Consider the following 114,941-nt stretch of genomic DNA (forward strand, 5'->3'; position numbering starts at 1 on the left):
CTCGGTCAGGACCTCGTTCTGGGAGAGCACGGACCGCAAGCCATCGAGTTGCTCAACGAGCGGGAGTCGACCAAGCATCCGTACTCCGTATCACGAACAGCCGCTCGCACAACGCGACGGCCCCAAGCAGGCGCCCCAGCCCGAGGGGCGGGCAAAGTCAGGACCGCGCGGTCCGAGTGAATATTGCGTTGCGACGCTCTGTGACCGTTGGCGAGACCTGTGCGCATCCTTCGTTTCAGGTCGCCTGCGTGGCCAGCCTGCGCAGGGCCCGCAGAGCGGGTGATCCGGGGTCGGCTGTCATCAGGACAACCTCCTGGTCATCCTCGGGCACGAGCAGGACGTCGCAGTTCAACCGCAGCTCACCGACCTCCGGAGGGCCCAGGGTCTTCGTACGATGCCCGGGAGCGTGGACCGGACGTGCCTCCCAGATCTGCCGGAACTCCGCACTGCCGGCGTGCAGTTCGGCCAGCAGCGTGGCCAGCTGCGGGTCATGCGGGTAGCGGTCCGCGGCCCGGCGCAGCCGCGCCACCACGATGTGCCCGAATTCCTCGGCGCTGGAGCTCTCATACATCCACCCCTGGCCCAGGAAGCGGCGTCGGGCCAGGTTCGTCGTCCCGCCTCCAGGGTCGGCGCCGAGCAGTGCCCGGGCCAGGGGGTTCCAGCTGACAACGTCGTACGCCGCGTCAGTGACGATGGCACCGGTCTCCGGCAGCCGCTCCAGCATCCGGGCCACGTGCGGGCGCACCCGCCGCACCGCGCTGATGCCAGGCGGCGCGCTCGAACCCGCCAGGCGGAACAGATGGCTGCGCTCGGCCGGCGTGAGCCGCAGCGCGCGGGCCAGCGCGTCCAGGATCCGGGCCGATGGTTGCGGCCCCCGGGCCTGCTCCAGCCGCGTGTAGTAGTCGACTGACATGTGGGCGAGTTCCGCCACCTCTTCGCGGCGCAGACCCGGTGTGCGGCGGTCGGTGCCCGTCGCCGCCAGGCCGATCTCGTGCGGACGCAGGGCCGCCCGGCGGTCCCGCAGGTAGTGGGCCAGCTCCTGCCGCGCCATGCCGCCTCCTCTCACTGCCTGGTACAGGCTGTCCCTGGCAGGGCACCCACGACCAGGGAAGTGTGGCTGCCATGAACGAACGCACAGCTCTGGTCACCGGTGCCAACAAGGGCATAGGCAAGCATATCGCCCGGCTGCTCGCCGCCGAGGGCCTCATCGTGTACGTGGGCTCCCGTGATGCCGGGCGCGGGCAGCGGGCCGTCGAGGAGATGGGAGCCGGGGCCCGTCTGCTGGTCCTCGACGTGACAGATCCCGACGGCGTCGCACAGGCCGCGGGTCAGGTGGACCGCTTGGACGTGCTGGTCAACAACGCCGGCATCTCGCCGTCACTCGCCCCGCCGACCGACACCGGCGTCGAGGAGTACCGGCGCACATACGAGACCAATGTATTCGGGGTAGCGGCGGTGACCAATGCCTTCCTGCCCGCCCTGCGCCGGTCCCCGCACCCGCGCATAGTCAACATCTCCAGTGGCACCGCGTCGCTGGCCTGGAGCACCACACCCAACCCTCAGTTCACCCCGGGAAGCGGCGGCGGCGCCGCTTACCGGTCGTCCAAGGCCGCCCTCAATGCCCTCACTGTCCTCTACGCCCAGACGCTGGCCGAGGACGGCTTCAAGGTCAACGCGCTCGCCCCCGGCCTGCGGGCCACCGATCTCAACCCCCAGGCCGCCGCTGCCGGCGGCGACCCGGCCGAGGCAGCGCAGGGTGCCCTCCGCCTGGCCCTGCTGCCGGACGACGGCCCCACCGGTGGCTTCTTCTCCTGGGACGGAACGCCCGTGCCCTGGTGATCAGTCATGGGCGGCGTCGAGGACGGGTGTCCCAGCGGTGTGTGGTCCATGCCTGCCGAGCACAACCGCTCGCACAAGCAGGTCCGCGCCCGCGTCGAGCACGCCTTCGCGCGGATGAAGACCTGGAAGATCCTCCGCGACTGCCGGTTGAAAGGCGAAGGTGTCCACCACGCGGTGCTCGGCATCGCCCATCTGTACGACCTTGCGCGTAGCACGTGACCGCACCCAACCAAAGGAGCTGACCGTTCAAGATTCGATGGGCAGCATCTGGACCAGGCCGACCCAGCTGTCTTCGTCCGCCTTGGTATGGGTGGCTCGGATCCTCCAGCGGCCGGCGGGCAGTGCAACCGACGCCTGGGAGGGCATCCCGCCGCCGGGATACTCGGTGTCCAGCGCGGAACCTGATTCGGCAGAGTCCATGAGTGTGGCTGGACCGTCCGATGACCACGTGCCGCACTCCTCCCACTCGGTGGCGGGATCTGCAAGAACTGCCCTGGCCGCCGCTTTCAGCTCGTCCTCGGAGTCAGCGGCAAGCCACCGCAGGAAGGCCTGATGCTCGGGTAGAAAACAGCTGGTGGCTGGCTCGTCCGCCAACACCAGTGCCTGCGCACCGTCCTCGCCAACGGTGATCACACCGGCCAGATCGTCCACCGCGCAGGCCCGGTCGTAGTCGTCCGGCGCGGTGGCGTCTCCCACCATGACCCCGCTCTCCGTACCGCCCGGGCCTACCGATCATCAAGGTGTTGCTTTCGGGCCGGGGGCTCGTTGATGTCGTATGCGCATTCCGGACGAGACGCGTGATCAACTTGCTGTGAAGTTCGCGGTGTTGTTCCCGCATCTGAACGAGCGGCAGCGGCGATTGCTGTTGGCCGCGGAGGCCCGGGGGTTGGGGCATGCGGAGATGGGCCGCGACGTCCTCGACCTGGCGGCCCGGACCCCGTGGGGGTGGCCGCAGTGGAACGCCGGAGACGTCGAAGGAGAGGACGTCCGGGCCGCCTCGATCGGGCAACTGTCCGTCGTCTACTTCATCAACCGGCCGCTGCGGCACCTGTCCGTCCTGGACGTCGTCTGGCTCGGCTGACCGCCACGACCCTCCCGGTCAAGGGTGCGGGAGGCGTCTGGCCGGGCCCGTCATCTCCAGGCGAAGGGCCGGTCGTTACGGTCGAGATCGCCGCTGTCCTGGACGAGGGCGCCGCAGTGAGCCCTGGTGTAGGTGCCGCGGTGGCCGGTCACGCTCCACTCGGGCCAGTGGTTGGTGCGTCGGCACTGCTCCGTGCGTGGTGCAGAAGGTGTCGCCTCAGCCAACTGCGGGCACGCCCTCCGATTATTCACAGTCAGATCAGTTCAACCAAGCGAGTCAGAAACTGTAGGCGTCTGAAAAGTCGCGCGCACGGCGCGCACCTCCCAAAGGAAGGGAGGTCCGCGCCGTGCGCCACGGATGCTATTCGGTAGCCTCGGCATTCACATGAGTCACCCTTGCCCCGGGAATCTCCAGGGCCTCGATAATCCAGTCAGCGGCTTCCGTGGAGAAGAGTCTCTCGGTCACACTGAGGACGAATCCGGGCACGGCGGCATAATGCATGTGCCGCAGCAGGATAAACGCCTCCCCATCCGCCAAGGAGAAGGCGAAGCAGAAGTACTCCGCGAAGTCGTCCTCGGTCATCTCTGCCGCGCCCCAGCGCTCCTCGATCGCCGCGTGCTCGATATCGACTTGAACGAGCCACCTGATGTCACCGCGGCTGACATCCTTCTCAGGGATCCGCCGCAGACCTGTCGGGTTCAGCTCCGTCAGATTAATGCCGACCTCACCCCCGTGACGATGACCGGAATAGACACTCATTCGTCACCGTCCCTTATCATAGAGCTCGAATATTTCTCAGGTGGCTGAGGTGGCGGTCCACCACTGCCACCTCTTCCCGAGACAGCGGCACAGGGACCCACTGGCAGGAATTGCCGTGAGCAATAAACTCTTCCGGTAGTTCGATCCCATAATGCTGAACATGGTCGGCCGCGTCGAGCCGCTAGAAGAATCTGCCGTCGCTCACGATACCTGTGCCGCCAGATCTGGAGAATTTGCTACCCAGGACATCCTCCGAGACTCCCATCAGGGCAATGATAGGAGTCCCGGATCGAAGGTACTCGGCAATTTTTCCCCGTTCCCCTTTCTGGATTACGCCTACTCTTCGATGGATTTCCTTGGCGTTTTCCAAAAAGGAGGATTGACTCGCGATCCTGCCGAATATTCCCAATGGGGAAATTCTCGTCATGTGAATTTTCCAGACAGTAGGCGAAGGCAGCTTCTGCTTCCGGATCTCGTTCCATCATGCGCTCCCGGAAATTTCCTGAGATCCATTCCTTCGGTCCGGCGCTCAGCCCGCCTCGCCGATAGATCTCCAAACTCCATTGTGGGAGGGATGGAGTCAGACACCTGATCAAAAGTCGTTTGCCCTGTGCGTCCCCGGGAAGGGAGGTCGCACCGGGCATGTCGGCACTTACGAGGCCCTGTCGGCTATTTCGCGCAGGAGGTCTTTATACTCCGAGTGGCCTCGCACGTAGCGACAGTCACCAGCCTTGGAGTCGACGACAACTCCTGGACTGCCACCGAACCGTGGTCTTCCATTCGGAACTGATGGGCTGACGGTGATCTGAAACAGGTAGAGACCAGACCCCGAAATCCCCCGAAAGAGGAATCCCCATTGAAATCCGTCCTTTTCAGGAAGATTAAGGGACCCGAATTCTTGTGCAGACAGCGTGGCGGCCTCCAGGGTGATCACTGTGCACCAACCGCCGTGCGCATGAACTCCCAGTGATCGTAATCTATGTCGGCGTATCCGCCTGCCTGTCCACGAGCTCTTACAACTGCCGCGCGCACGGCGCGCGCCTCTCGAAAGCAGAGGGAGACCCGTGCCGTGCGCCTTGGTTATTGCTCGACGACCTCTGCATTCACACGAGTCGCACTCACGCCAGGAATCGCCAACACCTCGATGATCTTATCGACTGCTTCCCTGGAGAAAAGTCCCTTAGTAACGCCGACTATGAAGCCGGGCGCGGGAGCATGATATCTGTCCCGTAGCAGAATGAACGCCTCCCCCCTCACCGGGGAGAAGGCGAAGCACAAATACTCAGCGAAGTCGTCCCCGGTGATCTCCGGCGCGCCCCAACGCTCCTCGAGTGCTGCGCTCTCGACGTCGATTTCGATGAGCCACCTGCTTTTACCACGTTGGATGTTCCTCTCAGGAATCCGACGCAGACCCGTTGGACTCAACTCCCGCAGATCCATTGCTACCTCGCCTCCGTGACGATGACCGGAATGGACCTTAATTCGTCGCCGTCCTTTATGAACTCATGGAGCTCGTCTCTTTCTCGGGCGGGTGAGATGGCCGTCCACCACTGCCACCTATTCCCGAGATAGGCGCGCAGAGACCCACTGGAAGGCATTGGATTTCCCAGCGATCACTAAGTACCACCTCCCGTGCGCATGTGTCGATCTGTAAGACCATCGGGCAGGGGGGCGGGTATCCGCCCCCCTGCCGAAGAGCGGGAGGTCGATCGCTCAACGCTCTTCAGAGTCCTCGGACATCGTCCGTCGGAGCCCGTTCGATTACGTGCGGATTCAGCTCTGGCGTGCTGCCTCGCGCAGTCGATCATGTGCGGCCGCGAGCAAGTCCTGCGACCACTGTGCGTGGGTGACCCCCTCCGGCAGACGCATCGACTCGGCGAGGCTGGCGCCCAGCGCACGGGCGATCGCCTCCACTGCGACACGCTGCATGAGGTGGTCGTTGTACTTCCCGCGGCCCTCCTCGGCCAGTTTCAGCAGGGTGTGGAGGAGTTCGGCGTCGAACCCGTCGTGCAGGATCTCGCCCGCCCCCGTCACTGCGGCCATGAACGCATCATCGTCCAGGTCCCACTCCGGGGAGCCTAGCAACTCCAGAATCTGTTCTCGGTACTTCGCTCCCACTCCCCATTGTCCCGTGAGCACATGGACGGCGAGAGCCGAGACCTCGGGGTCCTCGGGGTGGATCACATAGTCGGCGACCAGCGACTCGTACGCCGGGCCGCCCGCGCGGGCTACCGCGTACAGCGGCCGGTAGAGGTTTCGGCCGGCTCGGCCCTCGGACATGGCCAGAGCGATCTCCTTCACCTCTCGCTGCGAGATGGTGCCGTCCTTTGCCCGCGCCATCAGTTGCTGGACGTATTCGTCATGCATCACTGTCGTGTTCAACTTCCCTGCCTGGGTACGTATTGTGCCGAAAAGTCCAGCATTCTGCTGGCCCGCCCCAGGTCTGCGACGAGGAGTTCCCGCTGGGCGGCACCTGTCTTCGGATGCCCCAGTGCCTTGTGGAGGCGCCGCGACAAGCCGGCTCTTGGGCGCTGTCCTCGTGGGCAGCCGGACCGAAAACGGTGGCCAGCCCCGACGACGCAAGCCTGCCGTCTGGCTGGCCCTGACGGACCGACAACGTGAGCGACTGGAACAGCTCCACATCGTGCCGTTCACCCCGGTCCCGGAACCGAAAACGTCCGCGAAGACGTCCCTACCGGCCGTAAGCGCCTTCGACAGGGGTGTCGCAGCCCTCGCGCAGTACAAAGCACACACTGGGTCGGTGAATGTCTCCAGAGGCCACGTCGAGCGGCTGAAAGACAGGACGGAAGTGAAGCTCGGAGTGTGGATCATGAACCAGAAGACCCGCCGGACCAAACTCACCCCCGACAAACGCGGCACACTCGCCTCACTCGGACTCAACTGGGCGACGGCATGGCAGTCGGGCAGGACATACCGGCCAGCAGCGAACAGCATCCGACACCACAGCGGTACGAGGACGCCGCAGGCCGCGTGCCGCGGACGACAACTCAAGAGCGTGCCTCCACCATCCGCCTGTGCGTCAGCGCCTCGATCGGCACCGTCCTCACCGTGATATTCCTGGCCTGGTTGTGTGGCACCATCGCCCCACAACCCCCTGGCCCCCTCGAAAACGTCGCCCGTGAACCCGCCACAACAGCCCAGCACGCAATCGAAGAACAAGCACAAAGACTCTCCGGCACGTGAGGCACCATCACCCCATGCACGAGCACTCCGGGTCCTGGCCCCGGGCCGAACCTGGCACGGGCGGCTCTCTCGCCCCACTGGTCGGCGAATGAGGACAGGTACAGCAGGTCAGATGCTGAGCTGGGTCACCAGCTGTCGGGAGGGTACGGATGGTTGAGACTGGGAATATGGACGGTCTGCGGGAGCGCGGGTTCGTCCGCTACGGCGCCGAACGCCTCGGAATCCCGGCCGGCTCCGCCGAGGATGACCTGGCCCGGATCCGGAAGGTCTTCGCGGCTCTGCCGCCCGACCCGTACGCCCCGCGAACGCATCGGTTTCGCCGCTACTCCCATGCCGTGTACCTGCCGTGGAAGGACGAACTGTCCTGGATTCCCGGAACCCCCGACCCCGTTCACGGCACGGTCACCGACTTCTTCCAGGGCGAGGAGGACCCTGCGCACCCGCGGACCCGGCGGGTGCTCCCCGACATCCCCGAGGAGCTGCGTGGCAACGCACTGTTGCTGCGGCTCCTGCGCTGGGACATCGAGCAGGTCCTGTCGCTGAGGAATCTGGGAAGCCGCCCGCTGTGGGCCGGTGTCCACCTGATCAGGCTCGGCGTCGACGGTCCCGGCCAGAACGCCGTGTCCACCCCCGACTGCTTGCACCAGGACGGGGGTTCGGCCGGCACGTTCACCTTCGCCCACCTGATCAGCCGCACCAACGTCACCGGTGGGCAGAACGTCATCGCCACCCCCGGCAGCGCAGGCCTGCAGCCCGACGACCCGTGGGCGGACATCCACGCCGAGTTCACCCTCACCGACCCGCTGGACGGCTACGCCGTCCACGACCACAGGGTCAGCCATTACGTCGGCCCGGTCCGGGCGGGCTCCGGGCCCGGACCGGGCGAACGGTCCATCCTCATCGTCGGCCTCGCCCCGTACGTCCCCCAACTCTGACGCCGGCACCGCCCGAGCCCGGTGGGGGTGGTCAGCGGGCGCTGCCGAGGTTGCGGTCGGCGTCGGTTCCCTCGAGCATCAAGGTGGTCTCCTCGATGCGCTGGAAGCGGCCGTCGGGGGCTATGGCGGCGAACACGTAGACCTCCATGCTCACGGTCGTGCCGTCTTTCTTGGTGAGGTGGCAGGTGTGCCGGTCGGCGTACTTGTCTCCGTCGTAGAGCTCTTCATGGACCTCGATCTCTCCTGCGGCGAGGTGCGTGCGCAGGTGGGCGATGTGGTCGAGGAACTGGGAGCGGTCGGCCCATTCGCCGTCGGTGCGCTGGCGGTAGTCGGGGGTGAAGTGCCGTTCGGCAGCCTCGGTCAGGGTGATGTCCTCGTTGAGGAGCAGGTCGGTGATGGCGGCCTTGATGCCGGTGCGGGTCATGTGGGGTCCTTCGGGCTGGTTCGGACAGCGGGATCGTTGGCGGTGCCTGGCAGTGCTTGGCGGTGTGAGCGTCAGGGGCGGGTGGCGGCGAGGGTGTCGTCGAGCCAGTTGTAGATGCGGGCGATGGACAGGCTCATCGCGCCGGGGTGGCAGTGGGCGCCGGCGCCTTCCTCCGTGGTGAACTCCATGAGGGTCTTGGGGCAGGTCAGGTGGTCGTAGAGCTGCTCGGGCTGGCCCTTGAAGAAGATGTCCTCCTCGGCGTCGCAGACGAGGGTGGGGCACTGGATCTTTTCGGCGATGCCGCCGGTGAGGGTGTAGTCGAGGTAGGAGGCGTTGAAGGCGCGGGGAGTGTCGACTCCCATGACGTACATGCCGTGGTTGACAGCCCAGCGCGCGATCGGGTCGTGGGCCATGGCCTGTTCGAAGGCGGCGTCGAGTTCCGAGGCGGACGCGGCGCGCAGGAGCCGTTCGGCCTCCTCGCGGGTGCCGGGGATGTTGCGTACGGAGAGCTCGCCGAGGTCGTAGAGGCCGTCGACGGCTATCAGCGCGGCCAGCCGGTGCTCGAACGCGGCCGCCCGGGGGGCGAGTACGCCGCCCATGCTGAGACCGAGCAGTGCGATGCGGCTGTTGTCGACCTCCGGGATCGTCTCGGCGAAGTCGATCACTGGGGTGATGACGTTCTCCCAGTCGGGGCGGAAGACCAGGCCCTGGTGGTGGCGCGGCCCGGGCATGCCGGGGCCGTCGAAGACGAGCACGGTGTAGCCCCGCTCGATGGCGGCCGGCGCGCCGAAGAAGTGCATCTCCTCCGCGGTGCCGTCGAAGCCGTTGTGCATGATCACCGTCGGACGGGGTGTGCCCGAGTCGTCTGCCCGGTAGAGGTAGCCGGGCAGCGTGGTGTCTTCGTAGGGGATCTGGACCGGCTCGATGCGCGGGGTGGTGTAGAGGGCGGCGGCGGCCCTGAAGCACTCGACGGAGCGGTCGTAGGCGTGGTCGTGCCGCGGGTCGCACTCCTTGCTGTGCAGGAAGAACTCGGCCGACCGGTAGTAGTTCGAGGCACGCAGGAACCCGTCGCGGGCGCTGATCGGGTGGCCGGCCGCCAGAGCCGTCTCGGCTTCCGAGGACACCCGGTCGGCGGTGGCGAACCATTCGGTGTACCAGCTGTCGTAGTCGCCCTCGGTGATCCGCGCGGCGGTGGAGACGACCTCGCCGAAGTCGGCGCCGCCGTAGGCGATGTGGCTCATCGAGCGCAGGGTCTCGTACCAGAACTGGGCGTTGTTCGGGAACAGCAGCTGCTTCATGACGGTCTCCTCCGACCCGGATCACAAGCACAGATTTGTGCTTGCCCGGTCGACTGTAGGCCCTGACCCGACCAGAAGCAAATATCTGTGCTTATGATGGAGGCGTGACTCAGAAACAACCGGCCGCGCGCATCAGAAGAAGCCCCGAACAGGTCCGCGCAGCCGTCCACCAAGCGGTCATCGACCTCCTCTCGGAACCGGAGGGCGAGGGCCTCACCATCCCCGCGATCGCACAGCGCTCCGGCGTCAACCACACCAGCCTCTACCGGCGCTGGGGCAGCCTCGACGCACTGCTGGCGGACACGGTCACCACCCGCCTCGAGCGCGACTCGCCACTGAACGACACCGGCAGCCTGCGCGGTGACCTCACCGCCTGGGCCGAAGCCAGCGCCCGGAGCATGCACACACCCGAAGGACGCGCCCTCGTACGCGCCGTCATCCTGTCCATGCCGAGCAGCACCCAGGACCAGACCGAGCGCTCCCAGCACTTCCTGCGCCGCATGCACTCCATCGAGCAGATCCGCGAACGGGCCACCGCCCGGGGCGAGGACCCGCCACCGCTGGAGCAGATCCTCGACCAGCTGATCGCGCCCTTCTACATCCGGGCGATCTTCGGCATCGGCCTACCGGCCACCGGCTACCCGCAACTCCTGGTCGACAGACTCCTTGGCACCGCCGACCGACGGGCCCGGGCCTGACGCACAGGGCGCCGCAATTCCGGCCCCCCGTCCGCCACAGCGCCGGGCCCGGGCCCGGTGTGCTTCGGCGCGGGCAGCGGCGCGCCCATGCCTCATTGCGAGGCTTGCCCGTCTCGTGCGAGATCGACAACGGTGAGCACCGATGTCGTGACGGCCTCAGGCTGGCTGTCGTGTATGTAATGGGCTGCGTCGGGCACCACGACGTGCTCGCCTCGAACGGTCGTGGCGGCGATCTGGGCTTGCAACGAGGTCCACCGAGTCCGCAGGCCCTTCGGTAAACCCCGGGTCGCACTCAGGACGACCACCGGCACGTCGGGCAGCTGCGAGCAGGCACGTAGCCGCCGGACAGCCGGGACATGGGTGCGGAGCAGCCGGCTCTCCGCAGTGCTGGTGCGGGTTTGATACTCGTGCGCGTTGCAGGCCATCTCTGCCTCGACGAGCAGGCCCTGGACGCGCGGATCGCCGCTCCTTTTGCCCGCTTCCTGCGCGGCCTGCTCGCGAAGAGAACGATCAGCTGACCCCACGGCCCTCCTCACGACGGACGGCCAGGTAAGCACTGCTTCAGCTGCGCGGATGGTCCAGGGCTGGAAGTCCTCGTGCGCAGGGTCCACGAGGACCAGGACGGGACCGCCGGTCCGCGGCCGGGTCGGCCGTCCCCGCCGCAAGCCGGATTCGCTGTTCGCCGACCGCGGCTACGACCACGACATTTACCGCGACCAGGTCCCTCCACCCATCTTCCCTGGGTCTGCCGACCTGCCAGTTCGCTGTCATGGTCCTTCCCGGATTCACTTCTCCAGCTCCTTGGTGTTCACCCGTCAGTCCACAATAGCGCGAAGGAAAGGGCACACAGGAGAATAGTCATCACCGCACACAGACGCTCTGCAATCCCCGTCACGTATCGCTTACTGAATCTGACACTAGGGTTTCGATTGCTAGAATTCGCCTTTCGAGACATTATCTCTTGAGCCAGCCTGTCACGCTGCTTCCTCCCCGTAATACTCACATCGTACGCGAGCACCGGCAGATTTCCATAATTGGACACCTCAAGAGTGAGGGCGCGCCGTCCACCACATGAGACCACGCTATTGTAGGGAACTTCGATCACGCTGAATAGGTTGCGTACAACCAGCACGTCCTGCGCGATTGTCACGGATGGACGCAGATAGAAAGAAAGAGAGAAATAAAAAACCAGAGGAAGGGGGGCGAGCGCGGCTAGCCGTAGTGTCGCCGCTTGATCCCACAGCCCTTGCTGAGCGATAACTTCCAGACCGGAAAAAGTTACGACCACGACAATCCCGCTGGCTATTCTTTGAGGTCTACGATAACGATTCCGCATTTATCAAACCTTGCATTAAGTTTTCTGCCTGTGGAACTTGAGGTGTATGGAAAGCAAGTCTGACTGATCTCCCCCTTGACGAGTAACTGGTCTGTGGTCTGCCCTCGGAAGAGGGCAGACCACAGACCAGTTACTCTAGAACATCCACTTGGTGAGTCGATGTATCAGGCTGCTGCTATCGCCAGACATGTACGCCTCCTGGGCCCTTTCTACAAAACTGGGGACGAACTTAGGAAGGTAGGGGATCGCAATCTCCACGGTGCTAAAAAGCGCACCGTTCACATCGTGTGCACAGTTCGCTCCGCCGCCATATTCGCATGAGTCAATGGCCTGACTCACACTGGATGCCGCGCTTACGACAGCTCCCACCTTTCCGATTGTCGCAAGAATCTCGGCGGGACCTGCGGCACATGCGCCGATTGTTACAGCTACACACACCCCTGCAAGCGTTGTAGAACCATAGTTGAGATTTTCTCCCGCGTCCCCGATCAGCTGGATTGCTTCGCGATGATCGTGGTTGAATTTCAGGGCTTTGTCCCACCAATTTTTCTGGTCGCCGTTTCCAGTCGTCATCGCTGGCGCCGGTTCTGGGCCCTTCCTGAACATCACCTGCGTCGACTTGTAGCCCTCAACCGTGCGCACCGTGACAGTCATTACGCCGCTCCCAGTGCCACCGCCGGCCTTCTGGTATTGATAGGACTTGGTGTACACCTCGGTGGAGACGAATGCCCAACCGCCCTTGCCGTTCGGCTTCAAATGGCCGTAATAGGTTCCACCCTTGTTGTTATTGCACCCGTACTCGCAGGCTGCCATAGGCCGCAGGCCGGTGGGGTCAGACTTGGTGACCGGGGTGTTGTTGGCGTAGGCGTGGCCATTGAGAGACTCGTGGTCGTCGGAGGCGAGGACGGGGTCGACGGAGAGGAACGTCCGGTGGCCGGGTCGTACTCGCGGGCCCCGATGTGAATGAGGCCTGTGTCGGCGTCGGCGGGTTTCCCGAGGAAGCCCTTGTCGTCGGGCCAAGCCGACGGTGCCGCGCCGCGAGTCTCGCCGAACGGATCAACGTCAAGCCGTCCATCGCAGCCGGCGGCGGGTTTGACTTCGTGCCCGTGCCCACCTGCTTCTACCCCACGAGCGGCAGCTCCTACTGCAATGCCTACCGCGACATCACGGTCGGAACCTGGAGTCTGGCAGCCACCGACGTCAAGGACGGCACCAGATTCATAGTGCAATTCCAGTTCAGCACCAAGGGATCGATCGCCTACTGACCTGACTCGTGCTGCTGTCCACGAGAGGCTCCGGCGCATCACATGCGCTGGAGCCCTTCGCCCAAGCTGCCGGTCTGAACGGCGTTGACACCGGCCTTCGCCACTCGCGTCACAAGTAGCCGGCGGAGGAGGCCAACAACACCGGGCCACTGCTGCGCCGCCACGACGTGGTGGACGGAAAGGTTCGTCAAATGGCGGCTTCACAGCGAAGGCTCGCTGCCTCCCCCGACCTCCCGGTAGGCCCGCGCCGCTCGCGACGTCAGCCGACCATCAGCGCGGGCAACGGGCAGCGGCCCAAGGCCGGCGAGCATCCTAAGTTGCTTCGGGACGAAGCAGTCGCTCCTTACAGAAGGCAAAGCCAGATCGGCAATCAAGTGGCCAGGAAGTCTCGTTGCTCTCACGATGAGCGCATGGACCGGTTGCAGCACAGCGCTTGGCGGTATGTGGCGGAGGTACTCCCACCCGAGGAGCTCCCGATGCTTGCTGCTCATGCACTCGTCGAGGGGCGTGATTCCCCCGCCCTGCGCGAACTGGCCGGCCTGCCACGCAGGAGCGACGAGACTGAGATCCGTGAACTGTACGCCCAGGCCCTGCACGAACTCGGCGTACCCCTTCCCGACGAGGAGACAGCCGGCCGCTGGCTCCTCGTGAGCCTCGCGGTCGGTCTCGCGAAAGCCGAGCTGAGCCCCAAGGACGTGGTCGACATGCTGTCGATGACGGTCGCAGCCCGCACCCCGGAGGAGACACAGTTCCTCTCCATCGCAGCGAACCACAGCGAATGGATGGGCGCGGACGAACTCCCTGAATGGGAGAACGGTCTCAGGACCGCGGCCCACTCATTGACCGCCTCCACCGATCTCGGATCCGGTATCGGCGTGCCAGGGTCGGGGCGCGACTGACCAACCCGCCTGAACTCGCCCTGTGCCAGACCCGTGCCAGATACTGCGGGGGGCCACGGGAATCAGCGGTCGCCCACCCAGGTCATGACACGGATCGACAGCAGGTCAGCGGGACTATCGAGCCTGCCCCGGGATGGGCGTGCTCCTGGTGGTCGTCGGGCCCGTGCCGAGCCGACGTCGCGTGGTGCTCATGGCGGGAGTCTGCCGCCCGTCCGCGAGCGGCGGACACCGACCCCCCGCTGCACGCAGGCCACCGGCTGATGCGCAGCCCCTACCCCTTCAGGGCCCCGATCTCCCGAGGTGTGCTCCTTTCCCGTCCCGACCATCCGGGAGGGACGGGAAAGGAGAGTGCCGAGGGGGATGTCAGACATCGCACCGATCCCGGACTGGGCCCTGAACAGCCACTTTCTGACGCCTGAGCGGGGGTGCCTGCAGCAGCAGTGTCAGCAACAGGAGCAGCAGCAAGGTCAGCAGCAAGCGCAGCAACGGGGTCTCGCCGGTCGGACCGGGAGTCTTGCCGCGCGCCGTGGCCGGCCGTGAGTGCGGCGCAGGTCGGCGAGCAGCTGGCGGCCAGCCTCCGCGGCCGCGGGCTTGCCCGGGTACGGGTGGCGCCCTGCACGTCCTGACAGGCAGACGCTACGTCTCTTCGGCCGCGGGCTCCTTCTCCACCGTCTGCGCTCCCGCGCGTTCCGTGCGTCCTTCGCCTTGCGCGCTGCCTCGTCGATTTCCGTGAGCGACCGCCGGACCTGGTTGCGGTCCGTCGTATACCAGAAGTCGGGCAGCAAGGCATTGAGATAACTGCCGTAGCAAGCCGTGACCAGCAGGATGTAGGCGGTCGCCAGCCATGTGCCGGTGTCTGCGGTGCCGTCGCAAACTGCGCGGCCGCTGGCTGTCCGCTCGAACCAACTGCTGCCCCAGCCTTTCCGGAGCCGGCCACACTTTGGAGTGCCGTTGTCGGTCAGTGCAGGTCGTCCCAGGTCCATGGGGGACTTGCACACCCGTCAGGCTCGCGTCCGAATTGGAACAGCTCAGAGCTATCGCTCGCCTCGGTGAAAAGGTCGAAGTGTCCTGCGGCAGGGAGTCGTGCGGTCAGTACGGCGGCCTGCTCGTGTGCACTAGCCTCACCCAGTTCCGTGAGCAGCCCGTTTACAGCAGGTGAGTCGTCGATCCGCACCTGGGCGGCCGGGTTGCGGGCGAGGAGAGCAGCGGCTTGCTCGTGCGCCCCGGCCTCCCGCAACTCCTTGTGCAACTCGGTCACCAGCCACGGGTTGCCGAACTGCACCTGGGCAGCCGGGTCGCGGGCGAGGAGAGCAGCGGCTTGCTCGTGCGCCCCGGCCTCCCGCAACTCCTTGAGCAGCACGCTGACCGAGAGAAAGGGGTTGTCGATGGACACGCGCGTGGCTGTCCGTGCCAGCAACGCAAAGAGGTCCTCGTTCGCCCCGGCCTGCCGGAACTCCTCGATCAACGCAGCCAACCACAAGGGGTTGCCGAAGTGTGTGTGGGCGCCGGGGCCGCGCGCAAGCAGGGCATCGGCCTGCTCGCGCGCGCCGGCCTCCCGCAGTTCCTTGACCAGCATGCTTGCCGAAATCGGGTTGTCGACGGACGTGTGAGCGCCGGGGTCGCGAGCAAGCAGGGCAGCGGTCTGCTCGTGCGCCCCGGCCTCCCGCAGCGCTTTGAGCAGCAGGCTTACCGAAAGCGGGTTGTCGAGGGAGACGTGGGCGGCGGGGTCGCGAGCAAGCAGGGCAGCGGCCTGCTCTCGCGCCCCGGCTTCCAGCAGTTCCGTGAGCAGCGTGCCTACCGAAAACGGGTCGTCGAGGGAGACGTGGGCGGCGGGGTCGCGAGCAAGCAGGGCAGCGGCCTGCTCTCGCGCCCCGGCCTTCCGCAGCGTGTACAGCAGCTGGGACGCTGCGTGCCGGTTGTCGAGGGACACGTGGGTTGCGGCCCATTGGGCGGGGCGGAGATCGGCCGGATGAATCTGCCGTAGGTGCTTCACGAGGTGAGCGGGAGCGCTGCTGGCGCGATGACGGACGGCGTTCTTGTGGAGTTGGGTGGCGTCCCTGTATAGGCCACGGCCCCACGCCGCGTCGCCGAGGGTTTCGAAGTCGGTGGGGTGAGCGTGGTGGGCGGCTGCGGTCCAGAAGTCGACGGGCGGGATTGTCTCGGCGCGTTGTTGGCGGCCGTGCTGGTCTAGGTAGTCGGCCAGCAGGTACAGCCGTCCCTGACTCCCCTGGTCGTCACCCATGGGACGGGCAGGGGCGCGGTAGTTGCGGGGGCGCCGGATTTTGACGGGGGTGAGGATGCCGGGGATGCCTTTGCAGGGGGTGCAGACGTAGTCGAGGGCTTGTTCGAGCCAGTTGTCGCCGGTGGCGTCCCACTGGGTATCGGTGAGGTAGCCGGGGGCTGCTTCGGCCAGCCAGTTCAGAGGGATGCGGGGCCCGGCGCCCAGCCGGCGGGCGTCCATGGCGGCATCGATCAGTGCCCGTGTGGCCGGCGGGGCGCTCGCGTAACGGTCCAGCAGGACGGGCACCCCGGCCAGATACTGCGTGACCTGGGCACCCTGGGCATGCTCGGCATGCCTCCACGAGGCGGGGATCCACGCCACCGGTGCCGTAAAGTGCGCGCAGGTCGCCGACAGTGAACACGTCCGGCACTTTGATCCTGTGTCCCTCCAGAAGGGCACGGGCCTGCGCGTTCTCGTCGTCTGGCGTGCGGGTGGTGAGGGTGTCCCAGGGTTCGGGCCAGAGGGTTGCCACGACCAGGACCGGGCCGCGTGAGGAGTCGTGCAGGAGGCTGCGCAGGCGCGCCGCGATCTGCTCCCCGTACGGGGCGGGGGACAGGTAGAACTGGGCTTCGTTGAGCCAGACCACGGTCTTCGGGGCGACGTCCGCAAGCTGGTCCAGGACTGCGTCCTGGCGAGTGGGGCTGAAGGGATGCCACAGTGTCCAGCCGTCCGGCAGTGTCCGCACGGCCTCCCACAGCGCGCGCGTCTTACCCGTGGACGACCCCCCGACCAGGACCGCGATACTGCTCCTGCCGGCCACTGCGGCGTCAACCACCGTAGCGAGCTGCGTGTCGTGGGCGCGCGGGACATAGCTGGGCAACACCCCGAACCGGTGCGGGTCACCGCTGTCGACAGCCGGGTGGATCTCCAGGTCCTGCAGGACGAGCCGGTCGTCTCGGATGAAGTCCCCGATCGGCCGCCCCGCGCCAGTCGCCATCCGGGCCTGCACCCACAACGCGCGTATACGGGCGGACAGGTCGTCCTCGTCCCAGCGTGCCTGGCGGGCCAGCACCCGCGCGACAGCGACCGCATCGGCCTGGTCGGGCGGCACGCCCGGATCGCTGATCGCCCGGCGGATGACGTCCCTGCCGGGCGCTCCCGGGAGCTGGTCATCTTCGGCGATGGCGGCGGTGATGGTGTCCAGGCTCGGAGCGCCCCCTTCCAGATAGACCTGGTAAAGCAGTTCCTTCAGCTCCCGCAGCGCAGGCGGCCATCCCACCGCAGCCCGCGCCAGTACCCGCGGCCGCCGCACACCCGCCCGCGCGACGGCCTGTCCATCTGCCGTGTCGCTACTCATCGCACCATCGTCGCCACTCCCCCGCCCCGGCATCTCGTGAACAGCACAAATACCTGTACGAGTTGGCGGCCGTCGCGACTCGGAGTCGATCTCCACGGGGGGTCCAGCGTGGACAGCAAGCCGGCCGGCTGACCACCCGCCCACCACGCTCCCGTGGAGAACTCCATGTCCCGCACCCGCCTGAACCGCCGCGAGCGCCTCACCCTGGCCAGCGCCGCCCTGCGCGGTGCCGCCGCTGGCACCCTCCGCGCCCTCACCACCTGGCTCCTGGACCACGTCATTCCGTAAACCCACAGCACCTGCAGGTCAGGCAGATGCACACCACGTCCATCTGCCCGACCTGGAAGCCGCTACCGCCAGCTGCAGGGCAACTGCGGGTCCGGGCTGCTGAGGCGTTGCTACGCGTCGAAAGGCTCTTGGTAGGGCTCGGCGAGTCGCTGTGCGAGATCCTCCAGCCACTCCTGGGCCCAGTGACGGAGTTCGGCGATCCCGGCGGAGTCCAATCCATACGCCTCGAACTCGGCATCACTGATCCATTCCAGGCTTTCCAGCCGGTCGTGGAGCTCCTGGAGGTCGAATTCCTCTGGGCGTCTGGCTGCGAGGTTTTCCAGCTGGGGGATGGTGTAGTGGTGGCGGGCGGCGTGGACGTCGATGGCGTCGCGGGCGAGACCGCGGTCGCCCAGAGCGCGGACTTTCGTCCCGATGAGGTCGTCCAGGTCGAGCACGGGGCCGACGTCCAGTACGACGGGAGGACGCCAGAGGACTTCTTTGAGGAGATCCACTTCGCAGGTGGCTTCCGTGTCTGGGTCGGTGGCGAGGAATCGTGCCTTGAGCGGGGCCACGTCGATGACGGTGATGCGCCAGCCCCGGCTGCTGAGGGACTGGGTGATCTGGTCGATGATCTCGTGCATGGATGCCGGGTGTTCGGTGGCGAAGTCGAGATCCTGGCTGGGCCGGTGAACGATGCCGTGCGCCTGGACCGCGTAGCCGCCCATCAGGGCGAGCCCGTAGGGGTGTCCGGCGGCAAGCGCGTCGGAGAGCAGGCGGCGGTGATGGTCGGGCAGGCCGGACAGGGTCACGCGGCGGCCGCCGGCCGCAGCTGGGTGAAGCGGTCCTCCCACGCGGTGCGTACGCCACGGCCCAGCATCTTGCGCAGGATGGGCCAGTGGGCTACCAGCAGCGCGGCATCCAAGTAGCGGGTGTAGTCCTCGTACCTGCCGTTGAGCAGAACGATCCGGTACATGCCCAGGAGCAGCTTCTCGTCGCCGAGATCGAACGCGCGCAGCCCGGACCACGCCAGATGCAGCGGAAGTTCCACGATGCCGTGGGTAGGGCCGGTGAGCACAGCAAGATCACCAGGCAGCTGACCTTCGGCAGGCGCCCAGCGAGAAGGGACCGATGCCCCCGATAGCCCTTCACGCATGGCCCCAGCCTTCCCGCTCCCTGTAACCGGCCTGTACAGGAGTCAGCCTAGTCTTTCAAAGCGATGGAAGTCGCGAGGCTGATCGGGGCAGCCATCCCTTCGGGCTGCGCGGCGGGAGACCAGGTGCAGGGGTCGATCGGCACGACCGCACGCCTGGACCGCGCCCTATCGGGGCCTCGTGGTGACGTGCTCGACGGTGCGGCAGGCTTCGCGGACTCCTCCGCGCCGAACCTGCTCCTGCGCATCCACCACGCGGCTGGCGACGGCTCCGCGCGGGGGTGCGGCCGGTGGTCGTGGTCACCCAGGTGACAGGGGTGGCGGGAATGGGTCTTGGGGCAACAGACGCCGCCTGGTTCGGGGGAGACGTCGAAGTCCTATCAGGCGCCGTAGAGCTCGGGCTTGGGGCTTCGTGACATCAGGGCTGCGGCTGCGTCCTTCACTCCGGCGTCGCCTACCAGTTCCGCCACCGGGAACTCCAGAACCGGCTCACCGCACACCCCACTCCCTGACAACCGCCCCCACCGGCTGCCCGTGCACGTACCCCCGCAACGGCCATCCCGGCGCCTCGGACGTCACACCGTGAACGATGCCGAACTGGCGGCAGAGGCCGGCGCCGACGTCGCCCGCGATCCCGTCGCAGGAATTTCGAGGACCAGTCGGCGACCTGTGCGCAACGCACGGGGTGCGAGCAGGACCTTCCCGTCCTCAACCGGCCGGGGACACCATGCTGTTCCGGGCTGCTTCCAGTACAGAGAGCCAGGAGGCGACGTCCGGCTTGCGTCGCAGGAGAGCTCTGCGATCCCGCTCGGTCATACCTCCCCACACCCCGAACTCGATACGCTCATCCAGCGCTTCGGCAAGACACTCGACGCGCACCGGACACCCCGCACAGACCGCCTTGGCCTGCCGCTGACGTGCACTGTCCGCGAACAAGCCGTCCGCATCGGAACTGCCGCACGCGGCCCTCTCCAGCCACTCGGACCTCGCACTCGTCACAACTTCCCCCTCAACAGGCCATCCCACCCCACGGCTCCGAAGAAATGCCGACCCAGCGCATCTCCCGGCTGCATGGACCTCGACACCCCACGCTTTCCCCGAAACAGCCAGGTCACCGCATGTCCAGTGAACGAGACGCGCCTGTGCGCCCTGGAGCTTCGGCCTCTGTGTCGCCGTCTGTGCGGAGAGGCACAGGAGTCAGCAGCGGGCCCGCCTCAGCGTCACGAGTCGCCCTGGTGTGCCGATCAGACCGAGCGCAACCCGGACTGCATGGGAAGCCCCCTGCAACGGCAGGGTGCGACTAGACCTCGATGAAGGCGATGACCACCACGGTCTTCAGGGCGGTCAGCCATTACAGGAGCCGGACGCGCTCGACGTCGTCGACGTATGGCGCAGCTGCGGGCCGGTGCTGTTGTCAGGGAGCGGTTCTCCGGCGTCGGGGTCGACGGAGATGACGACCAGGGCGCGGTCCAGGGCGTGTGCGAGCGTAGCTACGGAGAATCTCCGCGGGAGGGCCAAGCGTCACTTGATGCCAGATCGGCAACCGTGGCAGGAGCAGCAACAAGCGCAGCAGCAAGGAGAGCAACGGGTGCTCACCCGGCCGGGCCGGTGTGTCCGCGCGGCTGCGCCGGGTCGCTGGGGTGCTTTCGCCGGATCAGGTCTGCGTCCGGCGGGCGGGGTGCGCGGCCTGCGGTCGGGCGGGGAGGCCGCACACGGCGTCGGGTGCCTGGTGCGGTGCGTACCGGGACACCCATCGGCTTCGTGATACCGGCCCGCAGTGCATGCGGCGCTGGGTGGGGCGACCGGATGACGGGCGGTCTCGGCCCGGGGGCCGTGCGCAGGCCTCCAGAGCGGCCCGCGATGGGCTGCGCACGACCCGGAGCGTCCTGACTTGGGCAGGACGCTCCGGGCCGAATGCTGGCACGCGGCAGGGACCGTCGACGGACGGGGAATCCCGCGGCCGTTGCGCAAGACCCGCGTGCTGCTGTCCCGTCGGCTGTCACGGCCGTACTGAAGGCCTGTCCCGGCTCCCCTTCCTCCTGGCTTCTGGCAGGCCCGTCGCGGGCAGCGAGCGCGGAGGCCGCCGGCCGACGCGCCACCGCAGACAGCCGGGCCCGATCCCTCTCTGCACTCCTGCGCCTCCCCCTTCCCCCCTTTTCCCTTTTTCTTCATGTCGGAGTGGATACGGGAGTCCAGAGAGGGATGTCGGGCCCCCGGAGTAGCCCCGACCATGGCGGTGACCTGCGCCGATCCGGCACAAGGTGCGAGAAGGCGCGGGCAGTTACGGGCGGGGTTGTCGGACCGGTGCGGGGTGAAGTTGTCGGAACGTGACCGTGGTCGGGCCTCGGTGGTCGGCAAACCGGTCGGGGGTGACTGCTGCCCTGACTCGTAAGCGCGGCGCCGCGAAAGGGCGGCGGCGCACCGTGGGGAAGCGGGCAGGCGATGACGCGGGTGAACCCGGATGCGGGTGCAGGGGACCGGCTGGCGCTCGCGGTGCTGGCGCAGTACCGGATGGCGACGACGGAGCAGGTGCATCTGGTCGTCAGTCCGGGGGTGCGGATCGAGCAGACCCGGCGGCGGCTGGCCAAGCTCCGGGCGGAAGGCCTCGTCGACCGGATCACGCTGGCGCAGGCGGGGCGGACCCGGGTGTGGTTCTCCACCGTGCACGGGGCGCGGATCGTGTTCGAGTGGCCGGAGTTACGGGGCCGGCGGCCGTCGCGGTTGGTGGGCGACCGGTCCGCGGTGCGACTGCGGACCGGACACGCTCTGACCGTCACCGAGACCGCGCTGGCCTTCCTCCAGGACGCCCGCCACCGCGGTGACCTCTTCCGGCCGCTGGACTGGATACCCGAAGTCCAACACCCCCTCGGCAGCGGTGAGGCCGTCATCCCCGACGCCCTCATGTACTACCGGAGCCAAGGCGACGCTGGCGGGCACGGGTCGATGATGCGGGCCTTCCTCGAGATCGACCGGGCCACCATGGGCCCCGAACGCCTCGCCGCGAAAATCCCCGCCTACGCCCGCCTCCACACCTACAGCCCCGCGCAGCCCGGCCGGCGCCGGATCGGCCAGGAACCCCCGCAGGAGGAATGGCGCAAGCGCTACCCCGTCTTCCCCCGGCTGCTGTTCGTCCTCGCCAACACCGGCCCCGCCGGCATCGAAACCCGCATCGACGCCCTCCAGGCCGCCGCTGCCCTAGATGGCGGGAACTTTCTGCACAAGGTCCCCGTGCTGGCCGCGCCGCTGGCCGACCTGCTCCGCGACGGCCCCACCGCACCCATCTGGCGACCCCTCACCGACCCCAGCCAACGGGTGTCCTGGATATGTACCCGACCGGGCCCTGACAGTCCGCCTGCGGCAGGTGGCCGCACTGCGCAGAGGATCGCGCACCCTTACCTAGCCCCAGCTCCCCAGACCGTCACGGGCGCGGAGGCAGCCACCGACGCGCAGACCAAGCACCCAGGGACGGTTCCCCGGCAGCGCTCCCCGTACCCGCCCCGCCCCTCCCCTCCCCTCCCCTTTCCCCTTCTGGTGGAGGGGCGGGTACCGGAGTGCACAGGGGGATACCAGACCCCCCACCGTCCCCCGATGAGTGCGGTGACCTGCGCAAACTTCGTGGCCGCATGAACGAGGGCGCGCCAGCTGATGTCCACGACAGAGCCCATTTCCCGGCCTCACGCGCCGGTTGCCGCGCCACTTGTGCGCGTAACAGGGAGGCACCCCGTCGCCCACCGCCCGCATGTCCTCTGTCACCCAATCGAGTCGTTTGATATCGAACCCAGTCATTTCTTGCTTCCTTGACAGCGAAACCTAGTTGTACGAGGTGACGTAGCGGGGTGTCTTGTGGGTGAAGGGCATCGCGCGCCGTACTCGCGTTCGGGGGTAGCTCGCTGCCCTCAGTCTGGAGGCGGTCCACTGGGCACTCCACGTTGCCGCTGGCGTTCCGGCGGTGGTCTTCGATGCCAGTGAGCACGACTCGGTGCGCGACATCTACTAGCGCCTGAAGGGAGCTGACTCGGGCGATCCCCTAGCCGGAGAAGAACGCCGTCAGGGAGGCGAGGATCGCCAGGGCGGGCTGGGCGATGTCCGCGCCGGAAGACAGCAGGGCACGCAGGCGTTCGATACGGGTCCTGGCGGCTGGCAGGTCCGGCTCCGGGTCCGCACCGATGCGGGCGAGGTCGTGGATCTCGCTAGCCGCGGCGTTCCGGTTGGTAGCGGCCATGTCCCGGCTTACCAGCACGAGTTGCAACAGCCGGATGAGATCGTCGGCGTGCTGGATCGTGCCGTAGGTGTTCTGGAAGTCCCGGATCACCGTGTCCTGCGGGCGGTTGATGAACGTGGTCTTTTCGCCCTGGAAGTAGAAATTCTCCGTCACTTCGGCTCCTGAGGTCCCTGAGACTACGACGACTTGACTGTTGTGCACGGCGAGCCCCGCCACGGACGGAACCACGGACCGCAACGCTGACTTGATCGCTTGCTCGGCCTCGCGGACGGCGGCGAACGCAGCCGCGTCGGCGGCACGGCCCGGGGCGAGGAGGTTCTGGAGAGCATCGGGCGCTGGGTCGTGTTTCTCGGTCTTGAAGGGTGCCGCGCGGTAGGTGGAATAGTCGGAAGTGAGGCTGTACCGCGCCAGCAAGCCACGACGCTCGGTTTCCGGCGTCCGCATGGAATCCGTGACCGGACGCAGGATCCTGTCGATCCCGCCGAAGAGGGACCGGAAGTAGGCCGTCGAGGTGTGCTCGATCCGAAAGACGATCTTCTCGCCTTCGTGGAGCGGACCCTGCGGGGAATGGAAGAAAACCAGGCACGGGAGGAGTGTGGGGCCAAGACCGAGCAGCGAGGCGATCTCATAGGCGCCCTGCGGGTCGTACGGTGTCCAGCGTAGCCAGCGCAGAGTGGACATGACGCGGTACAGCTCGGGCTCCAGATGCCGCCGCCAGTACTTCTTGGCCGCGGGCCAGTCGGTCCGCCGTTCCACGACGAAGACCCGGGTGGCGGGTCCGGACAGCACGTTCAGGTCGTCGAAGTGGGTGCGCACATACGTCGCCAGCTCAACGTCGGCGTCGGTGTAGAGCAGCACGCCCCACAGGCGAGCGCCTCCCGCGGGGGCATTGGCGTTCTCGGCCAGTTGGAGCCACTGCAGCAGTGCGGCCGGATTGGGGGGGCCGGCCATCATGTAGCTGGCCTCGGCCGGGTGCATGATGCACAGGACCAGCAGGTCGCCGTCGGTCAACCCGGCCTCCCCCACAGTGAGGTGCCCGGGCAGACGCTCGTCCGTCGCAGAGTCGGCGAGCCACACGTCCAGGACGCCACGGGACTGGAAGAACGGTCGGAAGGTCCGAACGGCCTCAGATGGCTTCGGCCGCGCGACTCCGAGACGACGGGCCTCGTTCAAGCACAGGGACTGGAGCTGGTGCACAGTCGTGCCCCACGCGTCGTCGTCAGGAACGACGATCTCGAAACTTCCCTTACGCGCACGCCGATCCAGCTTCAGCCATCGTCCGGCACCGGCACCAGCGCCGAATTCCCCCGAGCTGATCAACGCGTCCAGGATCCTTGAATAGCGTGCGCCGTACGGACTGTAGGTGACCCTGGTCCAGTCTCCCTCACGAACTTCGATATACAACCGCATGCGGCGTGTCCCCCATGAAGTCCCGTTTCCTGTCCGGATTATGGGGGACGGCATGGGGGATGCGGTATCGGTTCATGAAGGGACCGCCGATAGGACTCAACGACATCGAACCTGTCCGGGCTACGGACGACGGGCGACGGGGCATGCCAGGCAGAGATCAACAGACAGCGCCGGCCTTCCCTGCCCGAGGAGCCCCGCCGACGCCGCCTGGCGCGTGACCTCCGGGATCGGTTCAAGCACCACGGGCGGATCACCGGCAGGCAGGCGCTCCACGGGGCCGCATACAGCCTCGGCAGCGGCGCCGTGAGCATCATCGTGGTCTGGTTCGAAGCCCGCCACTGACCTACGACCAGATCGCTGCTGGCCCTCCGCTCCCGCAGAGGGCCAGCAGCCCGTCCGGACCTGCAGCGGCCGGGCTTACCCGCGGGTGCTCTTGAAACGAACGCCGGTCCCCCACCGTGCCTGCTGGTCGGTCATGCACCAGGTGCACAGCGGGAGGCCTCCGGGGCCGTAGCGCCAGGTCTGCCGCTGGCACCCCGCGCACAGACCGATCTGGGAGCCGGCGCAGTGCATCGTGCTGGGATCCGGATCCGATACCGGGGGCGCTGCAGTCGTCATGGCGGTGTCCTCGTCCTGGGCAGCGAACACTCGCTGCTTTCGAACGAAGAATAGAACACTCCCTGATTGTCGGACCCTCGCCATCCCGTGCGGGTATGTCACGAGTCCAGGCGCGCACTCCATCGCTGGTCTTCGGCAGCTCCGTGCTGCTGCGGATCCCGGTAGCTCGGATATAATCGAACCCATGTCCGATCAGCCTACGCTTGCGAAGTCAGAGCGTAAGAGTTCCAGGAAGGCGCCGACGCCGTCTTGTCGTCTGATGGACCCGTCACCATTGGTGTCCAGCTCCGCAGACATCTCGTCGACCCACGCCTGGTATCCGTGGGCCCGGTACATCCAGGAGGTCAGAGCCTGTCCCGGACGCTCCAGCCCTGCTCGGGACGGGCCGGGCAGACAGACCTGTGCATACCCTGCGCATACCGGAAACGGAACGCCTCGCAGATGGAGCGCTTCCCCCCTGGCCGCCTTCTCCCTCATGGGCGGGCCTGCGACAGGCCCGCCCGCCGTACGGACTTCTGCCCAAATCTATGCGGCACCGAGCCAGCCAACTCGCCTGATACCACGACGAAGATCCTGACGGGGTGGGTCCAGGGCTCACGCTGCCGTGTCTGCCGCGTTCGGACCGCACCGGCACACCAGCGACGCCGGCGGCTGAGCCTCGATGCACCTTCCTGGCTCAGCCTGACGACTTCTCGCTCGCGCCTGGCGAGCACCGTGGCCCGGCATCGGGATCGATCGGTGCCCGGTCGGGTCATGCTGGGATGAGCACGATCTTCTTACCGCCGGCCCGTCCGGCAACCACCTGAGTGAATGCAGCCGGTCCCTCGCTCAGCGGCAGGGGCTCTGGTGCGAGTTCCAAGGTGCCCGCCGCGGCCTGCTCCGCGAGCTGGACGAGTTGCGCGCCGTTGGGCTCGATGTAGAGGTCCCAGCTCGTGATGCCGCGTTCCTCCGGAGGCGCGTCCGAGGTCAGGGAGCACAGTTGGCCGCCGTCTCGCACCAAGGTCAGGGCCGCGTCCGCCGTGCCGGCAGCGATGGTGAGGGCAGCGTCGAACCCGCCGCGCACCTTGGTCGACCAGTTCGGGTCGTGGTAGTCGACGACCTCCGTCGCTCCCAGACCAGTCAGTCGCTCTGTGGCGGTGGCAGACGCGGTCGTGGTCACCTCGATGCCGTTGGCCGCGGCGAGTTGGATGGCCAAGGCTCCGGTGCCCCCGCCTCCGTTGGTGATCAGTAGCCGCTGTCCTCGGCTGAGGTCCAGCTTCTCCAATGCCTGCAACGCGGTGAGCCCGTTGACCGGCAGTGCCGCCGCGCGCACGGCGTCCAGTCCGGGTGGGCAGGCTGCAGCGTGATCCGCGTTGATCAGAACGCGTTCGGCCCAGAAGCCGCTTCCCCCGGGCAGCGGGGCCTCGTGTGCGAGCACCCGATCGCCTACCGCGAACCCGGTGACACCCGCACCGACGGCCAGCACCTTGCCTGCGCCCTCGACTCCCAGCGCAGCCGGGGGGCGCAGCCCCACGTCCCAGCTGGCGTCGATTTCCAGTTCGTCCCACGGGCCGACCCCGGCCGCCTCAACCGCCACCAGGATCTGACCGGGCTTGGGCGATGACGGTTCGGACAGTTCCAGCAGGACGACTTCCTTCTCGGCCGTAGATACTCCGCATGCCTTCACAGTGGATCTTTGTCCTCTCATTTAGTCCGGCCGACCAGGAGGTACGGGCCGGCAACCCTAAATCCGACAGCGGTGTCGAACTGGACATTCCGCATGCCTTCACAGTAGATCTTTGCCCTCGCACTCAGTCCGACCGACCGACCGGTTCCACCTCCCCGGCGCCTCAGACAGCAGCGTTGCCACCGACAGCAGGTCGCCCTCGTTCCGCGCCCCGTCGCTCGCGGCGCTGCCTGTTCGGACCTGTTGAGGTCAAGGCCGTGTCGTGGAGGCCGCGGCGCTCGACCAGCGGTACACCGTGGATGTCGAGGCGCTGCGAGAGGTGCCCCCGGCCCGATCGGCGTCGGCGGGATCGCGGCCTCCTTTGGAGCCGCGTGGGTTTCGCCGACGCCTGCCACCCGCAGTTCCTTGCCGAGCCGTTCGGCGACCCTGCGGTGCACTCGGAGAACCTGATGCCGGGCGAGTGGGAGGTCTGTCGACGCCGTCGGGTCATCCGGGCCAGCAACGACTGGGGCGCCGGCCCGGCGGCCCGCGGCCCGCGGCCAACATCGTGCGGGCCGTGATGACCCCGCGGCGTCAGCCGCCGGTCTGGTTGTCCGGGGTGGGCCGACCTGGAGGAGCAGGGTGTCCGCGGCCTGCGGACTTCGGCCACAGTCGTTCCCCGGTGCCGGGGCTGTTTAGACGAAGGTGAACAGCTGGTCGGTTTCGAAGCGCGAAGTCGGCCTGTTGTACACCTTCGTGGGGTCGGGGTAGCCGAGGGCCATCAGCACTGTCGTGGTGTGTCCGGTTTCGCGGATCTTGAACGCCTTGTCGACGCTCGCCGGGTCGAACCCTTCGAGCGGCATGGCTTCGACGCCGAGCTCAGCGGCCGCCATCATGGTCAGGCCCATTGCGAGGTAGGTCTGCTTTTCCATCCAGTGGTTCACGTCCTTGTAGCTGTACTTGCGCAGGTTGAGGAAGTCCCGGGTCATGAACTCCCACAGCTCGTGCGTTGCCGGGTCGGCGAACCGCCCATCTACCCTCTCCTTGCTGAACACCGCATCGAGGTGGCTGTCGGGAAGATCCGCCCTGGTGGTGAGGATGACGGTGTGTGAGGCGTTCAGGATCTTCTCGCTGTTGTCCTGGAATCGTTCGCCGAGGTTGGCCGCCAGCCGCTCCTTGCCTTCGGGCGTGGCGAGGACGTAGAAGTGGTTGGGCTGTACGTTCGTCGAGGACGGTGTCGAGCGCAGGAATCCCAGCACTTGCTGGAGTGTCTCCTCGGGGATGGTCTTGCTGGGGTCGAAGTACCTGGTGAGGTGCTTGTTCATGAGCTTGTCGAGATCCATGGATACCTGCCTTTGTCTTGCAATCACCGGGTGAAGAGTTAGTGATTTGTACTGTTTGGGTTAGTTCTTGCCGTGGGAAAGCAGTTCGTTGACGCGCGCGAAGCTCATACCTGTCGTTGCCGAAGCGAGGTCGCCCGCGCGCAGCTCCTTCGTGGCCTGTTCGAGTGCGCCCATTGCGTGGGTGTAGAGCAGCGGACCGAGGCTGATGCGCTTGACCCCGACCTGCTGCAGTTCAGCGACGGTCAGCACCTTGTCCGACGGAGACACCAGGACGTTGACCGGTGTCGGGGCGACCGCGGTGACGATCGCGACGAGTGCTTCGCGGTCGGGTGGGAACGGCGCGTAGACCACATCCGCGCCCGCCTCAGCGAAGGCCGTCAGGCGCCGAATGGTGTCGTCAAGATCGGGCCGTCCCTGGATGAAGTTGTCGGTGCGGCCGGTAACGACGATGCGCCCCTTGGCGGCGTCGACGGCGCTACGTACGCGACTGACTGCTTCGTCGAAGTCGCGGATCGGTTGATCGGGATCGCCGGAGGTGTCCTCGACCCCGATGCCGGCGAGGCCGGATTTCACGGCGGCCTCAACGGTCGCGGCGACGTCTTCAGGCATGTCGCCATAACCGTCTTCGAAGTCTCCGTTCACGGGCAGCCCGGTGAGGCCGCCGAGCAGCCGCGCATGCTCAAGGTGTTCTTCGCGGGTGACTTCGTGACGTCCGTCGAGGCGGCCGAGGGTGGCGGCGATCGCCGCGGACGACGTGGCGATCGCCTCGAAGCCGGCATCGGCCAGCATCAGCGCCGAGAGGCCGTCCCATGCGTTCGGCATGACGAGGCCACCGTCTCGGGTGTGCAGCGCCATGAACTTCTCATAGAGTTCGGAGCCCGGCATGTCGAGCCTTCCTGAATGATCGTTGACTCAGTGCGGGGTTTGCCTGCTGGGTGCCTGGACCGCGCCGAAGGGTCCAAAGAGCAACCGGTGGGCGGGTGTTGTTGGCGGCAGCGCGGAGCTTCCTAGAGCCACCCAGCCCCGCCAGACGAGATGACGCGCGCTGAATCCGTGGACGCCACCATGCTCGATCACGCTCTTACGTACCGTGCCGGGCACGCCGGATCGGGGCGCGGGTTCACTGCGGCACGGTCGTATCGACCGAGTCGACAGCGGGGATGTCGAGGTCGGTCTGGTTGACGTTGTTGATGAAGTTGGTGAGCAGGAACTGCACCGCCACCGTAATGATCGCCAGGATCTGCGGGTCGGTGTACCCGGCGCCCCGGACACTCTCGAGCTCAGCGTCGCTGACCTGTCCGCGGCCCTCGACCACCCGCTGCGCGAAGCGGGCGGCCGCAGCGCGTTTGGGATCGACGGAGCTCCCCGCGCGGCCGAGTTCGATGTCGTCGCCCGACATGCCGCCGAATTTGGTCGCGACGTGGGTGTGCATCGCCAGGCAGTAACTGCAGCCGTTGGCTTGCGACACGGCCAGCGCGATGCTGTGCCGCGTCCTGGCGTCGAGAACGCGGCTCAGGGTGCCTTGCAGAGTCGCGACGACCTCAAGAACGGTCGGGTTCGACGCGAGCGTCTTGAACATGCTCGGGACGAAGCCCAGCTGCGCACCAATGTTGTCGAGGGTCTGCTGTGCGCCGGTAGGCACATCCTCTGGAGGGGGAACGTTCAGTCGTGACATGGCGAGGCGACCTCCGGTCGGGGTGCGTGTCGTCGTTGTTGCGCCCAGGTCGGGCTCGAAGTGGTTCGGAGTTCCGTCGCAGGCCCTACCTGCGTGGCTGCAACCTGGCCGGTGGCGTCGGTTGCGCCTGGTGCCGTGCTTTGCGGGGGTGACTCCGCCTGCGCCGAGTCCGGAGATCTCTTCGCCACCCCAGACACCACATACGAAGGACTATACAGACCAGAAATGGCTACGCAACCCCCTCCCTGGATCGATCGCTTCCGCCATGTTGCATGCAAGTGAGTCCAGGTCGCGTCGGATCAGTAAATGCGCAGTTCAGAGGTGATCGATGGCTGCGTTGCGAGCTGCTCTGGCGAGTTGGACGGGCGAGTTCAAGCCGCCTCGAGTTGGTCCGATCTGGACTAGGTCGATTGATTTTTATGGACGTTTTAGTCCACTCTTGAGTAAGACTGGACTGAGAGGAAGGGCAGATCTCCCGGATCCACCTGGGCCCCTTTCCCGCATCCGTCTACGAGGAGGCTCTACTTGGCATGACCGCCGCAACGCAGTCGATCGACGTCACGGTGTCATGCCACATCGGCATCTACTTGATGCGCTCGCGATCCCGGCCGGCGCCCCGCAGGTCGTCCCGTCCGGCACCCCGGGATCGTGGCCGGCCAGAACCATGCCGGAAGACTTCGCCAAGGAGGCCGGGCAAGCCTCGGACAACGTGTGCGAAGCGCTGCGGCCGGCCGGCGCCAAGATGAGCGACATCATCCAGGTCGGTCCTGGCTCACCGACCACGACGACGTCGACGCGTACGTGAGGTTCGCAAGGACGTCATCTCTCACCGACCGGCGTATATGCTCGTATTGGTGCCACAACTGATCCGGGCCGGTCTCCTTTGGAGATCGAGGCCACCGCGGTTGTGATGCAGGCCGCGGCCGAGCAGCACGAGTGAGTGACATGCCCGAGGGAGGCACCGTGCCCGGAACCAGCGGTACTCGCCGCACGCCACGCGGCCTGGAAACCCGTTCACGGATCGTTGATTCGGCAGCCAAGCTGTTTTATGTCAGGGGCGTCAACGCCACCACCCTCGATGACGTCCGGGTGGCGAGCGGCACGAGTAAGTCGCAGTTGTACAACCACTTCGAGGACAAGCTCACGCTGGTCCACGCCGTGATCGACCTGCAGTCCAAGTTCGTCCTCGCGCGCGAGGAACAGCACCTACGCGGCGTGAAGACCCTCACCGGTCTGCGCCGCTGGCGTGACGCTCTCGTCCAGGCCAACTCACTGCAGGACGGCTCATACGGATGCGCACTGGGCGCGATGTCGATTGAGCTGTCCGACAACGATGAGCAGTCCCGCCAAGCGCTCAACGCATCAATCGAGGCCTGGCGGCGGATGCTCATCGAAACACTGACCCGGCTCCGCGTCCTCGGTGTACTTGCCGAGCACGCGGACCCACGGCGCTTGGGTACTGGTCTGCTGGCTGCTCTGCAGGGTGGTTACGTACTTGCACAGAACGCTCACAGCTCCGAGCCGATGGCCGTTGCGCTGGACATGGCTCTGGACCACATCGCATCCTTCGCTCGCCGCTGAGCACACGTTTGCAACACGACCCACTTCTCAGGCGGTCGCTGCCTCCTGAGGCCAGCTGGGCATATCTCCTGCGCGACGCAAGCACACGCCTAACGCAAAGGGTGCCTTCCGCGAGCCGGTTGGAGTCCAGGTTGTCGGCGAGCCCGAGCCTTGTGCACTCGAGGATCGCCGGCCAGGGGGCGGGGCGGCCCGGGAGATCGGTTGCCCAGGTGACGAGCCCGCCCGCCTCCGGCGCCAAGTTCAACAACTTGGTGCCCGCGGACCAGTCCGGGGCAGCAGGTCCGCCGATCGCGAGGGTGATCGGCCTATCGGGAAGCGTGACGACCAGGTCGCTCCACCCGTGGGTGACTACTCCGCCAAGTACCGGGTAACGAAGGCTTGGTTGGCGGCCCACGGTGCTCGAGGGGTGATTGCCCTGCAGCACCGCCCGTAACTCCGGTCCTGCCTCGAGGGCGACGATGCGTTCGACTGGGCGGTCCGCGACGAACAGGAGACCTTGCCCGCCACCATGCAGACGTTCAACTGCTCGGCGAACCGGTGCCTGGAGCTGACTCCGGGCAGCGCCAGTACTGTGCCGCACGGTCTGTCCTTAAGGTTCTCGCTGCTGATGGGCATGACGAAGGTCAGACGCCGCGGCCGTAGGTGTGCGGATCCACGGGTTGCTTGGACTTCGGAAGCCCGCCGACCACGAGACGGTAGGAGTCCGTCACAAGTTCCTTCACCAGCTTCTCGTCGATGGTGCCCCCGCCTTCCACCGTGATCCAGTGCCTCTTGTTCATGTGATAGCCGGGAGTGATGTCTGCGTGCCGCTCACGCAGGGCCGCGGCGTCGTCCGGATCAGCTTTCAGGATCACGACGGGGCGACCTGGCATGTCGGTCATGAGCATGAAGACCTTGCCGCACACCTTGTAGAGGTCCCAGTCCGGGCCGAAACGATGCTCCAGGTCGGCGCCGGGCAACTCAACCGTGCGGTCACCCGCGATCTTCTGCAGCTCCTGTCCGTCCAAGGTGATCAACTCCTCTATCAATCTGAGTACCCCGACCGATCGACCGACCGGTCAGGCCCGAGGTGGCGTCCATCGCATGTCCGCCGCGAACGGCGGCGCCAGTACGCCGGCAACAGTGACGGAAGCCGACGGGGGAACGGACACATTTTCGCGAGCGGCGCGACGTGGGCCCGGTGTGTGACCCCGGAGCACCAGGTAAGCAGCCGTCTGCTCGACGAACGCCCGAGTCCTTTGTCCGGGCCGGCTCGTGTGAGCCCCTTCGGAGGTGAGCGCCCTGGGGTGCCGACTTCTTACTTCCGGCCCGTCGGGAAGGTGAGGTTCTGACGGCGCACGGCGCCTGGCGGTCGTCCTCCCGGCGCGGACGGGAGAGAAAAGCCTATTCGGGGCCGGTGCGAGCCCCAGCGCTGCGCGGGCCGACGTCGTCGCCGCTGCCTCAGCCCGCAGCGCTGAGATGTCCGCTGGCTATCAGCTGAGCTCGCAGTTTCTTACGGGCGTCGAACATCGTCTTGTAGAGCGCGTTACGGTTCGTTTCCAGCTCACTGGCGAGCGTTTCCAGGGGGATCCCGTTGACGACGGCAGTGAAGACCTGCCGCTGGCGGGCGCTCAGTGCGGTCTCGACTGCGTTGCGCGCGGCTGCGACCAGTTCTCGCGCCTGCCAGTGGCTGACGGGGTCGATACCGGAGCGGTCGGGCAGTTGCGCCCATTCGTCCAGGTCGAACCAGGTATTTGAGACACGCCAGAAATGGCGGCCCAGCTTGCTGGACACTTCAAGTACGACGAATCGGAAGGCCCACGTGGTGAACCTGGCGTCGCCACGAAATTCCTGGATTTTGTGGGTGATCCTCATCAGTGCGTCGGCAGCTGCCTGGTGGGCGAGATCGTTCAGCTCGGGCCCGGTAATTCGGTAACGAGGACCTCGGCGGAACACTTCGTCCATGGCGATCCGCACCAGCAGTGCGTGCAGCCGCGTGCAGGCCTGCTCATACTGCGACCCACGGCCGCCCTCGAGCGCGTCTACCCAGGCGGCGGACTCCGGGTCGAGCTGCCGTCGGTCTGGGGCGGGTCCCGGTGGCGGGGGGCTGCCGTTGGTTCCGGTCTGTCTATCAGGAGCCGAGCGACACGTTTTTTTACCATCCGCAGAGTGCATGGTTCTCAATCCCCAGGTCATTTCGTGCGGACAAGCCCGCACGAGACCATCTACAGAGCGTCTACGCGAAGTCACTGTTTTTCATTCGCCGCGCACGTGTCCCGCGGTTCACGGCCCGGGTTTCCGGCGTAGTTCGACGAGGGGCTCACGCACGGCGTGGGGCACGCTTTCGAACTGTTGCGGCTGGTTGGTGAGCAGGCGGGCCGTGGAGGTCTGCGACCCACCACGCCGGTGGCAGGCGGTCACGCCGTGCCAGGCGTGTACTACGGCAGGAGCTGTTGCTGCTCTCTGTGGATGCGCGACATCACGGTGCCCAGGGGTTCCCCTCGTTTCTGTGATTTCGCGGCAGCAGAGGCCCTCGACGTCTGCGAGGTAGACAGCCAGCCGGCGCTGCGCTGTCGGCGTGCGAACGGCCCCGGGACCCCGGCGAGGCTCCTTTCCGTATCTCGCGGCCCTCGGTCAACGGGCTCGCCGCGGATGCCAGGTCGTTGGCGGTGCGGGGCTCGCTCGCCCTTGCCGTGGTTTCCATGAACTTGTTCAGGTCCAGAGCGTCCGGTTGGACGCCCAGCAGACAGGCCCCGTCGACCGGGCGCATGGAGGGGTCTCTCTGCTTCCCCGGCGCCTGCCTGAGCCTGCAGGCGTACGTGCACATGGAGCCTGCGGCAGATGATGGGGTGTCGTCGTCCCGCACGTCCTCCACCCGTTTCGAGGGACTTGCATGCTTGCCTGCCCTGAACAACAGCGAAGCGAGCACGGCGCACTGCCTCGGCTGACCGGCTCGGGCCACGACCCTCGGTCTGTGCGGCCGGACCGGGCTGAGCACTGAGAACTGGACGCCCGCATACATGGTGCCTACCGCCTTGGGGATCCTTGTGAGGCTTGGCTGCTTAGCCGTCCGCGAGGGACCGCTGTCGCCAAACGTACCGCAGGTCGGTCCGATTTTCCGGACCAATTAGTCCTCTTTTTTGTGGGCCAAACCTGCTGGATCCTCGCACTACAGGGTGGTTACGGCGCCGCGCTGGCAGCGGACGACGTCGTCCTGGCCGAGGGCGAGTAACTCTTCATGACGAGCGCGGCAGGCTCGGAGCCGTCACGGTCCTCGCCGACGGCGGTGTGTGCTCCGCAACCGTGGTTGGTAGTGGTTGGCGAACCACTCGCACCGGAGAGCCGGCGACCGGCCCAGCGTTCCGCCCAGTCCGAAGAGCTGGGCGGAACGCGACCTGTCTTTGCGTAGGGGCCGCCACTTTTCGTTGGCAACTGGGGTCGCATGCCGCCAGTGAGGCGTGCGGACGAACACGTCCCGTCGCGCCTCCGGCCTGCCGCGAGGCAGACCGCCCCCGCCTGCGGTGGCGCACAGGGCCTTCTCGGCGCCGCCTCGTCCCGGGCGGTTTTAGCGCTGTCCAGGGCCCTCTGCAGGCGGATTGCCGTCCTCGGCAGGCACGGCATAAGTCTTGATGTGGCCAATCGCCATGTCGAGGGCGATCCTCATGGGTTGAACGTTCCGTGCCGTCTGCGCAAGGAGATAGCCGCCTTGAAGGGCGGCCATGAGGCCGGTGGCGAGCTCTTCAGTGTCCGCGTCGGCACGGAGGACTCCCGAGTCCTTCATCCGCGCGAGCCCGGCCTCGAGCAGTCCTTCCCAAGTGCCGAAGTGCCGCGCGATCGCTGTACGCGCCTCTTCGTCCTGATCGGCCAGCTCGCTTGCAAGGGAGCCGAGCGGGCAGCCGTACGCTCCGTTTCGAAGCGCGTTGTGTTCGACCACTGCGTCCCGCCAGCGCTCCAGCCCGCGGAGGGAGCTGAGCCGCCGCAGTAGCTGGTGCTGGCGTCCGAGCAATTCCGCAGCCTGCAACGCGACAACGTCCCGCACCAACGCATCCTTGTCGGGGTAGTGGCGGTAGAGCTGAGATTTACTCGTTCCGCTGGCCGCCCTGACATCGTCAAGGGTCGTGAGGCCCACACCCTTGACGTACATCATGTCCGCGGCGGCCCTCAAAATGCGCTCTCGAGTCGCCCGCCCACGTTCAGTCAAGCGGGAGCCGTTTTTGTCGCTCGCCTGTTCCGCCACATTGACCAGATTACCGGTGCGAACGCTAGCAGCATTCAGAGTGGACCTCAAGGTCCCTTTTTTGGCTGCCTCCAGCTCTCTGCCTGTCCGACCCGGAGCCGTCGCCCCACGCCCCGATGAGCCCACGACCGGCGGCTTGGAACCCGGCGCCCAGTCGACGCAACAACCATGCCGCGACCATGCCGGCCGCTCGCTCGGACACAGAAACGGCCCGCTGGATGCAGCGACGGCACGAGACGCAATCCGGTGAACAAGGAGAAGCCGGGGAACCTGCACGGCATCGCAGGCCAGCGACTCTGCATGCCTAAGCGCTATCCGCGTTCGCGATCTTCCGAACTAGGGCTCTCGGTGACCGGGCTCCGTACAGGGGATGTGTGAGGACGCGGCGCCGTCATGTGCGCCGGATGATCAGCACGGCCACGTCGTCGAGGTGGTCTACCGCGACCGCGGCGTCAAGGATGCGGTCGGCGGTTTCCTCGGCGTTCAGCCCATCGTGGATGGCTTGGGCGGCCAGCGTTCCGGCTCGCTCCAGTCCGGCGTCCAGTGTCAGGGCCGGCCCTTCGACCACGCCGTCGGTGACCATGACCAGCGCGGCATCCTTGTCCAGTGTGAAGGTTTCTTCGGCGTAGTCGGCGTGGGGCAGTACCCCCAGCACCGGGCCGCCCGACATCTCACGGATGCTGTGGCTGCCGTCGTCGCGTGCGTACAGCAAGGGCACATGGCCGGCGCTGGCACCGGTGACCCGTCCATCGTCTGCGTTGATTCGCAGCATGGTGCAGCTGGCGAATCGTGGCACGTCCATCGTGACGAGCAGTTCGTTGGTGCGCGTCAGCACGGTTGCGGGATCCGGTTCGTGGGCGGCGATGGCGCGCATGGAGGCGCGCACCTGTCCCATGGCTGCGGCGGCGTCCACGTCGTGCCCTTGGACGTCGCCGATCTCCAGGGCGATGGCACCGTCGGGCAGGACGAAGGCGTCGTACCAGTCTCCGCCGATGTCGAGCCCGTCGCGGCTTGGTTGGTAGCAGGCGGCGGCCTCCAGGCCCGGGAGGTGCTCGGGGAGCATGGGGAGCATGGCCTGTTGGAGTGCTGTGGCCAGCTCGACTCGTGCCTCTTGCAACCTGACGCGCTTCAGTGCCTGGCCTGCAAGGTCGGCCAGAGTACTCATGAGGACCCGCTCGTCCGGGGAGGAGCGGTGTTCGCTGTCGTAGGTCACCAGCCAGGCCCCGAGCGGCTGATCGCCGCCCGGGCTGAGGGAGGTGATCGAGATGGCGTAGCCGGAGTCGAGCTGGTCGAAGTACGGCACCATGGCCCCGCGCGGCCAGCGGCGGATGTAGTCCGCCTGGTTGGAAATGAACTGTGGCTCACCAGTGCGGATCACATGGGGCAGCGCGCTGGGGGCGTCCAGCGGCAGGCCGTGCAGTGCGGCCACCGGGATCGGGATCCCGGCATCGGAGGAGACGCGTAGGCGGCCATTGGTGTTGAACGCCAGCGCGGCGCCCGTACCACCGAAGGTCGCAGCGAGCCGGGTCAGGATGACCTGCTGTACTTCTTGCTCCGTGACTGCTGTCATCACGGCGGAGGAGAAGGCCGCGATCTCGTCGGCGCGCTGACGTTCAGCACTCAGCGCGATCAGCGCTCGCCGTCGGCGCACTTGCCTCTTGGTCTCGTCGTGGATCACTCCGAAGACCCGCTCAGGGCCGCCGGATCCCAGGATGATCCGACGGGCCCGGCAGACCAGGAAATGCCAGCCATCGTGCTCGGTAAGAAATCGCAACCTGATCCAGGGGGACCGGGGGGCCGCCGAACGCACGAGCCGCCGCAGTGCACCGCGGTCATCGGGATGGACCCGCCGAACGACCTCGGACAGCGACATGGAAGCCTCCGGGAACAGCGCCGCCAAGGCGGGTGCGCCGCCCAACCACTCCAGCATGCGCTCCTGGGGTGAATACATGCACAGACCGAGATTGGCGGCCTTGGCTGCCAGACGGAACGGGATCAACAGGCCGCCCCGGTCATTTCTCGCGTCCAGCGAGTGCACCCACACCAGCGCCTCGCCACCTACGGGGTCGGTCACTCGTCGCGCCTCGACAAGGCAGACGACAGATGCTGCACCTGGCCCGGGGAACTCCAGCACCCGCATGGCGACCGTTTTTGTCGTGGCAGCGTGGGAAACGAGACTTTCGACCGCGCTCAGCTGACTTGTGGGCAACAGCTCACCGAAGCCACGACCCGCGCACTGCTCCACTGACCTGCCCAGTGTCCTGGCCATCGCCTCGTTGAGGCTGCGGATGACTCCGTCCAGGGCCAATAGAGCCGACGGTGTAGCCATCTGAAGAATTTCATCCGAGGCGTCCATTTAGCCGCTCACTACCCATCTTCGAGCGATATGACCTCGTTGTTCTTCAATAACAGTATCTGCGTGCGGAGCAGGTCGCCTCCACCAGCGGGGGCATGCGACAGGGCGCATAGCGGGGCACCTGCGGCGGCCTGCTACCTGTAGGTCGACCGCCCGGCCGCCGGCCGCCAGCTGACCGGCTCCCGGATGAGCTGGTCCAGCTGGGCCGCGACCTACTGATCACCCTGATCGCGATCGCGGAAATGGGGTATATCGCCACCGCTGATCCGGTTGTCGCGATCGGCGTGCGTCGGCGAGCAGTGGTGACCCGCTCAGGGTCGAGTGAGGCCTGGATGACGGTGAGGGTCGTCATGATTACTCACCGTACTGATCGTGTCGGTGTGCGGGTTGCGTGCGGCGAGGACGGTGAACAGGGTGGCGACGATGGCAAGTCCGCCGTATCCGAGGGCGATCTGCGGTAGCGAGAAGGCGTTCGAGAGCTGGCCTGAGATGAGGCTGGGGAAGGCGGCGCCGCTGTAGCAGAGGAGGTAGATCGTGCTGAAGGTCGGCGCCCGGTCGGCGAGTGTGCTGTCGTAGAGCAGGCCGCGGGTGGCGGCACTGATGGCGATGCCTTGACCGGCGCCGGCGACGACGGTTGCGGCGATGAACAGCGCCAGTGTGCCGATGGCGATCGCTGCAACGATGCCGATCCATCCGGCCAGGAAGATGGTCATGCCGATGCGTTGGGCTGCCGCGGATGTGAAGCGGCCGCCGACGGGGGCGCCGAGAACACTGGGGGCCATGTAGGCAGCGAACACCAGTCCGAGGAGGAGTGGGCTGTGGGTGTGGAGTTGATCTGCGACCAGCGCGGGCATGAATGCCTGGTAAAAGGCCCCGGTCGCCCAGGTGGCCAAGAACACCGCGGCCGCAACAGGGAGCAGGTGCCTGACCCGGGCCGGTACGCGGACCCGGGGTATCAGTGATCGCCAAGCGCCTGGCGTCGACTTCGCGGTTTCCGGGCTGATGACGATCAGTGCGGCAGCCAGTACGAGGAGACCGGCGCAAACCAGGTAGATGAGCTCGCGTGGCCAGGGTGCGAACTGGACCAGGGCGCCGGAGGCGATGGCGCCGAGGGTGAGACCGAGCATGGGTCCCTGGCTGGACGCGACGGAGGCCAACCATTCCGGCCTGTTAGGTGCGGTGTCGACGATGTAGGAGGTGAGGCTGCTGCTGGCCAATCCCGCACCGACGCCCATCAGTAGCCGACCGGCCAGCAGAGTGCCGAGGTCGTACACGTTCAGCAGCAGCAGACAGCCCAGCAGGAGCAGGCCGAGGCTGGCGATCGCTGTGAGCCGCCGGCCCAGATGATTGGAAAGTCGTCCCAGCACCAACAGTGTGGCGATAGTGCCGACGGAGTACGTGACGACGGCCAGCGAGATGCTGGCGTTGGTGAACCCATCCTCGGCCCGGTAGGTGTTGAACAGGGGGATCGGTGCGGCCGTCGCGGCAAACGAGGCCACCAGGGAGGCCACCGCAGATATGAATGCCAGACGGGGCGACTTACCCCCGCGAGCCAGGTTGATCACTGGTGTCACATCCTGCATCTAGCCGTGCCTTTCTATTGTTCTGAACCAACCCCGGGGCTTCCGGAAATCCGGGCTGTGTCCTGTCCAAGGCGCCGACGCCCGGCAGGGCTGGGCTGACACACTCCGGCCGAATGACGCACCACGAGAAACCACGCGTAAGCAAGAAGTCACAATGAATGGATGTCAGCGTCCGTCTCGTCAGCGTCGAACCGCGGCGCCGTCTTACCAACCACGTCGCGGCCAGCCCGCACCGCCGTTCGCCTCGCCCGTTCCTCGTCGCCCTCCCGCCGCCGCCTGCACCGGTGAGCGTGGTGCGACACCGAGGGGCGGCGTACCTAGGGATGGTGAGCCGACAAGGTGCCAATCGGTCTAGGGCGAACGACCCGTCGGCACTACCTTCCTGGCCGTGCTGCGGTAAAGGTGTCGTGCGCTTCGGAGGCCGTCACAGGCAACCATGTCGAAACGCCGGACGGCTTTTCCGGGTCGTGCTCGATCGGCGTCTGGGCAGAGGTATTCAGCCTCGCGAAATCGGGTACCTGACCTGCTCTCTCCTCTCAATAAGTCATTCCGAAACGATCAGTAAGCCCGGCCGTTTAAGCGAACGGTTTGACCGGGGTGGTAAGGGTTACTGACCTGCTGCCGAGACGAGGCCGTCAAAGGTGATATTGGAATTTCGGTAAGACGGCGCGGAGGATCGACGCTCATCAGACAGGTGCAGGGGCAATCCGGTAGCCCCTCTCGCTCGTCGGAGTCGCGTCATGCGCCACGAGGCGTGGGAGAGGCCATCCCACGCTCCGCGTTGAAAGGAACTCTTATGCGTGACGGCTGGACTTGTTGGCGAGACCGCACTGATCACCGGCTCTGGCCGCGGCATTGACGCAGCGATTGCGACCGGACTTGCCCATGCCGGAGTCGATGTCATCCCTCTCTCCCGCACCGCCAACCAACTCAACGAAACCGTCATCGCCATCAGAGCAAGCACCGTCGAGCGTTGAGGTTCGCATCGTGACTACCGATCTGACCAACGCCAACCAGCGCACCGCGGCCACCGACTGCCTGCTGCCCGGCGGCCTGGTTGATGTTCCGATCAACAATGCGGCCACTGTCGGGCACCTCGGCGCCCGCACCAGGATCAGTCCAGCGCAGCTACGGCAGGCCCTTGAGAATGATCTGATGCAAGCTGGACGGGGTGTGCGACGTGCGCTGGCCGAAGCCGTGCGCGAAGCGGTCCGCACCGGCCGCCTGCCCCCGGGGTCACGGTTGCCCTCCTCCCGCCAGCTCGCCACCGATCTCGGCCTTGCTCGCAACACCGTGGCTGACGCCTATACCGACCTCGTCGCCGAAGGGTGGCTCACCGCTCGCGGAGGCTCGGGCACGCTCGTGGCAGACAGGATGAACACTCGGCCGATCTTGGCGCGCTCGGCCGCTGAGTCGTCCGGAGACCGTTGGCACGACCTGATCCCAGGGAACCCCGACCTCACCGCTTTTCCTCGTGCAGCGTGGCTGAAGGCCACACGCCGCGCCCTGGCGGCGGCCCCCGCCAACGCGCTCGGATACGGCGACCCCCGCGGTCGGCCGGAACTACGGGCCGCACTCGCGGACCATCTCGCTCGAGCCCGGAGCGTGTACGTGAGTCCGGATCACATACTGATCTGCGCCGGCGTCTCCCACGGCCTGCAAATCCTGAGCGGAGTCCTGGCCAGGCGGGGGTCGGGGAACGTCGCCGTCGAGTCCTACGGCGTAGACAAGTACCGTGAGCTGCTGGCGGCTGCTGGACTGAAGACCGTTGTGCTTCCCTTCGATACCCACGGGACCGACCCGGTGCCGCCAGCCGGCACCGATGCGGTCCTACTCACACCGGCTCACCAGTTCCCTGTGGGCACGGCGCTGCAGCGCGATCGCCGGACGGCCGTCGTGGAGTGGGCCAGACGGACCGGCGGCTTGGTCCTGGAGGATGACTACGACGGTGAGTTCCGGTTCGGCCACCAGTCTGTCGGGGCACTCCAAGGGCTCGACCCCGACCATGTGGTCTACCTGGGTAGCGCCAGCAGGTCCCTTGCTCCTGGCCTGCGGCTGGCCTGGATGGCGCTGCCTCCCGCACTCGCTGAGGAAGTCGTGGCGGCCAAGGGGCAGATCGACTCGTGCGAGGTACTCAGCCAGCTGACGATGGCGGAGTTCATCACGTCCGGCGCTTACGACCGTCACGTGCGTGCTGCGCGTCGCCGCTACCGCGATCGGCGAGACGCTCTCGTCACCGCCCTTGCCCAGCACGCCCCAGAGGTGCGCGTCATCGGGACATCGGCTGGCCTGCACACCGTGCTCGCTTTGCCGCCCGGGACCGAACAGCAGGTCCTTCAGGCAGCAACCCGGCAGGGCCTCAAAGTGGCTGGCCTGTCTCGATACCGCCATGAACGGTCCCTGGACGCCCTGTCCGATGCCCTCGTCGTTGGATACGGGGTGCCCTCCGACGCAGCCTGGCCTCAGGCGCTTTCCGCACTCGTGCGGATCCTTTCCTGACGCGCCCCCGATGCCCTGGACAGGGTGTCCGCGGACGGCAGTGTCCTGCGGGACCTGCACCGGTTGGAAGCGCCGGGGCGCCGAGTCCGGGGTCGGAACGAAGCCCGGCTGACTGGGAGCCGGGCGCTGGTCTCGGGCCTCCTGCCCCCCTTCCTGAACGTGTTCGCCCCTCCCTCTTACGGCAACGGGACCTGCCGGGCTTCCGGACTTGGTAGACCAGGCCGTCACTGCTTGGCGGCCTGGAGCCGGAGATCGGACCTGCCGTCTTTGTCGAACAAAGAGGGCGCCAGGTTGCTGTCGGAACTGCTGAACACCTCCTGGTGATCACGGAGTTGCCGCACCCGGCGATCGCTGGAGGTCTTCGGTGACCCGGATGATCGTCCTACCGGTGACACGCTGCTCCGGGGCGAAGACGGCGGCTGCCTCGGTCAGCGGGTGCACCGCGCCGACCCGCACGTCGAGCCGCCCGTTCTGGAACCGCTGCGCCAGGTCCTCAAGGCGCGCGTGGTCGGGTTCCACGACGAAGAAGATCGCCCGTCCGTCCTTGGGTAGGACTGTGGGCGGCTGAGCGATCGTGACGAACGTCCCGCCGGCGCGTACGAGCGCGGCTGAGCGGTCGAGGATGTCACCGCCGATCACGTCGAACACCACGTCGACTTCGCCGACGTCCTCCAGCCGGCTGGCCTTGAGATCCAGGAACGTATGCGCGCCGAGAGCGAGGACTGTGCTCTGGTCGGCGGAACGACTGGTGCCGATCACCCGGGCTCCCGCCTCCAGCGCGAGCTGCACCGCGATCGAACCGACGGCACCCGCGGCGCCGTGCTCAGCGCCTGTGCCCTTTCAGTTCTCGATCCTGACCTGGCGTGTATCGAAGGCGACGTAGCCGCTGAAGTCGCGACCCACACGGCTCGCCGCCGACTCCTTGATGTTCGGGTAAGACCAAGCCCCGTCCCTGAGCGTGACCTCGCCGACCACAACGTCGTGATACTGCGCCCTCCCCTTCCAGGGGCAGGTGTACGGAGTCGGGCTATCGCAGAGCGCGCCGGCCGCAACTGAGTCCGGCGGGAAGTAGATATTTCCCTCAATACTGATTACCGCTTCGCTCGCGGCCTCGGCCACGGCGGTCTCCCCAATCACTGCCTTCATTGGTCTTTCCCCTCATCGATCGCCACATCTGCCATCGTGAGCGCAGACGAACCAATCCTTCGCACTTTGGCTCTCCAGGTCACGATCACCGGTTGAGACGCCAGGCTTCAGTCGGGCGTCCAGTCGGTGCAGTCACAGCCAGGTCGTGTATTCGTCGGAGGATGGCGTCGGGTGGACTCCGCTTCTTACCCGCGTCTTGACGCTACGGGAGATCGGGGAGACGTGAGCTCATCAACGCTCGCCAGGGTGCCGAATCACCCTGACCTGCGGCTGGTCGCCGGATTCCGCCCAGGTGCCCGAGGCGGCACGTCGTGAGGCCGTGACGGGGCTCCTTCGAGGGGACTGCTGATTGCGGCCCAGTAGTCTCAGCCGCCAGCCGCCACCTGCGCCGACTCGGCAGCAGCACGATCGGAGTATCCCGGGTGCCGGGCGTCGACCAGATCGGCGTAGGCGGTTGTTCGCGAGAGGTAGTCGACCACGAAGGGGCAGATTGCGGTGATCGTGCCCTCGCGGGTGCGGATCTCGTCGAACACGCGCCGCACCAGCGCGCCCGCCACACCCTGGCGCTGATGGTTCGCCTCGACTTCGGTGTGCCGAAGCGCGTACCGGTTGGGCTTCAGGTGGGTGTAGTGGAGCCAGCCGACCAGGTCGTCGTCACGGCAGAGCTCAAAGCGGCCTCGATCCGTGTTGTCGGTCAGCTGCTCAGTTACCGGAACCTGCACTTCGCCGCTCATCGCCTTACCCCTTCAGGGCGTCTCACGTAGACCATTCGAACAGTCCATCCTCGGACCTTCTAGTCCAGTATGACGATTCTCTTCTGGCAAGTGCATTATAAATTGGACTCGATGGTCCATTCGCAGACCTGGTGAGGGCTGCTCGGGATCACTGACCGAAGACGAACGAGGCGAGAAGAGAACATGCAGCCTTCACCGGCCGCCGTTGAGGTACGCAACGACGAAGCCACCCGCCTCTGCGAGGCACTGATCGATGACCAGGTCGTCGGTACGTTGGCATACGAGACGACCAGCGGATGTGCCACGCTCACCCACTCTTATGTGGATCCAGATCAACGGCATCGGGGCATCGCGTCTGCCCTAGCGCGCCACGCCCTGGAAGACCTGGCTCAGGGGCCGGCCAAGGTTGGCATCTACTCCGGTTTTGTCGCCGACTATGTCCAGGACCACCCCGAGTGGAACGACGCCGTCAACATCAGCCGCTCGGCCTTCATCGCCACTCGCACCGCGCGAGACACGACCAGCGAGCGCTGACACTGTGAAGTAGCCGCACGCTGCCATCGAGCCTGAGGTCATCGTCACTTCGACGCGTCGACAGACGCGAACACGACTGAGCCGCATGCCCCGCATCCGCACGTCTCGCCGCGCCCGGCAGGGAACAGCCCGCCGGGCCCGGACGCGTCCGGCGCCGTCGCCACTCTTCCTTGACCTCGGTGAGGTCACGTAACTCGCCCCGGAGGTGGGTGCGCTGCTGCTGTCCGCGGCAGCCGGGGCCCGTGTCCTGATCACCCGCGCCTCGCCGCCTCAGCCTGCGCCAGCTGGAAGAGCTGGGCATGCACCACCTCCAGCGGCGCTCCGCCGCCCGGGGACCCGAGCTGATCAGGCTCCACGTTTCTGCACGACCCGTGCGCTTCTCTCGGAGAAGGGCAGTCCGCGCTTGCCCAGGTTCAGGCCGGCGCTGCCTACGCCCTTGTTGCCCTTGTGGCCCGGACAGTTCAAACTGCGGGTCTGATCGGCGCCCGCGACTTTCAGCACACCGGGCCCCCGCGGGGACGTGACCGCGCACTGGGCTGGTCGTCTCGTACGTCGTGATGGGGTTTGCGGCCGCAGATGCGGAGGGCGAGGTAAGTCGGGGAGTTGGGCCAGTGCGAGGCTGGCCATGTGTCCGCCGACGCAGCCGCCTACCGGCATAGGCGGCAGTTTCCGGGACGGTAGTTGCGGTCCCGGAGCTGCCCGGTCTGTCGCTAGCGGGCGTGTCCTGTGGTCGGTGGTCACACGGGCGGGTGACCAGTGGTGCGGCGGGCGACGAGGGTCGGCGAGAACTTGATCTGGGCCGTGGGCCGTGTGCGGTCGGCGATCCGGTCCAGGAGAAGCTGGGCGGCAGTGGAGCCGATATGGCGACCCGCCTGGTCGACGCTGGTCAGCGAGATCGGGCCGAGAGCAGCGAAGGAAGTGTTGTCATAGCCCGAGATCGAGATGTTCTCGGGTACGAGGAGACCGGCTTCGGAGACCGCTTGGATGACCCCCATGGCAACGATGTCCGCGCCGGCGAAGATGGCGGTGGGCGGCTGTGGGCGGGAGAGCAGTTGCTGGGCGCCCAGGTAACCTCCTTCCTGGGTATAGGTCGTGGAGACGATGTCGATCTCGCTGTCCAGTCCGCGGACGCGCATGGCCTGGCGGTATCCGTTTGCGCGGATGGCGTTGGGCATTTCCGCGATCCGCCGGGGATCGGTCTCATCGTGCTCGATGTGGGCGATGCGTCGGTGTCCGAGATCCGCGAGGTGGTCGACGACGAGCGCGGCTCCGGCCAGGTCGTCGTCGGAGACGGTGTCGTAGACGGCGGACTGGCCATGCCGCCCCACGACCACGGTCGGGACGATGCCGGCGAGGCGTTCGAGATGGGTTCGCGGTGAGATGGGTGCGACCAGAATCATGCCGTCCATGCCGCGGTCGACCATGGCCTCGGTGACCTTTGCCTCGGGCTCCTCGCCGTTGCGCCCCGGGGCGACGAGGACCTGGTAGTCGGTGTCCCACAGGGCATCGGTGATGCCGTCGAGGATCTCGGGAAAGAAGGGATTGCGGATGTCGGGCAGCATCACGCCGACCGTGTAGGTCTGCCCGCGCATGCCCCGGGCCGCTGCATACGGCCGGTAGCCGAGATCGGCAATCGCCTGTCGGACCTTCGCGCGCATCTGGGGGCTGGTCCCGTATGCGTTGCGCAGCACCTTGGACACCGCCGTAGTGGACACCTGCGCGTGCTTCGCCACGTCGACGATGGTGACGCGCTTGGGCTGCGCGGGGGGCTTCATGTGGAGTCCTCCAGATCGTCTATTGCGGGAAACGTTGCCCACTGTGTGGGCAGCCGCTCACGTGCTCCCTGATGCGGAAAGGTACCGCCCGCTGGGGCTTCTTCGCAGCTCATGGAGCGAAGTCGGCTGGCTGCCCTCGGTTAATGCGGTGCATCGTGTCCGACATCTTGACGTTACGTCGCGCCCCTCCCTAGGGTCTGTCCCACGTTTTGGGGAACGTTACCCACTCGAATTGAAACGTTTTAGAAGAGGGGGTGTGACTCGTGACCTCTGCCTCGAACGACCAGCTCACCCAGCCGGCTGCCGTCGTCCCAGGTCCATCCAGAAGAGGCTCCACGGGAGGCCGCCGCGCTCCCTCTCCGTGGTGGTTCGCTGCTCCTGCGATGGCGTTCTTCGCCTTTGTCGTGCTGGTGCCGAGCGTTCGGGGGGTGTACTACGCCTTCACCGACTGGGACGGTCTCGACCCGAACTTCTCCTTCGTCGGTCTCGACAACTTCTCCAGCCTCCTGGACGACCCGGTCGCGTTGCGGGCCGTCTGGCACACGCTGCTGATCGCGGTGGCGGTCACCGTCATCCAGAACACCTTCGGTCTCCTGCTGGCACTGGGGGTCAACAGCATCATCAAGACCCGCAACGTGCTGCGGGTTCTGCTCTTCGCCCCCGCGGTGATCACCCCGATCGTCACCGCCTATCTCTGGCGCAACCTCCTCGGACCAGACGGTGCGGTCAACAGCCTCCTTGGTGCGGTCGGTCTGAACTCACTCAGACAGGACTGGCTCGGCGACCCGCAACTGGCTCTGTGGTCGATCGTCGGAGTCATCGTGTGGCAGTTCGGCGGCTACTCCATGGTCATCTTCTTGGCGGGACTGCAGTCGGTACCCAAAGAGATCACTGAGGCGGCTGACATCGACGGCGCCGGCCCGGTCCGCCGGTTCTGGACGATCACCCGCCCGTTGCTGGCACCCGCGTTCACCATCAACCTGATGCTGTCGATCATCGGCGGGATCAAACTCTTCGACCAGGTCTACGCCCTGACGGGCGGTGGCCCCGGCCACGCCACCGACACACTGTCCACCCTCATCTACAAAGAGGCCTTCACCCTCGGCGAGTTCGGGTACAGCATCGCTCTGGCCGTCGTCCTCACGGTCATCGTGGCCGTCGCGTCGACCAGCCAGTACCTCCTTCTGGCCCGCGAAGAGAGGGCGGCCTCGTGAACCGCTACCGCAAACGTACCCTCGCGCTCGAACTCGTCATGATCGCCGTAGCCCTGGCGGTCGCCTTTCCGGTCTACGTCCTGGTCAACCTGTCCGTACGGCCGACCTCGGACACGTCGTCCCCCATCCGGCCGACCAGCGCCCCCACCTTCGACAACTTCAGCAAGGCCTGGCAGCAAGGGGGCCTGGGGGGTGCACTGTTCAACAGCGTGCTGGTCACGGCCGGCAGCGTGGTCATCATCCTGGCCCTCTCCTCATTCGCCGCATACCCCCTGGCTCGGTCAACCGCACGCTGGTCACGGGGGCTGTTCCTGCTGGTCATGCTCGGGCTGATCCTGCCCTTCCAGCTCGCCGCGCTCCCGCTCTACCAGACCATGCGCGACCTCGGTCTGCTGGGCACTCCCTGGGCGCTGATCCTTTACTACTCCGGCCTCCAGGTCCCCTTCACCACCTTCCTCTACACCGGATTCCTGCGTGCCCTGCCCCGCGACTTCGAGGACGCCGCACTCATCGACGGCTGCACACCCGCACAGAGCTTCCGCCACGTCGTCCTGCCCATGCTGAAACCGATCACCGTGACCGCGCTCGTCCTCAACGCCGTCTCCGTGTGGAACGACTTCTTTACCCCGCTGCTCTACCTCAGCGGCAGCAATCAGCAGACCCTGCCTGTGGCGATCGCCGGCTTCTTCGGCCAGTACGTCACCGACTGGAACCTCGTATTCGCCGCCCTGACGATCAGCATCCTGCCGATCCTGGCCGTCTACTTCGCGCTCCAGCGCAGGATCATCAGCGGCTTCGCCGGAGGACTGAAGGGATGATCCACGCAGTGAACCCACCGCTTCTTGCGCCCTATGCCCTGCAGGCCGAACAGCGCACGGAGCCGCTCGGCCTCGGCGAGAAGCGCCCGAGGCTCTCCTGGAAGCTTGGCTGCCGCCGCCGTGCGGCCGCCCAGAGCGGCTACCGCATCACCGTCGCGAAGCGCCCGGCGGACCTGGACACTCCGCGCCTTCTGCTGTGGGACAGCGGCCGCCGCGGCTCCTCTGAGACCCTCCTCATCCCCTGGCAGGGCCCCGCCCTGACCTCATCCACGCGCTACCACTGGCGCGTCGAGGTCTGGGACGAGACCGGCACCGCGGGAAGCAGTTCCCAGTCATGGTTCGAAACGGGGCTCCTGGATCCTGCCAACTGGACGGCCGTGTGGATCGGCCGCGACCTGGCCAGCCTTCCCCACCTCGATCCTCCCCAGGACGACGACCTCGAAGCCTCAGCGCTGCAGTCACCTCCCCTGCAACTACGGCGCGCCTTCCAGGTGCCGATCCAGCCGGCCCGGGCGCGGCTGTATGCCACCGCCCGCGGCGTGTACGAACCCCGTCTCAACGGTTCACGCGTCGGAGATGTCGAACTGCCCCCGGGCTGGACCGAATACCACCGTCGGCTGCAATACCAGACCTACGACGTCACAGAACTGATCACCGAAGGGCCGAACGTTCTGGCCGCCATCGTCGCCGACGGCTGGTGGAGCGGATACGTCGGCTTCGACCCCCGGCGAGCCGCACAGCACTACGGCCAGCGGCCGTCCTTCCTGGGGCAGTTGGTCCTGGACTTCGCCGACGGATCCCGCCAGGTGATCGCCAGCGGCCCCGACTGGACCGAGCAGGCCGGATCGATCCGCTCCGCCGGCCTGCTCATGGGCCAGGACACCGACGCACGCCGCCGCATCACGGGCTGGGATGCGCCCGGCCCCGTCCCGAGCGGATTCCGACCGGCCGCCGTCCTCGACACCGAGCCGGGTCCGCTAGTCGCCGAGCCCGACCACCCGATCCGCAACACCCGGCAACTGCCCGCGGTCGCGGTCCGTCTCCGCGAACCCGGCCGGTACATCGTGGACTTCGGTCGGAACCTCGTCGGCCGTGTCCAGCTGACCATCCGTCATGCCGAGCGGGGACACCGGATCGTCCTGCGCCATGGTGAAGTCCTCCAGGACGGCGAGCTGTACGTGGACAACCTGCGTCGCGCCCAGGCGACCGATTCCTACACCGCAGGCGGCACCGGGACCGAGGTTTTCGAACCACAGTTCACCGTACACGGTTTCCGGTACGCCGAGATCGACCACTACCCCGGCGATCTCGCCGTCGGCGACGTGACAGCTCACGTACTGCACAACGACACACCCGGGACCGGCAACTTTGCCTGCTCAGACCCTGTGGTCAACCAGGTGCAGTCGAACATCGCGTGGGGGCAGCGCGGCAACTTCCTCGCCGTCCCCACGGACTGCCCGCAGCGCGACGAACGCCTCGGCTGGCTGGCGGACGCCCAGATCTTCGCCCCTACCGCGAGCCGCAACGCGGATGTCGCCGCCTTCTACGCTCGCTGGATGCTGGACGTGCTTGACGGCCAGGATGAAGACGGCGCGTTCCGGGACGTCGCCCCCGTCATGACTCTGGACCGTGAGGCGGCGCCGGCCTGGGGCGATGCCGGGGTGATCATTCCCTGGCATCTGTGGCGCACCTACGGTGACCTGCGGGCGCTGGAGCAGTCCTTCGACGCGATGATCGCGTGGGTGGAACACATCCGGCGCCACAACCCCGACCTCAGATGGCAGCACCGGACCGGGAACTCCTACGGTGACTGGCTGCAGGTGGGGGTCACCACTCCACGCGATGTGATGTCGACCGCGTACTTCGCCCGCAGCACGCAGATCGTGGCGGCGGCCGCCGAGGTCCTGGGACGCTCGCGACAGGCAGCCCACTACCGCACACTGCACGCCGCTATCCGGACCGCTTTCGCCGAGTCCTACATCCGTGACGACGGCAGCATCGAAGGCGGCACTCAGACCGCCTACCTGCTGGCGCTGGGCTTCGATCTCGTACCCGAATCTCTTTGCGAAGCAGCCGTCGGCCAACTGGCCGCCGACATCGAGAAGCGCAACACCACTTTGACCACCGGTTTCGTCGGCACCGCCCTGCTCTGTCCGGTCCTGGCCGACTACGGACGCCCCGACCTCGCATACGCCCTGCTGCACCAGGACGAGTACCCCTCCTGGGGATACTCGGTCCGCCACGGCGCCACCACCATCTGGGAACGGTGGGACGGGTGGACCCAGCGCAGCGGCTTCCAGTCTGCCGCGATGAACTTCTTCAACCACTACAGCCTGGGCAGCGTCGGGGACTGGCTCTTCGGCCGTGTCGCCGGAATCGACCAGACACCCTCCTCGGTCGCCTACAGCGAGCTGCTCCTGCGCCCCCAACCCGAAGGCAGGCTCACCTGGGCCCACGCCGAACAGGACACTGCACGAGGACACGTCGCCTGCGGATGGAACCTGGCCGACGGACTGCTCACGGTGTCCTGCACCGTGCCGCCCGGCTCCACCGCCAGACTGCACCTGCCCACCCTCGAACCCGGAAGCGTCCAAGAAGGCGGAGAGCCCGCAGCCGGCCAGCCCGGCGTCCTCGCCGTGGAAGCCCATCCGGTCGGGGCCGCCGTGAAACTCGCTTCCGGCCACTACACCATCAGTGCCGTTGCCCCACAGCTCACTTCGACGGGCCGCCCCTCGTGAGCGCCGTCACCTCTCCACGGGAGACACCATGATAAGAACCAGGCCGTCCGCCCTCGTGGCGGCAGTGACGGCTGCCGGACTGCTGGCAGCCTGCAGCGGCGGCACCAACGCCGCGGGCGGGGATTCCTCTTCCACCTTGGTCATCGCCTCTCAGGACCAGGGATCCGTGGAAGGCGTCGTCAAGGCCTTCGAGAAGGCGAACCCCGGAATCCACGTCCGCCTCACCACCAGCGGCGCGGATCAGTACCAGCAGCAGATCCGCACCAAGCTCGCCTCCGGTACCGGACCGGACGTGATGTCCGTCTGGCCGGGCAACGGCAATCCCGCTGCTACCTACACCCTGGCCAAGCCCGGCTACCTTCTCGACCTTTCCGACCGGCCCTGGGCCGCGAAGCTGCCCACAGCGGTCAAGAAGGTTTCCCAATACCAAGGCAAGACCTACAACGGGCTCTTCGGGCTCAACGGCATCGGCGCCGTCTACAACCAGGACGCCCTGGACAAGGCGGGCCTCACCGCACCCGGCACATGGAACGGCCTCCTCGAATTCTGCCGGGACGCCTCCGCGAAGGGAACCCCTGCCTTCGCGCTCGGCATCCAGGACAACTGGGTCACCCAGATCGTCCTGTACGCACTCGTCGCCACCACCGTCTACGGGCCCGACCCGGACTTCGACAAGAAGATGCAGGCCGGCCAGGCCACCTTCGCGAAGTCGCCGTGGACCACCGCGATGGCCAAGTACCAGCAGATGAACAAGGCCGGCTGCTTCCAGAAGAACCCGCTGGGCACCAGCTACGAGGCCAGCCAGGAACTCGCCGCAACAGGCAAGACCCTGGGCATCATCCAGGGGAACTGGATCATCGCCCTGCTCAAGGGCAAGAACCCCAGCGGAAAGTTCACCCTCAAGACGCTGCCGGCCACGGACACGCCCGCCAAGTTCCTCATGCCCGCCGCGACCGGCACCGGGTACGGCGTCAACGCCAAGGCCAAGCATAAGGACCTCGCGCTGAAGTTCGTCGACTTCGTCATGTCGCCCCAGGGCATGAACCTCTTCGTCAAGGCGCAGGGAAGCCTTCCGACCCTGTCGGACACGGGCTTCACTCCCGACCCCTCCCTCGCCGAGCTGTCCACGTTCGTCAACGATGGCCGCACCGTGCCCTTCATGGACCAGCTCTGGCCCAACCCCAAGGTGCAGCAGACCATGCTCAGCGGCCTGCAGGAGATCTTCAGCTCACAGTCCACGCCGGACAAGGTGCTCCGGTCCATGGACGCTGACTACAAGTCCGGTTCCTGACACAAACTCCCGGCCGGGGGAGCCGCCCCGGCCGCTCCTGGCACTCCTGATTCTCAAACTCCAAGGGAGAACACACCACTATGTTGAAACGTTTCAATTCCGGAGTTGCCGGCAGGCCCCGCACCCTCAGGCGCTCTCGCGTCGTCGTGGCCGTGGCCGTCCTCGCCGCCGTGGGGTCGGTCGGTCTCCCGGCCGAGGCCTCGACGCAGAAGCATGCCGACTGGCGCTCGTACGTGCTGGCGCCCTCCTCGCCCGAGGTGAGCCCGGTCAGCGTGGAGAGCCGGGGCGACGTCAGCCACGCCACGTCGCTGGTCACCGGCAAGAAGAAGCCGAAGGCGACGACCCTGACGACGGTGGCCGGAGGCGCGCCGGCCTCGGTGCTCCTGGATTTCGGGAAGGACATCGCCGGCACGCCACACATCGACGTCACCGCGATCGAGGGCAGCCCGACGCTGTCGCTGGCCACGTCCGAGGCCCGTCGCTACATCCGCACGCCGGCCTCGACGACCCTCTCGGCCGCCGCGGTGTCCGGCGCCACGCAGGTCAGCGTCGCCTCCACGGCGAACCTCGAAGTCGGCAACACCGTCACCTTCGGTACCGGCACGACCGCTCAGACCCGTACGGTAACCGCCTTCGACGCCACCGCCAAGACCGTCTCCTTCAAGCCCGCCCTGACCGGAGACGTCCCGGCCCAGACGGCGACGGCGTCCTCACCGGGCGCCCCCAGCTCGGACGAGTCCCGCGGGCTCGCGGGCGTCGGCGGCATCGACACCCTCCAGCCCGCCGGCACGGGCCGGATCAGCGCCAGCTACCACCCCGGGTTCCGGTTCGTCCTGCTCACCCTCACCTCGCCGGGAAGCATCTCCCTCTCCGCCGCCGGCGTCGACTTCCAGGGCGTGCGGGCAACTCCGGCGGACTACAAGGGCTGGTTCCTCTCCAGCGACGACCAGCTCAACAGGATGTGGTACTCCGGCGCCTACACGCTGCAGCTCAACCTGAAGCCCGCCGGGCTCAACGGCCTGGCCGACAAGCGCATCTACGACGGCGCCAAGCGGGACCGCAGCATCTGGACCGGCGACCTCCTGGTCCAGGGCCCCACCGCCATCAGTGCCCTCGGCGACGAAGGCGCCAGCTACGTCAGGTCCTCGATCGACGTCCTGCTCGCCACGCAGCGCGCCGACGGAGCCATCCCCGGCTCCCCCGACTTCCGCAAGGGCAGCAACCCCGCCGGCTCACCGCTGTTCTACTCCAACAACTACTCCGGCTACGGCGCACGAGCGGCCATGGACTACTACCGGTACACCGGCGACAAGGACTACATCACCAAGATCCTGCCCGCCCTTCGTGCGGAACTCGCCTATAACGACCGCTCCCTGACCGCTAACCACCTCGTGGCCTCCAACGACCGCGACTACTGGCAGGCCAGCCAGACGGGGGAGGTCACCAAGTACAGCATCGACTACTACATCCTGCTCAAGGACATGGCCTGGCTGGAGCGGCAGGCCGGCTCCCCCGCCCTCGCCGACGAGCACGACGCCAAGGCCGAGTCGATCAAGCAGGCCGTCAACGCCACGCTGTGGAACCCCCAGCTGGGTGCCTACGGACAGAGCAGCGACCACCCCGACGTGCTGGTCGAGGACGCCAACGCCCTCGCCCTGCAGTACGGCTTCGTCCCTGCCGAGCGCCGCGCCAGCGTCCTGAAAGCCCTCAAGACGCTGTGGACCCCGCACGGCGCGATCATGGGTCCGGGGCTGGTCGACCCGACCGGTCACACCATCGAGCCCTTCGGCAACGGCATGGAGACCGCCGGACGCTTCACCGTCAACGACGCCGACGGCGCCTTCGACCTGATGCGCCGCACCTGGGGCCAGATGGTCGACAAGAACGACCCCCTCTACACAGGCGCGTTCTGGGAGTTCAAGAACAACGACGGGGGCGTCAACCGCGCCACCGCCAGCCTCGCCCACGGCTGGGCCGCCTCCCCGACCGTCCAGCTCACCGAGCAGGTCCTGGGCGTCACCCCCGTCAACCCGGGCTACGCCTCCTGGAGCATCAAGCCCCACACCGGGGACCTGAAGTGGGCGCAGGGCCTGGTCCCGACCAAGTACGGCGACATCGCGGTGAACTGGCAGTCCAAGGCCCACGACGCCAAGCTCGCCCTGCACGCCAGCACACCCCGGAACACCTCCGGCACCATCGCCGTTCCGGTGACCGGCAAGTCCACCGTCAAGATCAACGGACGCACGGTGTACACCCGCGGCGGATGCACCGCCTTCAAGGGCACCGTCACCGACGGCTACGCCCAGTTCGTCGTGCCCGGCGGCACGTACGACATCACCGTCAGCCGCGGCTGACACCTGCCGGCCGGGTCTCCGCGCGTTCCTCCCCGCGCGCGGGGACCCGGCTCTCCGGCTGTGCCCCGGCCGGTCACAAGCAGGCCCGCCGCCGCGGCGAGCACTCCCCTCCTTAGGTCTCGATCTCCGCAGCACAAGGCAGGCCAGCCCGGCTTGTTCACTCACTGCACCCTTTGTCATGTCTTGAACGACAGGAGTCCGATGATGTCCGAATCACCAGGTGACCTGAGCCGCCGGCACGTCGTTGGAATCATGGTGGCCGGGGCAGGTGGACTGGCAGCCCCGGTTGGCCTCGCCGGTACCGCGGCCGCCTCGGCTTCCGGGAAGCACGGGGGCAAGGTGACCATCGGGCAGCTGACCATCGACGGCCGCAGAGACAACCCCCTCGGAATCGACGATCCCGCTCCCCGACTCGGCTGGCAGGTCACCGGCAGCCCCGCGGACTGGACCCAGCATGCCTACCAGATCCGCGCCGCAGCCAGCGCCACCGACCTGGCCCACGGCCGCTGCTTGTGGGACTCCGGAAAGATCCGCTCCACAGCGCAGACCGACATTCCCTGGCACGGGAGGGCCCTCACGTCCCGCCAGCGCATTGTGTGGCAGGTGCGATTGTGGGACTCCCGGGGCAGCGTCACGGACTGGAGCAGTCCCGCCGCCTGGGAGATGGGCCTGCTTAAGCGCGCCGACTGGGATCCAGCCCTGTGGATCGAGCATGGCGGCCGGCAGCTCGCCGACCCCCTGCCCGTCTTCGCCCGTGCCTTCACCGTCGACAGCCGACACGGCGGCGACGTCGTGCAGGCACGGCTGTACATCGCCGGAGTCGGACTCTACGAGGCTCACCTCAACGGACAGCCGGTCACCGATGAGGTGCTCGCTCCAGGCAGCTCCAACTACCAGCTCTCCGTGGAGTACCGCGCCTACGACGTCACCCACCTCATCCGCCCGGGATCCAACACCCTCGGGGTCGAACTGGGCCATGGCCAGGCCCTGGTGACCCGCTCGGTCACCCAGCCGGCCACCGACCGCACCGCCCCCTACAGCTGGTGGCAAAGCCAGTCCAAGGGCAGCGGTGCCCTGACCGCCCCGGCCGCACCCGGGGACACCACGGTGAAGCTGAGCAGCGTCAGCGGCTACCACGTAGGCGGGACGGTCAACGTCGACACCGCAGACGGCGGCGACCGCCTGGAGTCGCGCACCATCACGGCCATCGGCACAGCCGGCGCCGGCGGGACCGGCATCACCTTCACCCCTGCCCTGGCCCGCCCGCACGCCGAGGCTACGACTGTCACGGGTTCAGGGAACTCTCTCGCCAGCACAGACCCCAGCGCCGGCGCGGCCGTCCCGCCGCGACTGATCGCCCGCCTGGAGATGACCAGGGCGAACGGATCGGTCCAGACGATCGTCACCGACCACTCATGGAAGACGTCGCTGGGCCCGACGACCACTTCCAACTGGTATTCCGGGTCCGACTACGACGCGCGCCGGGAACAGCCCGGCTGGAACAAGGCCGACGCCGACCTGTCGCCCGCAGCCGCACGCCGCGACGGCACCACCGTCGGCTGGGTGCGCGCGGGCGTCGCTCCGCCCCCGAACTTGACGACCGAGCTGGTGTGGCGCGTTGCGGAACCGGTGAAGATCGCCGACCGGATCCGCCCGGTGAGCATCACCCAGCCCAGCCCCGGCGTGTGGGTGTTCGACTTCGGGCAGAACATCGCCGGCTGGCCTGAGCTGACCGTGGACGGGACAGTTCCGCAAGGCACCACGATCACCATGAAACCGTCCGAGTCCCTGGCCGCAGACGGAACCGTCAACCAGGCTTCCATCATGGGCGGCGGAGCCAGCCGCGGGACGAACGTGTTCGCTACCTACACCACGCGCGGAAGCCGGCACGGCGAGACGTGGCACCCCCGCTTCCACTACTTCGGCATGCAATGGGTACAGGTGAGCGGCCTGCCTGCGGGCTACACGCCCACCGCCGCGACCCTGACCGCGGTGCAACTCCATGCGGCCACCCCCCCTGCCGGCACCGTCACCACCTCCGACGAGCGCATCAACCGGATCCACCGCATGGCCCAGTACTCGATCATGAGCAACATGATGTCCACCTTCACGGACTGCCCCGGGCGGGAGAAGCTGGCCTACCCCGCCGACTACCTCCAGCCCTTCGGTTCGCTGCACCGCAACTTCGGCTACAGCGCCTACCTGCGCACCATGGAACGCCACCTCGCCGAAGGGCAGTCCAGAGCCGGGGACAACATCGGCAACGTCGCGCTCAAGGCGCCCGTGTACGACTGGGGCTACACCGGGCAGTTCGGTGACGAGATCAACTGGGGGAACGGGATCATCCTGGTGCCGTGGCACCTCTACGAGGTCTACGGCGACACCCAGACCATGGCCCGGTACTACCCGCAGATGCAGGCGTTCATGAAATACATCCGAACGCAGAAGGCGGGCACCGGCGCTGACACCTACATCGTCAACGCTGCCCTTGCTGACTGGATCGGCGCTGAAAGCACCTCCGGCCGCATCACCGGAACCTGGGGCTACCACCAGATCGCGGACCGCATGGCGAAGATGGCCGGGCTTCTCGGCCGCGACGCGGATGCTGCGGACTACCGCAGCCTCGCCTCCCACATCAAGGCCGCCTTCAACGACGCCTTCTACAACAGCGATCTCGGCCGCTACACCAGCCAAGGCGCCGCCGGGACAACAGGCGCAAGCCAAGCCGCCCAGGCCCTCGCTCTCGACGAGGGCCTCGTTCCCGACGGGGAGCGCCCGCGAGTTGTCGATTCACTCGTCGAACTGGTCCAGGCCTTCCACCCCTTCGGCGGCGGACCGCATTTCAGCGGCGGCACCATCGGACTCGCCCCGATCGTCCGGGCCCTCACGCAGGCCGGACGCGACGACGTCCTGTGGGACGTTCTGCAGGAGGACACCCGCCCCAGCTACGGGTTCTTCATGACACCGACCACCGCGAACCCCCAAGGCCTCACCACGCTCCCCGAGCAATGGGACATGGGCAACTCCAAGAATCACATGATTCTTCTCCAGATCGAAGAGTGGTTCCACAGCGGGCTGGCCGGCATCCGCCAGGCCCGCGGCGGCGCCGGGTACCGCAGCCTGGTGATCGACCCGCGCGTCGTCGGGAACCTCACTCACGTCGAAGGCAGCTACCACACGCCCCATGGCCGCGTGGCGACGGAATGGTCATTGGCGAATGGCACCTTCCGGCTGAAGGTGACGGTGCCGCCGAACACGACGGCTGAGGTCCGGCTTCCCCGGGGCGGCCATGCGCCGGAGGCTCCCGAAGGCGCACGCTTCCAGCACTTCGACAGCGACCGGGCCGTCTACCGTGTCCCTTCGGGCACCTACGTGTTCGTGGCGCGGGGCGTGCACGCGGCGACGTAGAGCGAGGATGCTCGGGCTACGCCATCCCGCAGGGCACTCCCCTGGTCATCCAGGCGCGCGCCTCATGTGAGGCGCCTAGTCGGACAGCACCTCAAAAGACGCGGGGCGGGCGCCGACCGGCGCTGGCCCCCGTACCCGTCAGAGACCGGTAGCCGCCTCGAGTCCGGAGCACGGATGAGCCAGCCGACAATTCGCGATGTGGCTGCTGCGGCAGGCGTTGCCGCGTCCACGGTTTCCAACTACTTCAACCACCCCGAGAAATTGGCAAACACCACCCAGGAGCGAATTCAAGAGGCAATAGGAACACTCGGATTTGTCCCGAATAATGTGGCGCGCATGCTCCGCACAAAAATGAATCCAGTAATCGGATACATCACTTCCGGGAGTTCTACGGCCGGTTCGCTTGAGGCTGCCCGTGCTGCTGAGCGGCGTGTCGAAGAGGAGGGGATGCACCTTCTCATGGCCCACTGCGGTTCCGAGGAACGCGAACGATCCTACCTGGACTTGTTTGTGCAACAGCGAGTTGCGGGCATCATGATCGCTCCTGCCCGGGGGACCGAAGAGGAACTCTCCCGCATTCGTGATCACGGGATTCCCAGCGTGGTGGTCACCCGCCGAGCGACCTCTCCCGTGCAGGCTTCGGTGTCGACAGACCACATCGCCGGGGGCCGTCTCACGGCCGAACACCTCATAGGGGAAGGGCGTCGGCGTCTCGGCCTCCTGGCGAATGACCTCGATTCCAGTGAGATCCAGGACCACCTTCGAGGTGTCATGTCGGCTCTCGCCGCTGCGCCCGGTGTCGCATTGGAGATCATCCGCGCGTCGGACGGCTCGTCGCACGCCGGCGCCGCCTGCGCCGATCAAGTGATGCAAAGACCGCCGGCAGAGCAGCCGGACGGCCTTATCTGCACCACCGGACCTCTGGCGCTCGGCGCCGCGCGGGCCTTCAACTCACCTCCGCAGCCCATCAATCCGTCCGGTATGTCAATTGTGGGATACGGTGTCACCGCCGTCTCCCCATTGGCGGAGGAGCACATTAAGGCGGTGCGTCTCCCCTATTTCGAGATGGGGGAAGCAGCGGTCAACATACTCTTCGACCAGCTCACCCATACTGAATCGGAGGACGGCCCCTTCGGTGCTTCGGAAACTCCTCAGATAGAGCTCAGCCCGGTGATCGTGGCATAGGGGGTCTGGCCAGGGTTTCGCAACGAGCACGACGTTCGGGGCTTCGAGGCTCCGGCACGTGCGGCGGGCGCCCGGCCGCATTCCTTCGGGGCGTCAGCACCACACTGGGCCCGGCGTACTGATCCGGGCCACTCCTGCCGGCCACCCCGCAGGACGACATGAGGCCGGCAGGAGTGGTTGCGTGCTGCGCCCGGCTGGACACCGTGCTGGCGGGGTTCATCTGTCCTGCGGGGCGGCCCTCGCGGACGTCGGGCGTTTCGGGCACCTGCGCGGCACCAGCCCAGGACCCGACGGCGCGGGGCCGCGCAGCAATCGCCGGCCCTTGCGGCATGGGCATGCCGAGCCGGTCTGAAGCGCGCCGAGCCCGTCCGTCTCCGCCCCGCGAGTGCCGCACGCGCTGGGTGGCCGGGATCGGAAGGCCAAGGTGCCCCGTCCCGGCCCCCGACGCGTCGCTTCCGCCATCCCGCGTACCGACCCGCCTTCGACTTGCGTAGCCCCGGAGCCGTTCCTCCGTGCAGTCACAGGCTCCCCCCTCGACGCGCCGAAGGTGAAGCCTGTGTTGGCCACTTCTGGCCTTACGTCCAATTGATTGAAACGTTCAATCACCAACCGGATCTCCCTCCGGAAAGATCTCAGCGATTTCCGCAGATGACCGCGATTGAAACGTTGTTTGAACCACCCGGCGCCCCTAGCATCCTCACCGCCTCTTGAAACGTACAAGTGGCCCTATGGGACAGCTGCACGCGTTCCCCCGGCTCCGCTCGCGACGGAGCCGGACGTACTGCCGCACCAAGAGATCTGCGTACGGCACATCAGCGTTCACGACCTGGGTGCCCCTGATGTTGGGGACCGCTCGAGCTTCGGCGTGGCGTCCCACAGCGCTCGGCGGTCCGGCGCACGGACAGCGCTCGCCCCCAACTTCATGCCGTCGACCGACGGCTCGAGACGAGAAATGAGGAAAAATGAGAAGTAATCACCGATATTGGCGCAGAGCAAGCCGCTACGTAGCGGCGGGAGCTGTGATGACCACCGCCTTCGCCGGGATCTTCACAGCTCCCGCGACCGCGGCCAACCCCGACTGGCGGACCTACCTGATTCAGCCCACAAGCACGAACGTCAAACCCGTCGCCGCTTCGGTCTCCGCCGGAACGGTGACCAACGTGCAGGGCGTCACCTCGCAAGGCAACGGCACCACCACACTGACCGTCCCCCAAGGAGGCCGCCCGACGACCATCCTGCTCGACTACGGCACCGAGGTCGAGGGAACACCCACCATCAGCGTGCAGTCCCACACCGGCACGCCAACCCTGTCGCTGGCGTTCAGCGAGGCCAAGTCCTGGCTGACCACCTCGTCCTCCGGCACGGTCACCGGTGACTCCGGATTCGGGCCCCGCACCACAACGATCCGCGTCAACTCGAACACCACGCTGACCGGCCCCCTCATCAGCGGCTTCCGCTTCGAGACCATCACCCTGAGCACACCCGGCACAGTCGTGCTCAGCGGCGCCGGACTCCGCTACAGCGGCGGATTCCTCGCGAGCGCCGCGGACTACCAGGGACACTTCGCCTCCAGCGACACCGGCTTCAACCGGATGTTCTACGACGGCGCCTACACCGTACAGACGAACATGCAGCCGGCAGGCGTCAACGGTGCCTCACAGCCGTCCGTTCTGGACGGAGCCAAGCGCGACCGCGCGATCTGGTCGGGCGACCTCAAGATCCAGGGCCAGAACATCGCGAACACGCTCGGCACCACGGGCAACAACTACGTCAAGCAGTCGCTGCTCACCCTCATCACAGCCAGCCCGAGGGGCGGCGGGCTGAACGCCGACACCTTCAACCGCAACGGCCCCTACAGCAACAACTACTCCCACTGGACGCTGGACGCGGCCGTCGACTACTACCGCAACACCGGCGACACGGCCTTCGCGCGGCAGGTCCTGCCCTGGCTGGAAGGCCAGCTCAGCTACGACACCGGGCTGACCGACAGTACTGGACTGATCGTCACCACCTCAGGCTCGGGCACCAGCGGCGGCAACGACTGGGACTTCTACGACGGCGCCAAGACCGGCGTCGTGACCGCGTACAACGTGCTCTACTACCGGGCGCTCCAGGACATGGCGTACCTGGAATCCAACCTCGGCAACAGCACGCAGGCCGCCACCTACACCGCCACCGCGACCCGGGTGCGCAACGCCATCAACGCGAACCTCTACAACGCGTCGGCCGGCCGGTACTACCTGAGCGCATCGGACCACACCACGCTCGCGCAGGACGGGAACTCCCTGGCCATCGTCTTCGGCGTAGCACCGGCCACCGAGCACACGAGGATCCTGGCCTCGCTCAGGACCCTGTGGGGCACGCACGGCGTCGCGCCGTTCTCCGGCACCCGGTACAGCAACCTGGTCAGCCCCTACGTCACCGGATTCGAGGTCCAGGCCCGGTACATCGCCGGTGACACCGCAGGCGCCGAACAGCTGATGCGCCTGACGTGGAACCAGATGATCGATCCCACCAACCCCTACTACACGGGTACCTTCTGGGAGAACTACACCCCGAATGGCACCGTGACCGCCTCACGGACCAGTCTCGCTCACGGCTGGGCTTCCGGACCGACCGTCATCATGACGAGCTACGTCCTGGGTGTTTCGTCCAACGGGCCCGGATACTCCACCTTCACCGTCAACCCGAGCTACGGCAGCCTCGCATCCGCAGAAGGCACCGTTCCCACACCGTTCGGCCCGATCAACGTCAGCTGGACGAAGAACGGGAGCAGCTACTCGCTGTCCGTCCAGGCACCCCCCGGCACAACCGCAACTGTCGTCCAGCCCAACGGCGCTCGTGCCACGGTTGAGGGCGGGACGCACGGCTCGACTAGGACACTGACCGGCTGATCCACCGCCACATCCCCCGGCGGTCGCAGCCGCCGGGGGATGCCACCACCGTGTTCAGGCGCGGGCAGAACGGTAGACATGGGCGAGGAGACCTGACCTCACGCAACCTGCTGCGAGCCAGGCGCTGGGATGGCGGGTAGTGCAGGCCCGCTCCGTGCCTGCACTGCCCACAGCACGAAGAAGACCCGAGTGTTCATGCCCCAGACTGTCACCTGAGTTCGACGGTGTAGGAGCTGCCGGTGAATTCCCAGCCGTCGGTGCCTTCGCCGATGTCGGCGACGATGATGTCGTCGATGAAGCGGTCCTCGAAGTCGTCGTCACGCAGGTCGCCGGCGAGCCACAGTGCTTCGATGTCGCTCCAGTCTCCGCGGCTGGCGTCGATGCGCAGGGGGGCGGCGCGGCGGGTGCCGCGTTCGCGTTCGTCGCCGCCGGTTTTGACGAGGCCGCTGATCTCGAACTGGCCGTCCTTCACCTGGTCGGGGAGGGGTTCGGCGGGGGCGATGGCGACGTTCTCGTAGGCGGTGTGGATCAGGTCGCGGTAGCTGCGGCGGACGTTGTACTCGGAATCCGACAGCCACTTGATGAGGGTCTCGGGGCGGATGTCGAGGCCGGCGGTTTCGAGGGCTTCGTAGCCGCGGCGGGTGCCGGTGAGCTGGCTGAGCTGGGCGTGCCAGTGTTTGGCGGTGTAGGAGGCGAGGCGGTGGCGGGGGGTGACCTGGGTGCGCAGGAGGTTGCCCAGTGCGGAGCCGAGGGTGGGGCCGTGTCCGGTGGGTCCGGCCATCAGTCGTCACCTTCCGGGATGAACGTGCCGGGCTGGATGAACTTGGCCTTCACCTCGCCGAAGCCGGTGCCGATCCGGTATGTGTCGGGCGCCGTTTCGTCGGGGACCCAGAAGATCGCGGCATCCACGTTGCGCAGGGCGATGAGCCGATTGCCTGCCTGAACGGCCTTGAAGGCGACGGTCCAGTGGCGGACGGAGGCTTCGGCGACCATGCTCATGCGCCAGTCCGGCCGCCAGAACGGGGAGCGGGAGTCGGGGCGTTTGGGCCACAGCAGGCGCAGTGCGATCGACAGGCGGGTCTTGTAGTTCTTGTACGGCTCGCCGCCGGCTTTGATCAGGTCGGTGCGGGCGGACCTTGCCGCTTCGTAGAACGGCTTGAACAGCGACTCGTTGATCTTGCCCGTCCAGGAGTCGTGGATGACGACCGGTTCGTCGAGGTGGCCGTCGCGGTGCAGGCGTTCGAGCTGCTTGAGGTGCGGGGTGGTCACCCACACCCGCCCTTGCTCGTCGGGCCGTTCGATGATCCGCCCCAGCGGGTGCGGCATGTCCGTGCGTGTCCAGGCGGGGATCTCGATGAGGTAGATGCCGGCCTTGGTCTTGTCGAACGCCTCCAGCGGACCGGTGTGCAGGAGCCTGTTGGGGGCGAGGGGGACCGCGGAGCAGGCGGAGGGGAAGGAGCCGTTGCGGTCGATCAGGCACATCAGACCGTCGCCGAACGAGGCGGGGACGTCGAGCTGGTCGCGCCGCACGCGCTTGCCGCCCCGCTCGTGGGCGATGCGGGTGCTGGTGACGTCGGGGTGGACCCAGCGGGGTTCGCCGTCCATGTCCTCACTGATCAGGGGCCACGGTCCGCCGTCCCGGTCGTCCTTGCGGATGACCGGGACGGGGTGCATCTTCGACCGTGTCACCGAGTCCTTGAGGATCCGCAGGGCTGGGAAGACCGCTCCCTCCGGCTCGTCCTCCTCATCGCCCGGGCCCAGGCCGTCCTCGTCATCCCGCTCAGCCTCGTCACTGTCCGCCACAACCGGCGCGACCGCGACCGCGCTCGCAGGAGCGGGGGCAGCCGCCGGAGTCGGCGCGGGGGTGCCGGCGGGTGCGGGCGCGTTGTAGGCGCGCAGCGCCGCGGCGAGGCGGCGCCCCTCGGCGTTGCCGGGCAGCTGGAGCCCGGCGGCGGCCAGGGCCCGCAGCGGGCCGCGGAGTTCGTCGAGGTCCTTGATGCTGCCGGCGGCAAGCGCGGTGCGCAGGGCGGCGAGCAGGTGCGTTGCCTCGGCGGGCAGGCCCTGGAGGGCGCCGGAGGTGAAGGGGAGGGCGGCCGCCGCCAGTTCACGGTCGGTGTCGCTGCCCATCGTGTCCGGGACCATGTCGCCACCCGCACGCACGCCGGCGGCCGCGGTGGTGCCGGGGGCTGTGGGGGTGTCGAGGAATCGGGCGTGTGCGAGGTCGGGGCGCAGGCGCGCGTGGCCGATGACGCCCAGATCCCGCTCGGCGACGGTCACGTTCGTCTCCCCGGTGTCCGGGAGTGCGGTGAGGGTGAGGATGACGTCGGCGTCCAGCAGGTTCACGATCGCCGGATCGTCGGTGTCCAGGACCGCGAGCACCGGGACGTGCTGCGAGCGGGCGAGTTCGCGCAGGACCTGGCTTGCGGCCGGGAGGTGTTCCCCCGACAGCGGAAGGCGCGGGTTGCGGGCGCGCTGCAGGCGGTCGACGACAACGAGCGCCAGATCCCCGGCCACCGGGACGGTCTCCGCGATGGCCTCGGCGGTCAGGTCGCTGCCGTCGTCGATGAGCAGCGGCGCGTTCCGAAGGCGCTGGACGACTTCCTGTTCGTGCGGGGTGAGGGTGCCGGTCTTGAGGCGGGCGTAGTCGCCGCCGGCTTCCGCGGCGATGATGCGGCGGGTGATGTCCGCGCGGTTGGGGCCCGATGCCGCGTACAGGACACGGTGGTTGAGAGTGAGCGCAGTGTGCCGGGCCGCTGCCAGGCCGATGAGACTGCCGCCGACCTGCGGCGGGGCCGCGACCAGCACCAGGCGCCCGGGGTGCAGTCCCCCGGTGGCAGCGTCCAGGCCCGCCAGACCGAAAGACAGGCCGGGAGCCGAGCCGGAGGTGATGACGTCACCGAGGGCGTCGCCGAGTGTGGCGAGCCGGCGTCCGGCATCCCGGCTGGGGGTGGGCTGGCTGGTCACCGCGCCTCCTGCGGTCGCCGCAGCAGGCGCGGCCGGGTCGGATGGAGTACTGCTGATCGGGCCGTCGGCGGGCAGCAGCACCGCGACGGGTGTGCTGCTGCGGCGCAGTACCTGTGGCTGGCCGCCGGCCGCCCGGCCGATCACGGTGCCGAAGTCCTTCTGCGCCGCACTCAGCACCCAAGAGGGGAAAGCGCCGGCCTTCCGCGCGGCCGGGAACCGGTCGAGCGGAGCGAGGAGAACACGGTCCTCCTGCTTCGACCCACGGTGGATCAGGGTCGTGACCCCGTCATCGTTCGCCCGTTTGACCAACGCATACAGATCCCTGCGAGCATCACTCGCATTCATCGCAGACTCTGCAGCTGGTGACTGACTCACACACCCTCCCGGCACTCAACTCCCCTACACAATACCAAGAGTCACGTATCAGGCTGACCACATTCACACATTCGACAATGAGATCTCACTCAATCGTGAGAGTTTGCAGCTATGTTGAGCGGCTTCTGGGGTCCGCGGGCGGCACCCTTGCACGACGGGTCGGTATGACGAAGGCCGGGCCGTCAACTGGCCCCAGCCTGACTCACCGCCTTGCCAGACGAACGCACCCCTCTCGCACAGACTCAGCCGTGCCAGGTCGGCTCCTGCTCGCTCGGCGTCTCCTCGTAGGCGAGGTGCCCGACGGCAGAGAATGCCTTGCCCAAGACTCCTGCGTACTGCTCCGCCGCGAGGAATGAGGTCATGTAGCGCTGGAGCACCTCGTCGAGCGGTTCACCCCGGTAGTCGGTCATCAGCCGGTCCTGATCCCAAAGGCCTTCCACGAAGGTCCTGAGCAGCGTGAGAGCTGCCGTCATCTCACCTGCGGCACGGGTGAGATGACGGCAGATGAAGGAGACCTCCACCGGGTATCCGATCCCGGCCCCCCGGTACGTGAGGTCGGTGACGAGCTCAGCGAGGGAACGAGCAGCATTCTCCGCATGCCGGACGACGTCCTCGGTGTTCTCACTCATACGGATCCGGTTCTCCTTGCTGGGCTGGCGGGTTTCAGGCGGGCGGTGGCGCGGCATGCGCAGCTCGCTGAGCGCGCGTCCGGCGCCCTGAGCCATCCGGGACCGTACTCACAGCTCACGCACCCGCCCAGCAAGATCCGGGGCATCCCAGGCGGCCTGGCGGGCCAGCACCGTGGCCACGGCAACCACATCAGCCTGCTGACCGGGCCGTTCGCCGTCGGAGATGACGCGGTAGACCGTGTCCCGGCTCGGCGCCCCCACGAGCCCGTCATCGTCGGCGATGTTCGCGGTGATCTCATCCAGGCTGGGGGTGCCCGCCGCCAGGTACACCTCGTACACCAGGTCCTTGAGCTCGCGCAGTGCCGGCGGCCATCCCACCCGCGCCCGCTTCAGCGGCCGCTGCCGCTTCGGGCTCTCCTTCGGACCCGGCCGGCCACCCCTGATGTCGCCACTCATCGCACCATCGTTCCCGAACCTGCCGTCTCCTATGGCGTGAACTGGGGTGATTGCCCGCACCCGTTGAGGGCACGTCGCAACTCAGAGTCGATCTCCGCAGGGGTCTGAGGGTGGATAGCAAGCCGGCCGGCTGCCCCATCCGCCCACCACATTCCTGTGGAGGACTTCATGTCCCGCACGCGATTGACCCGCCCCGAACGCCTCGCCCTGGCCGGAGCAGCCCTGCGCGGTGCCACCTCGGGCATCCTCCGCCCCATCGTGACCTGGCTCCTGGACCACCTCACCTGAGTCCAGATCCCGACCCAGAGGTCAGGCCGGGGCCCATGCACCACACCGCCCCGGCCTGACGCACACATACATGCCTCACTTGCCTGAACCCACGCGACCCGCTTGATCTGTAAGGACGTCAATCGACGCCAGGCACTCGCTGGCGCCGGTGAAGCTCCGCAGCCGCTCACCCCCCGGCGGAAAGAGCGTGTTGGGCGGCTCCTGCGTGCGATTGGTAGGCGTGACAAACGAGGAGGATTCCTGCGTACCCCCTCGGCTGTCTGTTTCCGGGGCCCGCGTTGGATCAGTCCATGTCGTTCCACGTCCACGAAGGGGCGGCGCTCCCATCAGGCTCACGTCCGAGTCGGAATCTCTCCCGGTTTCCTCCGAGAGTGAGGAACAGACCGAAGTGCCCTGCGCCAGGAAGCCGCTGGGCCAGGACAGCGACCTGCTCACCCGCTCCGGCTTCTCGCAGCTCCTTAATCAAAAGGGCGACGGCATGCGGGTTATCGACGGCCGTATGCGTGGCAGGGTCGCGGGCCACCAGAGCAGCGATCTGCTCGTGCGCCTGGGCGCCTTGCAGCGCCCACAGCAGCCTGGCGACCTCGCCTGGGTGGTCGAGCACGGCGTGCGTGGCAGGATCGCGGGCTAGCAGGACGATGACCTGCTCGTCCGCCCCAGCCCCCCGCAGCGCCCACAGCAGCTTGGCGACGAGGTGCGGGCTGTCGAGGGCGGCGTGCGCGGCGGCCCGCTCCGCCAGCACCGCTGCGTACTCGTCCGCCCCGGCCTCCCGCAGCGCCCGCAGCAGCCTGGTAACAGCGCCCGGGTTATCGAGGGCACCGTGCGCAGCGGCTCGCTCCGCCAGGGCCATCACCTGCTCGTCCGCCCCGACCCTCCGCAGCATGTACAGCAACTCGATGACGGTGTGCGGGTCGTTGAGGGTGGTGTGCTTGGCGGGATCGCGGGCTAGCAGGGCGGTGACCTGCTCGTCCGCCCCGGCCTCCCGCAGTGCCCGCAGCAGCCTGGCGACGGTGTGCGGGTTATCGAGGGCGGCGTGCGCGGCGGCCCGCTCGGCCAGGGCGGTGACCTGCTCGTCCGCCCCGGCCTCCCGCAGTCCCCACAGCAGCTCGGTGACGGCGTGCGGGTTATCGAGGGCGGCGTGCGCGGCGGCCCGCTCGGCCAGGGCGGTGACCTGCTCGTCCGCCCCGGCCTCCCGCAGTCCCCACAGCAGCCTGGCGACGGCGTGCAGGTTGTTGAGGGCGCCGTGCGCGGCGGGGTCGCGGGCCAGCAAGATGGCGACCTGCTCGCCCGCCCCGGCCTCCCGCAGTACCCGCAGCAGCTCGGTGACGGCGTCCAGGTCGTTGAGGGGAGCGTGCGCGGCGGCCTGCTCGGCCACCACAGTGACCTGCTCGTCCGCCCCGGCCTCCCGTAGCGCCTCCAGCAGATCTGCAACGGCGCGCGGAGTGTCGAGGGGGGTGTGCGTGGCGGCCCGCTCAGCCAGGACGGTCACCTGCTCGTCCGCCCCGCACTCACGCAGCACCCACAGCAGCTTGGCGACGGCGAACGGGTTGCTGAGGGCGGCGAGCGTGGCGGCCCGCTCAGCCAGGACGGTCACCTGCTCGTCCGCCCCGCACTCACGCAGCGCCTCCAGCAGATCTGCAACGGCGGACAAGTTGTTGAGGGCGCCGTGCGCGGCTGGGTCGCGGGCCAGCAAGACGCTGACCTGCTCGTCCGCCCCGACCTCCCGCAGGACCCGCAGCAGCCCGGTGACGGCGCCCGGGTCGTTGAGGGCGACGTGCGCGGCTGGGTCGCGGGCCAGCAAGACGCTGACCTGCTCGTCCGCCCCGACCTCCCGCAGGACCCGCAGCAGCCCGGTGACGGCGCTCGGGTCGTTGAGGGCGACGTGCGCGGCGGCCCATTGGGCGGGATGGTCATCGCCGGGATACATGGTGTGCAGGCGGCTGACGAGGTGTACGGCAGCGTTGGCGTTTCCGTGGGTGGTAGCGCTTTTGAGGAGTTGGGTGGCGTCGCGGTACAGGCCACGGGCCCAGGCGGCGTGGCCGAGCGAGGCGAGGTCGGCGGGGTGCGCGTGGGTGACCGCGGCGGTCCAGAAGTCGATGGGCGGGATCTTCTTGCTGCGGCGGTGGCGGCCGTGCTGGTCAAGGTAGTCGGCCAGCAGGTAGCGCGGTGCCTGCGGACTGTGGTCGGGTCGGCGGCGGGTGCGCTGGTTGCGGGGGCCGCTGGTGTTGACCGGGGTGAGGATGCCGGGAATGCCGTTGCAGGGCTCGGTGGTGTAGGCGAGGGCCTTGGTCAGCCAGTCGGCGTTGAGAGCGTGGTATTCGGTGTCGGTGAGGTAGCTGGGGGCGGCGCCGGCGAGCCAGTCCAGTGGGAGGTGGAGGCCGGCGCCGAGGCGGCGGGCGTCCATCGCACACTGGATGAGGGCCCGGGTGGCACCCTCGGCCGTTCTGTAGCGGTCCATCAGGTATGGCACGCCGGCCAGGTACTGGGTGACCTCCGCATCGACTGCGCTCCGGGCTGCCTGCACGAGTCGGGGATCGGCATCGTCGGCGATGTCGAGTGCCGCCAGGTCGGCTGGGGTGAAAGCCTTCGGCACGTCAATCTTGTGAGTGGACAGGAGCACGCGGGCGCCCACGTGCTGGACGGTGGTGTTCAGAGTGTTCCAGTGCTCGGGCCACAGGGTGCCCAGGACCAGGACCGGGGCCCGCGACGGGTCGTTCAGCAGTTCGCGTAGGCCCGCCGCGACCTGCTCACCGAGCGGGGCGGGTACCAGGTAGTTCTGGGCCTCGTTGAGCCACACCACCGTCTTCGGAGCGATGTCCGGCAGCGCGGCCAGGGCCGCATCAGGGGCGGTGGGGCTGAGGGGGTGCCACAGCCGCCAGCCCTCCGGCAACCCGCGGACTGCCTCCCACAGGGCGCGGGTCTTGCCCGTGGACGATCCCCCGACCAGGACCGCGATCCCGCTTCGCCCGGCTATGGCCGCGTCGACTACCGTCTTCAGGCGGGCGTCGTGGTCCCGCGGGAGATACGTCGGCAGGATCCCGAACTTGTCGCGGGCGTCGTCGGTGTCCAGTGCCGGGTGGACTCCCAGGCCTCCGTCCAGGACGAGCCGGATATCGCCGCGGAGGTCGCCGATCGGGCGGCCCGGGCCCTGCGCTATCCGGGCCTGCACCCACAAATCACGCACGCGCCCCGCCAGATCCGGGGCATCCCAGACGGCCTGGCGGGCCAGCACCGTGGCCACAGTGACTGCATCGCCCTGGCTGGGCGGTACGGACGCATCGCTGATCACGCGACGGACCGTGTCCCGGCCCGGCGCTCCCGCAAGACCGTCATCGGCGGCGATCAGCTGGGCGATCTCATCCAGGCTGGGAGCACCTGCCGCCAGGTACACCTCGTACAACAGGTCCTTGAGCTCGCGCAGCGCCCGCGGCCACCCGACCCGCGCGCGTTTCAGCGGCCGTTGCCGCTTCCGGCTCTCCTCCGGGCTCGGTCGGCCGCCTGCGGTGTCGCCACTCATCGCAACATCGTCCCCGACCCCGCACCCCGCCATGGCATGAACAGCCGAAATGCCTGCGACTGTCGAGGGCACTTCGCAACTCGAACTCGCTCCTCGGAAGCCTCAGCGTGGACAGCAGCTGGCCAGTTGCCGCCGTGCGCCCACCACACTGACGCGCCGCGAACGCTTCGCCCTGGCCGAGGCAACCCTGCGCGGCGCCATTTCCGGCATCCTCCGGTTCCTCACCAACCGGCTCCTAGGGCCTGTATCGAAAGTGGATCTTTCTCCATGAATGATCTTCATTCATGGGGCGGGGTGATCTCACTGATGAACAGTGGGCGGTGTTGGAGCCGTTGTTGCCGACGGGGACGAAGGCGGGGCGGCCGCCTGTCTGGCTCCGGCGGCAGTTGATCGACGGCATACGGTTCCGGGTCCGGACGGGCGTTCCGTGGCGGGACGTGCCCGTCGAGTACGGCCGTGGGGCAGGATCTACGACTTGTTCCGCCGATGGCAGCCCGTCCCGCATTCGCTGATCTGACGGCCGCTATTCAGCTCCCCGCCCGAGGACAGAACCTGCACCGATCGGAGGCCCCAGGGCGGGGCCTTGCCGCGTATCTCCGTCCGCTAGAGGTCGGTGCGTCCGCCGAAGTGCTCGGGGACCTGGTCACGTAGCGTCCGTCCCACCTCGTGGAACTCGACCTGCTGGCCGAGCCGCGAGCGATGGAGTGCGAGCCGCAAGCCCCTGATCAGCTCTTCCAGTCGGACCTCGTCGCCCTCGTCGCTCTGCTTCCGGGCTTCCGCCAGGAGGCCGGCGAAGGCGGCCACGGCCGAGTTCCTGTCGCGCTCCCACAGCCAGGCGAACACGCTCCCGAACGCGTCGCCCGGGTTCGCGCTCTGACCTTCGACGCGGTAAACGGCGCAGTCGTTGGCCTCGTTGCGGATGAAACCCGTGAGCAGGTGGTCAAATATCCGGCCGGGCACTTCCACGCTGTCCATGTACGCCCTCTCGTCAGCAGGTGTCGGGGTCATCCTGGCGACAGTCGGGCAGCCGCGACAGTGGGTCCGCCCGAAATCCCGCGATGCCGACTTCCTCGGCGCGATCGCGGCTGACACAGGCAAGCTACGCACGAATCTGCCGCGCAGTAAGCCTCTCTGCCGATGGAGATGTCCATCTTGCCCCGGGCCTCGGACGCATCGCCGCCGTGACCCGACCCTCGCCGAACAGCCTGCGGGAGAAACTGCGCGTCGCGCACGGCTGGCAGCGCGCCCTCTGCGACGCAGAGCCTGTCGGTCTCCCCCGCCCCGTCCCGGGCCACGTCGGTCGCAGGCAGCCAGCACAGAGGCCCCGGCCGCCGCGCACTCACACCTGCAGGCACCCCGATCTCCCGAGGCGCGCTCCTCTTCCCGTCCCGACTATCTGGGAAGGACGGGAAGAGGAGAGTGTCGAGGGGGATGTCAGACCCAGGGGCTGTTCAGGGATCAGTCCGGGCTTGGTGTGCGGCGTGGGGTGCCGCCTGCAGTGCGGGACGGGCACCCCAGCAGCATCGTGACACCGGCCCACAGGCCGTGCCTCGGTGAACACGGCGACTGAATGACGGCCTGGCCGGCCCGTGACCCGGGGCTGATTGCCGGGTTGTACACGGCAGCGCCGGACCACCTCCCGCCATACGGCGCGCCAGCCGGGCTGCGGGACCGTGTCCCGGGGCCCGGCTCACAAAGCCGTGGTCGGGCGCCGTGCGCCGCCCTCCAGAGCGGACGACGACAGGCTGCGCAGAGGAGAGGAGAGAGGGTTGTCGAGACCCGCGGTCGGGCCAGGCCAAGGGGGCTGACCTGCACGAACACGCGTGAGGCTACTACACGTGCCGGTAGGGGAGTTGGTAGGGGGATCGGTATGGGAGACGGTAGGGGGAACGGTCGACTCCCTACCAGGCCACACCACCCCCTGCCACGGCCGGGCTCCGCTGTACGCAATGAGCCCGCAGCGCCTGTGATCACCGGCACGCCCGCGCTCCCGGGGCACTGCCAGGTACCAGGACAGACCCTGCGCCCTCACAGACACCCCGTTCCGCAGTTCAGTCCCCTGTCACAGAACACTACGCAAACCGGTCTAACAGGTAGGTTCGTTGAATTTGCAACTTACACGGCAAACCTATAGGGAGTCATTCTGTGATCGGCACGGCAACGACGCGGCAGCCCACCACGGCAGCTACTGCACACCCCGCCGCCCACCCTCGCCTCTCCGGTGTCATCCCGAGCGGGACCACCACGGACAAATGGCTGGTCGGCTTCTCGGTCCCCACACGGAACTCCACGTCCACCTGGCTCTACTACCTGGTGGACCGAGCCCGCAGCGCGTCCCACGCCACGAGGCAAGCTGCGCAGAAAGCCGCTGCCGAGATCCACCCTCAGCACCTCCGCCAACCAGACCGAGGCACAGTGGAGGTCCACCTCATCTATATCGACCACGTCGGACGGCGACACCCGGCACCCATGTCGTAATCCGCCTCTCAGGCGGCACCCCCTGACACCTGCGCCACCCCGCACGAAGAGCCGTGCCCCCCGCTATCCCCCGAACCGCCTGAGCACGATTCTCCGCAGAACCAGCGGAGAATCGTGCCCGGTTCAGTCGTGGCGGAACCCGACCGCGCTGCCGTCCTATCGATGCACCACGAAACGCACGGCCCATTTGCGCGCGGTCGACCGCTTGCAGATCTGCCCACCGCGTGGACGCCACTGGCGCCGGCCCGACTCGCGCCGTGGCCCATCGCCAACCGGACTTACCCGCGGGTGCTCTTGAAACGAACCCCAGTCCCCCACCGCGCCTGCTGATCAGTCATGCACCAGGTACACAACGGGAGGCCACCGAGGCCGTAGCTCCATGTCTGCCGCTGGCATCCCGCACACAGGCCGATCTGGGAGCCGGCGCAGTGCATCGTGCTGGGATCCGGATCCGATACCGGGGGGCGCTGCAGTCGTCATGGCGGTGTCCTCATCCAGGGGCGGCGAACACTCGCCGCTTCGAACGAAGAAGAGAACACTCCCTGATTGTCGGACCCTCGCCATCCCGTGCGGGTATGTCATGAGTCCAGGCGCGCACTCCATCGCTGGTCTTCGGCAGCTCCGTGCTGCTGCGGATCTCGGTCGCTCGAATATAATCGAACGCATGTCCGATCTGCCTCCGGATCCCGCTCGCCTGCGCGCGATCCTCGCCCACCTCGACCGGCAGCTCGCCGACACGGACACCATCCGCACCTACCTCCGTCTGCAGCGCGAGGAGGTGCAGCGCGCCCTCCAGACCGCAGGCCGACCGGCACGGTCCACACGGCCGCAGCTGCGGCCAGCCCTGACGCCGGCGCCGTTCCCCTCAGAACGATCTCCCAGTGGCCCTACCGGGGTGGGGGACGGCTACATGCTGGAGATCAAAAGCCATCCCAAAGACCCGCGGCCCGGGGTCCTCCACGTCGACAGCTGCACCATGGCCAGCCGGAAGACGTCACCGATCTCCGCAGGCCAGTACCGTGTCGCCATCCGGGATACCGAGTACATCGAGACCTGCAGCTTCTGCCGACCAGAAGCAAGCCGGACGACACCTCCGACTGAGACGCTGCGCAGCCGGGTGCGCAATAGGCCGACCACAGCGGACCGCCCCTTGCGTCCATGACGCAGTCAGCCGGCGGGCGCCGAACATCGACTCCAACGTGGCCCACCACCGGGAGGGCCAGGCAGTCGTGTCCGTCCCACCGCTTGAGCAGTCACACTCGTCTGATGACCAGCACGGCCACGTCGTCGAGGTGGTCTACTGCGACCGCGGCGTCAAGGATTCGGTCTGCGATCGCCTCGGCGTTCAAGCCGTTGTGGAGGGCCTGGGCAGCGAGTGTTCCGACCCTCTGTAGGCCGTCGTCCAACGTGAGGCCCGGTCCCTCGACCACGCCATCAGTGACCATGACCAGTGCTGTGCCCTCCTCGAGCGTGAAGGTCTCCTCGCGGTAGTCGGTGCCCGCCACGACTCCCAACACGGGACCACCCGGCAGTTCGCGGACCTCGCTGCTGCCGTCCTTGCGGGCGCACAACAAGGGCACATGGCCGGCGCTGGTGCCGATGACCTGTCCTTCGTCCGGACTGATGTAGAGCATGGTGCAGCTGGCGAATCGTGCCGGGTTCATCGTGACGAGGAGTTCGTTGGTGCGTGTCAGCACGGTTGCCGGCTCGGGTTCGCGCGGCGCGATCGCCCGGATCGAAGTGCGTACCTGTCCCATGAAGGCTGCGGCGTCCACGTCGTGTCCCTGGCTGTCTCCGATCTCCGGTGCCACTGCACCGCCGGGCATCATGAAGGCGTCGTACCAGTCCCCGCCGATGTCGAGGCCGTCCCGGCTGGGCCGGTATCGGGCGGCGACCTCCAGGCCTGGCAGATGGTCGGGCTTGGGTAGGCTCATGGCATGGCGCTCTTCCGACGCAAGCCGCAGTCCACCGCCGGAGCGTTACCCGGACCCGGGCCGTCCGCAGGACCCGCACAGTCGCCCCCGACCTCGCAGGAAGCCGAGGTGTTCGCGGGCGGCCTGGAGGGCGTACGTCCCCAGCTGCTGCCGCGGCTGCGGCGGGCCGACCAACTGGCCGACCGTGAGGATTTCCTGGTCCGCGACCTGGACGGCGGCTTCCTGGTGGTGCTGACGGTACGCACACCGAACGGCAGCTGGTTCGTCCGCACCGGTCAGGTGCGCCGGTGGAACGCCGACCCCGCGGAGCTGTGGTCCGTCGCCCTGCACAACCTGCGCCGCGAGTCGGTCGAGACCACCCTCTTCCAGCCGGGCGCCGGCCCCGTCTGGCAGGTCCGCGGCGGCAGTTGGACCGCCACGCAGCTGCTGCGGGCCGACGAGTTGACCGGCGCCGCGGCCCCGGACGGCTGCATCGTGGCGATGCCGGGCGAGAATCTGCTGATTGTGCACCCGATGGTCGACGCGAACACGTATGTGCGGATCATGGAGCTGCAGCGGGTCCTGCCCCGGCTGTGCGGTCCTCACGGCTTCAGCGACCTGCTGTTCCACTGGCACCACGGCCGGCTGTCTGGCCTCCGGGTCGACGAGCGGGACGAGGACGGCAAGACGGTCAGCGTGATCACGGGGAGCGCGGAGCTGCACGACGTGCTGAACCGTCTCGTCACGGTCTGGACGCCGCCGGCCAACTGAACCGGCCCGTCACGGCCTCGACGTCACCGGCCGCTGGTCGCCGCCCGGACCCCCGGCCGGCGGGACAGGCGGGACCGGCGGGAGGAGATAAGCCCGGGAGGTCAACTTCCCTTTTTCAGCCGCCGGGTGAGCGCCCTGCCCGTCTCCAGCTGGAGCCCGGGATCCTCGCCCAGCCGTGTCGCCAGAGCGCCGGCGTGGACGTCCACCGTGGACTCCAACAGCAGTCCGTAGGTGGCCGCCGCCGCCCGGCCCCGGCGCCAACCGGACAGCGCGGGAACCGCGGCGATCACGGCGGCCGGCCACCACACGACCGCCACCAGGACGAACGGCACTGCCCAGGTGGCGAGTCGGGCCGCCTCCTCGATACGAGTGCGCGCCGCCGCGACCTCGGTGCGGACCTCGTCGGGCAGAATCAGCCACAGCCGCGGCCACACGGCGGCGAGGTCGAGACCGTACTGGTTGAGCACCCGTATGTCGGCTCCCGCGACCCGGTCACCCATCCAGGTGGGGCGGGCCGGGCGCGCCGGGGCGATCGCCTCGCGGGCGGCGGCGGCCTCGTCGATCTCGCGCCGCTCCGCCGCCGCACGCGGCGCCGGATACGCCGACTCCAGGGCTGACACCCGTTGTTGGGCAGCCAACCAGTGGGTCTCGCGGCGATCCGTTAGCCACCGGCCCGGACCGCTGAGCACCCGCGGCCACGGCCCGAGCCAGCCGGTCAGCGTCACTCCCGCCGCCGCCTCCACGACGACGCCCGCCGCCGCGACCGCGAGCAGCAGGGCGGCGACGAGCAGCAGTTGTACCGACGGCGGCCGGTCGGCGAAGGACCGCGCGGCCTGATCGGCCCGGTCGGCCAGCCGGCCGCGGTCGAACGGGTGCCGCTGGCCGAGGGCGGTTCCCGCCATCGCGGCGGCGGCCAGCAGCAGCCCGGGCAGCGCAAGCAAAGCGGCCCAGCGCTGTACAAGTTGGCGGCCGAGGTCGCCCAGGATCGGCATCACCCGCGGAACCCCATAGGTCAGTCCTCCAACAGACGCATGGTCGAGCCGAGCAGCGCGCAGCCTGGGCGCGGCCCGCCGGGTTCCCTGGTCTCCTGGCGCCCGCACCGGTCGGCCGGACACCCGTACCGCTCACCGTGGCTGTGCCCGGAGCCGAGACCGGCGACCGTCACAGGGCCGCCCCAGGCATGGCGATCGCGCCCCGTGGGGGCGATCCCCAGCCGGACCAGCACGTCTGCGGCCGACCCGCCCGCGCAGACCACGGCGAGCCCCTCCTCCAGCACCGACCCGAGTTCGGTGCCCTGCAAATGCCGTCGCAACGCCGGGAGTTCGCCGCAGAGCGCGGCCAGGTCGGGGTCGGGTGATCCGGGCGGTAGCGTGGTCTTCGGCATGCGGTGCTCCGGTCGGGGCCTGAAACTGCGCTGGCTTGACGTGCTGTTGTCGGGCGTCGTGCGCAACTGCCGTGCGCTGCTCCAGTATCGGGCAGCCGGCTGCATCGCCGCAGCACACTGCCAAAGCGGCCGGGCGCTGATCGGCCACCGCATCATTCCCGGACCCGTAGACGGGGGACACGATGGACGTGGTTCAGCGGGACCGGCTGCTCGGCGCCGTACGGGAGGCCATCGCGGAGCACCGCGGCACCGGAAGCGTGGCAGCCCTGCTCGCCCTGGAGGGGGACGGCACCGTCACCCGCCTGGTGCTGGCGATGGACGACACGCGAGTGCCGGATCTGGCGGCGCTGCACGCGGTCGGCCTGGCCCGCTGGCTGCAGTACGCGGCCGGCCCCGAGGACGCCCACGAGGCCGAGTGGGAGGCGTCGTTGTACCCGCTGGCCAGCGTGTACGCCTCCGAGCCAGACGCCGTACCGCCACGGGCCGCCGCCCTACTGGAGGCCGTGAGGTCCGGGCGACGCCGGGAGATTCCGCGGCTGTCCCGCGCGACGCGCGGGCGGGTGCTGGCCGGGCTGCGGTCGCCGGTGGCGCTGTCCGCGCGGTTCGCCGACGCAGTCCGCGGGCTCGACCCGCAGGGGCGCAGGCCCTACGAGGACGCGGCCGCGCTGCGCGCCTTCGTGCCGCTCACACCGCGCCACCACCCGGACCGGGTTGCGGCGGTGCAGCTGCTGGTTGTCTGCCTCCAGATGGCCTACCGCAGCAACGGCGAGCCCGGCACGCTCGCTGAAGCGGTGCGCTGGGGACGGGAGTTGCTGCTACTCATCCCGGCCGCCGGCGACCGCTGGGCGCACGCCGTCTCCAACCAGGCCCGCGTGCTGGCGGACCAGTTCCGGCACTCCGGCGACCGCGAGGACATCGACGAGGCGGTCGCCGGCATGCGGGAGGCACTGCGGCACGCCGCGCCAGACAGCGAGTGGCTGGCCGACTGGCACTACGAGTCCGCGGTGTACCTGTCGTCGCGGTACGCCGCCGCCGGCGACCTGGCCGACCTCAACGCGGCGGTCGACGCGTGCCGGACCGCGGTGCGCGCCACGCTGCCCGGGGCGCCGCAGGGCGCCGACCGCCGGTCCAGGCTCGCGGGCCTGCTGCGCAAGCGCTACTCGGGCACCGGTGACGGCGCGGCCCTGGACGAGGCGGTGCAGATTGTGCGGACCGAGCCCCGGCCGCTGCCCGAGTACAGCTACGGCTCGGTGGTGGCCGAGCACGCGGACGTGCTGGAGGCGGAGTTCCTCAGGAACGGGCGGCTCAGCGTGCGCGACGAGGCGCTCGCGCTGTACCGCGAGGCGGTCGCCGTCAGGGAGGCCGCGGGCGGCGATCCCGCGGATCTCCCCACCGCCCTCACCCATCTCGGCAACATGCTGCTGACGGGTGCAGACCCGGGCGGGGAGCACGGCCCCGCCGACGCCGAGCCGCTGCGGGAGGCCGTCGCAGCCCACCGCAGGGCGATCGCAGTGAACCGGGCCGACGACCCGGGGCGGTCCGGCTTCCTCAACAACCTCGCGCGGTGCCTGCGCGAACTCGCCCGGATCGAGGGGCGGTCGGCGGCCCTGGACGAGGCGGTGGACCTGCTGCGCGAGGCCGTCGCCATCACCGGTCGGACACAGGCGGTCCGCTCCACGCTGCTCTCCCACCTCTCACTGGCCCTTGTCGAACGGCATCGAGCCGCCGGCGGCCCCGGGCTGCTGCAGGAGGCGTACGTCCTGGCCCGCGAGGCGGCCGACGTCGCCGTGGGCACACCGGGCCAGCTGATCTTCCTGCACCGCTCGTCGGCCGAGCGGGCGGCGGCCGTCGGGCGCTGGGACGAGGCGGCCCAGGCGTACGCACGGGCGATTGCGCTGCTGCCGCAGGCCGTGCCGAGGCAGTTGCACGGCAGCGAGTCGCAGCGCCAACTGGCCCGGCACGGCGACGGTTTGGCCGCGGACGCGGCTGCCACCGTGCTCCAGGCGGGTGGGCCGGGCGCGGCCGGGCGGGCGCTGGAGCAGCTGGAGCAGGGCCGCGGCATCCTGCTGCCCCGCTCGGTCGGCCTGCGCGGCGAGGAGGAGGCGCTGCGCGAGGCGGCCCCGCAGCTCGCGGCGCGGCTCGCCGCCCTGCGGGACGCGTTGACCCGCCCGGCCTCCTCCGGCGTCGACCCGGGCGACGACCGGCACCGGCTGGCCGAGGAGTGGGACGCCGTCGTCGAGCTGGCCCGCAGGCTGCCCGGCCTCGAGGACTTCCTGCGCCCGCCGCGGCTGGCCTTCCTGCGCCGGGCCGCGGCGGGTGGCCCGGTCGTCACCGTCAACACCAGTGCGCTGCGCTGTGACGCGTTGGTCCTCACCGGCCACGGCGTCACCGCCGTCCCCCTGCCGGCCCTCACCCATGAGGAGGCCGCGTCCCGCGCTGCCGCCTTCTCCGCCGCGCTGCGCGTCGCCGAGTCCCCGGCCTCCTCCCTGACCACCCGCCTGACCGCCCAGTCCACACTGGCCCAGACCCTCGACTGGCTCTGGGCCACGGCGCTGGGCCCCGCCCTCGCTGCCGCCTTCCCCCCGGCCGTCGGCTCCCGACCGTCCGCGGTCGCCCCCCAACGACCCTCCGCCGGGGCCGGCTCCGGCACGCCGACCGTCGTCGCGCAGGCTCCGCCCCTCGGGGCACTTTCCGCGGGCGGGCGCGCGGGCGAGGCCCCCCAAGAGAGGCTGCCGCGGATCTGGCTGTCGGCCACGGGGCCGCTCGCGGGGCTGCCGTTGCACGCGGCGGGCGGGGAGTCGGGCTCGGTGCTGGACCGCGCGGTGCCGTCCCACACGCCCACCGTCGCCGCGCTGGCCGCGGTCGCCGGCGGAACGGCGGGCCGTGCGGAGGCCCGCATGCAGGGCGGAGCCGCGCTCGTGGTGGCGCTGCCCGAGACCCCGGGGTTCGCGCCGCTGGACGGAGCGCTCGACGAGGCGCGGGTCGCCACCGAGCGCTACGGCCCCGGGACGCTGCTGCTCACCGGCCCGCAGGCCACCCGGGTGCGGCTGCTGGCCGAGCTGCCGGGGCGGGCCCGCGTGCACTTCGCCTGCCACGCAATCGCCGACCCGACCGGACCGCACGGCAGCCACCTGATCCTGCACGATCAGCCGGTCACCGTCGCGGAGATCTCCCGGCTCCGGCTCGCGCACGGCGAGTTCTGCTACCTGTCGGCATGCGCAACGGCGGGCGGGACGCTGCCCGACGAGGCGGTGCACCCGGGCGGCGCCTTCCACCTCGCGGGCTTCGCCGAGGTCGTCGCGACGCTGTGGCCCGTGGAGGACTCCACGGCGGCCGAGGCGGCGCGCCTGTTCCACACCGGCGACCGGCACTGCCCCGCCAGGGCCCTGCACGCCGCCGTCCTGCGGCTGCGCGCCGACGCGCCGCTGCTGCCCAGCCGATGGGCATCCCACATCCACATCGGCAGGTAGCACCGACACCGGCGGCAACGGGCTTGGCTGGACAGCCGCGATGAGCGACAGGGCACGATCGGCTGCCGGCTCATCTGGAAGGTCGAGGAGCGCGACGGCGCCGCAGCGGAGAGGTTCGAGCAGATCGCACCGTGGAAGGGCCGGAACCTGACGGGCGACAGCCCGATCCTGCACGTCTGCTGGGACGGCGACCAACGGCGAATCCACCCGCTGCCGGGCCTGGTGGGCAGTGCTGTACGCGCTGTCGATCCTGGCGCGTTACCAGCCGGGCGGGCAGATCGACGTGAACCGCAGCCCGGACGCGGTGGCTGCCGAGTACCTGATCAGACCCCGTTGGAGACGGGCGCGGCGCCGGCAACGATCCGGAAACGCCCGCCCGGCTCGGTGCCGGGCGGGGGGACAATCACGGCCGGCACCTCCCGCGCGACTACTTCAGCCGCGGCGTCGCCCCTGCCCGACTGGGCCGGGCCGAGGCCGCCCTCGGGGAACGGGTGGGACCTCAATTGCAGGCCAAACGCCGGTGGTTGGCGGCCGGAACGATCAGCACGTTGATGGCCTTGAGCGGCTGTTTCATGGGCGATACCCGGGGCGCGGTCTTCGGCTACCGGCTCGACAACTACCAGCCCGCGGAGCAGAAGAACGTCGGCATGTGGGGCTGACGCTCCGCTCCCCCGAACACAGAACGCCGCAACCACCACAGCCACGGCATCACACAGACGGGTCAGCGCTGGCTGTCGGGTTGGTCCGGAAGTGGAGTGCGGCGGCCCCGGCAGGAGTACACGATCTCCACTGAACCGCCGGGGAGGGCGCGTTCGCGCTCGAAGGTGAGCCCAGTACCGGGATCAAGCACGGGTGTCAGTTGCATCCCGCTGCCGAACAGCATGGGCACAACGACCAGTTCCAGGGTGTCGAGTGCGTCAAGAGTGTGGAAAGCCCCGATTGTTCGCGGGCCTCCGATGAGGTGAATGTCGCCACCCCGGTTGGCCGCATGGAGCTTCTCCAGCAGGCGCAGGGGATCGCTGTCGGTGACGACATGGTCAGGTGTACCGGCCGGACGGTGAGAGCCGAGCACGAACACGTCGAGATCCGGCCAGGGCCAGCGGTCGTTGGTCAGCGCGGGCTCGAAGGTGGTGCGCCCCATGAGCGCCGCCTCACACCCTGCGAGGAACTCCCGAATGCCGTGGCTTTCACCGGAGACGAACGCGGGATCGGCCGTCAGTGCGGGCCACCCGCTCGGCGTGGTCACGTAGCCATCGGCGCTCATGCTCATACGTGCGCGGATCTGCATGTTTTCTCCTCGGCAAGTCAGTCGGCGAGATTCTGGAACGGTAAAGAAGTCCTTCGACGCGTGGGCAAAACTCCTTGATCACAGAGCTACGGGCTTTTCGATCGCGCCTCTGCCTGAGCGTCGATCGTGAGACCCACCGATCGACACACCCTCGAAGGAATCTTCTCCGTAACCACACCATCGGCCAATGGCCTCGGTACCCGGCCGGACCTTCCGATCCCGGATCCACGCCCAGCCGCGCCCGGTCAGACTTCAATGGCAATCGGTCAAGGTTCAGTTACGAACGCCTCATGCCTCACGCCGAAGCCCACATCCAGTGGGCTTTCATCACCCTCATGACCCGCCGGCCTGCCCCGACGAAACCGGAACCGACGCGGTCCCAACTCCCCTCGCGGCAGCCGCCTGACGATCCCTCCGACTGCCGCTCGGTTCGGCGTCCATCGACACTCAGCCGAACGGTAAAGCCGATCAACACCCAGCTTCAGGGCATCGTGAACTGCGGGAAGAGGAGCAGGGGTACTTCCTGCCTGGCCGCAGCGAGCAGGGCATCGATGGCGTCGAAGTCCGTCACCGGGCACTTCCACCCTGAGCGACCTGACGGCGTGTACCACCCGCAGAACGCCCGGCAGTCCGGTATCGCTGGTCCGACAGGGACTCCACCGCCTGCGTGGGACCGGCCAGCAGATCGAGAACACCGATTCCGTAGTACACTTCGGGACTGCCCTGGGTTTGGCGGCGGACGTACTGAGTCGCCGACTGGGGACGCTCGTGGGGGCTGGGGTCATGTACCGGGAGCCCTATTAGGAACCCGGCAGCCGTACGCGCTACGAGTACCACCTCACGGATGCGGGCCGTGAGCTGGAGGTCGTACTGGGGGCGCTGCAGCAGTGGGGGGACCGCCATCTGCCCCGGCCCGAGGGGCCGAGCATTGCCGGCCCAGTCCGCCGGCGTGTCAGTTCGCCGGACTCCTCCGACGCCTCGTCCTTCGGATAGACATCCGTACGGACGGTCGCGACGTCCGCCCACGGCACTTCGTACCCGGCAACGGCATCACAGTCCGTCAGGCTCCACGCCGCGGCGCCGGACACTGCGGGAGGCTCTGACCGGTACCACCCGGTTCGCGGACAGGACAGGAGTCACACAGGAGGTATCACATGCTCCGGCCACCTGGGGAAAACGACGGGCCGACGACACAGGTGCGGCAACTGTCACCAGGAAGCTCCGGACGCCGGCTTGGCGACCGGGCCTCAAGCCGGCGCGGCGTGTCTGCCCGCAACGGCTGTCGTTGAACCGACACCGCACACGGGTCCCCTACAGCCCGTGGACGGGGCGAGGGCCCGGGCTGGTTTCTGGCTTCAGGCCCTCACCTCACCCCAGATCGCTATGGGCTGACGAAACGTCGAGCCGGCGAGGACCGTACGGACGCCGATCACGCGCAGCGGCGCGCAGAAGCCGGACAAGCCGCTGCGCGCCGCGAAACAGAACTCAGCCGGTGACCGGTTCCACGGTCACCCGGAACACGGGATCAGTGGTGGCCACCCTGACCACTCTGCCCCTGGCCTCCCTGGTGCTGACCGCCACCCTGACCGGCCTGGCCCTGGCCACTCTGACCCTGGCCAGCCTGGCCTCCTTGACCGGCCTGACCCTGACCACCTTGACCAGCTTGGCCGCCCTGGTGCTGACCGCCGCCCTGACCGCCCTGGCCCTGGCCGTTCTGACCCTGGCCGCCCTGGTGCTGGCCGCCGCCCTGGTGCTGACCACCACCCTGACCAGCCTGGCCCTGGCCACTCTGACCCTGGCCAGCCTGGCCGCCCTGACCGGCCTGGCCCTGGCCGCCATGGTGCTGGCCGCCGCCTTGACCCTGGCCGCCCTGGTGCTGGCCGCCCTGGCCCTGGTGGCCTTGGTGGCCGCCGGTTCGGGGTGCTCCGCCCTGGCCGCCGTGGTGCGCTCCATTGTGGTCACGGTGGTGACGGCCACCGAGGTCGCCCAGGCGCCGGCCGTCACGGAAGCGTCGGCTGCCGAAGTCGTCCCAGCGCCAGCCATCGCGGTCACGGAAGTGACGGCCACCCCACGAGACCTCGTCGACGAACCGGCCGCGGTCATTGCGCAGCGTCGCGGTGTCGGAGCGGTTGTCCCACACGTAGTTGCGGCGGTCCTGGTACACGTCCCGATAGGTGTCGCGGCCGATACCCGTGTGCACACGGACCGTCGAACGCCCGCCGAGGCGGTAGTGGTCGAAGGTGTAGGTGTGGCCGTCCTCGTCAGACAGCGTCCAGTCGTCCAGGTTCACACTGCGGCGGGACGTGTTGGTGACGTCGATCCACTCCCGGTTCAGGGAGTAGTTGGAGCGGTCGTCGAAGCCCGGGGAGTCGTACTGCACGCCGCTGATGACCACACCCGAGCGGTACGCGGCCGCGTGATGGGGGCTGGTCTGCGCGGAGGCCGGCAGCGCGGACGCACCGAGCGCGGTACCCGCGGCGAGCGTCGCGGCGGCGATGCGGGAGATCGAACGAGAGGACATCAACAGTGCTCCCCTTTGAGGTACGGGCCCGCATCACGACCGACCTGAACGGCCGGAGGCGGGCGGTGTGCGGATCCCGGCTGCTGCCGAGAACCCACAGCCTGCCCCGCCCGACCGACTCGATGGGAGTTGCGCCGTTTCGTGTTGCTGTATGCAGACATTTCCGTGACCCTCAACTGCACCACCCAACGAACCCAACAGGCCGTAACCCCCGGTTCGCGGGCGGATGCACCCACCCTTTGATCATCGTGGTGCAAGCGGTTTCCACCCCCTCAACACCCCACCGGACCGTCCGCCCGCCTCCCGGCAGAGCCACGTCTGGCAGGTAACGCCCGAAAACTGATAAACAACGAACAATCGACTGATAGCTCATCACGTGTTCGCATTCAGGTCATGTCAAACCCATGCCAAATGGTGAGCACGACCCCGGCGGGGGGGTTCCCCGGCATGCAGGAGGTGCTGATCACCTGGTCAGGGCGGGTTGGCGGGACTTCGGATCGTTCGCTCAGCCGTTCCCCTGGTCGGCGCAGCGCTTCCCCTCTGGCCGAGGCGGACAATCGCGACAGCGGAACATCCGCTGCGGTGGGTCCGCCTAGGGCATGTTGCCAAAGTGAATCCTGATCGAGGGTGACCACGCAGCGTGCGAGATGCCCGATAGCTGCGAGGCGCCCGTTAATATCATCCGTCAGTGGGGCCGGACCGAGTCGCACGCGGACGGGGCGTTCGCCCTTGCACATGAGGTGACTCGATGTTGGTCTACGCGATTTACGTGATAATTGCTGCTTTGTACGTCTATGCCCTGGTCGACTGCGTCAGGACCCCCGCGGCGCGCATGCGACTACTGCCCAAAGTGGGCTGGTTGGCCGTCCTGGTTCTGTTCCCCGTTCTGGGCGCCATAGGGTGGCGAAACCTGGGTAAGCAGCCCGCCCCGGGTCGAAGGTCGGCCGTCTATCGCCTGAGCAGCAGACCCTAGATCCAAATCGACGAGGCGTTGGCAAGGTTCAACCCCTCTCCTGGCGTGGATTGCAGACCGCCCCGAGCAGTGCCCTGCGGTCCGGTCGCCATTCCCATCGGCTCACCCCTCGGTCCGGCCATGCGTACCGCATACGGCACGTACCGTTGACCATGCGGCCATCCGAGCCCGTTTAACGGCTGCCCACGGCAGATGCATGGTCACCTCTTCTTGGCGAAGTACTGCATGCGGTATCGCCGGGGAAATTCTTCGTCGTGAGTTCGTTGCCGGCCGCGGCAGCGGGACACTGCGCAGTCCCAGCAAGTTGCGCAGTGCCGCTGCGCAATAGGGCGCGACGGCCGACTACTCGTCGCGTGCTCCGTTCTCGGATCCCAGGACGCTGTGCGCGTGGGGCGCGCCGGGAGCGTGTTCAGCCGTCACAGATGACGCGTACAGCGAGAGCCGTTCGGCTGCGTCACGCGTCTTCGGTGGCATCACGGCGCCTACGCCAGCGGCACTTCGGCGAGCAGTACGCCGCATCCGTCCTCTTGCGCATACGCGGTGCTGGGATTGGCCAGCTCACGGCCGTCCGCGGAGCCCTGCTCGCACGCCCCCGCCCCGCAGTCCTGCGACCCTCGGCGGTTCGAAGCTGGACGTTGGACAACAAGTTCACGCTTCCCGAACTTCTACGCAGCGGGGAGATGCGCTTGGCGCTGTCCTTGCCGGGACTGGACCTGCTGGAGGGCCGGGAGTGAGTCCGCGTTCGCGGCGTCTTCCCCGTCCTGGGGAGCCCTGCCGGCCTTGCCGCCGAACCGACCGTGTGCGCGACGCTCCTGCAGGCCGTGCCCGCGCAGACAAACTCGCGCCGACCTGCTCCGGGACTGGTCTAAGGAGAATCGCCGTCGCTGAACTGCCGGGCGGGTCCGGTTGTTTGAGGGTTCGCCCGCACGAGATGCGCGGGTAGCGTCTCACCTTGGTAGGTCCTGGTGGCGTGCCCGGCTTGGGACTGGCGCTCTGTACAACAGGTGGAGGGCATGCGGTGGGACTGGTTGACTCTTTTCAGGCGGTGGTGCTGGTGGAGCGGCACCTGTTCGCTCTGATCGACAACGATCCGGGGAACGAGGAGCCGTTCGCTCGGATTCCTGGCAACTCTGCGTTCTTGGTCCATGAAGACTCCGTGGTGGTCGCGTCGGATCTCGAAGACCAACTGGCCAGGGTCCGGGTGGAGGTCTGGGATTCGGTGCCCGGCAGGCCGGTCGGGGAGGGGTTCAGGGCGATCGGGGAAGTGGCCTCCGTGTCTTTCGAGTCCGGGCGGATCCAGCTGGTCAACCTGATGCGGGAACCGGCCGGGGACGAGGCCGTCCTCACTTCGCCCGGACCCTATCGGGTGCGTGTCTGGGCGGGCCCGCAGGAAGAGGACGCGCAGGAGGAACTGGAGGCTTATCGGTTCTTCAAACGCTTCGTGATCCAGCTGTCGCCGTGAGGCGCTGAGCGGGGGCGGGCTGCAGGCGGACCGCCCCGCTCGTGCGGGGTTACTTCACCTTGACGTAGAAGGCGTCACCGTCGAGGATCCGGTCGTCGTTGTACCAGGTGGCGAGCCGTGATCCCGCTTTCTGGTAGTCCGTGCCGTCCAGGGCCCGGGCCGAGTAGTTGCCGTTCGCGTTCTTGGCCCCTTCCTTCGTGGTGCTGAACGGGTATTCGTCGCAGTCCTTGCCGCTGGCGGAGTAGTTCGGCCACTTGGCCTGGCACGCCGCCCGCGCGGTGTCACGGTTTTGCCTGCGCAGCGCGGCGTCGTAGTAGATCCGGTGCAATGGCGTCGTGGTGGGGGCGCCGGGGATCTTCTTGCCCGTCTTGGCGGGGATCGTGGTCGCCGGATGATTCTGGGCGTCCCAGATGTGCTGAGCTGTCTCGTTGACCACGGGGTCACTGCGGTCATAGTCCATGGTCGAGCGGACGTTGGTGAAGATGCTGCCCTTCTTGTAAGTCAGGTACGGGGCGCTGTCGAACCGCACCCTGATCTTGGGTTCGGCCGGCTGGACGTTCTTGTTGCCCTGGGCGATGAAGAAGGTGGCCGGGACGAAGTCGTAGGTGTGGACCTTGTCGCGGCCGTTATCGGAGGCCGCGTCTTCGTCGAAGGTCAGCAGCTCCCTGCTCTCCCTCTTCCAGCCCTTGATGCTGGCGTCCTCCTGCGCTGCGCCGACCTCGCCGCGGAAGACGCCCGAGACCTGCGTGACGCCCCCGTGCTTCTGCCCCTTGTGCAGAACGGCGCCTGTGGCACTCGACTGGTTCCACCGGTTGATCAAGAACGTGGTCGTGTCTTTGATGGTGCCGGTGGTGTTGATCTTCTCGATGTACTGCTCGAACAGGACGGACCGCTCGCCCTGGAAGGCGTACCCGATGATCGTCTCGACGTAGGTGAGGGTGCCGACAGGAGTGCCGCTCTCCACGTCGACACCGACGACCTGGAGGGTGCCGCGGCGGCACAGGGCGAAGTGGTTCTTGACCCACTCGGGCTTGCCGGCGCTGTTGCCGTGCGTGATGCACTCACCGTGGGTCACATCATGGTAGTTGAAGTCCCCGCAAGGAGGCCTCGGACCTGCGGCACTGCCACTGGAAGACGCTGCGGCCGGGGCGCCGTGCGGGGCAGGGCCCGAATCTTCCAGCAGCGTGTAGGTCGCCGTGTACACGATGTCGGACGGATCCGGCGCACTGGCGCTGACGGCCGTCGCCGGTGAAAGCAGCACGGCAAGCATGCTGACGACAGAAGGCAGAGCCCATCTGACCGATTCCACAAATACCCCCTGATGATCATGGTCGCGGCCAACCTAGCAACCCGGTGCTCTCGTGGCGTCCTGTGCGCCCGGCCCGAGAGTGATCAAAGCCATACAACATGCCCTCAACAGGGCTTCTGCGACAGGGTGTTCGGGGGCTCTGACCGTGCTTGCGTAATGCCCGACACTCCTGGCGAAAGGGGGCTCAGCATTGACATGGGATGTGGATCGCGACGTGAGCGGGGAGGCCCGCAGGTCCGGGCCCGCCTCAACAGGAAGCCGCCTGATGACCGCGCCCCCGCGACACCCCCACCCCCACCGCACCCGGGCCAACGGCGGCGGAACCGTCTACAGCGCAAAGGACAGCCGGTGGGAAGCGCCGGATACGTACGGCCACTGCTGCAGGGTGATGCGCAGTTCGGCGAACAGCGGCTCGCAGAACGGCTCCGGCCACGCAGGCGGCGGATCAGCCCCGACTGCTGCGAGGAACGACGGGCCCCTGCGAGGACAGCAGAGCGATGTCCTTGGCATCCAACCCGACGCGTCAATACGCGGGCAGGGAAGCCTCAGTTGCGTAATCGCCTGGCCGGCCACCCGCGCCCGTACGCTCGGTATGGGGCCTGTGGTCTCCGGCGTCTCCACGGCCCGATGTGGGCCGGTCGGGTGAACTGGCCCGTGTGGGAGAACCTGCTGGCCGTGGCGGGGCGTCGTGCCGGGTGTGGAAGCGTTCAACGAAGTACACGTAGCGGAGTCCGGTCTGGTCGTGGTCGACGTGGCTGCCGCCGACGACCAGACCGCCTTCGCCTTCCAAGAGGCCCTGGCCACAATGTGGGCGGAGACCTCGGTGGAACGCACGACCCGCGATCCCGGGCAGCCCGGTGTACGGCTACGCTGCTACCTCGACATGCGCCAACGCCTTAGCCCGTGACCTGCCCCGCCTGCCGCCAGGTCAGGATCACCCGGCCATGTGCGGCCGAGATGCTCTCTGCCGGGCCACACCTCCAGGTCGGCCCGTGACCCCCGGCCGGCAACCGAGCCGGGTGAGGACTTCCTGATACTTGCCGGAAATCTCAACAAACACCGATAAAGTCACGTCGCAACTCGCACCATTCCAAGGGGGATTCCTTGTTCGCACGTCTTGCCGCCTCGGCCGTCGCGGTCGCTGTCGCCGGCCTCGTCTTCAGCGCACCGGCCGCCTCGGCAGCGGCAACGCTGCCGTCCACCAACACGGCCCACCACTGCGTCCACCACACGACCGGGATGTGCGGCTGGACCCACCACCAAAGGCCCCAGAACAAGACCGAAACCGCAAAGTGCAAGGACGCCTCCCTGTCCTACTCGAGGCACTCCCAGGGCACCTGCTCCCACCACCACGGCGTCAAGTACTGGTTCAAGTAGGCCCCACAGGGCGGACAGGCCGCGCGCTCATACCTGGAGCGGGCGGCCCGTCCGCGTCCACTGAGCTGCCGGCCGGTAGCCGGCTCGCAGTCTGCCGATCCAACCGGGACTGATCGTGGAAGCCGGCGCCGACGCCGCCCGCGGCGCCGTCGGTGTGTGGCGGCATCCCGTGCGCTGAGACCGGCTGTACTGCTCCTGAGCGATACGGGCGCGGAGCCGGTATCGGCAGGCGCGCGACATGGTGGTGTGACTTCCAGCCCGGCTGGGGGCCGGGGTGGGGTGTCCTTGTCGGGGCGGCCGAAGAGGGCTTTGAGCAGCCCCATCGGGGGTGGTGGGGTGGCGTCGGCGTCTGACGATTGAGCTGCGGACGTTACTCGTGACGACAGGGCGAAACGGACACGCCTACGGCCCTCAGCTCGCTGTCGCGTACACAATGAGGTTGTCGACAGGGTGCCCCTGCGCGTCGAAGTCGCCGTCGCACGTGATGAGCCGTAGAGCACGTTCCTGGGTCGGCCCGTAGACCTTCTCCGTCGGGAAGGCGTTCTTGGCAACGCTCTCCGTGGCCGTGACGGTGAAGTGGAGGGCTTTGCCCGTCTTGTCGGTGACGGTGATGTCCGCACCCTCCTTGATCTTCTTCAGGTCGTGGAAGACGGCCTCGCCGAAGCGGGTGTCGTTGTGGCCGATGATGACGGCCGCGCCGATCTCACCGGGCACCACACCGCCCGTGTACCAGCCCGCGGTCATCCCCTCCTCGGCCGGCGGGACCTGGACCGTCCGGTCCGTGTTGAGGCCCAACTCCATCAGCGAACTGGTGATCCCCACAGAGAGAACGGCCACCTTGGCAGGGGCCGCCGGAGCGTCGGCCGCAGGCCGCTCGGACTTCGGAGCGCCCGACGCGGCGGCGGGGGCGGTTGGGGCGACCCGGACCATCGGGTCGGGGCCGGACGAACATCCGGTGAGCAGGGTGACGAGGGTCAACAGGGTGAGGGTCGCGAGGCGGGCCCGGGACAGGGCCGGACGGTGTGCAGGGGGCAACTCGGGCTCCAGAACAGGGTGCGAGGGTTCGCCGGAACGCACAGGGCGCCGCCTGGTGAAGGGCGGCGCCACCGTTTCGTACGAGAGGTCGTGCTGCCGGGTCAGCTTTCGCGGCGGGCGGTGGTGCGGCGGCGCAGTATGTAGGTGCCGACGCCCGCGAGCAGCAGCGCGCCGGTGGCCGAACCGATGAGCGTGCCGGTGTTGTCGTCCTGGGCGGGGGCCTCGCCCGCGGCGACACCGCCACGCGGGTAGTCCTTGCCTCCGGCCTTCTGGCTTTCGGCGGCCTTCCGGGCCTCGGCCTCCTTGAGCGTCCTGGCGTCCTCGGCCTTCTTCTTCGCCACGGCCTCCTTGTCGGCCGAGGTCGAGTCGGTCGCGCCCGGCGTCGGAGTCTGATCGGTGGCGAAGGCCGCAGTGGCCGGGACGAGCAGCGCGCCGGCCGCGACGCCGGTCAGGACAGCAATACGCAGCGGGCGCGGGGTGAGACGGCGGGACATGTGAGGGCTCCAGTTCCAGCCCGGCTTGGTCGTTCCTGGTTGCTGATCCGCACCAGGTTCCGGGCATGGCTTCACCCTGACGGCCACTTGTGCGGAAACTGTCAGTGCGCTGTCGTCATCCCATCAGGGTCGACCGGGGCCCTCCGGCTTCCGTGACTCGGCTGTCGGCAGCCGCAGGGTGAAGGTGGCCCCCTCCCCCTCCGTGCTCGCCACGTCCACCGTGCCGCCGTGTGCCTCGGCGAGCTTGAGGACGATCGCCAGGCCGAGGCCGCTGCCGCCGGTGCTGCGATTGCGGGACTTCTCCGCCCGCCAGAAACGGTCGAACACGTACGGGAGGTCGCCCGCCGGAATGCCACTGCCGGTGTCGGACACCTCCACGGCGAGCTCGTCCCCCGGGTCGGTGACGTACCGGCGCAGGGTCACCGTGCCGCCGGCCGGGGTGTGGCGCACCGCGTTGGAGAGCAGGTTGCTGACGGTCTGCCGCAGCCGTACGGGGTCGGCGTCGAGGAGCGGTGGGTGAGGGGTGTCCGGCGGCGGTGTCAGGACCGTGAGGGTGACGCCCGCCGTCTCGGCCAACCCCTGGTGCGCGGCGGCGACCTGGCCGAGCAGCTCGTCGATCCGTACCGGCTTCCGGTGCAGCCGCAGGGCGCCCGCGTCAGCCGCGCCCAGGTCCTGGAGGTCGCTGATGAGGTGCTGGAGCTGCACCGCCTCCTCCAGGAGCGAGGAGACGAACGCGGGGTCCGGCACGGCCAGTCCGTCGTGGGCCGCCTCAAGCCAGCCCCGGATGTTGCTCAGCGGCGTTCGCAGCTCATGGGCGACATCGCTGACCATCACCTTGCGCTGCTCCTCCAAGCGGGCCCGGTGCGCAGCCATGTCATTGAAGGCCGCCGTCAGCCGTCCGATCTCATTGTCGGAGACGACGGGCACGGGCACCGGCGTCGCGTCCAGGCCCTCCCGCATGCGCTGGGCGGCGCCGGTGAGCGCGTGCAATGGGCGTACGAGCCTGGCTCCGGCGAGCACCGAGGCGCCGACGGTGAGGGCGAGGACCAGAGCGGTGACACCGGCGATGCGTGCGGTGTTGGCGCGGGAGAGGTCGAAGCCAGGCACGCCGGCGGCACCGGGGCCGTCGATGAACAGGAGTGCGGGCTCGGCGACATAGCCCGTGAGCTGTTCCCGGCGGGCGCTTTCGACACAGTTGGCCACGGCCCGGTCGTACGCGCTGTCGCGGATCTCGGCGGGGGCGTAGTCGAGTGCGCCGCCGGAAGCCGCTTTACGTTCGGCCGTCGCGGCGTCCTCCGCCTTCTTGGCGGCCAGGGCCTTCGCCTCCCGATCGCTGAGGCCGTCCTCGGCGCCGGAGACCGCGTCGTCCCGCCCGTATGCGTAACTCCGGTCCCAGGACAGGTCCAGGTTCAGTTTCACGGCGGTGCGACCCTGTCGTTTCAGACAGGCGTCAGCCAGTTGATTGAGGGCGTTCAGGACCTTCCGCTCGGTCGCGGTGGGACCGACCGGGTAGGGCGCAAAGCACTTGGCCTCCATGTCACGGTCGGTGACGCTGTCGGTCCCCCCCTCGGTCTCGTCGCTCACGAACTGGACGCGGGGCCGTCCGCCCGGGCTCTCGACGACGTCGGCGGCGATACCCATCTGGCTGAGGCACTCCACCCTCCCGGTGGCGGCCTTCCGCAGTGCGTCGTGTTCCTTCGCGGGCAGCCGGAAGGGCCCCACGGCCCGTGGATCGACGCGGTCCGCGCTGGCCTTGGCCGCGTCGGGCACCAGCACGGTGTCGACGGAGCGTGGATCCACGACCGCCGAGGCCTGCTGAGCGAGCAGATCGTCGGACGAACCGCCGCCCGCTGAGCGCGAGTCGGCCGAGTCCACGAACGGGCGTCGGCCCGGCGTGGTGAGCACGATCCGGCGCCCGGACTCCAGGGCCAGATCTCGCACGGTGGTGTCGACGCCCTCCCAGTCGGGGTGGGTGGCTGCGTAGCCGAGGAGGGTGTTGTAGATATTCGCGTCGGACTTGAGGTTCTGCCCCTGCTCCTGGCGGATCGCGACGGAGGTTGTCTGCACGGCCAGCCAGGCGGTCGCGGCGACCGAGCACGAGGCCACCAGCGCCGTCACGGTCAACAGCCGCCCCGCCAGGCTCTTGCGCAGCGGCAGCCGGGCGGCCCCCGACGCACCTCCCCTGTCAGGACGACTCATGGCGCACGTTCTTCGCGGGGTCCGTGAGTTTGTAGCCGACGCCGAAGACGGTGATGAGGCGGGCCGGCCGTCGTGGGGTGCGCTCGATCTTCTTGCGCAGGTTCATGACGTGCACGTCGACGGTCCGGCCGCTGATGTACCTGTCGAAGCCGTGCAGCTCGTCCAGGAGCCGTGCTCTGGTGAAGACCCGGCCGGGCTCGGCCGCCATCGCCGCGAGGAGACGGAACTCACCGGGCGTGCACTCAACGGGCGTCCCGGCGACCGACACCTCGTGCCGCGAGGGATCGACCCTGAGCACGCCGACCGTCAACACCTCGTCGTCCGGGGCCGCTTCGGGCTCCGAGGCGGGAGCGGGGGCGGGTACGGTCGCCGGAGCCGGGTCGGGGCCGCGCCGGTTGCGGCGAAGCAAAGTCCTTACCCGGGCGGTGAGTTCACGCGGACTGAACGGCTTGGTCATGTAGTCGTCGGCGCCGAGGTCGAGGCCGAGCAGCAGATCGTCCTCGGTGCTGCGGGCCGTCAGCATCAGCACCGGCACCTCCCGGCGTTCGGCGCGCAGGATCCGTACGACGTCGAGACCGTCGGCCCTGGGCATCATCACGTCGAGGACGACCAAGTCGGGTTCCTGGTGCCGGACCGTCTCGAGAGCCGTCCGGCCGTCCTCGACGACCGTGACGGCGTGACCCTCGTGCTCCAGGTAGCGGCGCACCAGTTCGGCCTGCTTCGCGTCGTCTTCGGCGACCACAATGTTTGCGCACACGCCGCAGATCGTAGCGACCGCCGGCGCCGGGAGGTCGGAAGTGTCCTTACCGTGACGGCGGTTCGGTGGTGGACAGGCGAGGGTGCAGGGCTGCAGTCGAGCGTCCCGTGAGGTCGAGGAGCAGCTCGGCGAGGAGGGCGGCGCCCCACCCGAACCTGGTCGAGCGGACCCGGCCACCGGTCCTGACTGGTGGCCGCGTTCTCCGCCAACGACGTCACCGCACTAACCTCGTCCTTTCATGGGTGGCAGATGCTGATGGCTGATCATGGTGGTTTTGACGTCGCTGACCTGCATCGTTGCCCCATGTCTGAGCCTCTGCCGAACGTCGGCGGCCTTCACCTTGCGGGTGAAGGTTCTGGTAGGCCAAACCAGTCTGCAACCGGCCAGTGATGTCACGGTGATCGGCTCCACAAGCGTCCGACTGGGGACTCAGCGCGGATGCCGGTGGCGTCGAAGGACACGAGCTTGCCCTGGCCGGCGAGCACGACCGTTTTTGCTGCGAGGGTGGCGGTGGTTGTGGGCCAGCCGGACCAGCCGTGCACCTCGAAGTTCTTCACGCCGATACAGACCAGGACGAACTCGACCGCGTTGTGCCCACGCGTCTGCCACAGGTCCACGGCGCCGTCCGGGACGGCGAAGGCGGAGAACCTCAGGGTGACCGACGCTTCGCGTTCGTCGACGAGGACGGACGTTAGGTCGTAATCACTCAGCGGTGGCGGGCGTGAGCCCAGAACTTCGCGGACCGTCTCAGGATTGGTCAACTCGGCAGCACAGTCGTGGTCACTCATAAAACCTCTTCGCGGTCGTGAGAGGGAGGACCCGGTACAGATGCTGGTCAACTCGGTTCTCGAACCAGCGCTGAGCGGCATCGGGGTCCGCCTCGATGGAGCGATACGCGTTGAGATGGCCAGCCTGAAGGCCGGCCCAGGCGGTGAAGTCCAACGAGAATCCCGCTCCGTGCACAGCGACCCTGATCCGGCGCTCGTGGACTTGGACGAGGGGGCTGACCTCGATGTCGACCACGGTGTGGTGGGGAACGCCCCTCATCCGCAGGTCCTCGCCCACGGCCAGGAACTCGATCTGGGCCTCGAACCGGTCGCAGCCCGCCTCGGTCCAGGGCAAGGGAGCGCGGTCCGGAAAGCGCGGCAGTTCCACCCGCAACTTCACACTGGGGCCGTAGGGGCTCAGGTGGACCGACCTGAGGACCAGGCGCTCCAAAGGCGGCAACTCGGTGTAGAGCGCGGTCAGCCGCTCGGGGTGCACCAAGAGCTGGGACCACGTGTCGGCTGGCATGGAAGGGCTCCTCTGCTTCTGGACATCTCGCGCCAGGCGAGGCTGCCCCGATCATCCAAAAGGCGGCCGGAGATCTAGAAAAGGCCCCTGAACTGCAATGATATGGCTTGTCGAAGATCCTGTTCCATCGCCGAACACGAGACACTTTCCAGATGATGAAGCGCAGCGGGTCCTACCCGCGCGTCCGGATATCGGGTGGCGGATCAGGGGTGGTCTCGCAGGCTGGCGGGGTACTCCTGGTGGAGACCGCCCGCGCCAGCGGGCTTGACACGGCAATGTCGTCTGCGCTGGAGCCCTGGCGCAAGGACCGCACAGTTCACGACCCGGGCAAGATCCTCATGGACCTTGCCATAGCCGTCGCCCTGGGTGGCGACTGCCTGGCAGACATTGCCCTGCTGCGGGCCGAGCCCGCCGTCTACGGGAACGTCGCTTCCGATCCAACCGTATCCCGCCTGATCGCCGCCCTCGCGGCAGCGGGCACCAGGGCCCTGACCGCCATTCGCGGCACGCGCTCAAGCCCGGTAGCACGCGTGGGCCCTGGCCAAGGACCGCTCCCCAGACAGCGGCGGCCGGGTGACCGTGGACATCGACGGCGTCCTGGTCACCGCCCACTCCGAGAAGCAGGACGCCACCGCGACCTGGAAGAAGACCTTCGGCCATCACCCGCTGGTCGCGTTTGTGGACCACGGCCACCAGGGCAGCGGCGAGCCCGTCGAATCCCTCCTACGGCCAGGCAGGGCTGGCTCCAATACCGCCGCCGACCCCATCACCACAACCCGACAGGCCCCGGCCCAACTGCCCAAGCGCTTCCGGCACGGCCGACAGACCCTGATCCGGACCGACTCCGCCGGCGGCACCCATGCCTTCCTCAACTGGCTCACCCAGCCGGGACGGTGGCTGTCCTACTCGGTCGGCATGACCATCACCGACGATATTCACGACACGATCAAGCTCATCCCCAAGAAGGCCTGGACCGAGGCCTATGACGCCGACCGACAGGTCCGCGACGGTGGCTGGGTCGCAGAGATCACCGACATGCTCGACCTCACCAGTTGGCCCAAGGGGCTCCGCCTAATCGTCCGCAAGGAACGTCCACACCCCGGCGCCCAACTGCGAATCACCAACGTCGACGGACACCGCTTCACTGTCTTCGCAACCAACACCCCGGACGGACAGCTCGCGGACCTCGAACTGCGCCACCGTCGCCGGGCCCGCGCAGAGGACCGCAAACGGTCGAAGGGGATCTGCCCAGCCGCTTGGCCAACTGCCGGGCCGATTCCCCAGCCGCGATGCCGCGGGATATCTCTTCGCGCTCGCTCCCGCTCAGATGCCGCTCTGATCGCTGCTGCGGGGTGAGGCGTACGCCGCCGCTCTGGTGCAGGAACCGACGGGCGTTCTGCATCGGTGCCCCGAGCGCCCGCCCGATCAAGCTGAACGATTGCCCCTCTCGCCAGCGTCTCCAGATCTCATCCTGCTGAGCCGGCGAAAACCCGTAGTCACGCACCTGTGCCTCCACGATCACGTGATCATCCGTGGGTGGTGCGTTTATCACTTGAGGGTGCCATCGTTTCCTGAAGACCGTCCGTCAGGCTGTCCGAGGCGTGGCGCTGCTGGCCGAATCCGACACGCCATGGCCGGGGTTGGCTGTCAGGCGAGGTGCAAGACTCACGACTCGGTTTCGATCGGCCGCAGTCGGGTCTCGGCACCGGCGATAACCTGCATCGATACTTCGGTGATCTGTCCGTGCACGTCGCTTATGGGGCAGGGGCACGGCAACGGCCACAGAGGGTAAGAGCCCCAGGGCCGCCGACCCGCTTGTTCCACTGGGGTCTGCCTGACAATGCCCAGGGCTGTATCTGCGGGGTCTATGAGGGCGGTGTGGAACGCGGTCTACGACGCGCCGTCGCTGGCAGCGTCGCTTGCATGCCGACCGAGGCGATCGACTGCTTGCTCGCTCCAGGCCCGGATGACTGATGCCTGCTCGGGGGTCAGTGAGTCGAGGAAGTGGCGGCGGATGTTGCCTCCGTGCACGAGGGTGGCACTTTGGGCGGCGCGGCGCCCCTCGGCGGTCAGCCCGATCCCCGCCCGGCGACCATCGGCCCCGTACTGAGTGCGCTTGACGAAGCCGCGTTTTTCCATGCGCGTCAGCTGATGTGAGACGCGGCTCTTGTCCCAGTCGAGCGACTCGGAGAGCTCGCTGACACGCATCTCGCGGCCGGCGGACTGCCACAGCGTCACCAGCACGCTGAACTCAGCCTTCGAGATGTCGCAGTCACGCTGCAGACCACGCTCCAGCTCCCTGGTGAGCAGGCGCTGCGCGCGCATCCAGGTATCCCAGAACTCCCACTCCTCGGGGTCCAGCAATCGAGTCTCCGTCATGTCGCCGAGGATACCGCTACCAGCAGAGTTGTCACGTCAACCCCTCACAATCTAGAGTTGACGTGACAACTATCCCGGAAGGTGAACCATGACACTCCGCATCGCACTCATCCTCGGAAGCACCCGCCCCGGCCGCCGCGGCGACCAGATCGCCGCCTGGGCCCTGGAGGCCGCCCGCGCCCACGGTGGAGCCGAGTACGAACTCATCGACCTCGCCGACCACGACCTCGGCAACCTCGACGAGCCCGGCAACCCGAACTTCCAGCAGTACCAGCACGACCACACCCGCGCCTGGGGCTCACTCATCGACAGCTTCGACGGCTACGTGTTCCTCGTCCCCGAGTACAACCACTCCTACCCCGGAGCCCTTAAGAACGCCCTGGACTACGTCTACCGAGAGTGGAACGACAAAGCCGCCGGGATCATCAGCTACGGCGGCTGGGTCGCCGGAGCCCGGGCCGCCGAGGCGCTGCGGCTCGTCCTCGCCGAACTCCAGGTGGCCACGGTCCGCGCCCAGCCCACCATCTCGACACACCCCTCGTTCCACACCGGTACCTTCGTCCCGCAGGAGGGCCTCGACACCGCAGTGGGCGACATGCTCGAGCAGGTGATCGGTTGGTCCGGCGCCCTGCGCGGGGTGCGCCAAGCCAAGACGCAGACGCCCACGGCTGCATGAGGCCCAGTTCGTGACCGATCACCGGTGAGGCAGGGGTCGGTAGGGGTGTGGGTGGTTCGCTGACTTATCCGTACGGGGCCGAGCGGAGCCATCGTCGCGGCGGCCGCCACCTCGCTGCCCGAGACCGTCGGCGGCACGCGTAACTGGGACTATCGCTACACCTGGGTGCGCGACGCCAGCCTCACCCTCCAGGCGCTGGCCACCGCCACCTGCAAGCAGGAGAAAGGTGACTTCTTCGCCTTCCTCGCCCAGGCCGCAGCCACCAAGCTCGAACGCGGCGCGGACCTCCAGGTCATGTACGGCATCGGCGGAGAGCACGACCTGAGCGAACGCGTCCTGCCCCACCTCTCCGGCTGGCGCGGCAGCGCCCCGGTGCGCGTCGGCAACGGCGCGTGGCGCCAGCGCCAGCTCGACGTCTACGGCGAGCTCCTGGACGCGGCGCACCAGACACTGCCCCACGACGTCCCGCTCGACCCGCCCGTTCGTTCGTTCCTGCGCCAGTGCGCGGAAGCGGCCGCTCACCGCTGGGCCGACCCCGACCAGGGGATCTGGGAGGGCCGCGGACCCGGCCGTCACTTCCTGCACTCCAAACTCATGTGCTGGGTCGCTCTGGACCGCGCCATCGCCCTGGCCCACGCCCTGAGTGCTCAGGACCTTGTCACCGACTGGCAGCGCATCCGCGAGCAGATCCGCGAAGCCATCGAGAACAAGGGATTCAATCACCGGACCGGGGCCTTCACCCAGGCCTTCGACAGCGAACAGCTCGATGCCTCCGCCCTGATGCTGCCCCTCGTGGGATTTCTGCCAGGTGACGACCCCCGGGTGCGCTCCACCGTCGAGACGGTCGCACGGCAGCTGACCGATTTCCGGGGCCTGGTACGGCGCTATCTCCAGGACGACATCGACGACGGTGAGGGCACCTTCCTGCTGTGCACCTTCTGGCTCGCGCAAGCCCTCGCCCTGACCGGCCAGCCCGCACGCGCCCACCAGGTCTTCGAAGCCGCGCTCAGCCACGCGAACGACGTCGGCCTCCTCCCTGAAGAGGTGGACACCCGCACCGGCGAAGCCCTCGGCAACTTCCCTCAAGCCTTCAGCCACATCGGCCTCATCAACGCGGCCCACACCATCCGAGCCGCCGAAGCGGCCCTCGAAGCGAATACGGACGCACACCGACAGCAGCCGAAGGATTGAGACGATCGGACCGCCCACGGGCGGGCGGACGACCCGATTGTGCGGGCTCGACGGATCGGCCGCCCCGGTCGCGAACAGCCTGATCCGTCGCGGGTCACCCCCCCCGTTACCGTTTTCGTGGCTCCGCAATGGGGCCTCCGGCCTTCGGGTCCGGCATGACTTCCCCCTCCTGTTGTTGATGATCCGGGGGGGCACCGGGTCCGGAGGCATCGACGGACCGCTGATGAGGGGCTTGAGCACCGGCTTCACCCGAGCCGGAAGAGCTCTCCGTAACGTGTATGTGGCAGCTCGGTGCCCAGGCAAGGCCGGACGAAAGCGTGATGGAGGGGCCTGCACGTGATCGACACCGGCGACATCGACGTCTTCCTCGGCCTGGATCTCGGCAAAGGCGAACACCACGCCACCGCCGTCACCCCGGCCGGGAAGAAGGCGTTCGACAAGCGCCTACCCAACACCGAGCCCAAGCTCCGCGAGCTGTTCGCCAAGCTGAAGACCAAGCACGGAACGGTGCTGGTCGTGGTCGATCAGCCCGCCTCGATCGGGGCTCTTCCCCTGGCGGTCGCGCGGGACATGGACTGCCCGGTGGCTTACCTGCCCGGCCTGACGATGCGGAGGATCGCCGACCTCTACCCAGGTGAGGCGAAGACCGACGCGAGGGATGCATTCATCATCGCCGACGCGGCCCGCGCAATGCCCCACACACTGCGGGCGATCGACGGCGAAGACGAGACGATCGCCGAACTGGAGATGATCGTCGGCTTCGACGACGACCTGGCCAGCGAGGCCACCAGGGTCGCCAACCGGCTCCACGGCCTACTGACCCAGATTCATCCCTCGCTGGAACGGGTCTTGGGACCGCGGTTGCAGCACCCGGCCGTCCTCACGCTGCTGGAACGGTTCGGGTCCCCGTCCCAGATCCGCAAGGCGGGCCGTCGGCGGCTGGTCACGCTACTGCGGCCGAAGGCCCCGAGGATGGCCGAGCGGCTGGTCGAGGAGATCTTCGCCGCCCTGGGCGAGCAGACCGTCACCGTTCCGGGGACCGACGCGGCCGCGCTGATCGTCCCAAGCCTGGCCGAATCACTGGCGGCCGTCCTTGACCAACGCAAGCTGCCGGCCCGGCGGATCGAGGAACTCCAGGAGGCCCACCCTCTTTCGAAAGTCCTGACGTCGATGCCGGGGATCGGCGTCAGGACCGGCGCCCGCATCCTGATCGAGGTCGGCGACGGCAGCACCTTTCCGACCGCCGGCCACCTCGCCGCATACGCCGGACTCGCCCCGGCGACCCGCAGTTCGGGCTCCTCGATCCGCGGCGAACAACCGTCCAGGAGAGGAAACAAGCAGCTCAAACGGGCCTTCTTCCTCTCCGCGTTCGCCGCTCTGGGCGACCCGGCATCGCGGGCCTACTACGACAAGAAAATCGCCCAGGGCAAGCACCACACCCAGGCCCTGCTCTGCCTCGCCAGACGCCGGGCCGACGTCCTCTTCGCGATGCTCCGCGACGGAACCTTCTACGAGCCCCAACCAGCTGCGGCCAGCTGAAGAGTCCAGACCGCTCGGTCAGCCCTCCGGCCGAAGCCGCTGACGAGCGGCCTCAAGCCGCTGGTCATAGTCAGGCGCGAACAGCTCAGGAAGCGCCTTGTCCAGCGCTCCGGCGATCCGATGGATCGGCGCCCAGACCGCCGAATCGTCGACAACGTGGCTGAGGTCCGTCATCTGGAGCCTCTCCAGCCAGTGCGACAGCACCAGGGCCTCGTCACTCGTGAGCTTGATCGTGACCTGGCTATCACTCATGCACACCCCTCCGGCTCAGCCCGCCCTCGACCGCACGAACCTACTGGCCTTGGACCTTGACCAAACACATAGGGGCACCCCCCCGGGCCGAAGCCGATCCCTGCGAGCCGTCCCAGTTCCGTAAGGCGTGCACATGTTCCGGAAACGGGCGGCTGCCGGGTGGGATGGGGGGCATGAAACTGCGTTTCCCTCCGCCCCGTCCGCCGGTGTTCAAGGGAAGACTCCACGACGCCCGCACCGCGACCTCCATCGGCCGCTGGCTGGGGCCGGCGTTTGCCGTGTGCTTCGTGACCGGGCTGGTCAGCCACTTCATGCAGCATCCGCCGGGCTCGCTGATCGACTACATCCCGAGCCGCCCGTCATGGGGTTACCGGCTCACCCAGGGCCTGCACGTCGCCTCCGGAACCGCCGCGATCCCCCTGCTGCTCGCCAAGCTGTGGACGGTGTATCCGCGGTTGTTGGCGTGGCCGCCGCTGCGATCGGTCCGGCACGCGGTGGAGCGGCTGTTGGTCGCGCTCCTAGTTTCGTCGGCACGTGACCGACCGGTATGGATGTGGGCAACCAGTGTCAGAGCCCCGGCGAACCCGAACGAGAGACAGCTCGCGCTTTCAGCGCCCATGAAGGTGCCGGGAGACAGGCTGTGACGGACGGAAGACTCAGGCCCGCGCAAGTGACGAGATGGACGGCCGAGAGCACTTCAGGTCGGGCTGACCGCCGCTGGCCCCCGACGCTCGAGGCGCAGGCGCGATGAGAATGAGATGACCGCGTGCTGCGGACGGTCAACGCGGAGAAGCAGCGGCGGTGTCCGTCCTGACCGGCCGGCCGTACGGCCGGGGGTCCACATGACCAGGTCGTGCGGGCTCCGTCTCAGCTTGTTTTTTAAGGTCGGGGCGGGTCGGGGGCGACATGCGGCAGTGGACCACCAACCACCCCGGGCAAATCCGATGGCATCGATGGCCTTCCAGCGACAAGACTGCGCTGGTGAACAACTTGCCGCCGTTGCCCGGCCCGCTCCCTGTGCCGGTACCGGACCCGCGCGCCCGCACCCTTGTTCTCGACTATGCGGGCATGCACGCTCTGGTTGTCGACCTGGTCCTGCCCGAGGGCGCATCGATGTACGTCATGAGTGCGTTGGAGACCTCTCGCGAACTCATCCGCCACTCCTACTTCCGGTACGAGTTCGCCACCGTCGCCGTCACGCACTCACTGTTCGCCCTGGAGCACGTCCTCGCCGAGCGGCTGGCAACGAACGACCCGCTCCATGATCTGATCGCGCGGGCCGCTGACGTTGGGCTCATCACGGCCGCACTCGCCGCCGAACTCGACCGCAGCCAACTGCTGCGCGACAAGCTTGCGCAGGGCTCCCAGTCGAGTGCCGCCCTCCCCCCGCTCCAGGCCCTTGCCATGGTGCGTGCCGTCTTCGACGCCGTCTCCCTCCTCCTTCACCCACCGGCCGCGGCACAGGCGACAGCCGCCGACATGGTCGGAGCACGACCCGACAGCGCACTCGCCCAGCTGTGGGAGGACCACCAGCGCGCACCGTTCCCCGCTGGCTTCCGCGGCGTGGACCTCGACGGCGTGGACCTGACCCTCCTGGACTCCAGCGCCGCCGGCCTCGTGCACAGGGAATTGCACGGCGGACTCGACGACAGTGGCATCGCCTCCCTCTGGGGCTGCATCACCGACCTCGACAAGATCGTGCCCCTGGTCAACGAGGAGTACTGCGCCTCCTACTTCACAAGACTTCGGACGATGGCCCAGGTCATAGCAGCGCGCCACATACCCGCCGCGACCTGAGCTCAGTTCTCGATCCTGACCTGGCGTGCATCGAAGGCGGCGTAGCCGCTGAAGTCGCGACCCACACGGCTCGCCGCCGACTCCTTGATGTTCGGGTAGGACCAAGCCCCGTCCCTGAGCGTGACCTCGCCGACCACAACGTCGTGATACTGCGCCCTCCCCTTCCAGGGGCAAGTGTACGGAGTCGGGCTATCGCAGAGCGCGCCGGCCGCAACTGAGTCCGGCGGGAAGTAGACATTTCCCTCAATACTGATTACCGCTTCGCTCGCGGCCTCGGCCACGGCGGTCTCCCCAATCACTGCCTTCATTGATCTTTCCCCTCATCGATCGCCACATCTGCCATCGTGAGCGCAGACGAACCAATTCGTCGCACTTGGCTCTCCAGGTCGCGATCACCGGTTGCGACGCCGGGCTTCAGTCGGGCGTCCAGTCGGTGCAGTTACAGCCAGGTCGTGTATTCGTCGGAGGTTGGCGCCGGGTTGACTCCGCTTCTTACCCGTCTTGACGCTACGGGAGATCGGGGAGACGTGAGCTCATCAACGCTCGCCAGGGTGCCGAATCACCCTGACCTGCGGCTGGTCGCCGGATTCCGCCCAGGTGCCCGAGGCGGCGCCGACGGGAGCCGGGTTCGCGGCGGCTTCCTCGGAGGTTCCCTCCACGGCGCCGCCTTCTATCGTCCGGATGAGGTACCGCACCTCATCCGGACGAGCGCCTGCAGTCTTGAGGAGCGCGGCCGTGCAGAGGCGGGCGTGCACGGCCTAGGCGCCAGCGCGATGACCAGTGGTAACTCCGCCGCTGCGTGTCATTGCCCGTATGGGCGTCTCCTTGGCGATTCCGATCCGATGGTGTTCTCCTGCCAGACGGTCGTGCTGGGTGCGTGTCATCTGAGTTCGACGGAGTAGGTCCTGCCGGAGAATTCCCAGCCGTCGGTGCCCTCTCCGATGTCGGCGACGATGATGTCGTCGATGAAGCGGTCCTCGAAGTCGTCGTCACGCAGGTCGCCGGCGAGCCACAGTGCTTCGATGTCGCTCCAGTCTCCGCGGCTGGCGTCGATGCGCAGGGGGGCGGCGCGGCGGGTGCCGCGTTCGCGTTCGTCGGCGCCGGTCCTGACGAGGCCGCTGATCTCGAACTGCCCGTCCTTCATCTGGTCGGGAAGGGGTTCGGCGGGGACGATGGCGACGTTCTCGTACGCGGTGTGGATCAGATCGCGGTAGCTGCGGCGGACGTGGATCGGCACCGGCTTCGGCGAGGTGAAGGCCATGTTCATCCAGTGCCAGTGCCGGCCGCTACGAAGATCACGGACAGTTCGTGGTCTTCGAGAGGAAGCCTTTCGTGCGCTTCACCCGCGACTCCCGTGCCGCTGCCGCCGCACTCTGCTCATTCGCCGCGCTGCTCGTTCCCACCACCGCCCACGCCGTACCCGCCGGGCACCTCCTCCGGCATGCTCCGGGTGACACGCTCACCCTTCCCGTGCGGGGTGCCCTGCAGGGCCTGGTCGTGTAGGACGAGAGCCGGGCAGGCTACGAGCGCTCCAAGTTCGAGCACTGGACGGATGCCGACAAGAACGGCTGCGACACCCGCGCCGAAGTCCTTCTCACCGGAGCCGACCAGGCACCCGCCGTGGGCCCGAACTGCGTACTGACCGGCGGGACCTGTCACTCGCCCTATGGCGGAGTTCCGCCTCCGGCATTTCGGAGGCGGGATCATGTGGAGCGCCCGGGGTGGTGACCGGCTGCCGTCGCGGGCGGTCAGGCTACCTCGTTTCAGGTGATGGACTCACTGTCGTCCTGGAACAGGAAGGGCAGGTTCACCACGACCGCCTCGCCCTTTTACCTTCTTCTTTGCCTGGCCAGGCGGGAGCGGTGGCGTCCCGGTCTTTTGACGGTCGTGAGCTGTTGCACCGGGCAGACCTGCGGGGCTCGGTGTCGGGTGCGCCGTCGTGGCCGGGCCTGTATGGCTGTCTGCTGCATGGTCCGGCCCCTCAGCGGCCGGACGGGCCTTTCGCTCCGGCTCAACGTCGGTGCGCGTGCCGTCGCTGGGGCGGGCGGTCGGGCTCTTCTCCGCAGAGGCTGTCGTGTCCTTGTTCGCCGTTGAGGTGGGAACGCTGGTGCTCTGGGTGCTGCTTGGATCACCGCTGTGCGATGCAGAGTTGTCGGAAATCACCAAAGCGACGACCGTGGCGGCCGCCAGTGCGGCGCTGGCAACGACGGCCAGGGAGCGACGCCTCGCGGCCGCGGGGCGCGGCGACGTCTGCTCCCCGTCGTGCAGCGGTTTGCGGTGCGTGCGGTCACTTACTCTTGAAGCTCGTCCAAGGTCTGGAGCATGACTCACGCCCTCTACGAATGGCCCGGGTTGAGGCTCCGTTTCAGCTGCCGATGTCAGTGCGTGGGCGCAGTCGTCGGCCGTGGGACGGTCGCTCCCGTCCAGGGCGGTCATGGCCCGCACGATGTCGGCCAGCCGTGGAGGAACGTGATCGGGTATCGCGGGCTTGCGGTGGAGCCGGGCGATCGCAGCTTCCAGGGGAGCACCGTCGTACTCGAGCCGGCCGGTGAGGCATTCGAGGAGGACAAGGCCCAGGGCGTAGATGTCGGCTGGGAGGCCGATGGGCTGTCCAAGGACTTGCTCGGGTGAGAGGTAGGCGGCGGTGCCGGTGAGTGTGCCGGTGGCGGTGCGGGTGGTGGTGTCCAGCAGCCGGGAGATGCCGAAGTCGGTCAGGTAGGGGTGCTGAGCGGCATCGAGAAGGATGTTGGACGGTTTGACGTCACGGTGGACGATGTTCGCTTCGTGGGCGTGCGCCAGCGCGCGAGCCAGGTGCAAGCCCAGGACGGCCGTTTCCCCAAAGGCCAGCGGGCCTTTGGCGATGCGATGTTTGAGCGTCGTGCCTTCGATCAGCTGCATGACCAGGAAGGCACGCTCCTGGTGCCGCCCGGCGTCATAGGCGGCCACCAGTCCCGGATGATGCAGCCGGGCCAGGATCACCGCCTCACCGTGGGAGTTCTCCTCGACGTCGAAGCCCGTATCGGGCCTGAAAACCTTGACCGCCACGGACCGCTTCAGCCGCAGATCGAATCCACGGTAAACGTCCGCGGCGCCTCCCGACCCCAGAAGACCGTCCAGACGGTAGCGGCCGTTGAGTACCTCGGCAGAGCACCGCGACGCAACTCCCCGAACCGACTCACGAAGACGCATTTCCCGCTCCCACCGCATCGAAGACAGAACCCTGGCGAGCCCTGGCCGACGCACCACCGCCCGCAAGTACCCCGGAGAAGCACAAGTACCCGCCACATCCGTACAGGCGTGCCGACCACCCGTCCCAGCAGCCGCCGAGGCAGCGGCGTCACCACAATCCCGGCGACCAGCACGTCCGCTGTCCGCGACGCCGATTTCCGGGACCAAATAGCGCCTGCGGTCAGCCCATACCGACGGCGGCCGTGGCAATGGCGGTATCAGCCCGGGCGTGGACAACCAGAGCCCTGCCATGGGCGGTGGCATGAGCCCGCAGCACCCGGCGGGCCCGAGCGCGGGCTGTGACAACCGACATCAGAACGTCCAACTCCCTGCATTCGCGGTGCGCTTCCATGACCGTCTTGATCACCACGTCGCTCGCCTCACCCTTGGAGAATGCAGATCGCAGGAGCAGGAGCATGAGCATGAACCTGACCAGGGACGCCAGGTCCTGTTCCCCGTCTGGCTCGTCCTCCACTTTCAAAATCAGCACATCGTTCTCGAGCACGTGAGACAGCATGGCTTTCCCGAACCCTGTCCCCGACTGCAGTCGCCTGCGTGTCCGCATACCCGATACCGGATACCCGATACCCCTCCAGCTCGGCGCCCGGGTCAGCGATGGGGCCGATGGGCTCCGGTGACTCCACGGCCTGATGTGGGGCCGGTCGGGTGAACTGGACGGTGTGCGAGAACCCTCTGGCCGTGGCTGTGCGGCGTGCCGTGTGTGGAAGCGTTCAAGTCGATCGCCGTCTGGTCGTGGACGGGCCTAGTCCCTGTCGTGGCCTGGATTGTGGCGATCTGGGCCGTGCGTCGCCCGAAGGTCCGCGGTCGTGTGCCGTTGCACGCGGCGCTCGGCTGGATGCTTCTGGCGTGGCAGCCGTCCGGTGGCCGGCTCAGTGGCCGCGCCGCCCGGACCGTACGCCCCGCCCCCTGTTCAGTGGCTTCACCATCGAGGACGCGAGCGCTTCTATTCCGGCACCGTCGTCGTCCCGTACGGTCGGCCGCCCGGCTTCCGGCGGCGTGCGCGGCCTCGCCGTGTCGCGGCCGCGGTTCGCCCTTCTCAGCCCGTCGGGCTGGCGTTGCAAGTGCAGCAGCTGATCAAGGTGGTTGCGGCGCGGCACGGCGATGTCGACGGGTAGGTCGAGGTCGACGGATGGGCAATGATCTTGCCCATCAGGGATGATGATCACAGGGGGACAGTGACCAGCCGAAACTCCACCGAAACCTCCACATGCCTGGAGCCGCCGGCTCCGGGAAATCACCCGCTGGTGGCGGGAGCATCGGTGGTCGCCGCTCGCGCGCCGGCGGTGATCGGGCGTAGAACGTAGGGGTGAGGGACGAAAACAGCCCTGGGAAGGATGCGCGGCCGCAGGGAGTGGCGAGGCCGGGGATCGACTACAGGGCGCTGTTTGCGGTTGCCCCGAACCCGTACATGGTGCTGGGCCCGGACCTGGTGATCGCTGATGTGAACGAGGCGGCGTGCCGGGTGACGGGCTATGCTCGGAAGGATCTTCTCGGGCGATACCTTTTCGATGCCTTCCCAGACAATCGGGCGGACCCGGACGCTGAAGGGGCGGCGAATTTGCACGCCTCCCTGCACCGGGTGCTGTGCTCGAGGGAGCCGGACACGATGGCGCCGCAGAAATACGACATTCCCGTGACCGATCAGCCCGGCGTGTTCGAAGAGCGGTGGTGGTCCGCGGTCAACACTCCGGTGCTCGGGCCGGACGGGCAGGTGGCGTGGATCATCCACCGGGGGGAGGACGTGACCGCGTTCATCCTCTCCCATCCCCGGCCGCGAGAAGGCGGGGCGCTAAGCGCCCTGGAGGCGTTGGAGGTCGAACACTATGCCCGTGCGCGCGAGCTCCAGCTGCTGAACGAGGAACTGCGCCAGGCCCACGCCAGGGAGCGCCGGGTTGCACTCACTTTGCAGGAGGCCATGCTCCACTCGCCTCATTTGGCCCGGCACCGGGACATCGCGGTGCGCTACTTGCCCGCCGCCGGGTCACTGAACGTGTGTGGCGACTGGTACGAGGTGGTCGACCTGTCCGAGAGCAGATTCGCCGTCGCGGTCGGCGACGTCGTCGGTCACGGCCTGGAAGCCGCCGCCGTCATGGGCATGCTCCGCAGCGCGTTGTCCGCGTCCGTCCGCGCCGTCGAAGGACCCGCGAAGGCCCTGGACTGCCTTGGCCTGTACGCGCGCGACGTCGAGGGCGCGCTGGCCACCACCGTTGCCCAGGCCTTTGTCGACACCCACGATCGTCGCATCACCTACAGCAGCGCCGGCCACCCGCCCCCCGTCCTGCTCCACCAAGACGGCACTTGCCACCTCCTTGACCAGGCAACCGACCCTCCGCTGGGGGCCCGCCCCGAACACGTTCCCCGCCCCCAGGCCGACCTGCCCTACACCCCCGGCGACACCTTCGTGCTCTACACCGACGGCCTCATCGAACGCCGCGGAGAGGACATCGACGTCAGCCTCCAACGCCTCACCGACACGCTCGCCCTCCATACCCGCCACCATCCCGAACCCCTCGCCGACGCCCTCCTCGCGCACCTCGGCGTCAGCAGCGGGGCCTGCGACGACGTCGCCCTGGTCGTCCTTCGACTATGATCCGCGCGCCGCCAGCGAGCCTAGGCCGGCTAGGCATGCCGTGCGCGGCCCGACGAGGAGAGAGGCCGCGCACGGCAAACGGGGCCCTGTGCCGTGCCGCGCGAGGCACCCGCCAGCATCGTGAAACCGGCCACGAGACCGCGCCGCGCTGAACACAAGGGAAGGCCCCACGCGTCGAGAGTGGTGCTGTCCACGCCACGCTTCATGTCGGCACGTCGTCACCGAGGACTCTCGGCGTTCCCGACCGTCTCCATGCTTTGCGCGCGAAGCGAGGAGTGCGAGAGATGAGCAAGTTCGTCTTGATTCCTGGGGCTGGCGGCGCGGTCTGGTACTGGCAGCGTGTGGTGCCCGAGCTGCAGTCCCGCGGACACGAGGCAGTCGCGTCGACCTGCCCAGCGCCGACGAGGGCATCGTGCTGGTGGCCCATCTGTCGCTGGTTCAGTTCGCCGCCCAGCGGTTCCGCGACCGCGGTAACGGGCAGATGGAGGACATCATGCAGGTCGGGACGATCAGTGCGCCGGGGGTACTGCAGGTGTGAACCTGCCTTCCGTGATCTTGGGCGTTTCCCGTGGTCAGACCCTAGAGGTAAGCCGCTCCTGCCTGGAGAGCGGCACCTGAGGCGATTCAAAGAGCGCCATCAGCCTCCGTCATCCAGCCCACCTGACCGGCGGGCGGGAACTACGAGCCCGAGCGCAGGCCCAAGGCGCTGTTCTGCACAATCCCAGCGGGAACGTCTGCAGCACCCGCCGCCTTTCGGGTCAACTCCACAAGTTTCGAGCGGAGTTCCTGCGCTGGCTCGCCGAGCACGATCGCGCTGAGCACCAGCTCCAGCATCAGGCAGTCGTTACGCGTCGTCCTTGCCCCGATAGCGGTCCTGATCACGTTCCACCCCGGCCTGGGCAACCTGCCAGCCACCGTCATCGACCGGAGCAAAGGTGGCCTCGACGAACCCATGGCCCGTCCAGCTTCGCTGCAAGAACACGACGTTCCCCTCGGCGAAGCGTGACGTCCCACTTCTCGTCCATGTCCCGGGAGCAGTAGCCTTTGGTGCTGTCGGTGGGCTACCCGCGCATCCTCACAGCGCTCGCGGACCGGGACTGGCTCCATCAAGTGCGTCAGGTCCCCCTCCTGGGCGTCATGCGAGCCAAGCCGACTCCTTCGGACGGGCGTGCGGTGAGCTGTCGGTGCCGCCGTGCGTGGCCGTGCGGCCCAGGTAGCGGTGCACGAAGTGGATGCTCATCGCGCCCTCACCGGCCGCGGACGCCACCCGCTTCACCGAGCCGCTACGGACGTCCCCTACCGCGAAGACCCCGGGCAGGCTGGTCTCCAGGGTCATGCAGGAGCGCCCGCGGCTTTGCCACGCCTCGGGGTAGGCGCTGGCTTCCTGGGCCTCCGGGCCGGTGAGGACGAAGCCGCGGGAGTCGAGGGCGGTGGTGCCGGCGAGCCACTCGGTGTGGGGGTCGGCGCCGGTGAAGACGAACAGGGCCCGTACCGCAAGCCGGTGGTGTCCGCCCGTGCGGTTGTCGATCACGTCGAGCTCCTCCAGCACCTCCTGGCCGATGACCTCGGTGACCTCGGTGTGCAGCATGATCTCCACCCGCGGATGGCGTTCGACCTGGTCGATCAGGTAGCGGGACATGCTGGCCTCAAGGCTCGGTCCTCGGACCAGCAGGTGCACCTTCGGCGCGTACCCGGCGAGGAACAGCACCGCCTGGCCTGCCGAGTTGCCTCCGCCGACGACGGCCACCGGGTCGGTGCGGCACTGCTTGGCCTCGTAGGCAGTCGCCGAGTAGTGGACGCTCGTTCCCTCCAGCCGTTCGATACCGGGCACCTGGAGTCGGCGGTAGCGGGCACCCGTGGCCAGGACGACGGCGCGGGCGGCGATCTGGCTGCCGTCGGCGAACGCCACCACGTAGTGGTCCTCGTCCTTGGGGTGGAGACCGGTCGCTTCCACCGGAATGCTGATCCTGGCGCCGAACTTGTCGGCCTGGAGCACGGCGCGTTCGGTCAGTTCGGCGCCGGAGATGCCGGCGGGGAAGCCCAGCAGATTCTCGATGCGGGACGACGTGCCGGCCTGGCCGCCGGTGGCCAGCGCCTCCACCACGGTGGTGCTCAGACCCTCGGAGGCGGCGTACACCGCGGCAGCGAGGCCCGCGGGTCCGGAGCCGACGATGAGGACGTCGCCGTGACGGCTTTTGGCGGGCAGTGACGGCAGGCCGATGAGCCTGGCCAGTTCAGCGTTGCTTGGGTTGCGCAACAGGGTGGTGTCCCGCCAGATGACGAGCGGTGTCTCCTCCGGGCCGACGCCGAAGCGGCGCAGCAACTCCTCGGCCTCCTCGTCGGTCTCCAGGTCGATCCAGCGGTGCGGCAGCCGGTTGCGGAGGGTGAACTCGCGCAGCCGCCGGGTGTCGGGCGAGTAGCGCGAGCCGATGATGCGGAAGCCGGCGCCCTGTCCGACGAGCAGCGTGCGACGGCCCAGACAGGCGCGAAGCACGACGTCCCCGATGGAGGAGTCCTGGGACACCAGGTGGCGCAATTGGTCCAGGGAGACGACGAGGACCTCGCCCGGCTCCCTGGCGACAGCGGTGTAGAAGGCTACCTGTCCGTGCAGCAGCCCGAGTTCGCCGATGAAGCGACCGGGGCCGTGTACGCGCAGCACGCGCTCCTCGGGAGTGCCGTAGTCCTCGACGACGGCGACGGTACCGCTGAGGACGACGACGAATGTCTCGCAGCGCTCTCCCTCCTGGATCAGCACGTCGTTCGGAGCCATGCTCCGGCGTTGCCCGTGCTCCGCCAGACGTGCTGTCTGGTCCTCCGTAAGGCGCGGGTACGCGCCGCAGGTGTCCGGGGTCTCCCCGAAGACGGCGTCGTCCACTTGCTCCAGCTCCGGTTTTCCGCTCGGCAGCGGTTGGTCGCCGGACATCAGACGAACGCTTCGTGGACGTAGCACCAGCGCCAATCCTCGTCGGGCTGGAACGACTGCACGATCGGATGGCCGTCGGCAGCGGCGTGCATGCGCGCGTGCTTGTTCGGCGAGGAGTCACAGCAGCCGACGTGCCCGCAGGTCAGGCAGAGCCTCAGGTGGACCCACGGGGAGCCGAGCAGCAGACACTCCTGACACCCTTGTGGGGTCAGCGGCTGGACCGGCCGGACAAGCGCGAGGTGGGGGTCTGCGTGCAGGGTCATCCGGATCACCCTTCTCGGGCCGTGATCGATTGTTCCACCCATTGGCGTAGAGCGGGGGCGGGCGCCGCCCCTGCCTGCCGGGCGACCGTCTCGCCCTGGTCGAGGACGAGCAGTGTAGGTACCGCCTGGACCTTGAAACGCTGCGACAGCCGCGGGTTCTGGTCGACGTCGACCTTGACGAGTTTTATTCGGCCGGCGAGATCGGCGGCGACCTTCTCCAGCGCGGGGCTGACCATGCGGCAGGGGCCGCACCAGGTGGCCCACAGGTCGAGCACGACGGGGATGTCGGCCCGCTCGGCGACCTCGGTGAAGTCGTCGTCGCCCGCATCCACCATCCACGGTAGGGGCTGCTTGCAGTGGCCGCACTTGGGGTGGCCCTCCGCGGCCACGGGCACCCGGTTGGTACGCCCGCAGTTGGGACAACTCACGGTTGTCGCCTGCATCGTGCTCATGCCGCCTGCGCTCCCTTCACGTCCTCGGGCTGGTCGTAGGTGACCATCAGCTCTCCGTGTTCGGCGTCGACGCGGACCGTCGCGCCGTCCTGGACGTCGCCGCGCAGCAGGGCGCGTCCGACCAGTGTCTCGACCTCGTGGGAGATGTAGCGGCGCAGTGGCCGGGCCCCGTACACCGGGTCGTAGCCCTGGTGGGCGATCACTTCCCGGGCTGCGTCGGTGAGTTCGATGGTGATGCGTCGTTCGGCGAGTCGGCGGCGCAGTTCGTCGAATTGCAGGTCCACGATCCGCTCGATCTGCGGCTCGCCGAGCGGTTTGAACAGGACGATGTCGTCGACGCGGTTGAGGAACTCCGGGCGGAAGTGCCCGCGTAGCTCGGCCATCACCAGGGTGCGCGCGCCGGGCTTGATCTCACCTTCGGCGGTGGCGCCGTCGAGGAGGTGCTCGGAGCCGATGTTGGACGTCATGATGATCACGGTGTTGCGGAAGTCGACGGTGCGGCCTTGAGCGTCGGTGATACGGCCGTCATCGAGGATCTGCAGCAGGGTGTTGAACACATCGGTGTGCGCCTTCTCGATCTCGTCGAACAGCACGACCGAGTACGGCTTGCGGCGTACGGCCTCGGTGAGTTGGCCGCCTTCCTCGTAGCCGACGTATCCGGGCGGTGCGCCCATGAGCCGGCTGACGGTGTGCCGCTCTTGGTACTCACTCATGTCGAGACGGACCATGTTCTCCTCGGAGTCGAACAGGGCTGCCGCGAGGGTCTTGGCCAGCTCGGTCTTCCCGACGCCGGTGGGGCCGAGGAAGATGAAGGAACCGATAGGGCGGCGCGGGTCTCGGATGCCGGAGCGGGCGCGGATGACGGCGTCGGCGACGAGCTTGACGGCCTCGTCCTGGCCGATGACCCGCTCGCGCAGGATCTCGTCGAGGCGCAGCAATTTTTCGCGTTCGCCCTCCTGGAGACGGGCGACCGGGATGCCGGTCCACGCGGCGACGATCTCGGCGATCTCCTCCTCGGTGACGACCTCCCGCAGTAGCCGGTTCTGTCCTTGTTTTGCGGCTAGTTGCTCCTCCTCTGCTGCGAGCCGGCGCTCCAGATCCTGAAGGCGGCCGTAGCGCAGTTCGGCGGCCCGGTTGAGGTCGTAGGCGCGTTCGGCCTCCTCCGCCTCGTGGCGGACCTGCTCCAGTTCTTGGCGCAGTTCCTGCACGCGGCGGATCGCCTGTCGTTCGGCCTCCCACTGGGCGTGTTTGGCGTCGGCCTCGCCGCGCAGGTCGGCCAGTTCCCTGCGCAGCTCCTCCAGGCGGGTTTTGCTGGACGGGTCGGTCTCCTTGGACAGGGCTGCCTCCTCGATCTCCAGACGGGTGACGCGTCGGGTGATTTCGTCGAGTTCGGCGGGCATCGAGTCGATCTCGGTACGCAGCCGGGCGCACGCCTCGTCGACGAGGTCGATGGCCTTGTCGGGCAGGAACCGGTCGGTGATGTATCGGTGGCTGAGGGTGGCCGCGGAGACCAGCGCGGTGTCCTGGATCTTCACGCCGTGGAAGACCTCCAGGCGTTCGCGCAGTCCGCGCAGGATGGAGATGGTGTCTTCCACGCTCGGCTCGTCGACCAGGACCTGTTGGAAGCGGCGTTCGAGGGCGGCGTCCTTCTCGATGTGTTTGCGGTACTCGTCGAGGGTGGTGGCGCCGATCATGTGAAGTTCGCCGCGGGCGAGCATCGGCTTGAGCATGTTGCCCGCGTCCATGGCCCCTTCGGTGGCGCCCGCTCCTACCACGGTGTGGAGTTCGTCGACGAAGAGCAGAATGCGCCCCTGGGCGGCCTTCACCTCGGACAGCACGGCCTTGAGGCGTTCCTCGAATTCGCCGCGGTACTTGGCACCGGCGACCAGGGAGCCCATGTCGAGAGCGAACACCGTCTTGTCGCGCAGACCCTCGGGAACGTCGCCGCGCACGATGCGCTGGGCCAGGCCCTCAACAATGGCGGTCTTGCCAACGCCGGGGTCGCCGATGAGGACGGGGTTGTTCTTGGTCTTGCGGCTGAGGATCTGGGTGACGCGGCGGATCTCCGCGTCACGGCCGATGACTGGGTCCAGCCGCCCGGATCGAGCCTCGAGGACGAGGTCGCGGCCGTACTTCTCCAGAGCCTCGTAGGCCACCTCAGGGTTGGCGGAGGTGACGCGTTGGTTGCCGCGGACCTGGGTGAGCGCGCTCAGGAACGAGTCCCTGGTGATGCCGGCCTGTGTGAGCAGTCGCCCAGCGGCGGTCGAGGAGCTCTCGTCGGCCAAGGCGAGCAGGAGGTGCTCCACCGACACATACTCGTCTTTGAGGCGCTTGGCCTCCCGTTCGGCGGCGTCGAGCAGGCGGCTGAGGCGCTGGGTGACGAAGACCTGGCCGGGTGCCGCGCCAGGGCCGGTGACCTTCGGGCGGCGGGAGAGTTCCTCGCTCACTGCCGAGCGCAGTTCCTTCGGTTCGGTGCCGGCCTGCTGCAGCAACCGCGGGATCAGACCGTCCTCCTGATCAAGAAGTGCGAGCAGCAGGTGTTCCCCGTCGACCTCGGTGTGCCCCATGCCGACGGCCGCTGTCTGGGCCTCCTGGAGGGCTTCCTGGGACTTCTGGGTGAGACGGTTCGTGTCCATAAGGGGTGTTCCACTCCTCGTGCCGCGGCCGCGCGGTGCGGCTTCGAACAGGCTCATGCGGTTGCG

Annotated in this window: 97 protein-coding genes and 5 pseudogenes (1 of these 102 cut by a window edge); 42 read left to right on the forward strand and 60 right to left on the reverse strand. The window is 67.9% G+C overall.

Features of this window, described 5'->3' with window-relative positions; translation table 11 throughout:
• Both ACFVTC_RS33590 and ACFVTC_RS33595 read right to left on the reverse strand, forming a co-directional pair.
• Nucleotides 1–78: the beginning of a nucleotidyltransferase family protein gene (locus tag ACFVTC_RS33590; protein ID WP_390132240.1), read on the reverse strand. Its footprint begins 519 nt before the window's first position; 78 of the gene's 597 nt are visible here — the first part of the coding sequence; its start codon is at nt 76–78; its stop codon lies off the left edge, out of view.
• Nucleotides 79–235: 157 nt separating this feature from the next.
• A complete protein-coding gene (locus ACFVTC_RS33595; protein ID WP_390132241.1) occupies nt 236–1,051 on the reverse strand; it encodes a helix-turn-helix transcriptional regulator in 816 nt (271 codons plus the stop codon).
• Nucleotides 1,052–1,122: 71 nt separating this feature from the next.
• Here ACFVTC_RS33595 and ACFVTC_RS33600 point away from each other — a divergent pair, with 71 nt between their 5' ends.
• Together ACFVTC_RS33600 and ACFVTC_RS33605 are read left to right on the forward strand one after the other, a co-directional pair.
• Nucleotides 1,123–1,839, forward strand: a complete 717-nt coding sequence (locus ACFVTC_RS33600) for an SDR family oxidoreductase (RefSeq protein ID WP_390132242.1) — start codon at nt 1,123–1,125, stop codon at nt 1,837–1,839.
• A pseudogene (locus ACFVTC_RS33605) lies at nt 1,815–2,058 on the forward strand (transposase); the annotation flags it as partial. The gene ACFVTC_RS33600 and the pseudogene ACFVTC_RS33605, both read left to right, overlap by 25 nt.
• Before the next feature lie 27 nt (nt 2,059–2,085).
• Here ACFVTC_RS33605 and ACFVTC_RS33610 read toward each other — a convergent pair.
• Nucleotides 2,086–2,538 (reverse strand): Imm21 family immunity protein, encoded by a 453-nt coding sequence (locus ACFVTC_RS33610; RefSeq protein ID WP_390132243.1) that lies wholly within the window; start codon nt 2,536–2,538, stop codon nt 2,086–2,088.
• A 76-nt stretch (nt 2,539–2,614) separates the two neighbouring features.
• Here ACFVTC_RS33610 and ACFVTC_RS33615 point away from each other — a divergent pair, with 76 nt between their 5' ends.
• On the forward strand, nt 2,615–2,920 hold the full coding sequence (locus ACFVTC_RS33615) for a hypothetical protein (RefSeq protein WP_390132362.1): 306 nt from the start codon (nt 2,615–2,617) through the stop codon (nt 2,918–2,920).
• A 360-nt stretch (nt 2,921–3,280) separates the two neighbouring features.
• Here ACFVTC_RS33615 and ACFVTC_RS33620 read toward each other — a convergent pair whose 3' ends face one another.
• From ACFVTC_RS33620 to ACFVTC_RS33630, 3 genes are all read right to left on the reverse strand, one after another.
• The gene (locus ACFVTC_RS33620; protein ID WP_390132244.1) at nt 3,281–3,679 is read right to left on the reverse strand and encodes a hypothetical protein; all 399 of its coding nucleotides are present in this window, start codon (nt 3,677–3,679) and stop codon (nt 3,281–3,283) included.
• Between the two features lie 1,080 nt (nt 3,680–4,759).
• Complete coding sequence (locus tag ACFVTC_RS33625) at nt 4,760–5,119, reverse strand: hypothetical protein (protein WP_390132245.1); 360 nt, start codon at nt 5,117–5,119, stop codon at nt 4,760–4,762.
• 333 nt (nt 5,120–5,452) lie between these two features.
• Nucleotides 5,453–6,046: a hypothetical protein gene (locus ACFVTC_RS33630; protein ID WP_390132363.1), complete on the reverse strand. Its 594-nt coding sequence runs from the start codon at nt 6,044–6,046 to the stop codon at nt 5,453–5,455.
• Between ACFVTC_RS33630 and ACFVTC_RS33635 the strand changes: the two genes are divergently transcribed.
• Both ACFVTC_RS33635 and ACFVTC_RS33640 read left to right on the forward strand, forming a co-directional pair.
• Nucleotides 5,994–6,752 carry a helicase associated domain-containing protein gene (locus tag ACFVTC_RS33635; protein ID WP_390132355.1) on the forward strand — a complete coding sequence of 253 codons (759 nt, stop codon included), beginning with the start codon at nt 5,994–5,996 and terminating at the stop codon, nt 6,750–6,752. The genes ACFVTC_RS33630 and ACFVTC_RS33635 overlap by 53 nt on opposite strands.
• A gap of 298 nt (nt 6,753–7,050) precedes the next feature.
• Nucleotides 7,051–7,818, forward strand: a complete 768-nt coding sequence (locus ACFVTC_RS33640) for a 2OG-Fe dioxygenase family protein (RefSeq protein ID WP_194280797.1) — start codon at nt 7,051–7,053, stop codon at nt 7,816–7,818.
• Nucleotides 7,819–7,849: 31 nt separating this feature from the next.
• Here the strand turns inward: ACFVTC_RS33640 and ACFVTC_RS33645 are convergent, their stop codons facing one another.
• Nucleotides 7,850–8,242, reverse strand: coding sequence for a nuclear transport factor 2 family protein (locus ACFVTC_RS33645; RefSeq protein ID WP_390132246.1), 393 nt, complete (start codon nt 8,240–8,242; stop codon nt 7,850–7,852).
• Nucleotides 8,243–8,313: 71 nt separating this feature from the next.
• Entirely contained in the window at nt 8,314–9,540 is a 1,227-nt protein-coding gene (locus ACFVTC_RS33650) for an alpha/beta hydrolase family protein (protein ID WP_390132247.1), read from the reverse strand.
• A 104-nt stretch (nt 9,541–9,644) separates the two neighbouring features.
• On the opposite strand from ACFVTC_RS33650, the gene ACFVTC_RS33655 reads away from it, so the two are divergent.
• Nucleotides 9,645–10,238: a TetR/AcrR family transcriptional regulator C-terminal ligand-binding domain-containing protein gene (locus tag ACFVTC_RS33655; protein WP_390132248.1), complete on the forward strand. Its 594-nt coding sequence runs from the start codon at nt 9,645–9,647 to the stop codon at nt 10,236–10,238.
• A gap of 92 nt (nt 10,239–10,330) precedes the next feature.
• Here the strand turns inward: ACFVTC_RS33655 and ACFVTC_RS33660 are convergent, their stop codons facing one another.
• The gene (locus tag ACFVTC_RS33660) at nt 10,331–10,762 is read right to left on the reverse strand and encodes a hypothetical protein (RefSeq protein WP_390132249.1); all 432 of its coding nucleotides are present in this window, start codon (nt 10,760–10,762) and stop codon (nt 10,331–10,333) included.
• Here ACFVTC_RS33660 and ACFVTC_RS33665 point away from each other — a divergent pair.
• A pseudogene (locus ACFVTC_RS33665) lies at nt 10,732–10,952 on the forward strand (IS5/IS1182 family transposase); the annotation flags it as partial. The gene ACFVTC_RS33660 and the pseudogene ACFVTC_RS33665 sit on opposite strands and share 31 nt — an antisense overlap.
• A 757-nt stretch (nt 10,953–11,709) precedes the next feature.
• On the opposite strand, the gene ACFVTC_RS33670 reads toward ACFVTC_RS33665, so the two are convergent.
• Nucleotides 11,710–12,387: a hypothetical protein gene (locus ACFVTC_RS33670; RefSeq protein ID WP_390132250.1), complete on the reverse strand. Its 678-nt coding sequence runs from the start codon at nt 12,385–12,387 to the stop codon at nt 11,710–11,712.
• 146 nt (nt 12,388–12,533) lie between these two features.
• Here ACFVTC_RS33670 and ACFVTC_RS33675 point away from each other — a divergent pair, with 146 nt between their 5' ends.
• The gene (locus ACFVTC_RS33675; RefSeq protein WP_390132251.1) at nt 12,534–12,839 is read left to right on the forward strand and encodes a hypothetical protein; all 306 of its coding nucleotides are present in this window, start codon (nt 12,534–12,536) and stop codon (nt 12,837–12,839) included.
• Between the two features lie 476 nt (nt 12,840–13,315).
• Nucleotides 13,316–13,738 carry a hypothetical protein gene (locus tag ACFVTC_RS33680; protein WP_390132252.1) on the forward strand — a complete coding sequence of 141 codons (423 nt, stop codon included), beginning with the start codon at nt 13,316–13,318 and terminating at the stop codon, nt 13,736–13,738.
• 958 nt (nt 13,739–14,696) lie between these two features.
• Here ACFVTC_RS33680 and ACFVTC_RS33685 read toward each other — a convergent pair.
• Nucleotides 14,697–16,340: a hypothetical protein gene (locus ACFVTC_RS33685; RefSeq protein WP_390132253.1), complete on the reverse strand. Its 1,644-nt coding sequence runs from the start codon at nt 16,338–16,340 to the stop codon at nt 14,697–14,699.
• Nucleotides 16,341–17,481: 1,141 nt separating this feature from the next.
• Here ACFVTC_RS33685 and ACFVTC_RS33690 point away from each other — a divergent pair.
• Nucleotides 17,482–17,604: a hypothetical protein gene (locus ACFVTC_RS33690; protein ID WP_390132254.1), complete on the forward strand. Its 123-nt coding sequence runs from the start codon at nt 17,482–17,484 to the stop codon at nt 17,602–17,604.
• Between the two features lie 110 nt (nt 17,605–17,714).
• Here ACFVTC_RS33690 and ACFVTC_RS33695 read toward each other — a convergent pair whose 3' ends face one another.
• The 3 genes from ACFVTC_RS33695 to ACFVTC_RS33705 all read right to left on the reverse strand — a co-directional run bounded on the left by ACFVTC_RS33695 (nt 17,715) and on the right by ACFVTC_RS33705 (nt 19,735).
• On the reverse strand, nt 17,715–18,395 hold the full coding sequence (locus ACFVTC_RS33695) for a nucleotidyl transferase AbiEii/AbiGii toxin family protein (RefSeq protein ID WP_390132255.1): 681 nt from the start codon (nt 18,393–18,395) through the stop codon (nt 17,715–17,717).
• Entirely contained in the window at nt 18,392–18,634 is a 243-nt protein-coding gene (locus ACFVTC_RS33700; RefSeq protein WP_266708552.1) for a hypothetical protein, read from the reverse strand. Before ACFVTC_RS33700 ends, ACFVTC_RS33695 begins: the two co-directional genes overlap by 4 nt.
• A gap of 810 nt (nt 18,635–19,444) precedes the next feature.
• Nucleotides 19,445–19,735 (reverse strand): WhiB family transcriptional regulator, encoded by a 291-nt coding sequence (locus tag ACFVTC_RS33705; RefSeq protein ID WP_390132256.1) that lies wholly within the window; start codon nt 19,733–19,735, stop codon nt 19,445–19,447.
• A 1,443-nt stretch (nt 19,736–21,178) separates the two neighbouring features.
• Between ACFVTC_RS33705 and ACFVTC_RS33710 the strand changes: the two genes are divergently transcribed.
• On the forward strand, nt 21,179–22,363 hold the full coding sequence (locus ACFVTC_RS33710; RefSeq protein WP_390132257.1) for a replication-relaxation family protein: 1,185 nt from the start codon (nt 21,179–21,181) through the stop codon (nt 22,361–22,363).
• Between the two features lie 400 nt (nt 22,364–22,763).
• On the opposite strand, the gene ACFVTC_RS33715 is transcribed toward ACFVTC_RS33710, so the two are convergent.
• The 5 genes from ACFVTC_RS33715 to ACFVTC_RS33735 all read right to left on the reverse strand — a co-directional run bounded on the left by ACFVTC_RS33715 (nt 22,764) and on the right by ACFVTC_RS33735 (nt 29,649).
• On the reverse strand, nt 22,764–24,368 hold the full coding sequence (locus ACFVTC_RS33715; RefSeq protein ID WP_390132258.1) for a hypothetical protein: 1,605 nt from the start codon (nt 24,366–24,368) through the stop codon (nt 22,764–22,766).
• A gap of 1,369 nt (nt 24,369–25,737) precedes the next feature.
• On the reverse strand, nt 25,738–26,652 hold the full coding sequence (locus tag ACFVTC_RS33720; RefSeq protein WP_390132259.1) for an NADP-dependent oxidoreductase: 915 nt from the start codon (nt 26,650–26,652) through the stop codon (nt 25,738–25,740).
• 674 nt (nt 26,653–27,326) lie between these two features.
• Nucleotides 27,327–27,974: a nitroreductase family protein gene (locus tag ACFVTC_RS33725; RefSeq protein ID WP_390132260.1), complete on the reverse strand. Its 648-nt coding sequence runs from the start codon at nt 27,972–27,974 to the stop codon at nt 27,327–27,329.
• Between the two features lie 60 nt (nt 27,975–28,034).
• Nucleotides 28,035–28,859 carry an isocitrate lyase/phosphoenolpyruvate mutase family protein gene (locus ACFVTC_RS33730; protein ID WP_390132261.1) on the reverse strand — a complete coding sequence of 275 codons (825 nt, stop codon included), beginning with the start codon at nt 28,857–28,859 and terminating at the stop codon, nt 28,035–28,037.
• Nucleotides 28,860–29,094: 235 nt separating this feature from the next.
• A complete protein-coding gene (locus ACFVTC_RS33735; RefSeq protein ID WP_390132262.1) occupies nt 29,095–29,649 on the reverse strand; it encodes a carboxymuconolactone decarboxylase family protein in 555 nt (184 codons plus the stop codon).
• 664 nt (nt 29,650–30,313) lie between these two features.
• Between ACFVTC_RS33735 and ACFVTC_RS33740 the strand changes: the two genes are divergently transcribed.
• Both ACFVTC_RS33740 and ACFVTC_RS33745 read left to right on the forward strand, forming a co-directional pair.
• Complete coding sequence (locus tag ACFVTC_RS33740) at nt 30,314–30,454, forward strand: hypothetical protein (RefSeq protein ID WP_390132263.1); 141 nt, start codon at nt 30,314–30,316, stop codon at nt 30,452–30,454.
• 158 nt (nt 30,455–30,612) lie between these two features.
• Nucleotides 30,613–31,230, forward strand: coding sequence for a TetR/AcrR family transcriptional regulator (locus ACFVTC_RS33745; protein WP_390132264.1), 618 nt, complete (start codon nt 30,613–30,615; stop codon nt 31,228–31,230).
• A gap of 623 nt (nt 31,231–31,853) precedes the next feature.
• Here ACFVTC_RS33745 and ACFVTC_RS33750 read toward each other — a convergent pair.
• From ACFVTC_RS33750 to ACFVTC_RS33770, 5 genes are all read right to left on the reverse strand, one after another.
• Nucleotides 31,854–32,237 (reverse strand): MmcQ/YjbR family DNA-binding protein, encoded by a 384-nt coding sequence (locus tag ACFVTC_RS33750; protein WP_390132265.1) that lies wholly within the window; start codon nt 32,235–32,237, stop codon nt 31,854–31,856.
• Nucleotides 32,238–32,670: 433 nt separating this feature from the next.
• The gene (locus ACFVTC_RS33755) at nt 32,671–33,405 is read right to left on the reverse strand and encodes an RNA polymerase sigma factor (RefSeq protein ID WP_390132266.1); all 735 of its coding nucleotides are present in this window, start codon (nt 33,403–33,405) and stop codon (nt 32,671–32,673) included.
• A gap of 1,369 nt (nt 33,406–34,774) precedes the next feature.
• Nucleotides 34,775–35,446 (reverse strand): TetR/AcrR family transcriptional regulator, encoded by a 672-nt coding sequence (locus ACFVTC_RS33760; protein ID WP_390132267.1) that lies wholly within the window; start codon nt 35,444–35,446, stop codon nt 34,775–34,777.
• Between the two features lie 391 nt (nt 35,447–35,837).
• The gene (locus ACFVTC_RS33765; protein ID WP_390132268.1) at nt 35,838–37,802 is read right to left on the reverse strand and encodes a SpoIIE family protein phosphatase; all 1,965 of its coding nucleotides are present in this window, start codon (nt 37,800–37,802) and stop codon (nt 35,838–35,840) included.
• A 311-nt stretch (nt 37,803–38,113) separates the two neighbouring features.
• On the reverse strand, nt 38,114–39,313 hold the full coding sequence (locus ACFVTC_RS33770; protein ID WP_390132269.1) for an MFS transporter: 1,200 nt from the start codon (nt 39,311–39,313) through the stop codon (nt 38,114–38,116).
• Nucleotides 39,314–40,185: 872 nt separating this feature from the next.
• Here ACFVTC_RS33770 and ACFVTC_RS33775 point away from each other — a divergent pair.
• Together ACFVTC_RS33775 and ACFVTC_RS33780 are read left to right on the forward strand one after the other, a co-directional pair.
• The gene (locus ACFVTC_RS33775; RefSeq protein WP_390132270.1) at nt 40,186–40,362 is read left to right on the forward strand and encodes an SDR family NAD(P)-dependent oxidoreductase; all 177 of its coding nucleotides are present in this window, start codon (nt 40,186–40,188) and stop codon (nt 40,360–40,362) included.
• A gap of 178 nt (nt 40,363–40,540) precedes the next feature.
• A complete protein-coding gene (locus tag ACFVTC_RS33780) occupies nt 40,541–41,884 on the forward strand; it encodes a PLP-dependent aminotransferase family protein (RefSeq protein WP_390132356.1) in 1,344 nt (447 codons plus the stop codon).
• A gap of 324 nt (nt 41,885–42,208) precedes the next feature.
• On the opposite strand, the pseudogene ACFVTC_RS33785 reads toward ACFVTC_RS33780, so the two are convergent.
• The 3 genes and pseudogenes from ACFVTC_RS33785 to ACFVTC_RS33795 all read right to left on the reverse strand — a co-directional run.
• Nucleotides 42,209–42,706, reverse strand: a pseudogene (locus ACFVTC_RS33785) (zinc-binding dehydrogenase); the annotation flags it as partial.
• An 18-nt stretch (nt 42,707–42,724) separates the two neighbouring features.
• A complete protein-coding gene (locus ACFVTC_RS33790) occupies nt 42,725–43,030 on the reverse strand; it encodes a DUF427 domain-containing protein (RefSeq protein WP_390132271.1) in 306 nt (101 codons plus the stop codon).
• Between the two features lie 365 nt (nt 43,031–43,395).
• Nucleotides 43,396–43,764, reverse strand: a complete 369-nt coding sequence (locus ACFVTC_RS33795; protein WP_390132272.1) for a GNAT family N-acetyltransferase — start codon at nt 43,762–43,764, stop codon at nt 43,396–43,398.
• A 183-nt stretch (nt 43,765–43,947) separates the two neighbouring features.
• Here ACFVTC_RS33795 and ACFVTC_RS33800 point away from each other — a divergent pair, with 183 nt between their 5' ends.
• Nucleotides 43,948–44,298, forward strand: coding sequence for a GNAT family N-acetyltransferase (locus ACFVTC_RS33800; protein WP_390132273.1), 351 nt, complete (start codon nt 43,948–43,950; stop codon nt 44,296–44,298).
• A gap of 737 nt (nt 44,299–45,035) precedes the next feature.
• Here the strand turns inward: ACFVTC_RS33800 and ACFVTC_RS33805 are convergent.
• Nucleotides 45,036–46,073 carry a LacI family DNA-binding transcriptional regulator gene (locus tag ACFVTC_RS33805; protein ID WP_390132274.1) on the reverse strand — a complete coding sequence of 346 codons (1,038 nt, stop codon included), beginning with the start codon at nt 46,071–46,073 and terminating at the stop codon, nt 45,036–45,038.
• A gap of 383 nt (nt 46,074–46,456) precedes the next feature.
• On the opposite strand from ACFVTC_RS33805, the gene ACFVTC_RS33810 reads away from it, so the two are divergent.
• The 8 genes from ACFVTC_RS33810 (at nt 46,457) to ACFVTC_RS33845 (ending at nt 61,975) form a co-directional block, all read left to right on the forward strand.
• The gene (locus tag ACFVTC_RS33810) at nt 46,457–47,287 is read left to right on the forward strand and encodes a carbohydrate ABC transporter permease (RefSeq protein ID WP_390132275.1); all 831 of its coding nucleotides are present in this window, start codon (nt 46,457–46,459) and stop codon (nt 47,285–47,287) included.
• Nucleotides 47,284–48,105, forward strand: a complete 822-nt coding sequence (locus ACFVTC_RS33815) for a carbohydrate ABC transporter permease (RefSeq protein ID WP_390132276.1) — start codon at nt 47,284–47,286, stop codon at nt 48,103–48,105. Before ACFVTC_RS33810 ends, ACFVTC_RS33815 begins: the two co-directional genes overlap by 4 nt.
• Entirely contained in the window at nt 48,102–50,843 is a 2,742-nt protein-coding gene (locus ACFVTC_RS33820; protein ID WP_390132278.1) for a family 78 glycoside hydrolase catalytic domain, read from the forward strand. The genes ACFVTC_RS33815 and ACFVTC_RS33820 overlap by 4 nt, the downstream gene beginning before the upstream one ends.
• Nucleotides 50,844–50,871: 28 nt before the next feature.
• Nucleotides 50,872–52,134, forward strand: coding sequence for an ABC transporter substrate-binding protein (locus ACFVTC_RS33825; RefSeq protein WP_390132279.1), 1,263 nt, complete (start codon nt 50,872–50,874; stop codon nt 52,132–52,134).
• A 146-nt stretch (nt 52,135–52,280) separates the two neighbouring features.
• On the forward strand, nt 52,281–54,488 hold the full coding sequence (locus ACFVTC_RS33830; RefSeq protein WP_390132280.1) for an alpha-L-rhamnosidase C-terminal domain-containing protein: 2,208 nt from the start codon (nt 52,281–52,283) through the stop codon (nt 54,486–54,488).
• A 339-nt stretch (nt 54,489–54,827) separates the two neighbouring features.
• Nucleotides 54,828–57,896, forward strand: a complete 3,069-nt coding sequence (locus ACFVTC_RS33835) for a family 78 glycoside hydrolase catalytic domain (protein ID WP_390132281.1) — start codon at nt 54,828–54,830, stop codon at nt 57,894–57,896.
• 174 nt (nt 57,897–58,070) lie between these two features.
• A complete protein-coding gene (locus ACFVTC_RS33840; protein WP_390132282.1) occupies nt 58,071–59,081 on the forward strand; it encodes a LacI family DNA-binding transcriptional regulator in 1,011 nt (336 codons plus the stop codon).
• 1,022 nt (nt 59,082–60,103) lie between these two features.
• Complete coding sequence (locus ACFVTC_RS33845) at nt 60,104–61,975, forward strand: alpha-L-rhamnosidase C-terminal domain-containing protein (RefSeq protein ID WP_390132283.1); 1,872 nt, start codon at nt 60,104–60,106, stop codon at nt 61,973–61,975.
• A gap of 208 nt (nt 61,976–62,183) precedes the next feature.
• On the opposite strand, the gene ACFVTC_RS33850 is transcribed toward ACFVTC_RS33845, so the two are convergent.
• The 5 genes from ACFVTC_RS33850 to ACFVTC_RS33870 all read right to left on the reverse strand — a co-directional run bounded on the left by ACFVTC_RS33850 (nt 62,184) and on the right by ACFVTC_RS33870 (nt 70,204).
• On the reverse strand, nt 62,184–62,756 hold the full coding sequence (locus tag ACFVTC_RS33850) for a hypothetical protein (RefSeq protein WP_390132284.1): 573 nt from the start codon (nt 62,754–62,756) through the stop codon (nt 62,184–62,186).
• Nucleotides 62,756–65,116, reverse strand: coding sequence for a DnaB-like helicase C-terminal domain-containing protein (locus tag ACFVTC_RS33855; RefSeq protein WP_390132286.1), 2,361 nt, complete (start codon nt 65,114–65,116; stop codon nt 62,756–62,758). The genes ACFVTC_RS33850 and ACFVTC_RS33855 overlap by 1 nt, the downstream gene beginning before the upstream one ends.
• Nucleotides 65,117–65,556: 440 nt before the next feature.
• Entirely contained in the window at nt 65,557–65,943 is a 387-nt protein-coding gene (locus ACFVTC_RS33860; RefSeq protein ID WP_390132287.1) for a hypothetical protein, read from the reverse strand.
• Between the two features lie 108 nt (nt 65,944–66,051).
• Nucleotides 66,052–66,399 (reverse strand): hypothetical protein, encoded by a 348-nt coding sequence (locus ACFVTC_RS33865; RefSeq protein ID WP_390132288.1) that lies wholly within the window; start codon nt 66,397–66,399, stop codon nt 66,052–66,054.
• A gap of 571 nt (nt 66,400–66,970) precedes the next feature.
• A complete protein-coding gene (locus ACFVTC_RS33870) occupies nt 66,971–70,204 on the reverse strand; it encodes a hypothetical protein (protein ID WP_390132289.1) in 3,234 nt (1,077 codons plus the stop codon).
• 284 nt (nt 70,205–70,488) lie between these two features.
• Between ACFVTC_RS33870 and ACFVTC_RS33875 the strand changes: the two genes are divergently transcribed.
• A complete protein-coding gene (locus ACFVTC_RS33875; protein WP_390132290.1) occupies nt 70,489–70,716 on the forward strand; it encodes a transposase in 228 nt (75 codons plus the stop codon).
• Between the two features lie 91 nt (nt 70,717–70,807).
• Here the strand turns inward: ACFVTC_RS33875 and ACFVTC_RS33880 are convergent, their stop codons facing one another.
• A complete protein-coding gene (locus ACFVTC_RS33880) occupies nt 70,808–71,212 on the reverse strand; it encodes a hypothetical protein (RefSeq protein WP_390132291.1) in 405 nt (134 codons plus the stop codon).
• Nucleotides 71,213–73,346: 2,134 nt separating this feature from the next.
• On the opposite strand from ACFVTC_RS33880, the gene ACFVTC_RS33885 reads away from it, so the two are divergent.
• Entirely contained in the window at nt 73,347–73,844 is a 498-nt protein-coding gene (locus ACFVTC_RS33885) for a DUF6233 domain-containing protein (protein ID WP_390132293.1), read from the forward strand.
• 91 nt (nt 73,845–73,935) lie between these two features.
• Here ACFVTC_RS33885 and ACFVTC_RS33890 read toward each other — a convergent pair whose 3' ends face one another.
• Nucleotides 73,936–74,616 (reverse strand): PP2C family protein-serine/threonine phosphatase, encoded by a 681-nt coding sequence (locus ACFVTC_RS33890; RefSeq protein WP_390132294.1) that lies wholly within the window; start codon nt 74,614–74,616, stop codon nt 73,936–73,938.
• 3 nt (nt 74,617–74,619) lie between these two features.
• On the opposite strand from ACFVTC_RS33890, the gene ACFVTC_RS33895 reads away from it, so the two are divergent.
• Nucleotides 74,620–75,366 carry a hypothetical protein gene (locus ACFVTC_RS33895; protein WP_390132295.1) on the forward strand — a complete coding sequence of 249 codons (747 nt, stop codon included), beginning with the start codon at nt 74,620–74,622 and terminating at the stop codon, nt 75,364–75,366.
• A 101-nt stretch (nt 75,367–75,467) separates the two neighbouring features.
• On the opposite strand, the gene ACFVTC_RS33900 is transcribed toward ACFVTC_RS33895, so the two are convergent.
• Nucleotides 75,468–76,358, reverse strand: coding sequence for a hypothetical protein (locus ACFVTC_RS33900; RefSeq protein WP_390132296.1), 891 nt, complete (start codon nt 76,356–76,358; stop codon nt 75,468–75,470).
• A 20-nt stretch (nt 76,359–76,378) separates the two neighbouring features.
• On the reverse strand, nt 76,379–76,750 hold the full coding sequence (locus ACFVTC_RS33905; protein WP_390132297.1) for a hypothetical protein: 372 nt from the start codon (nt 76,748–76,750) through the stop codon (nt 76,379–76,381).
• A 182-nt stretch (nt 76,751–76,932) separates the two neighbouring features.
• Between ACFVTC_RS33905 and ACFVTC_RS33910 the strand changes: the two genes are divergently transcribed.
• On the forward strand, nt 76,933–80,220 hold the full coding sequence (locus ACFVTC_RS33910) for a CHAT domain-containing protein (RefSeq protein ID WP_390132298.1): 3,288 nt from the start codon (nt 76,933–76,935) through the stop codon (nt 80,218–80,220).
• A gap of 721 nt (nt 80,221–80,941) precedes the next feature.
• On the opposite strand, the gene ACFVTC_RS33915 is transcribed toward ACFVTC_RS33910, so the two are convergent.
• A complete protein-coding gene (locus ACFVTC_RS33915) occupies nt 80,942–81,508 on the reverse strand; it encodes a dihydrofolate reductase family protein (RefSeq protein ID WP_390132299.1) in 567 nt (188 codons plus the stop codon).
• A gap of 858 nt (nt 81,509–82,366) precedes the next feature.
• Here ACFVTC_RS33915 and ACFVTC_RS33920 point away from each other — a divergent pair.
• On the forward strand, nt 82,367–82,501 hold the full coding sequence (locus ACFVTC_RS33920) for a hypothetical protein (RefSeq protein WP_390132357.1): 135 nt from the start codon (nt 82,367–82,369) through the stop codon (nt 82,499–82,501).
• Nucleotides 82,502–83,033: 532 nt separating this feature from the next.
• Here the strand turns inward: ACFVTC_RS33920 and ACFVTC_RS33925 are convergent.
• Nucleotides 83,034–84,029, reverse strand: coding sequence for a lamin tail domain-containing protein (locus tag ACFVTC_RS33925; RefSeq protein WP_390132300.1), 996 nt, complete (start codon nt 84,027–84,029; stop codon nt 83,034–83,036).
• A gap of 748 nt (nt 84,030–84,777) precedes the next feature.
• On the opposite strand from ACFVTC_RS33925, the gene ACFVTC_RS33930 reads away from it, so the two are divergent.
• On the forward strand, nt 84,778–85,002 hold the full coding sequence (locus ACFVTC_RS33930; RefSeq protein ID WP_390132301.1) for a PLDc N-terminal domain-containing protein: 225 nt from the start codon (nt 84,778–84,780) through the stop codon (nt 85,000–85,002).
• A gap of 1,018 nt (nt 85,003–86,020) precedes the next feature.
• Nucleotides 86,021–86,464 (forward strand): hypothetical protein, encoded by a 444-nt coding sequence (locus tag ACFVTC_RS33935; RefSeq protein WP_390132302.1) that lies wholly within the window; start codon nt 86,021–86,023, stop codon nt 86,462–86,464.
• Between the two features lie 49 nt (nt 86,465–86,513).
• Here the strand turns inward: ACFVTC_RS33935 and ACFVTC_RS33940 are convergent, their stop codons facing one another.
• On the reverse strand, nt 86,514–87,539 hold the full coding sequence (locus ACFVTC_RS33940) for a NucA/NucB deoxyribonuclease domain-containing protein (protein ID WP_390132303.1): 1,026 nt from the start codon (nt 87,537–87,539) through the stop codon (nt 86,514–86,516).
• Nucleotides 87,540–88,461: 922 nt separating this feature from the next.
• Between ACFVTC_RS33940 and ACFVTC_RS33945 the strand changes: the two genes are divergently transcribed.
• On the forward strand, nt 88,462–88,680 hold the full coding sequence (locus ACFVTC_RS33945; RefSeq protein ID WP_390132304.1) for a DUF6207 family protein: 219 nt from the start codon (nt 88,462–88,464) through the stop codon (nt 88,678–88,680).
• 197 nt (nt 88,681–88,877) lie between these two features.
• Nucleotides 88,878–89,150: a DUF3761 domain-containing protein gene (locus ACFVTC_RS33950; RefSeq protein WP_390132305.1), complete on the forward strand. Its 273-nt coding sequence runs from the start codon at nt 88,878–88,880 to the stop codon at nt 89,148–89,150.
• Nucleotides 89,151–89,561: 411 nt separating this feature from the next.
• Here the strand turns inward: ACFVTC_RS33950 and ACFVTC_RS33955 are convergent, their stop codons facing one another.
• The 6 genes from ACFVTC_RS33955 to ACFVTC_RS33980 all read right to left on the reverse strand — a co-directional run bounded on the left by ACFVTC_RS33955 (nt 89,562) and on the right by ACFVTC_RS33980 (nt 94,928).
• Nucleotides 89,562–90,185, reverse strand: a complete 624-nt coding sequence (locus ACFVTC_RS33955; RefSeq protein WP_390132306.1) for a class F sortase — start codon at nt 90,183–90,185, stop codon at nt 89,562–89,564.
• 101 nt (nt 90,186–90,286) lie between these two features.
• Complete coding sequence (locus tag ACFVTC_RS33960; protein ID WP_390132307.1) at nt 90,287–90,679, reverse strand: sortase-dependent protein; 393 nt, start codon at nt 90,677–90,679, stop codon at nt 90,287–90,289.
• A gap of 123 nt (nt 90,680–90,802) precedes the next feature.
• A complete protein-coding gene (locus ACFVTC_RS33965) occupies nt 90,803–92,878 on the reverse strand; it encodes a sensor histidine kinase (RefSeq protein WP_390132308.1) in 2,076 nt (691 codons plus the stop codon).
• Nucleotides 92,865–93,635: a response regulator transcription factor gene (locus ACFVTC_RS33970; protein ID WP_390132309.1), complete on the reverse strand. Its 771-nt coding sequence runs from the start codon at nt 93,633–93,635 to the stop codon at nt 92,865–92,867. The genes ACFVTC_RS33965 and ACFVTC_RS33970 overlap by 14 nt, the downstream gene beginning before the upstream one ends.
• Nucleotides 93,636–94,027: 392 nt before the next feature.
• A complete protein-coding gene (locus ACFVTC_RS33975) occupies nt 94,028–94,423 on the reverse strand; it encodes an Imm50 family immunity protein (RefSeq protein WP_390132311.1) in 396 nt (131 codons plus the stop codon).
• Nucleotides 94,416–94,928, reverse strand: a complete 513-nt coding sequence (locus tag ACFVTC_RS33980) for an Imm50 family immunity protein (protein ID WP_390132313.1) — start codon at nt 94,926–94,928, stop codon at nt 94,416–94,418. Before ACFVTC_RS33980 ends, ACFVTC_RS33975 begins: the two co-directional genes overlap by 8 nt.
• Nucleotides 94,929–95,080: 152 nt before the next feature.
• Here ACFVTC_RS33980 and ACFVTC_RS33985 point away from each other — a divergent pair.
• Nucleotides 95,081–96,164: pseudogene (locus tag ACFVTC_RS33985) on the forward strand (IS1380 family transposase); the annotation flags it as partial.
• On the opposite strand, the gene ACFVTC_RS33990 reads toward ACFVTC_RS33985, so the two are convergent.
• Both ACFVTC_RS33990 and ACFVTC_RS33995 read right to left on the reverse strand, forming a co-directional pair.
• Nucleotides 96,070–96,330 carry a helix-turn-helix domain-containing protein gene (locus ACFVTC_RS33990; protein ID WP_390132358.1) on the reverse strand — a complete coding sequence of 87 codons (261 nt, stop codon included), beginning with the start codon at nt 96,328–96,330 and terminating at the stop codon, nt 96,070–96,072. The pseudogene ACFVTC_RS33985 and the gene ACFVTC_RS33990 overlap by 95 nt on opposite strands.
• A gap of 488 nt (nt 96,331–96,818) precedes the next feature.
• Nucleotides 96,819–97,307, reverse strand: a complete 489-nt coding sequence (locus ACFVTC_RS33995) for a MarR family winged helix-turn-helix transcriptional regulator (RefSeq protein ID WP_390132314.1) — start codon at nt 97,305–97,307, stop codon at nt 96,819–96,821.
• Nucleotides 97,308–97,395: 88 nt separating this feature from the next.
• Here ACFVTC_RS33995 and ACFVTC_RS34000 point away from each other — a divergent pair, with 88 nt between their 5' ends.
• The 3 genes from ACFVTC_RS34000 to ACFVTC_RS34010 all read left to right on the forward strand — a co-directional run bounded on the left by ACFVTC_RS34000 (nt 97,396) and on the right by ACFVTC_RS34010 (nt 100,713).
• On the forward strand, nt 97,396–97,983 hold the full coding sequence (locus ACFVTC_RS34000; protein WP_390132315.1) for an NADPH-dependent FMN reductase: 588 nt from the start codon (nt 97,396–97,398) through the stop codon (nt 97,981–97,983).
• A 66-nt stretch (nt 97,984–98,049) separates the two neighbouring features.
• Nucleotides 98,050–99,174: a glycoside hydrolase family 15 protein gene (locus ACFVTC_RS34005; RefSeq protein WP_390132359.1), complete on the forward strand. Its 1,125-nt coding sequence runs from the start codon at nt 98,050–98,052 to the stop codon at nt 99,172–99,174.
• Between the two features lie 336 nt (nt 99,175–99,510).
• Complete coding sequence (locus tag ACFVTC_RS34010; protein ID WP_390132316.1) at nt 99,511–100,713, forward strand: IS110 family transposase; 1,203 nt, start codon at nt 99,511–99,513, stop codon at nt 100,711–100,713.
• 18 nt (nt 100,714–100,731) lie between these two features.
• Here the strand turns inward: ACFVTC_RS34010 and ACFVTC_RS34015 are convergent, their stop codons facing one another.
• A complete protein-coding gene (locus ACFVTC_RS34015) occupies nt 100,732–100,965 on the reverse strand; it encodes a hypothetical protein (protein ID WP_390132318.1) in 234 nt (77 codons plus the stop codon).
• Nucleotides 100,966–101,138: 173 nt separating this feature from the next.
• On the opposite strand from ACFVTC_RS34015, the pseudogene ACFVTC_RS34020 reads away from it, so the two are divergent.
• Nucleotides 101,139–101,498: pseudogene (locus tag ACFVTC_RS34020) on the forward strand (molybdopterin-binding protein); the annotation flags it as partial.
• Nucleotides 101,499–102,033: 535 nt separating this feature from the next.
• Nucleotides 102,034–102,762, forward strand: a complete 729-nt coding sequence (locus tag ACFVTC_RS34025) for a hypothetical protein (protein ID WP_390132320.1) — start codon at nt 102,034–102,036, stop codon at nt 102,760–102,762.
• Between the two features lie 2 nt (nt 102,763–102,764).
• On the opposite strand, the gene ACFVTC_RS34030 is transcribed toward ACFVTC_RS34025, so the two are convergent.
• Nucleotides 102,765–103,070 carry a DUF427 domain-containing protein gene (locus ACFVTC_RS34030; protein WP_390132321.1) on the reverse strand — a complete coding sequence of 102 codons (306 nt, stop codon included), beginning with the start codon at nt 103,068–103,070 and terminating at the stop codon, nt 102,765–102,767.
• Between the two features lie 572 nt (nt 103,071–103,642).
• Nucleotides 103,643–104,029: a hypothetical protein gene (locus ACFVTC_RS34035; protein WP_390132322.1), complete on the reverse strand. Its 387-nt coding sequence runs from the start codon at nt 104,027–104,029 to the stop codon at nt 103,643–103,645.
• 65 nt (nt 104,030–104,094) lie between these two features.
• Between ACFVTC_RS34035 and ACFVTC_RS34040 the strand changes: the two genes are divergently transcribed.
• Nucleotides 104,095–104,265, forward strand: a complete 171-nt coding sequence (locus ACFVTC_RS34040) for a hypothetical protein (protein WP_390132324.1) — start codon at nt 104,095–104,097, stop codon at nt 104,263–104,265.
• Nucleotides 104,266–104,538: 273 nt separating this feature from the next.
• On the opposite strand, the gene ACFVTC_RS34045 is transcribed toward ACFVTC_RS34040, so the two are convergent.
• The 3 genes from ACFVTC_RS34045 to ACFVTC_RS34055 form a co-directional block, all read right to left on the reverse strand.
• Nucleotides 104,539–105,969: a protein kinase gene (locus ACFVTC_RS34045; RefSeq protein ID WP_390132326.1), complete on the reverse strand. Its 1,431-nt coding sequence runs from the start codon at nt 105,967–105,969 to the stop codon at nt 104,539–104,541.
• Between the two features lie 202 nt (nt 105,970–106,171).
• Nucleotides 106,172–106,495 carry a hypothetical protein gene (locus ACFVTC_RS34050; RefSeq protein WP_390132327.1) on the reverse strand — a complete coding sequence of 108 codons (324 nt, stop codon included), beginning with the start codon at nt 106,493–106,495 and terminating at the stop codon, nt 106,172–106,174.
• Nucleotides 106,496–106,880: 385 nt separating this feature from the next.
• Entirely contained in the window at nt 106,881–107,177 is a 297-nt protein-coding gene (locus ACFVTC_RS34055; RefSeq protein WP_390132328.1) for a hypothetical protein, read from the reverse strand.
• A 185-nt stretch (nt 107,178–107,362) separates the two neighbouring features.
• On the opposite strand from ACFVTC_RS34055, the gene ACFVTC_RS34060 reads away from it, so the two are divergent.
• Complete coding sequence (locus tag ACFVTC_RS34060; RefSeq protein WP_390132360.1) at nt 107,363–108,601, forward strand: PP2C family protein-serine/threonine phosphatase; 1,239 nt, start codon at nt 107,363–107,365, stop codon at nt 108,599–108,601.
• A 412-nt stretch (nt 108,602–109,013) separates the two neighbouring features.
• A complete protein-coding gene (locus ACFVTC_RS34065) occupies nt 109,014–109,139 on the forward strand; it encodes a hypothetical protein (RefSeq protein WP_390132329.1) in 126 nt (41 codons plus the stop codon).
• Nucleotides 109,140–109,279: 140 nt separating this feature from the next.
• Here ACFVTC_RS34065 and ACFVTC_RS34070 read toward each other — a convergent pair whose 3' ends face one another.
• The 6 genes from ACFVTC_RS34070 to clpB form a co-directional block, all read right to left on the reverse strand.
• Nucleotides 109,280–109,435, reverse strand: a complete 156-nt coding sequence (locus tag ACFVTC_RS34070; protein ID WP_390132330.1) for a hypothetical protein — start codon at nt 109,433–109,435, stop codon at nt 109,280–109,282.
• A gap of 10 nt (nt 109,436–109,445) precedes the next feature.
• Nucleotides 109,446–109,583, reverse strand: a complete 138-nt coding sequence (locus ACFVTC_RS34075; RefSeq protein ID WP_390132331.1) for a hypothetical protein — start codon at nt 109,581–109,583, stop codon at nt 109,446–109,448.
• A 153-nt stretch (nt 109,584–109,736) separates the two neighbouring features.
• Nucleotides 109,737–111,524, reverse strand: coding sequence for an FAD-dependent oxidoreductase (locus ACFVTC_RS34080; protein WP_390132332.1), 1,788 nt, complete (start codon nt 111,522–111,524; stop codon nt 109,737–109,739).
• On the reverse strand, nt 111,524–111,787 hold the full coding sequence (locus ACFVTC_RS34085) for a UBP-type zinc finger domain-containing protein (protein ID WP_390132333.1): 264 nt from the start codon (nt 111,785–111,787) through the stop codon (nt 111,524–111,526). Before ACFVTC_RS34085 ends, ACFVTC_RS34080 begins: the two co-directional genes overlap by 1 nt.
• Before the next feature lie 5 nt (nt 111,788–111,792).
• Nucleotides 111,793–112,239, reverse strand: coding sequence for a thioredoxin (trxA, locus tag ACFVTC_RS34090; RefSeq protein WP_390132334.1), 447 nt, complete (start codon nt 112,237–112,239; stop codon nt 111,793–111,795).
• The gene (clpB, locus tag ACFVTC_RS34095; RefSeq protein WP_390132335.1) at nt 112,236–114,875 is read right to left on the reverse strand and encodes an ATP-dependent chaperone ClpB; all 2,640 of its coding nucleotides are present in this window, start codon (nt 114,873–114,875) and stop codon (nt 112,236–112,238) included. Before clpB ends, trxA begins: the two co-directional genes overlap by 4 nt.
• Between the last annotated feature and the right edge of the window lie 66 nt (nt 114,876–114,941).

It is taken from the genome of Streptomyces sp. NPDC057950 (genome assembly GCF_042887295.1).
GTDB lineage: Bacteria > Actinomycetota > Actinomycetes > Streptomycetales > Streptomycetaceae > Streptomyces > Streptomyces kaempferi.

Excerpts from the sequence above, each read along its gene's own strand:
- ACFVTC_RS33735 (WP_390132262.1), bottom strand. The coding sequence starts at position 29,649 with ATGTCACGACTGAACGTTCCCCCTCCAGAGGATGTGCCTACCGGCGCA.
- ACFVTC_RS33650 (WP_390132247.1), bottom strand. The coding sequence starts at position 9,540 with ATGAAGCAGCTGCTGTTCCCGAACAACGCCCAGTTCTGGTACGAGACC.
- ACFVTC_RS33630 (WP_390132363.1), bottom strand. The coding sequence starts at position 6,046 with ATGCATGACGAATACGTCCAGCAACTGATGGCGCGGGCAAAGGACGGC.
- ACFVTC_RS33805 (WP_390132274.1), bottom strand. The coding sequence starts at position 46,073 with ATGAAGCCCCCCGCGCAGCCCAAGCGCGTCACCATCGTCGACGTGGCG.
- trxA (WP_390132334.1), bottom strand. The coding sequence starts at position 112,239 with ATGAGCACGATGCAGGCGACAACCGTGAGTTGTCCCAACTGCGGGCGT.
- ACFVTC_RS33845 (WP_390132283.1), top strand. The coding sequence starts at position 60,104 with ATGACCACCGCCTTCGCCGGGATCTTCACAGCTCCCGCGACCGCGGCC.
- ACFVTC_RS33925 (WP_390132300.1), bottom strand. The coding sequence starts at position 84,029 with ATGTCCTCTCGTTCGATCTCCCGCATCGCCGCCGCGACGCTCGCCGCG.
- ACFVTC_RS33730 (WP_390132261.1), bottom strand. The coding sequence starts at position 28,859 with ATGCCGGGCTCCGAACTCTATGAGAAGTTCATGGCGCTGCACACCCGA.
- clpB (WP_390132335.1), bottom strand. The coding sequence starts at position 114,875 with ATGGACACGAACCGTCTCACCCAGAAGTCCCAGGAAGCCCTCCAGGAG.
- ACFVTC_RS33595 (WP_390132241.1), bottom strand. The coding sequence starts at position 1,051 with ATGGCGCGGCAGGAGCTGGCCCACTACCTGCGGGACCGCCGGGCGGCC.
- ACFVTC_RS33615 (WP_390132362.1), top strand. The coding sequence starts at position 2,615 with ATGCGCATTCCGGACGAGACGCGTGATCAACTTGCTGTGAAGTTCGCG.
- ACFVTC_RS33640 (WP_194280797.1), top strand. The coding sequence starts at position 7,051 with ATGGACGGTCTGCGGGAGCGCGGGTTCGTCCGCTACGGCGCCGAACGC.
- ACFVTC_RS33910 (WP_390132298.1), top strand. The coding sequence starts at position 76,933 with ATGGACGTGGTTCAGCGGGACCGGCTGCTCGGCGCCGTACGGGAGGCC.
- ACFVTC_RS33980 (WP_390132313.1), bottom strand. The coding sequence starts at position 94,928 with ATGCCAGCCGACACGTGGTCCCAGCTCTTGGTGCACCCCGAGCGGCTG.
- ACFVTC_RS33905 (WP_390132297.1), bottom strand. The coding sequence starts at position 76,750 with ATGCCGAAGACCACGCTACCGCCCGGATCACCCGACCCCGACCTGGCC.
- ACFVTC_RS33990 (WP_390132358.1), bottom strand. The coding sequence starts at position 96,330 with ATGCAGAACGCCCGTCGGTTCCTGCACCAGAGCGGCGGCGTACGCCTC.
- ACFVTC_RS33765 (WP_390132268.1), bottom strand. The coding sequence starts at position 37,802 with ATGGACGCCTCGGATGAAATTCTTCAGATGGCTACACCGTCGGCTCTA.
- ACFVTC_RS33915 (WP_390132299.1), bottom strand. The coding sequence starts at position 81,508 with ATGCAGATCCGCGCACGTATGAGCATGAGCGCCGATGGCTACGTGACC.
- ACFVTC_RS33850 (WP_390132284.1), bottom strand. The coding sequence starts at position 62,756 with ATGGCCGGACCCACCGGACACGGCCCCACCCTCGGCTCCGCACTGGGC.
- ACFVTC_RS33690 (WP_390132254.1), top strand. The coding sequence starts at position 17,482 with ATGTCCCGCACCCGCCTGAACCGCCGCGAGCGCCTCACCCTGGCCAGC.
- ACFVTC_RS33800 (WP_390132273.1), top strand. The coding sequence starts at position 43,948 with ATGCAGCCTTCACCGGCCGCCGTTGAGGTACGCAACGACGAAGCCACC.
- ACFVTC_RS33780 (WP_390132356.1), top strand. The coding sequence starts at position 40,541 with ATGCAAGCTGGACGGGGTGTGCGACGTGCGCTGGCCGAAGCCGTGCGC.
- ACFVTC_RS33965 (WP_390132308.1), bottom strand. The coding sequence starts at position 92,878 with ATGAGTCGTCCTGACAGGGGAGGTGCGTCGGGGGCCGCCCGGCTGCCG.
- ACFVTC_RS34045 (WP_390132326.1), bottom strand. The coding sequence starts at position 105,969 with ATGCGGTGGGAGCGGGAAATGCGTCTTCGTGAGTCGGTTCGGGGAGTT.
- ACFVTC_RS34015 (WP_390132318.1), bottom strand. The coding sequence starts at position 100,965 with ATGAGTGATAGCCAGGTCACGATCAAGCTCACGAGTGACGAGGCCCTG.
- ACFVTC_RS33740 (WP_390132263.1), top strand. The coding sequence starts at position 30,314 with ATGCCGGAAGACTTCGCCAAGGAGGCCGGGCAAGCCTCGGACAACGTG.
- ACFVTC_RS33620 (WP_390132244.1), bottom strand. The coding sequence starts at position 3,679 with ATGAGTGTCTATTCCGGTCATCGTCACGGGGGTGAGGTCGGCATTAAT.
- ACFVTC_RS33960 (WP_390132307.1), bottom strand. The coding sequence starts at position 90,679 with ATGTCCCGCCGTCTCACCCCGCGCCCGCTGCGTATTGCTGTCCTGACC.
- ACFVTC_RS33635 (WP_390132355.1), top strand. The coding sequence starts at position 5,994 with ATGGTGCCGTCCTTTGCCCGCGCCATCAGTTGCTGGACGTATTCGTCA.
- ACFVTC_RS33790 (WP_390132271.1), bottom strand. The coding sequence starts at position 43,030 with ATGAAGGCAGTGATTGGGGAGACCGCCGTGGCCGAGGCCGCGAGCGAA.
- ACFVTC_RS33715 (WP_390132258.1), bottom strand. The coding sequence starts at position 24,368 with ATGCGGTTGTATATCGAAGTTCGTGAGGGAGACTGGACCAGGGTCACC.
- ACFVTC_RS33600 (WP_390132242.1), top strand. The coding sequence starts at position 1,123 with ATGAACGAACGCACAGCTCTGGTCACCGGTGCCAACAAGGGCATAGGC.
- ACFVTC_RS34080 (WP_390132332.1), bottom strand. The coding sequence starts at position 111,524 with ATGTCCGGCGACCAACCGCTGCCGAGCGGAAAACCGGAGCTGGAGCAA.
- ACFVTC_RS33885 (WP_390132293.1), top strand. The coding sequence starts at position 73,347 with ATGTCCGATCTGCCTCCGGATCCCGCTCGCCTGCGCGCGATCCTCGCC.
- ACFVTC_RS33870 (WP_390132289.1), bottom strand. The coding sequence starts at position 70,204 with ATGAGTGGCGACACCGCAGGCGGCCGACCGAGCCCGGAGGAGAGCCGG.
- ACFVTC_RS34025 (WP_390132320.1), top strand. The coding sequence starts at position 102,034 with ATGCACGCTCTGGTTGTCGACCTGGTCCTGCCCGAGGGCGCATCGATG.
- ACFVTC_RS33890 (WP_390132294.1), bottom strand. The coding sequence starts at position 74,616 with ATGAGCCTACCCAAGCCCGACCATCTGCCAGGCCTGGAGGTCGCCGCC.
- ACFVTC_RS33625 (WP_390132245.1), bottom strand. The coding sequence starts at position 5,119 with ATGGATCTGCGGGAGTTGAGTCCAACGGGTCTGCGTCGGATTCCTGAG.
- ACFVTC_RS33860 (WP_390132287.1), bottom strand. The coding sequence starts at position 65,943 with ATGAGTGAGAACACCGAGGACGTCGTCCGGCATGCGGAGAATGCTGCT.
- ACFVTC_RS34035 (WP_390132322.1), bottom strand. The coding sequence starts at position 104,029 with ATGAACATGGCCTTCACCTCGCCGAAGCCGGTGCCGATCCACGTCCGC.
- ACFVTC_RS33645 (WP_390132246.1), bottom strand. The coding sequence starts at position 8,242 with ATGACCCGCACCGGCATCAAGGCCGCCATCACCGACCTGCTCCTCAAC.
- ACFVTC_RS33755 (WP_390132266.1), bottom strand. The coding sequence starts at position 33,405 with ATGACCTGGGGATTGAGAACCATGCACTCTGCGGATGGTAAAAAAACG.
- ACFVTC_RS33865 (WP_390132288.1), bottom strand. The coding sequence starts at position 66,399 with ATGAGTGGCGACATCAGGGGTGGCCGGCCGGGTCCGAAGGAGAGCCCG.
- ACFVTC_RS33875 (WP_390132290.1), top strand. The coding sequence starts at position 70,489 with ATGGGGCGGGGTGATCTCACTGATGAACAGTGGGCGGTGTTGGAGCCG.
- ACFVTC_RS33880 (WP_390132291.1), bottom strand. The coding sequence starts at position 71,212 with ATGACCCCGACACCTGCTGACGAGAGGGCGTACATGGACAGCGTGGAA.
- ACFVTC_RS33840 (WP_390132282.1), top strand. The coding sequence starts at position 58,071 with ATGAGCCAGCCGACAATTCGCGATGTGGCTGCTGCGGCAGGCGTTGCC.
- ACFVTC_RS33820 (WP_390132278.1), top strand. The coding sequence starts at position 48,102 with ATGATCCACGCAGTGAACCCACCGCTTCTTGCGCCCTATGCCCTGCAG.
- ACFVTC_RS33810 (WP_390132275.1), top strand. The coding sequence starts at position 46,457 with ATGGCGTTCTTCGCCTTTGTCGTGCTGGTGCCGAGCGTTCGGGGGGTG.
- ACFVTC_RS33670 (WP_390132250.1), bottom strand. The coding sequence starts at position 12,387 with ATGGCAGCCTGCGAGTACGGGTGCAATAACAACAAGGGTGGAACCTAT.
- ACFVTC_RS33995 (WP_390132314.1), bottom strand. The coding sequence starts at position 97,307 with ATGACGGAGACTCGATTGCTGGACCCCGAGGAGTGGGAGTTCTGGGAT.
- ACFVTC_RS33825 (WP_390132279.1), top strand. The coding sequence starts at position 50,872 with ATGATAAGAACCAGGCCGTCCGCCCTCGTGGCGGCAGTGACGGCTGCC.
- ACFVTC_RS33895 (WP_390132295.1), top strand. The coding sequence starts at position 74,620 with ATGGCGCTCTTCCGACGCAAGCCGCAGTCCACCGCCGGAGCGTTACCC.
- ACFVTC_RS34030 (WP_390132321.1), bottom strand. The coding sequence starts at position 103,070 with ATGAAGGCAGTGATTGGGGAGACCGCCGTGGCCGAGGCCGCGAGCGAA.
- ACFVTC_RS33725 (WP_390132260.1), bottom strand. The coding sequence starts at position 27,974 with ATGGATCTCGACAAGCTCATGAACAAGCACCTCACCAGGTACTTCGAC.
- ACFVTC_RS34070 (WP_390132330.1), bottom strand. The coding sequence starts at position 109,435 with ATGCTGGAGCTGGTGCTCAGCGCGATCGTGCTCGGCGAGCCAGCGCAG.
- ACFVTC_RS33930 (WP_390132301.1), top strand. The coding sequence starts at position 84,778 with ATGTTGGTCTACGCGATTTACGTGATAATTGCTGCTTTGTACGTCTAT.
- ACFVTC_RS34000 (WP_390132315.1), top strand. The coding sequence starts at position 97,396 with ATGACACTCCGCATCGCACTCATCCTCGGAAGCACCCGCCCCGGCCGC.
- ACFVTC_RS34085 (WP_390132333.1), bottom strand. The coding sequence starts at position 111,787 with ATGACCCTGCACGCAGACCCCCACCTCGCGCTTGTCCGGCCGGTCCAG.
- ACFVTC_RS33680 (WP_390132252.1), top strand. The coding sequence starts at position 13,316 with ATGCTTGCTGCTCATGCACTCGTCGAGGGGCGTGATTCCCCCGCCCTG.
- ACFVTC_RS33610 (WP_390132243.1), bottom strand. The coding sequence starts at position 2,538 with ATGGTGGGAGACGCCACCGCGCCGGACGACTACGACCGGGCCTGCGCG.
- ACFVTC_RS33900 (WP_390132296.1), bottom strand. The coding sequence starts at position 76,358 with ATGCCGATCCTGGGCGACCTCGGCCGCCAACTTGTACAGCGCTGGGCC.
- ACFVTC_RS33975 (WP_390132311.1), bottom strand. The coding sequence starts at position 94,423 with ATGAGTGACCACGACTGTGCTGCCGAGTTGACCAATCCTGAGACGGTC.
- ACFVTC_RS33710 (WP_390132257.1), top strand. The coding sequence starts at position 21,179 with ATGACGCGGGTGAACCCGGATGCGGGTGCAGGGGACCGGCTGGCGCTC.
- ACFVTC_RS33795 (WP_390132272.1), bottom strand. The coding sequence starts at position 43,764 with ATGAGCGGCGAAGTGCAGGTTCCGGTAACTGAGCAGCTGACCGACAAC.